This is a genomic window from Gemmatimonadota bacterium (genome assembly GCA_041390125.1).
Classification (GTDB): domain Bacteria; phylum Gemmatimonadota; class Gemmatimonadetes; order Longimicrobiales; family Gaopeijiaceae; genus JAGQIF01.
The window spans coordinates 1-115,343 of record JAWKQN010000007.1; the positions used below are offsets into that span (position 1 = coordinate 1).

Annotated in this window: 96 protein-coding genes (1 of these 96 running past the window's edge); 52 read left to right on the forward strand and 44 right to left on the reverse strand. The window is 71.3% G+C overall.

Annotation, left to right across the window (positions count from 1 at the left end; translation table 11 throughout):
• The 4 genes from R3E98_08020 to R3E98_08035 form a co-directional block, all read right to left on the reverse strand.
• Positions 1–316, reverse strand: a 316-nt coding sequence (locus tag R3E98_08020; GenBank protein MEZ4423338.1) for a hypothetical protein, incomplete at its 3' end; no start/stop codon positions are given.
• A gap of 98 nt (positions 317–414) precedes the next feature.
• Entirely contained in the window at positions 415–1,914 is a 1,500-nt protein-coding gene (locus R3E98_08025; GenBank protein MEZ4423339.1) for a sodium:solute symporter family protein, read from the reverse strand.
• Positions 1,915–1,918: 4 nt separating this feature from the next.
• On the reverse strand, positions 1,919–2,161 hold the full coding sequence (locus tag R3E98_08030; GenBank protein MEZ4423340.1) for a hypothetical protein: 243 nt from the start codon (positions 2,159–2,161) through the stop codon (positions 1,919–1,921).
• 88 nt (positions 2,162–2,249) lie between these two features.
• A complete protein-coding gene (locus R3E98_08035; protein MEZ4423341.1) occupies positions 2,250–4,316 on the reverse strand; it encodes a S9 family peptidase in 2,067 nt (688 codons plus the stop codon).
• A 144-nt stretch (positions 4,317–4,460) separates the two neighbouring features.
• Here R3E98_08035 and R3E98_08040 point away from each other — a divergent pair, with 144 nt between their 5' ends.
• Positions 4,461–5,108, forward strand: coding sequence for a hypothetical protein (locus R3E98_08040; GenBank protein MEZ4423342.1), 648 nt, complete (start codon positions 4,461–4,463; stop codon positions 5,106–5,108).
• On the opposite strand, the gene R3E98_08045 is transcribed toward R3E98_08040, so the two are convergent.
• Positions 5,018–5,569 (reverse strand): hypothetical protein, encoded by a 552-nt coding sequence (locus R3E98_08045; GenBank protein MEZ4423343.1) that lies wholly within the window; start codon positions 5,567–5,569, stop codon positions 5,018–5,020. The two genes, R3E98_08040 and R3E98_08045, sit on opposite strands and share 91 nt — an antisense overlap.
• 140 nt (positions 5,570–5,709) lie before the next feature.
• Between R3E98_08045 and R3E98_08050 the strand changes: the two genes are divergently transcribed.
• Complete coding sequence (locus R3E98_08050) at positions 5,710–6,801, forward strand: hypothetical protein (GenBank protein ID MEZ4423344.1); 1,092 nt, start codon at positions 5,710–5,712, stop codon at positions 6,799–6,801.
• 39 nt (positions 6,802–6,840) lie between these two features.
• Here the strand turns inward: R3E98_08050 and R3E98_08055 are convergent, their stop codons facing one another.
• Positions 6,841–7,602, reverse strand: coding sequence for a hypothetical protein (locus R3E98_08055; GenBank protein ID MEZ4423345.1), 762 nt, complete (start codon positions 7,600–7,602; stop codon positions 6,841–6,843).
• Between the two features lie 164 nt (positions 7,603–7,766).
• On the opposite strand from R3E98_08055, the gene R3E98_08060 reads away from it, so the two are divergent.
• Both R3E98_08060 and R3E98_08065 read left to right on the forward strand, forming a co-directional pair.
• Positions 7,767–8,234: a CBS domain-containing protein gene (locus R3E98_08060; protein ID MEZ4423346.1), complete on the forward strand. Its 468-nt coding sequence runs from the start codon at positions 7,767–7,769 to the stop codon at positions 8,232–8,234.
• The gene (locus tag R3E98_08065) at positions 8,231–8,878 is read left to right on the forward strand and encodes a cytochrome c (GenBank protein ID MEZ4423347.1); all 648 of its coding nucleotides are present in this window, start codon (positions 8,231–8,233) and stop codon (positions 8,876–8,878) included. The genes R3E98_08060 and R3E98_08065 overlap by 4 nt, the downstream gene beginning before the upstream one ends.
• Positions 8,879–8,921: 43 nt before the next feature.
• On the opposite strand, the gene R3E98_08070 is transcribed toward R3E98_08065, so the two are convergent.
• Positions 8,922–10,091, reverse strand: coding sequence for a metallophosphoesterase (locus R3E98_08070; protein ID MEZ4423348.1), 1,170 nt, complete (start codon positions 10,089–10,091; stop codon positions 8,922–8,924).
• Between the two features lie 210 nt (positions 10,092–10,301).
• On the opposite strand from R3E98_08070, the gene R3E98_08075 reads away from it, so the two are divergent.
• Entirely contained in the window at positions 10,302–10,718 is a 417-nt protein-coding gene (locus R3E98_08075; GenBank protein ID MEZ4423349.1) for a hypothetical protein, read from the forward strand.
• A gap of 72 nt (positions 10,719–10,790) precedes the next feature.
• On the opposite strand, the gene R3E98_08080 is transcribed toward R3E98_08075, so the two are convergent.
• From R3E98_08080 to R3E98_08090, 3 genes are read right to left on the reverse strand one after another with little or no spacing between them, the layout of a single operon-like run.
• The gene (locus R3E98_08080) at positions 10,791–12,014 is read right to left on the reverse strand and encodes a serine hydrolase domain-containing protein (protein ID MEZ4423350.1); all 1,224 of its coding nucleotides are present in this window, start codon (positions 12,012–12,014) and stop codon (positions 10,791–10,793) included.
• 21 nt (positions 12,015–12,035) lie between these two features.
• On the reverse strand, positions 12,036–12,569 hold the full coding sequence (locus R3E98_08085; GenBank protein ID MEZ4423351.1) for a GNAT family N-acetyltransferase: 534 nt from the start codon (positions 12,567–12,569) through the stop codon (positions 12,036–12,038).
• A 47-nt stretch (positions 12,570–12,616) separates the two neighbouring features.
• The gene (locus tag R3E98_08090) at positions 12,617–13,807 is read right to left on the reverse strand and encodes a hypothetical protein (GenBank protein ID MEZ4423352.1); all 1,191 of its coding nucleotides are present in this window, start codon (positions 13,805–13,807) and stop codon (positions 12,617–12,619) included.
• A gap of 170 nt (positions 13,808–13,977) precedes the next feature.
• On the opposite strand from R3E98_08090, the gene R3E98_08095 reads away from it, so the two are divergent.
• The gene (locus R3E98_08095; protein MEZ4423353.1) at positions 13,978–15,462 is read left to right on the forward strand and encodes a radical SAM protein; all 1,485 of its coding nucleotides are present in this window, start codon (positions 13,978–13,980) and stop codon (positions 15,460–15,462) included.
• A 14-nt stretch (positions 15,463–15,476) separates the two neighbouring features.
• On the opposite strand, the gene R3E98_08100 is transcribed toward R3E98_08095, so the two are convergent.
• Positions 15,477–16,070: a TIGR00730 family Rossman fold protein gene (locus R3E98_08100; GenBank protein ID MEZ4423354.1), complete on the reverse strand. Its 594-nt coding sequence runs from the start codon at positions 16,068–16,070 to the stop codon at positions 15,477–15,479.
• Positions 16,071–16,228: 158 nt separating this feature from the next.
• On the reverse strand, positions 16,229–17,011 hold the full coding sequence (locus R3E98_08105) for a hypothetical protein (protein ID MEZ4423355.1): 783 nt from the start codon (positions 17,009–17,011) through the stop codon (positions 16,229–16,231).
• Between the two features lie 113 nt (positions 17,012–17,124).
• On the opposite strand from R3E98_08105, the gene R3E98_08110 reads away from it, so the two are divergent.
• On the forward strand, positions 17,125–17,691 hold the full coding sequence (locus R3E98_08110) for a hypothetical protein (GenBank protein ID MEZ4423356.1): 567 nt from the start codon (positions 17,125–17,127) through the stop codon (positions 17,689–17,691).
• A 12-nt stretch (positions 17,692–17,703) separates the two neighbouring features.
• On the opposite strand, the gene R3E98_08115 is transcribed toward R3E98_08110, so the two are convergent.
• Together R3E98_08115 and R3E98_08120 are read right to left on the reverse strand one after the other, a co-directional pair.
• Positions 17,704–18,138 (reverse strand): tripartite tricarboxylate transporter TctB family protein, encoded by a 435-nt coding sequence (locus R3E98_08115; GenBank protein MEZ4423357.1) that lies wholly within the window; start codon positions 18,136–18,138, stop codon positions 17,704–17,706.
• Positions 18,135–19,676: a tripartite tricarboxylate transporter permease gene (locus tag R3E98_08120; GenBank protein MEZ4423358.1), complete on the reverse strand. Its 1,542-nt coding sequence runs from the start codon at positions 19,674–19,676 to the stop codon at positions 18,135–18,137. Before R3E98_08120 ends, R3E98_08115 begins: the two co-directional genes overlap by 4 nt.
• Here R3E98_08120 and R3E98_08125 point away from each other — a divergent pair.
• From R3E98_08125 to R3E98_08135, 3 genes are all read left to right on the forward strand, one after another.
• Entirely contained in the window at positions 19,663–20,400 is a 738-nt protein-coding gene (locus R3E98_08125; protein ID MEZ4423359.1) for a class I SAM-dependent methyltransferase, read from the forward strand. The genes R3E98_08120 and R3E98_08125 overlap by 14 nt on opposite strands.
• Before the next feature lie 25 nt (positions 20,401–20,425).
• Entirely contained in the window at positions 20,426–23,524 is a 3,099-nt protein-coding gene (locus R3E98_08130) for a transglycosylase domain-containing protein (GenBank protein ID MEZ4423360.1), read from the forward strand.
• A 150-nt stretch (positions 23,525–23,674) separates the two neighbouring features.
• A complete protein-coding gene (locus R3E98_08135) occupies positions 23,675–26,977 on the forward strand; it encodes an amidohydrolase family protein (GenBank protein ID MEZ4423361.1) in 3,303 nt (1,100 codons plus the stop codon).
• Positions 26,978–27,023: 46 nt separating this feature from the next.
• On the opposite strand, the gene R3E98_08140 is transcribed toward R3E98_08135, so the two are convergent.
• The gene (locus R3E98_08140; protein ID MEZ4423362.1) at positions 27,024–27,680 is read right to left on the reverse strand and encodes a DoxX family protein; all 657 of its coding nucleotides are present in this window, start codon (positions 27,678–27,680) and stop codon (positions 27,024–27,026) included.
• Positions 27,681–27,836: 156 nt separating this feature from the next.
• Positions 27,837–29,138 (reverse strand): LuxR C-terminal-related transcriptional regulator, encoded by a 1,302-nt coding sequence (locus tag R3E98_08145; GenBank protein ID MEZ4423363.1) that lies wholly within the window; start codon positions 29,136–29,138, stop codon positions 27,837–27,839.
• Positions 29,139–29,271: 133 nt separating this feature from the next.
• Here R3E98_08145 and R3E98_08150 point away from each other — a divergent pair, with 133 nt between their 5' ends.
• On the forward strand, positions 29,272–30,651 hold the full coding sequence (locus R3E98_08150) for a hypothetical protein (GenBank protein ID MEZ4423364.1): 1,380 nt from the start codon (positions 29,272–29,274) through the stop codon (positions 30,649–30,651).
• Positions 30,652–30,721: 70 nt separating this feature from the next.
• Here R3E98_08150 and R3E98_08155 read toward each other — a convergent pair whose 3' ends face one another.
• The gene (locus R3E98_08155; protein MEZ4423365.1) at positions 30,722–33,463 is read right to left on the reverse strand and encodes a M14 family metallopeptidase; all 2,742 of its coding nucleotides are present in this window, start codon (positions 33,461–33,463) and stop codon (positions 30,722–30,724) included.
• A 231-nt stretch (positions 33,464–33,694) separates the two neighbouring features.
• Here R3E98_08155 and R3E98_08160 point away from each other — a divergent pair, with 231 nt between their 5' ends.
• The 3 genes from R3E98_08160 (at position 33,695) to R3E98_08170 (ending at position 39,326) form a co-directional block, all read left to right on the forward strand.
• Entirely contained in the window at positions 33,695–36,643 is a 2,949-nt protein-coding gene (locus tag R3E98_08160) for a TonB-dependent receptor (GenBank protein ID MEZ4423366.1), read from the forward strand.
• A gap of 15 nt (positions 36,644–36,658) precedes the next feature.
• The gene (locus tag R3E98_08165) at positions 36,659–38,137 is read left to right on the forward strand and encodes a hypothetical protein (GenBank protein MEZ4423367.1); all 1,479 of its coding nucleotides are present in this window, start codon (positions 36,659–36,661) and stop codon (positions 38,135–38,137) included.
• A gap of 229 nt (positions 38,138–38,366) precedes the next feature.
• Entirely contained in the window at positions 38,367–39,326 is a 960-nt protein-coding gene (locus R3E98_08170) for a hypothetical protein (GenBank protein MEZ4423368.1), read from the forward strand.
• A 103-nt stretch (positions 39,327–39,429) separates the two neighbouring features.
• Here the strand turns inward: R3E98_08170 and R3E98_08175 are convergent, their stop codons facing one another.
• Both R3E98_08175 and R3E98_08180 read right to left on the reverse strand, forming a co-directional pair.
• On the reverse strand, positions 39,430–40,572 hold the full coding sequence (locus tag R3E98_08175) for a hypothetical protein (GenBank protein MEZ4423369.1): 1,143 nt from the start codon (positions 40,570–40,572) through the stop codon (positions 39,430–39,432).
• Between the two features lie 137 nt (positions 40,573–40,709).
• On the reverse strand, positions 40,710–41,645 hold the full coding sequence (locus R3E98_08180) for a serine hydrolase (protein MEZ4423370.1): 936 nt from the start codon (positions 41,643–41,645) through the stop codon (positions 40,710–40,712).
• A 335-nt stretch (positions 41,646–41,980) separates the two neighbouring features.
• Between R3E98_08180 and R3E98_08185 the strand changes: the two genes are divergently transcribed.
• The gene (locus R3E98_08185) at positions 41,981–43,096 is read left to right on the forward strand and encodes an FAD-dependent monooxygenase (GenBank protein MEZ4423371.1); all 1,116 of its coding nucleotides are present in this window, start codon (positions 41,981–41,983) and stop codon (positions 43,094–43,096) included.
• A gap of 133 nt (positions 43,097–43,229) precedes the next feature.
• On the opposite strand, the gene argH is transcribed toward R3E98_08185, so the two are convergent.
• The 8 genes from argH to R3E98_08225 form a co-directional block, all read right to left on the reverse strand.
• Positions 43,230–44,654, reverse strand: a complete 1,425-nt coding sequence (gene argH, locus R3E98_08190; GenBank protein ID MEZ4423372.1) for an argininosuccinate lyase — start codon at positions 44,652–44,654, stop codon at positions 43,230–43,232.
• Complete coding sequence (locus R3E98_08195; protein ID MEZ4423373.1) at positions 44,651–45,856, reverse strand: argininosuccinate synthase; 1,206 nt, start codon at positions 45,854–45,856, stop codon at positions 44,651–44,653. Before R3E98_08195 ends, argH begins: the two co-directional genes overlap by 4 nt.
• Before the next feature lie 234 nt (positions 45,857–46,090).
• Complete coding sequence (locus R3E98_08200) at positions 46,091–47,428, reverse strand: M24 family metallopeptidase (GenBank protein ID MEZ4423374.1); 1,338 nt, start codon at positions 47,426–47,428, stop codon at positions 46,091–46,093.
• A gap of 159 nt (positions 47,429–47,587) precedes the next feature.
• Positions 47,588–49,474, reverse strand: a complete 1,887-nt coding sequence (locus R3E98_08205; GenBank protein MEZ4423375.1) for a hypothetical protein — start codon at positions 49,472–49,474, stop codon at positions 47,588–47,590.
• Positions 49,471–49,986, reverse strand: coding sequence for a hypothetical protein (locus R3E98_08210; GenBank protein MEZ4423376.1), 516 nt, complete (start codon positions 49,984–49,986; stop codon positions 49,471–49,473). Before R3E98_08210 ends, R3E98_08205 begins: the two co-directional genes overlap by 4 nt.
• Positions 49,977–51,446: a M20 family peptidase gene (locus tag R3E98_08215; GenBank protein ID MEZ4423377.1), complete on the reverse strand. Its 1,470-nt coding sequence runs from the start codon at positions 51,444–51,446 to the stop codon at positions 49,977–49,979. The genes R3E98_08210 and R3E98_08215 overlap by 10 nt, the downstream gene beginning before the upstream one ends.
• A 7-nt stretch (positions 51,447–51,453) precedes the next feature.
• Positions 51,454–52,278, reverse strand: coding sequence for a cyclase family protein (locus tag R3E98_08220; protein MEZ4423378.1), 825 nt, complete (start codon positions 52,276–52,278; stop codon positions 51,454–51,456).
• A 13-nt stretch (positions 52,279–52,291) separates the two neighbouring features.
• A complete protein-coding gene (locus tag R3E98_08225; protein ID MEZ4423379.1) occupies positions 52,292–55,024 on the reverse strand; it encodes a DUF5916 domain-containing protein in 2,733 nt (910 codons plus the stop codon).
• Positions 55,025–55,230: 206 nt separating this feature from the next.
• Here R3E98_08225 and R3E98_08230 point away from each other — a divergent pair, with 206 nt between their 5' ends.
• Genes R3E98_08230 through R3E98_08240 form a run of 3 tightly spaced genes read left to right on the forward strand, consistent with a single transcriptional unit; the run spans position 55,231 to position 57,453 of the window.
• Entirely contained in the window at positions 55,231–56,187 is a 957-nt protein-coding gene (locus tag R3E98_08230; protein ID MEZ4423380.1) for a hypothetical protein, read from the forward strand.
• Positions 56,188–56,204: 17 nt separating this feature from the next.
• A complete protein-coding gene (locus R3E98_08235) occupies positions 56,205–57,011 on the forward strand; it encodes an NAD-dependent deacylase (GenBank protein ID MEZ4423381.1) in 807 nt (268 codons plus the stop codon).
• 58 nt (positions 57,012–57,069) lie between these two features.
• Positions 57,070–57,453 carry a hypothetical protein gene (locus tag R3E98_08240; protein MEZ4423382.1) on the forward strand — a complete coding sequence of 128 codons (384 nt, stop codon included), beginning with the start codon at positions 57,070–57,072 and terminating at the stop codon, positions 57,451–57,453.
• A 95-nt stretch (positions 57,454–57,548) separates the two neighbouring features.
• Here R3E98_08240 and R3E98_08245 read toward each other — a convergent pair whose 3' ends face one another.
• Positions 57,549–58,052: a hypothetical protein gene (locus tag R3E98_08245; protein ID MEZ4423383.1), complete on the reverse strand. Its 504-nt coding sequence runs from the start codon at positions 58,050–58,052 to the stop codon at positions 57,549–57,551.
• Between the two features lie 458 nt (positions 58,053–58,510).
• On the opposite strand from R3E98_08245, the gene R3E98_08250 reads away from it, so the two are divergent.
• The 5 genes from R3E98_08250 (at position 58,511) to R3E98_08270 (ending at position 66,620) form a co-directional block, all read left to right on the forward strand.
• Entirely contained in the window at positions 58,511–61,471 is a 2,961-nt protein-coding gene (locus tag R3E98_08250) for a SusC/RagA family TonB-linked outer membrane protein (protein ID MEZ4423384.1), read from the forward strand.
• Between the two features lie 17 nt (positions 61,472–61,488).
• Complete coding sequence (locus R3E98_08255; GenBank protein MEZ4423385.1) at positions 61,489–62,730, forward strand: hypothetical protein; 1,242 nt, start codon at positions 61,489–61,491, stop codon at positions 62,728–62,730.
• Between the two features lie 52 nt (positions 62,731–62,782).
• Positions 62,783–63,976 (forward strand): TonB-dependent receptor, encoded by a 1,194-nt coding sequence (locus R3E98_08260; GenBank protein ID MEZ4423386.1) that lies wholly within the window; start codon positions 62,783–62,785, stop codon positions 63,974–63,976.
• A 230-nt stretch (positions 63,977–64,206) separates the two neighbouring features.
• Positions 64,207–65,967: a GAF domain-containing sensor histidine kinase gene (locus R3E98_08265; protein ID MEZ4423387.1), complete on the forward strand. Its 1,761-nt coding sequence runs from the start codon at positions 64,207–64,209 to the stop codon at positions 65,965–65,967.
• Complete coding sequence (locus R3E98_08270; protein MEZ4423388.1) at positions 65,964–66,620, forward strand: response regulator transcription factor; 657 nt, start codon at positions 65,964–65,966, stop codon at positions 66,618–66,620. Before R3E98_08265 ends, R3E98_08270 begins: the two co-directional genes overlap by 4 nt.
• A 31-nt stretch (positions 66,621–66,651) precedes the next feature.
• On the opposite strand, the gene R3E98_08275 is transcribed toward R3E98_08270, so the two are convergent.
• Positions 66,652–67,233, reverse strand: coding sequence for a hypothetical protein (locus R3E98_08275; protein ID MEZ4423389.1), 582 nt, complete (start codon positions 67,231–67,233; stop codon positions 66,652–66,654).
• Positions 67,234–67,463: 230 nt separating this feature from the next.
• Positions 67,464–67,649 (reverse strand): hypothetical protein, encoded by a 186-nt coding sequence (locus R3E98_08280; GenBank protein MEZ4423390.1) that lies wholly within the window; start codon positions 67,647–67,649, stop codon positions 67,464–67,466.
• Between the two features lie 224 nt (positions 67,650–67,873).
• Here R3E98_08280 and R3E98_08285 point away from each other — a divergent pair, with 224 nt between their 5' ends.
• From R3E98_08285 to R3E98_08335, 11 genes are all read left to right on the forward strand, one after another.
• Positions 67,874–69,436: a hypothetical protein gene (locus tag R3E98_08285; protein ID MEZ4423391.1), complete on the forward strand. Its 1,563-nt coding sequence runs from the start codon at positions 67,874–67,876 to the stop codon at positions 69,434–69,436.
• Between the two features lie 325 nt (positions 69,437–69,761).
• Positions 69,762–70,382, forward strand: a complete 621-nt coding sequence (locus R3E98_08290; protein MEZ4423392.1) for a sigma-70 family RNA polymerase sigma factor — start codon at positions 69,762–69,764, stop codon at positions 70,380–70,382.
• Entirely contained in the window at positions 70,379–70,768 is a 390-nt protein-coding gene (locus R3E98_08295; GenBank protein ID MEZ4423393.1) for a hypothetical protein, read from the forward strand. The genes R3E98_08290 and R3E98_08295 overlap by 4 nt, the downstream gene beginning before the upstream one ends.
• On the forward strand, positions 70,765–71,289 hold the full coding sequence (locus R3E98_08300; GenBank protein ID MEZ4423394.1) for a hypothetical protein: 525 nt from the start codon (positions 70,765–70,767) through the stop codon (positions 71,287–71,289). Before R3E98_08295 ends, R3E98_08300 begins: the two co-directional genes overlap by 4 nt.
• Before the next feature lie 216 nt (positions 71,290–71,505).
• A complete protein-coding gene (locus tag R3E98_08305) occupies positions 71,506–71,985 on the forward strand; it encodes a hypothetical protein (protein MEZ4423395.1) in 480 nt (159 codons plus the stop codon).
• Complete coding sequence (gene soxC / locus R3E98_08310; protein ID MEZ4423396.1) at positions 71,982–73,238, forward strand: sulfite dehydrogenase; 1,257 nt, start codon at positions 71,982–71,984, stop codon at positions 73,236–73,238. Before R3E98_08305 ends, soxC begins: the two co-directional genes overlap by 4 nt.
• Positions 73,235–73,861, forward strand: coding sequence for a cytochrome c (locus R3E98_08315; protein ID MEZ4423397.1), 627 nt, complete (start codon positions 73,235–73,237; stop codon positions 73,859–73,861). The genes soxC and R3E98_08315 overlap by 4 nt, the downstream gene beginning before the upstream one ends.
• A gap of 303 nt (positions 73,862–74,164) precedes the next feature.
• Positions 74,165–74,371 (forward strand): cold shock domain-containing protein, encoded by a 207-nt coding sequence (locus R3E98_08320; GenBank protein MEZ4423398.1) that lies wholly within the window; start codon positions 74,165–74,167, stop codon positions 74,369–74,371.
• Positions 74,372–74,459: 88 nt separating this feature from the next.
• Complete coding sequence (locus R3E98_08325; GenBank protein MEZ4423399.1) at positions 74,460–75,080, forward strand: hypothetical protein; 621 nt, start codon at positions 74,460–74,462, stop codon at positions 75,078–75,080.
• Complete coding sequence (locus R3E98_08330; GenBank protein MEZ4423400.1) at positions 75,077–75,361, forward strand: hypothetical protein; 285 nt, start codon at positions 75,077–75,079, stop codon at positions 75,359–75,361. Before R3E98_08325 ends, R3E98_08330 begins: the two co-directional genes overlap by 4 nt.
• A 6-nt stretch (positions 75,362–75,367) precedes the next feature.
• Positions 75,368–75,898: a thioesterase family protein gene (locus R3E98_08335; GenBank protein MEZ4423401.1), complete on the forward strand. Its 531-nt coding sequence runs from the start codon at positions 75,368–75,370 to the stop codon at positions 75,896–75,898.
• Positions 75,899–75,913: 15 nt separating this feature from the next.
• Here R3E98_08335 and R3E98_08340 read toward each other — a convergent pair whose 3' ends face one another.
• Positions 75,914–76,255 (reverse strand): metalloregulator ArsR/SmtB family transcription factor, encoded by a 342-nt coding sequence (locus tag R3E98_08340; GenBank protein ID MEZ4423402.1) that lies wholly within the window; start codon positions 76,253–76,255, stop codon positions 75,914–75,916.
• Positions 76,252–77,775, reverse strand: coding sequence for a 4Fe-4S dicluster domain-containing protein (locus tag R3E98_08345; protein ID MEZ4423403.1), 1,524 nt, complete (start codon positions 77,773–77,775; stop codon positions 76,252–76,254). The genes R3E98_08340 and R3E98_08345 overlap by 4 nt, the downstream gene beginning before the upstream one ends.
• 131 nt (positions 77,776–77,906) lie before the next feature.
• On the opposite strand from R3E98_08345, the gene R3E98_08350 reads away from it, so the two are divergent.
• Genes R3E98_08350 through R3E98_08360 form a run of 3 tightly spaced genes read left to right on the forward strand, consistent with a single transcriptional unit; the run spans position 77,907 to position 83,649 of the window.
• Positions 77,907–79,325, forward strand: coding sequence for a rhodanese-like domain-containing protein (locus tag R3E98_08350; GenBank protein MEZ4423404.1), 1,419 nt, complete (start codon positions 77,907–77,909; stop codon positions 79,323–79,325).
• Positions 79,322–82,138: a molybdopterin-dependent oxidoreductase gene (locus tag R3E98_08355; GenBank protein MEZ4423405.1), complete on the forward strand. Its 2,817-nt coding sequence runs from the start codon at positions 79,322–79,324 to the stop codon at positions 82,136–82,138. Before R3E98_08350 ends, R3E98_08355 begins: the two co-directional genes overlap by 4 nt.
• Before the next feature lie 23 nt (positions 82,139–82,161).
• On the forward strand, positions 82,162–83,649 hold the full coding sequence (locus R3E98_08360) for a SulP family inorganic anion transporter (GenBank protein ID MEZ4423406.1): 1,488 nt from the start codon (positions 82,162–82,164) through the stop codon (positions 83,647–83,649).
• Here R3E98_08360 and R3E98_08365 read toward each other — a convergent pair.
• Positions 83,628–83,957: an MGMT family protein gene (locus R3E98_08365; GenBank protein ID MEZ4423407.1), complete on the reverse strand. Its 330-nt coding sequence runs from the start codon at positions 83,955–83,957 to the stop codon at positions 83,628–83,630. The two genes, R3E98_08360 and R3E98_08365, sit on opposite strands and share 22 nt — an antisense overlap.
• Before the next feature lie 473 nt (positions 83,958–84,430).
• Between R3E98_08365 and R3E98_08370 the strand changes: the two genes are divergently transcribed.
• Positions 84,431–87,247, forward strand: coding sequence for a TonB-dependent receptor (locus R3E98_08370; GenBank protein MEZ4423408.1), 2,817 nt, complete (start codon positions 84,431–84,433; stop codon positions 87,245–87,247).
• A gap of 83 nt (positions 87,248–87,330) precedes the next feature.
• Here R3E98_08370 and R3E98_08375 read toward each other — a convergent pair whose 3' ends face one another.
• Positions 87,331–89,406, reverse strand: a complete 2,076-nt coding sequence (locus R3E98_08375; GenBank protein MEZ4423409.1) for a pyrroloquinoline quinone-dependent dehydrogenase — start codon at positions 89,404–89,406, stop codon at positions 87,331–87,333.
• Between the two features lie 149 nt (positions 89,407–89,555).
• On the opposite strand from R3E98_08375, the gene R3E98_08380 reads away from it, so the two are divergent.
• The 5 genes from R3E98_08380 (at position 89,556) to R3E98_08400 (ending at position 95,117) form a co-directional block, all read left to right on the forward strand.
• Complete coding sequence (locus R3E98_08380) at positions 89,556–90,698, forward strand: histidine kinase (protein MEZ4423410.1); 1,143 nt, start codon at positions 89,556–89,558, stop codon at positions 90,696–90,698.
• Positions 90,695–91,441, forward strand: a complete 747-nt coding sequence (locus R3E98_08385; protein ID MEZ4423411.1) for a LytTR family DNA-binding domain-containing protein — start codon at positions 90,695–90,697, stop codon at positions 91,439–91,441. The genes R3E98_08380 and R3E98_08385 overlap by 4 nt, the downstream gene beginning before the upstream one ends.
• On the forward strand, positions 91,438–91,944 hold the full coding sequence (locus tag R3E98_08390; GenBank protein ID MEZ4423412.1) for a prolyl-tRNA synthetase associated domain-containing protein: 507 nt from the start codon (positions 91,438–91,440) through the stop codon (positions 91,942–91,944). Before R3E98_08385 ends, R3E98_08390 begins: the two co-directional genes overlap by 4 nt.
• Before the next feature lie 233 nt (positions 91,945–92,177).
• Complete coding sequence (locus R3E98_08395) at positions 92,178–92,510, forward strand: PadR family transcriptional regulator (GenBank protein MEZ4423413.1); 333 nt, start codon at positions 92,178–92,180, stop codon at positions 92,508–92,510.
• A gap of 3 nt (positions 92,511–92,513) precedes the next feature.
• Positions 92,514–95,117: an ADOP family duplicated permease gene (locus R3E98_08400; protein ID MEZ4423414.1), complete on the forward strand. Its 2,604-nt coding sequence runs from the start codon at positions 92,514–92,516 to the stop codon at positions 95,115–95,117.
• A 64-nt stretch (positions 95,118–95,181) separates the two neighbouring features.
• Here R3E98_08400 and R3E98_08405 read toward each other — a convergent pair whose 3' ends face one another.
• The 4 genes from R3E98_08405 to R3E98_08420 all read right to left on the reverse strand — a co-directional run bounded on the left by R3E98_08405 (position 95,182) and on the right by R3E98_08420 (position 99,728).
• The gene (locus R3E98_08405) at positions 95,182–95,577 is read right to left on the reverse strand and encodes an SET domain-containing protein-lysine N-methyltransferase (GenBank protein MEZ4423415.1); all 396 of its coding nucleotides are present in this window, start codon (positions 95,575–95,577) and stop codon (positions 95,182–95,184) included.
• Between the two features lie 208 nt (positions 95,578–95,785).
• Positions 95,786–97,102: an amidohydrolase family protein gene (locus R3E98_08410; protein ID MEZ4423416.1), complete on the reverse strand. Its 1,317-nt coding sequence runs from the start codon at positions 97,100–97,102 to the stop codon at positions 95,786–95,788.
• Positions 97,099–98,550 (reverse strand): peptidase dimerization domain-containing protein, encoded by a 1,452-nt coding sequence (locus R3E98_08415; protein ID MEZ4423417.1) that lies wholly within the window; start codon positions 98,548–98,550, stop codon positions 97,099–97,101. The genes R3E98_08410 and R3E98_08415 overlap by 4 nt, the downstream gene beginning before the upstream one ends.
• A gap of 104 nt (positions 98,551–98,654) precedes the next feature.
• Positions 98,655–99,728 (reverse strand): 3-deoxy-7-phosphoheptulonate synthase, encoded by a 1,074-nt coding sequence (locus R3E98_08420; GenBank protein ID MEZ4423418.1) that lies wholly within the window; start codon positions 99,726–99,728, stop codon positions 98,655–98,657.
• Here R3E98_08420 and R3E98_08425 point away from each other — a divergent pair.
• From R3E98_08425 to R3E98_08435, 3 genes are all read left to right on the forward strand, one after another.
• Positions 99,722–100,918: a prephenate dehydrogenase/arogenate dehydrogenase family protein gene (locus R3E98_08425; protein MEZ4423419.1), complete on the forward strand. Its 1,197-nt coding sequence runs from the start codon at positions 99,722–99,724 to the stop codon at positions 100,916–100,918. The two genes, R3E98_08420 and R3E98_08425, sit on opposite strands and share 7 nt — an antisense overlap.
• A gap of 237 nt (positions 100,919–101,155) precedes the next feature.
• On the forward strand, positions 101,156–101,563 hold the full coding sequence (locus tag R3E98_08430) for a BlaI/MecI/CopY family transcriptional regulator (protein MEZ4423420.1): 408 nt from the start codon (positions 101,156–101,158) through the stop codon (positions 101,561–101,563).
• The gene (locus R3E98_08435; protein ID MEZ4423421.1) at positions 101,560–103,215 is read left to right on the forward strand and encodes a M56 family metallopeptidase; all 1,656 of its coding nucleotides are present in this window, start codon (positions 101,560–101,562) and stop codon (positions 103,213–103,215) included. Before R3E98_08430 ends, R3E98_08435 begins: the two co-directional genes overlap by 4 nt.
• A gap of 57 nt (positions 103,216–103,272) precedes the next feature.
• On the opposite strand, the gene R3E98_08440 is transcribed toward R3E98_08435, so the two are convergent.
• The 3 genes from R3E98_08440 to R3E98_08450 form a co-directional block, all read right to left on the reverse strand.
• Positions 103,273–103,656, reverse strand: a complete 384-nt coding sequence (locus R3E98_08440; protein MEZ4423422.1) for a VOC family protein — start codon at positions 103,654–103,656, stop codon at positions 103,273–103,275.
• Between the two features lie 113 nt (positions 103,657–103,769).
• Positions 103,770–103,991, reverse strand: a complete 222-nt coding sequence (locus R3E98_08445; GenBank protein ID MEZ4423423.1) for a hypothetical protein — start codon at positions 103,989–103,991, stop codon at positions 103,770–103,772.
• Between the two features lie 340 nt (positions 103,992–104,331).
• Positions 104,332–105,375 carry a polysaccharide deacetylase gene (locus tag R3E98_08450; protein MEZ4423424.1) on the reverse strand — a complete coding sequence of 348 codons (1,044 nt, stop codon included), beginning with the start codon at positions 105,373–105,375 and terminating at the stop codon, positions 104,332–104,334.
• A 151-nt stretch (positions 105,376–105,526) separates the two neighbouring features.
• Here R3E98_08450 and R3E98_08455 point away from each other — a divergent pair, with 151 nt between their 5' ends.
• The 5 genes from R3E98_08455 (at position 105,527) to R3E98_08475 (ending at position 110,223) form a co-directional block, all read left to right on the forward strand.
• Positions 105,527–106,204: a YceI family protein gene (locus R3E98_08455; protein ID MEZ4423425.1), complete on the forward strand. Its 678-nt coding sequence runs from the start codon at positions 105,527–105,529 to the stop codon at positions 106,202–106,204.
• Positions 106,201–107,103, forward strand: a complete 903-nt coding sequence (locus R3E98_08460; protein ID MEZ4423426.1) for a hypothetical protein — start codon at positions 106,201–106,203, stop codon at positions 107,101–107,103. The genes R3E98_08455 and R3E98_08460 overlap by 4 nt, the downstream gene beginning before the upstream one ends.
• 157 nt (positions 107,104–107,260) lie before the next feature.
• Positions 107,261–107,719, forward strand: coding sequence for a hypothetical protein (locus R3E98_08465; protein MEZ4423427.1), 459 nt, complete (start codon positions 107,261–107,263; stop codon positions 107,717–107,719).
• Between the two features lie 278 nt (positions 107,720–107,997).
• Positions 107,998–108,798 (forward strand): SprT family zinc-dependent metalloprotease, encoded by an 801-nt coding sequence (locus R3E98_08470; protein MEZ4423428.1) that lies wholly within the window; start codon positions 107,998–108,000, stop codon positions 108,796–108,798.
• Positions 108,799–108,807: 9 nt separating this feature from the next.
• Complete coding sequence (locus R3E98_08475) at positions 108,808–110,223, forward strand: Gfo/Idh/MocA family oxidoreductase (protein MEZ4423429.1); 1,416 nt, start codon at positions 108,808–108,810, stop codon at positions 110,221–110,223.
• A 24-nt stretch (positions 110,224–110,247) separates the two neighbouring features.
• On the opposite strand, the gene R3E98_08480 is transcribed toward R3E98_08475, so the two are convergent.
• The 3 genes from R3E98_08480 to R3E98_08490 are packed head-to-tail and all read right to left on the reverse strand — an operon-like array spanning position 110,248 to position 114,298.
• The gene (locus R3E98_08480) at positions 110,248–111,153 is read right to left on the reverse strand and encodes a DUF4340 domain-containing protein (GenBank protein ID MEZ4423430.1); all 906 of its coding nucleotides are present in this window, start codon (positions 111,151–111,153) and stop codon (positions 110,248–110,250) included.
• Complete coding sequence (locus R3E98_08485) at positions 111,150–113,369, reverse strand: Gldg family protein (GenBank protein ID MEZ4423431.1); 2,220 nt, start codon at positions 113,367–113,369, stop codon at positions 111,150–111,152. Before R3E98_08485 ends, R3E98_08480 begins: the two co-directional genes overlap by 4 nt.
• Complete coding sequence (locus R3E98_08490) at positions 113,369–114,298, reverse strand: ATP-binding cassette domain-containing protein (protein MEZ4423432.1); 930 nt, start codon at positions 114,296–114,298, stop codon at positions 113,369–113,371. The genes R3E98_08485 and R3E98_08490 overlap by 1 nt, the downstream gene beginning before the upstream one ends.
• Positions 114,299–114,752: 454 nt before the next feature.
• On the opposite strand from R3E98_08490, the gene R3E98_08495 reads away from it, so the two are divergent.
• Positions 114,753–115,343, forward strand: partial view of a hypothetical protein gene (locus R3E98_08495; protein MEZ4423433.1) — the 5' portion only. 360 nt of this gene lie beyond the right edge of the window; only the first 591 of its 951 coding nucleotides appear in the window; it begins with the start codon at positions 114,753–114,755; its stop codon lies off the right edge, out of view.

Genomic DNA, 115,343 nt, shown 5'->3' on the forward strand with positions numbered 1-115,343 from the left:
TCACGCGGCTGCCGACGGTCACGTCCGGTCGGAACGTCACACCGATGCGCGTCCAGGGCGCGAACCCGTCCCACGTGCCGGTCTCCACCGATGCGACCTGGGGACCCGTGACCGCCAGCACCTCGAAGGCCGGGTTGAGCAGCAGCCCCAGGCCCGAGCGGGTGTCCTCGGTCACCGTGTGCTGGATGTCCCATTCGGCTTCGATCGTGCGGGTGGGGACGTCCACACGGACGTGACCTTCATAGTGCGTGGGCGGACCGGCTACGTCGGTCTGTGCGTCGCATGGAGCGGCGCACGCCAGCAGCAGGACAAGCACGGAGGGAAGTCCGAAAGCGCGTAGGGACATCGAGGAGGCGGTCGAGAGGCGGGGACGATCCGGGACGCTGCACCCTACGCGTGGTGTGGACCCGGGTTTCAGGCGGCGTCGCCCTCGCTCCCGTACACGAAGCGTTCGATCTCGCCATGGATGCGACGCTGCGTTGCCGCCGACGGAGGCTGCGTGAACCGCGAGACGGTCCAGGTCACCACCGCGTTGACCGCCAGGGACCATACGGCGGCATGCATCCCCAGTGGGTGCGGGTGTATGACGAGGGTCCAGTAGAGGACCGCCAGCCCCACGCCGATGCCGCTCAGCACGCCCGTGCGCGTGAACGGCCGGCGACCGGGCAGGCAGACGCCCAGAACGGCGGGCATGAGTTGCAGGGCGCCCGAGCCGGACAGGGTCACCAGCGTGACCAGGAAGGCGAACGTCTTCACCGACAGCAGGTATCCGACCACGAGCAGCGCCAGGACGATGGCGCGACCGACCCAGATGTAGTGCGCAGCCGAGCGGTCCTTGGCCAGGTAACGCTGGTACACGTCCCGCGTGAGCACCGTCATGTTGGAGTGCAGGATCGAATCCAGCGTGGACATGGCCGCCGCCGTGGCTCCGGCCAGGATCAGGCCCGTGAGCCAGGCCGGGGAGTAGCGGAACAGCAGCTCCGGGAAGACCTGGTCCGGGATGGCCAGGTCGGGCAGGACCAGCGCACCGCCCAGCCCCACCAGCGCGGTGGGGATGTAGAGCGTCATGAGGTAGATGGGTGTGGTGGCACCCAGGAACTTGAGCGTGCGGGCCGACGCGGCCGTGTAGTAGCGGATGAAGATGTGGGGCTGGAAGACGATCCCGAACGACAGCGAGATGGTCATCCCGAACCACATCCCGGGTGAGAAGAACCCGCGAGGGCCGGGCAGGGACAGGAGGTCGGGCCGCTCGGCCGCCACGCGCCGCCACAACTCGAGTGGTCCTCCGAAGAGCTCGTAGGACAGCACGAGCGCGCCGATCCACACGGCCGCATACATCCAGACGCCCTGGAGCACATCCGTCCAGTAGACCGCGCGCAGGCCGCCCGCCATGAGGTAGCCTGCGGCCACCACCAGCAGGATCAGGGTGCCCAGCTCGAACGAGATGCGGCCGCCCGAGGCAACCTGGATGATGTAGCCCAGCCCTTGCGCCTGGACCTGGATGTAGAGGATCGTGAACACGACGCTCACGATCGCGACGACGATGCGGACCGCCTCACTCTCGTAGAAGTCCGCGAGCATGTCCGCGGGCGTGACGTATCCGAACGCCTTCCCCAACGCCCAGATGCGGGTGCCGAGCACGTAGGTGATGGCGCCCACCAGCACGGTCCACGTGCCGGCCTCCCAGAAGCCGATGCCGTGCGTATAGAAGAAGCCACCCGAGCCCAGGAACGCGAAGGCCGAGTGGTACGTGGCGCACACCGTCAGATAGAGCACCACGAAGCCGGCCTTGCGGCCGTACAGCAGGAAGTCCTCCAGGTCGACCGCCATGCGGCGGTTGGCCACGATCCCCAGCACGATGCTGAAGACCAGGTAGGCGAAGATCAGGGAGGTGGCGACGACCCAGGGCTGCACCGCGCTACACGTCCTGCGAGAGCGCCCAGAGGAGCACGACGATCATCGCCACGTAGACGACGAACAGATAGGCGTAGAGGAACGGGACGCCCAGGATCCAAGGCTCGACCCGGTTGGCCCAGCCATGCACCACCGGAGGCTGGGCGAGCGCGCAGAGCACCAGGAAGAGGACCGAGGCTGTCCAGCCCGCCCCGGTGCGGGGCAGGTAGTGGGGTCGGGGCACGGGAGGCGGCGTGGGATCGCTCACGGGGCCGCAAGGTGCGGGAGGGCCGTGGGTGCCGGCAAGCGCGGGGCGGGGGGGCGGTCCTCGCCCCGTCGGCGGGCCGCTCCCTCCCTCACGTCGCCGTCCGCCCTCCGCGCCCGAACCACCCCAGGATGTTCTCGATCTTGGCCATCCAGTGGCTGGGTCGCCGCCGGATGCCGTGCGGCTCGCCCGGCACGCGCACCAGCGCCGACTCGACACCCAGGATCTTGAGCGCCTGGTAGTACTGCTCGGACTCCGACATGGGCGTGCGGTAGTCCTCCTCGCCGGTGAGCACCATGGTGGGGGTCTTCACGTTCTTCACGACCGACAGCAGCGAGCGGCTCTCGTAGTGCTCCGGGTGGTCCCACGGCGCGCCCGGGAACCAGTAGTTCATGACGCGGGAGCCGATGTCGGCGGTCAACACGAAGCTGTACCAGTTGATGACCGGATAGACGGTCACTGCGCGGCGGAACCGATCGGTGCGACCCACCATCCACGACGTCAGCACGCCGCCGCCGCTCCCCCCGGTGACGAAGACCTGGTCGGGGTCCACGTAGCCCTTCGCGATCACCGCGTCCACACCCGAATCCAGGTCGTAGAAGTCGTCCCCGGGGTAGGCATGGTGGATGAGGTTGCCGAACTCCCCGCCGTAGCTGGTCGAGCCCCTGGGGTTGGTGTAGAGCACCACGTAGCCGCGGGCGGCCATCATCTGCTTCTCGAAGTCGAACCGGTCGCCGTAGTTGGCGAAGGGCCCGCCGTGGATCTCCAGGATCAGCGGATACCGGCGCTGCGGGTTGAAGTCCGGCGGCTTGACGATCCAGCCCTGGATGTCGCGTCCGTCGTGCGAGGACGGATACCAGATCTCCTCCACCTCACCGAGCCGGCGCGCGGCCAGGATATCCGCGTTCACGGACGTGAGCAGACGCGGTTCCTGACCGGGCCCGGCCTGGTAGGCGACATCCCCCGGGATGTCCGGTCGCGACCAGGTGAACGCTACCCCTCCGCGGGGCCCGACGTCATAGCTGCCACCGGAGTATGCGCTGCCCCCGCCGCCCACGTCCCGGGCCACGTCACGCTGCGCACCGGCGAGCGTGAAGAGCGCGATCTTCGTGTTGCCGCGGTCGTCGTACTGGACGTAGACGCCCCGTCCATCCGGGGCCCACTGCGGGTCCGAGACGCTGCGATCGAGCGCGCCGGACAGCACGCGCGTGCCGGTGCCGTCGCGGTCCATCACGTGGAGCTGCGTCACCTGGTAGCCCTGGTGCTCGTCATCGAAGCCGAGGTAGGCGATCTGCCGACCATCCGGCGAGATCGCCGGCGCGACGTCCGGTCCGTAGCGGCTCGTGAGCGGGCGCACGGCACCGTCCGCGACGCGGAACTCGAAGATCTCGGTGTCGAGCTGCTCGTCCTGCCAGTCGCTGCGCCGGTTGGCGGAGAGGATCAGGTGCTGCCCGTCCGGCGTCCACACCGGCGGGCTCGCGCGGAACACCCCTCCGTGGTGGAAGTCCCCGCTCGAGATCTGGCGGGCCGTCCCGCCTTCGGCCGGTACCACGAACACGTGTGTGTAGCCGGGTGTCAGATACCCGGGGCCGTTGAAGCGATAGATCAGGTCGTCGATGGTCGTGGGGGGCGCCGCCCAGGTGGCCCCCTCCGGCGGGGCGGGGACCTGGGCGATCTGCGTGGAGGCTCGCTCGACCAGGGACGTGAACGCGAGCTGCGTGCCGTCCGGCGACCAGGAGATGCCCTCGGGTCCGTGCTGCAGGCTGGTCACGCGCACCATCTGACCCGAATCCATGTAGCGGACCCAGATCTGCGCGGAGCCTTCGCGATCGGAGACGAACGCGAGCCGGGAGCCATCCGGGGACCAGCGCGGAGACGCGTCTGCGACGTCACCGGTGGTGAGGGGACGATGTCCCGTGCCGTCCGCCGCGACGATCCAGAGGTTGGTGTAGTTGCGGTCGGTCATGATGTCCGAGAACTGCCGGACGTAGACCACCTGCCGGCCGTCGGGCGAGATCTGGGGATCCTGGACGTACTCGAACTCGAAGACGTCCAGCGGCTGGAGCGGCTCCTGTGCGGTCAGCGGGTGCGCCAGGAGCGCCATCGCGGACAGGAGCAGGGCAGGGGCGAAGCCGGGCGAAGCGGGTCTGCGAGGCATGGCGGTCTCCGCGCTACGAGCCGATCGCATCGGGCCGCGGGCGGCGGCCCGGTGTGGAGGAAAGGGGTACGCGACGGCGCGCGGAATCGCCAGGTCGGGCGGCCGCTCCCCGCGTGGGCACGGGCATTGCCTGCCCCGACCGCCATGCGCTCGCCATCGCTCGCACCCTCGGCCGGCTCGCCTGCTTCCGGGCCCCCGGCCTCCGGAACCGACCGTCTGCCCCGCGGGCCCTTCCTGGCCCGTCTGGGGCTGCTGGCGGCCCTGGCGGCCTACACGCTGGCCTGGCGGGGGGATGGGGGCGGCCCGTTATCGGCCGTCGACCTCGCCATCCACGAGACCGGCCATCTCGTGTTCCTCCCGCTCGGGGAGGTCATGCATTTCCTGGGTGGCACGCTGTTCCAGCTGCTGGTCCCGCTCCTCTTCGCCGGGACGTTCCTCCACCGCGGACAGCGCTTCTCCGCGGCCTTCCCGCTGTGGTGGGTGGGACAGAACCTGTGGCACATCGCCCCGTACGTCGCCGACGCCCGCACGCAGGCCCTCCCCCTCGTCGGTGGCGGCGAGCACGACTGGGCCTTCCTGCTCGCCACCTGGCGCTGGCTTCCCTACGACGACGCCATCGGCGCGGCCTGCCAGCTGGCGGGGACGGCGATCGCCGTGGTGGCGCTGCTCTACGGGCTGACCTGGTCGGACGTACCGGACGCTCAGCGGGTGAGTCCGAGCACGAACGAGAACGAATGGCGGACGTCGCGTTCGGACGAATCGATCACCGAGCCCAGGAGGCCGCTGATGTAGTCGCGGACGAGCAGCGTGACGCGGCTCGACCCACCGATCCGCCGCTCGATCGTGAAGCCGGGGGAGACGAGCGATTTCCACGTGGCCGAGGTCGTGACCGAGTCACCTTCGGGCACCACGTCCTCCACCCGGGCTCCCAGCCCCAGGAAGAAGTTGATGCTCAACGCGTCACGGGGATCGCCCCGGTTCGTGAAGCCCACGACGAGATTGCCCGTGTTCGTGTGGTAGTCCTCCCCGACGACGGTGTAGTCCACCCGCGCGTAGCTGGCCTCCGCGCGGAAGGGCACCGGTCCACCGCCGATCTCGGTTCCCAACAGGACCGTCCACCCCCAGCGTGTGGGTGCGAACCCGGGTTGGTCCTGGGCGTAGACCCCGCCCCCCGCGGTGACGGACTGCGCCAGGAGCGGCGGCGCCTGGAGCAGGGCTGCGGTCAGGATCAGCAGGGATACGCGGCGGTCCATGGCGGTCCTCGGTTCGGGCTGCGGTGGGGCCGGGATCGAGCCCCGCTCCGCCTACCCCGTCCCGCGCCTCGGGTGCGCTTGCCGGGCCCGGAGCCGCTCGTCCATGTTGGCCTCCCCTTGCTCTCCCCGGACCCCGCCCTATGCGCACACGTACGTCGCTGGTTCCGCTCGTCTCCCTGCTCCTGGCCGCCTGCTCCGGAGGCGACGCCTCGCCGGACGGTCCCTTCTACGCAGGCAGGACGCTGGAGGTGGTCGTTCCGTACGGGCCGGGGGGAGGCACCGACACCTGGACGCGCATGATCGCGCCGCACCTGCAGGCGGGCCTCGGCGCGGGAGCCGGCGTGGCGGTCCTCAACGAGCCGGGCGCATCGAGCGTGGCGGGAGCCAACGCCTACGTGCTGCGGCGTCGACCGGACGGGTCGGCAGCGCTGGTCAGCGGCAACTCCACCTTCCTGTCGGCGCTGCTCGAGGAGCCGATGGTACGCTACGACTTCACCGAGCTGGCGCCGATCGTCGCGTCGCCGGTGGGGGGCGCGGTCTACCTGTCGCCCAGCTTCGGGATCGACGATCCAGCGGACCTGGGGCGGCTGCGCGGCCAGCTGATCTACGGCGGCATCGCCGCGTCGGGCTTCGACATCGTGCCGCTCCTGGCGTTCGAGCTCCTCGATCTGCAGGTGCAGCCGATCCTGGGCTACGCTTCGAAAGGCGCGGCCCGCATCGCGTTCGAGCAGGGCGAGACGAACATCGACTACCAGACCATGCCGGCGTACCTGAGCAACGTGGTGCCGCTGGTCGAGCAGGGTCTGGCGGTGCCGATGTTCAGCTTCGGTCTGATCGGTGCCGATGGAACCGTGGCCCGCGACCCGTCCGTTCCCGATCTGCCCACCGTGCGCGAGGTATATGTGGCCATGCACGGGCAGGAGCCCAACGGACCGGTCTGGGATGCCTACCAGGCCACGCTCGTGGCGGGGGTGAACATGGCCAAGGTGCTCTGGTTGCACGGAGAGGCGCCGGAGCGCGCCATCGCCGACCTGCGTGCGGCTTCCGAGCGGATGATCTCCGACCCTGCCTTCATCGAGAAGGCGAAGGCCGAGGTGGGTGACTACCCCTTCTCCGTGGGGGAGGACGTGCGTGCGCTCGTCGCACGGGCCTCCCGGCTCGATCCCGGCACGCGCGCCTGGCTCAAGGACTACCTGAAGGAGCGCTTCGACATCGATCGGCTGGGCGGCTGAGCCGCAGACGCGACCCGAGCCCGCGTTCCGTCCGCGCGCTCACCGCACCACAAGGGTCCGCCGCACGACCCCGAAGTTGCCTTTCGCCGGATCCATCGCCAGGACCTCCAACTCGAAGGATCCGGAACGCTCGGGCGTGAGCGAGCCCGAGTAGACGCTCGTGGTGCCGCTGAACCGGAGCGGCGTCTCGCGCAGCACCCGTCCGTTCTCGAGCAGCCGCGCGACGATGGTGTAGTCGTCGGCATCCCACAGGCCTCCGGGTTCCGTCGGACATCCGCACAGCATCGTGACGCGCGCGGTGACGGTCAGGGGCGTTCCGGGCGTGGCCGCGCCGGCGCCGTCCGGCTCCTGCAGCTCGACCGTGAATCCGTACAGCTCGAGCACGATCCCCTCGCCCCGGACGTGCTCGCCCGGCACCAGCAGGAGGGTACGCGTCGCGCGGGGGCCCGATCCCGGCGTGCCGAGCGGTCCCTCCGCCACGATCTCCACGAACGTGGGCCGCTCGAGCTCCACCGTGGCCGTGAAGGCGGCCGCACCGTCCGTATCGTAGATGCGCGCGCCACGCTCGTGCGGCGCCATGATCCGCGAGGTCTCGCCGGTCGACCCCTCCTGGACCCCTTCCGCGAGCACGGCACCGGAGGATGGGTCGCGCAGGGTGACCCGGACTCCGCCGACCCCCGATCCGATCAGCTTGGCGTCCCGGGCGATGACCCGCACCACGACGTCGGTGGACGTCTGGGCGGCGAGGGACAGCGGGGGCGCGGTGAGGAGGAGGGCGCCGAGCACGGTATGCAGCTTCATGGACGTGTCCTGGTGAGGGTGCGGGAGTGCCCCAAGGACCCACGCCGACCTGGTCGCGGGGGGAGTTCCCGACAGACGGACGGGTGGTGCCCGCGCCATGCTGGAGGTGGCGGGACACACGGGTCGTGCGGCTCGCCGGGGGCCCTCCACGCGGAGCGGCGACGATGCGGGTCAAGGACTACATGACCACGGCGGTCTTCTACCTGAAGGCGAACCGCGGGTTGGTCGGTGCCAAGGAGATCATGGGCTGGGCACACGTGCGCCACGTGCCTGTCGTCGACGAGAAGCGGCGCGTGGTGGGTGTGGTCAGCCATCGGGATCTGGTTCGGGCCACCGCCGTTCCCAACCAGGCGGACGGCGGTCGGAACGCGTCCGAGGTGTGGAGCGTTCCCGTGGAGCAGGTGATGTCACGTGATGTCCGTACCATCGCTCCGGACGCATCGATCCGCCAGGCTGCACGCGCCATGCGAGAGGGGAAGTTCGGATGCCTTCCGGTCGTCGACGCGGAGGGCGTTCTGGTGGGAATCATCACGGAACACGACCTCCTCTGGGTCGTGGAAGCACTGGCTCCGGATCCCGACGCCGCAGTGGACGTCGACTCCGGGCTGGCGGTGGGAAGGAGGAATCCATGAAGCGGGGTCTTGTCGTACTCGTGTCCGGCGCGTTGGCCGCGCCTCTGGCGGCGCAGGATGCGTCGCATACGGCGTCGGCCGTCGAGCGCGGGCAGGCGATGTTCGATCTCATCTGCTCGGCCTGCCACAGCTGGGATCCGCCGGCCAAGCTGGCGCCGCCCATGAGCATGGTGCTGGGCCACTACCTGGAGCGCTATGCGGACACGGATGAGGCGTCGGACGCGATCGCGGCCTGGATCTCCGGCCCGGACGCGGAGCGTTCGGTGCTGCCGAGCCACGCTGTGCAGCAGTTCGGGTTGATGCCGGGCCAGCCGCTTCCGGAAGCCGAACGGCGTGCCGTCGCAGCCTATCTGCTGGACCGCGCGGCGCGCGAGGGCGTCGGGATCGGCATGGGCCGAAGGGCTCAGGCGGATCCGCCCGCGCCTGCGGACGGCATGCAGGGCATGCAGCACGGCCAGGGCATGCAGGGCATGCAGCGCGGCCAGGGCATGCAGGGCATGCAGCACGGCCAGGGTATGCAGGGCATGCAGCGCGGCCAGGGCATGCAGGGCATGCAGCAGGGTCAAGGCATGCAGGGCGGTATGTGCTCCAGGATGGAGCAGCCGGCGCGACCGGACACCACGGACGGTCCGGGCGGGCGGTGACGTGGATGGCGGCGGCGACGCACCCGTCGCCGCTGCCCTTCGCTCAGGCCCGTTCCAGGATCAGCACCGTCACTTCCGCGGGAGTCCCCAGGCGAAAAGGGATTCCCCAGTAGTTCGTGCCGGGGTTGATGTACAGCACGCGGTCGCCGTCGCGGTGCAGGCCGTGGCCGTGTTCCAGGAACACGCCGGCCAGCGACCAGTCCCGCTTGGGGAACGCGAGCTGTCCGTAGTGGGTGTGGCCGCTCAACGTCAGGTGCACACCGCGCTGCGCCAGACCGGGCCAGAGCGCGGGATTGTGCGCAAGGGCGACCACCGGCTCCCCGGCGGGGATCCCGGCGGTGGTGCGATCGAGATCGGGTGCGGGCGCGTCCGCTCCCCGGAACCCGCCCGAACGTCCGGCGGGATCGCCCGTGCCCGCCAACCACAACCGTGCGTGCCCTCGCTCGATGGGCACGGCCTCGTTGACCAGCACGTCGATTCCCATGCGTTCCAGGCCTGCCCGCACGCCGCTCCAGCCGGCGTATACGTCGTGGTTGCCCGCGACGGCGTAGAGACCGAGCGGGGCGTGGAGGTCGCCGAAGGCGGCTGCGAAGGGCGCGACATCGGCCACGAAATCGTCCACCTGGTCCCCGGTGAAGACGATCAGATCGGGTGCGGACTCCTGGATCCGCGCGACCACCCGCGCCAGGAAGGCGGTGCGCGTATGTGGCCCCACGTGGAGGTCCGAGACCTGTGCGATGCGCAGCCCGATCAGGTCATCCGCGAGGCCCGCGATGGCGATGGGGAGCGTGCGCACCACCAGGCGCCGCGAGCCCAGGTAGCCGAGGAGCACCAGGAGGACCAGCATACCGGCCGTGACAGCCAGACCGATCCGCCCCGCCCACCCGGCGGACCCCAGCGGCCACCCGACCAGGGCGCCGATCACGCCGCCGATCGCGACGACGGGCATGAGCAGCTGGAGATACCAGAAGGGGCGGAAGATCCACACCCGTGTCCGCGCCGACGGCGCGCCGGCACCGCCGAAAGCGCGGAGGAGGCCCACCAGCGGAGCGCAGACCACGACCATCCACGCGCCGATCGCCGTCGGCAGTCCTCCGGGGACGATCCGGTACAGGAGGAGGATCGTGGGAAGTCCCCACAGGACGCTCCAGACCCCCACGACGGTCAGGAACGGGCGCAGGAAGGAGCGTCGGGAGGGAGTGGCGTCCGGCATGGAGCAGGCCGTACCCGACGCCGGTGGGGCGGGGTCCGGTCGGAGGTCCCGGGGCCGGAGCCGGGGCGCCCGTCGTTTCGGGTAGGCGCGAGCGCCGCCGCGGACCGACCGAGGCCATCAACTTTGTAGATCAAAGTACTTGACATCACCCGGCGGTGATGCCAGCGTTCCGATTCCAGCCCGAGCTGCCTACCGCGGAGCCCGAACGCCATGAGCTCGCTCGTCGAACGCCTCTATCCGCTCCCGGCCACCCGACGCACGCCGCTGTCGTTGCTCGCGTGGTGGGAGTCGCGACGTCTCCTCTACAACCAGGTGGTGGGAGCCACCGGCCTGGTCACCCTGACGGGCCTGTTCATCGCCGTTCCCGACCGGGCGGACCTCTTCGCACCGCCGCTCCTCGGGGCGGTGATCGTCTACGGCCTCGCCGCCAACCTCTGCTACACGTTGGGGTGGGTGACGGAGGTGGCCGCCTGGGCACTCTGGGGCCGCGAGGCACCGCGCATGGGCCCGCTCCTCTTCCGGCAGGGACTGATCTTCGCGGCGGGGCTCACCCTCCTCCCGCTGCTCGTGGCCCTCTTCGTCCTGACCGTCCGCACGCTGCTCGTGGTCCTGGGGCTGGTGTTCTAGAGGACGGCCTGCTGTTCTCGCGCGTCGGGACGCGGACGTTCCGCCGGGCCCTGAGCAGGTCTCGGGGAGACGCTACGCAGCCGACTCCAGCAACAGGCGGGACGCCTGCTCCTGGAATCGGGCGATCGCCTCGTACACGCCGAACCCGACGCCGTCGGCGAACTGCTCCAGCTCGACCATGTGGTGGGTCAGGAAGACGAGGACGGAGCTGTCGGCGGGATCGGCCCGCCACCACCCTCCGAAACCGCCAGGCCAGCCGACGGCGCCCTCGCCTCCGCCGCAGGGGTGGAGGTTCGCCCTCTCGGCGTCGAGCACCACCGCGACTCCGAGACCGAAGCCGTGGCCCGAATCGAGAACGAACCCGGCCCTCGCCCGCTGGTCTTCGGTCAGGTGGTCTGTGACCATCCGTCCGAACGTCTCGGGACGGAGCAGCTGCAGACCGTCCACGGCGCCCGCCCCCACGAACATGCGCGCGAAGGTGAGGTAGTCGCGCGCCGTCGACCAGAGTCCCTGCCCGCCCGAAACGTAGGCCATCCCGGGAGGACGTTCAGCCAGGAAGGAGTCCCCCGGGCCCGTGAGGCGCACGCAGAGCCGGCCCGTGTCGTCGACACCGTGGGCAGAGGCTTGGCGCCCGCGCTTCTCCTGCGGGACGGTGAACCCCGTGTCCTTCATTCCGAGTGGGCCGAAGATCCGGCGCTCGAGCACCTCGCCCAGGGGAGCCCCCTCGATCCGCTCGAGGAGAAGGCCGAGGAGGTCCGTCGAGTGGCCGTAGTGGAAGGACGAACCCGGCTGGTCGATCAGCGGGAGCGCCGCGAGCCGCGCGATCCACTCGTCGGGGGGCACCTCGCTGTCGATGTCGCCGCCCAACGCCCCCCGATACGCCTCCGCGAGCGGACCGGGATGGAAATCTCCGTAGGTCAGCCCCGAGCGGTGCGTCAGAAGGTCTTCGAATGTGATCAGCCGGTTCGCGGGCACCGTATCGCCGAGCGCACCCGCCGTGGAGCGAAGGACGCGCATCCCGGAGAACTCCGGCGCCCAACGAACGATGGGGTCGGTCAACGCAAAGGCGCCCTCGTCGAGCAGCATGAGCGCCGCCGTGGATGTGACCGGCTTGGTCATCGAGGCGATCCGGAACAGCGTGTCCGGCTCCATGGGCCGCCTGGCTTCGAGGTCCCGCCAGCCCGCTGCCGTGGCCCCCAGCACCTGACCGTCCTTCCAGACCACCGCCTCCGCTCCAGCGATGTGGCCCACCTCGACGGCGTGACGGATCGTCGCTGCGATCCGGTCTTCGCTCATCGGCGTCTCATCCAACGGTCCTCAGCGCTCCGCGGCCAACAACGCGCAGCACCCGACGTCCTCGAGAACGCCCCACTTGATCATGTACTGGCGGCGCGTGCCTTCGTAGCGCATCCCGATCTTCTCCATCACCCGACGCGAGGCCGGATTGCGCACGAGGTACTGGGCCTGGACGCGGTTCAGATCCAGCACGTCGAACCCGAAGTCCAGCAGCGCGCGGGCTGCCCGCGTGGCGTAGCCGCGGTTCCAGAACGGGCGCCCGATCCAGTACCCGAGCTCACCGCGGCGGTGGAGCAGCTCCAGGTGCAGGCTCATGGTGCCGACGATCCCCGTCTCGGGCACCTCCACGGCGAGCGTGCAGAAGCTGCGCAGGTCCCACCCGGTGGTGTGGGTCAGGATCCACGCCTCGGCGGCGCCGTCCGGGTAGGGATGGGGCACGTTCAGCGTGGTGTCGGCCACCTCGAACGCGCCCGCGAGCCGCTGCACACGATCGGCGTCCTGTGGCACGAAGGGTCGCAGCGTGAGACCTTCGCCGTGCAGGGTGGGGAGAGGCATCGAGTCGGACCTCGATCGGATGTCTCGCCGGGTGCTGGCGCCGGCGATCAGGGCGCGAGGAGCGCGCGGACCTCGACACGTTCGACGCCGAGCGTGTCCCGCACCAGGCCCGCCACGCGGCTTCCGCGAACGTCCATCGGGCGGAAGCCGTCGGGGACCTGGACGCGGGCCAGCATCCCGCCGGTCCGACGGGCGATCCACCACGTTCCGCCAGCGAGGCTGCGGCCCAGCCAGTGGCTGTCGGCGACCGGGTCGTACGCCTTCAGCCAGAGTCGCCCCTGATCGTCGCTGAAGAGCGCCGAGACGGCCGGGATGGGGTCGAGGGGGGTGACGGCAGCGACCGCGTCCAGGTCGTCCGTGGTCAGGGCTCCGCGGTCGCCGGTCTCCGGGAGCTCTGCGGCGAGCCGTGCCAGGGCCTCCGCCACCGGCGGCCCGGTCAGGCCGTGGACGAGCGGTCCACGCCGCCCGCCGTCGGATCCCACCACTTCCAGGGCAGGACCCACGCCGTCCGTGAAGTAGAGCGCGTCGCCCGACACGGCTCCGACCAGGTGGGGAGAGAACGGGAGCGGCATGCTCGTGCGGGCGCCACCGGGTCGCTGGAACGCCACGCGCCGTATCCCCTGTGTCGGAGCCAGAACGGAGATCTGGCCCAGCCCGATCGCTACGCGCCCGAGGTCCATCCGGTCCGCGGAGACCGCATCCGGCCCGCGCGGTCCCTGCCGGATCCAGCCGACCGCTCCGCTTCCGTCGCCGAAGCGTCCGAGCCAGAGCTCGGCCGAGCCTCCCGGGGCGTGGACCGGCGTGGTCACGACCGGCGCACCGGGGTCCGGTGGGAAGAGCGTCAAGCGGGAGAGACGAGAGTCCCACGCCACCAGCGTGTCCGGGGAATACAGGTGGAGCGCGCTCAGCGACGCGAACTCGCCCGGGCCCTCACCGGCTCGGCCTCGCGTCGTGCGGAGGCGCCCGTCCGCGTCGAAGATCCGGATGCTGGAGCTGCCGCCGTCGGCTACGGCCACGCCCCCGTCCGGCAGGAGCCGCGCGTCCGCGACCCGCGACAGCAGCGTCTCGGACGGCCCGTCCACCGCGCCCACGGTCAGGAGCGGCTCGGACGCGACCCGCCATTCCGCCACGTCCGCCCGTGCGTCCGGACGTTCCCCGCCGGGCGCGCACGCCGAGAGGCAGGCGAGGAGGAGGGCGGCCCGGCCATCACAGGTCGGGCTCCACGATGACAGCTCCATGGGGCTGGCCTCCGGACAATGCCGGTCGAAGACGTCCGCGTACGGACCCGCGAGGTCCCGGGGAGGCACGGTGTGTGGCGCCGCTGCAGCGCGCAACCACCACGTTGACACCCGCCACGCCGCAGCCGGATACTGGCACGGTGGTCGTCGTTTCCCTCCATGCGTGATTGATGCGTTCGTCTCCGAAGGTCCTCGTCGTCGACCTGAACAACTTCGCGCGCTACCCCTCCATCGCCATCGGATATCTGGTCGCGGTCCTGCGTGAGGGAGGCTTCGAGGTGGAGCTGCTCGCTCCGCTCTCCACGGGCATCACCGGCGTCCCGCGCGAGCCCCGTCCGCCCTGGTGGGGCGCGCTCGACCGCGAGTTCCGGTACCGCACCGGGACGTCGCGCAGCCGGGCCGTCCAGCAGATGAGGACCTGGTACACGTCCCGGCGGGTCTCGAAGCTCGCGCGCTCGGGTGACGCGGTGGCGAGGGAGTTCTCCCGTCGCCTGGATTCCGGCGTCGACGCCGTGCTCGTCTCGACCTACCTGATGTATCATCCGCACTGCGTCGAGCTCGCGCGTCTGTGCGGCGAGCGGGATATCCCGTTCGTGCTCGGTGGTCCGTATTTCGCCGTGGCCGACGTCGCACGGGAGTGGGTGGGGATGCCCGGCCTGACCGCCCTGGTGGGCGGCGAGGTCGAGCCGCACCTCTGCGAGCTCGTGCGTCGGGTCATCGCGCGCGAATCCGTGGAGGACCTGCCCGGTGTGTGGCGCAGGGAGCCGTTGTCCCTGCACGCGCCGCCGCTGGCCGACCTGGACGCGGTGCCCTATCCGGACTACAGCGACTTCCCCTGGGATCGCTACCCGAACACGATCGTCCCCATCATCACGGGCCGGGGGTGCGGATGGGGGGTCTGCTCGTTCTGTGCGGACATCACCAGCACGGCCGGCCGCTCCTTCCGCAGCCGCAGCGTGGCGAACGTCCTCGGTGAGCTGGAGCATCAGCACGCGCGGCACGGCGCCCGCCTGTTCGTCTTCACGGATCTGAAGCTCAACTCCAGCGTGGACATGTGGCGTGGGGTGGTCGGTGGCATCCAGGCCGCCGTGCCCGGTGCCCGTTGGATCGGCGCCGTGCACGTCGGCACGCGCGGCCCCAACGGTCTGGACGCCGATGCGCTGCGTGCGGCCCGCGCGGCGGGCATGGTGCGCCTGACGACGGGCCTGGAGTCGGGGAGCCAACGGGTCCTGGACCGGATGGCGAAGGGCACGGATCTCACCGTGACCAGCCGCTTCCTGAAGGACGCCCGCGCGGCCGGCATCTCGGTGCGTACCACCATGTTCACCGGCTATCCGGGAGAGACGGCCGAAGACCTGCAGCGGACCGCGGACTTCCTGGAGGCGCACGCGGAGTGCCTGGAGCGCGTCCCCCTCTACCGCTTCACGCTGAACCACGGCACGCTGTTCGAACAGCAGCTACGCCGTCGCCCCGAGCAGTTCCCGACACTCACGCATCTACGCCCCGATCCGCGCGTAGCTGTGATCCCGCATCATTACACCGAGACGGAGGATCCCGCCTACCGGCGCGGCATCCGGCGGCTGCTCCGCGTGGTCCACCGCATCAATCGCAAGCCGTTGCTGCCTTCCGCGCGCGACTTCGAAGGCGTGATGTAACCGGTGCCGCCCCCTCACCGCTCGTCCCGCTGCATCCATTTCCCGACGTCGGGCGCGCGGAAGTCCACGACCCGGCGGACCAGCGCGGCCGCGTTCCCATCGACGAGCAGGAGATCGCGGTGGGCGGGCCGTACGAAGCCTTCCGCAACGGCCGTATCGAGGAAATCGGTCAGCGGACGCCAATAGCCGGCGACATCCAGCAGGCCGCAGCCCTTGCGATGGATGCCGAGCTGTGCCCAGGTCAGCACCTCGAACAGCTCCTCGAGGGTGCCCAGGCCCCCCGGGAGCGCGATGAAGCCGGAGGCGAGGTCCGACATCAGCGCTTTGCGCTGATGCATCGACTCCACCACCCGCAGCTCCGTCAACCGGTCGTGCGCCACCTCTTTGCGCACGAGCGCCTCCGGGATCACACCGATCACCGAGCCACCGCGGGCGAGCGCCCGGTCGGCCAGCGCGCCCATCAGCCCCACCTGGGAGCCGCCGTAGACGATCCCGTATCCGGCGTCCACGACGGCATCGGCCAGCGCGCGGGCGGCCGTCGCGTACTCCAGCCGGAGGCCGGGGTTGGAGCCGGCGAAGACACAGAGGTGGGGAGGCCCGTCGCTCACCGACCCGGACCTTCCGCAGGGATGGATCCGCCTGTGACGGACATGGGATCTCCAACGCCAGAGGGGAAGGCGACGACCGGATCACCGCCATGGGGTCCGGTCGGTGGAGGCTGTCATGCCCGGAGCCGTCCGGCAACCCGCCGGAGGCTCGCTGCACACTACCGCAGGGTGACGCCGAACCCGATCTCCGTATACCGATGCTCCGCTTCGCGCTGGAGCACGCCGTGCAGGGACGTCAGATCGTAGGTGCCCACGTTGTGGTTCGCGAACAGGGCGACCCCGATCAGGGGCGTCAGGGGAAGGGTGAGTCCGCCCCCGACCGTGTAGCCCACGCCCTTGCCGCTGGCCGTGACGACGGTGGCCGATTGCCCGACCTGCGTGTCCTCCATGCCCTGGCTGGCGATGGCGACGCCCACACCGCCGCGGACGAACGCATGCCAGGTCTGCCAGCTCAGGACGAGGGAGAGGTTGCCGAGCTGGTTGACGAGCGGCGTGGCCGCGGGCTCGGCGTCGCCTTCGCCCGCGACGACGGGCCCGGGGTGGCTGCGGCGCCAGACGCTGGCGTCCAGGCCCACACCGAAGCCGCCGCCGATGTACTTTCCGAGGCTCAGGTGGCCCGTGAAGCTGTCGGTGTTCTCGGGCGCGGAGCAGAAGGCGCAGGGGTCGCTGCGCTGCCCGTACCCGAGTCCGAGCGTCGCGAAGAACGGCAACCCGGGCGCGGCCACGGCCGCCGTGGAGTCGGCGCTGACTTGCGTCCCGGCTGCCGCCTGCGCCCCCAGGGGCAGCACGCTGTGCAGCAGCGCGGCCGAGACCAGCGCCGCGGCCAGCGCCGCCTGGAGCAGGAAGCGTCGGACCTGGGCGGAGGGGAGCCCGGCGTCCGGGGACGTAGCCGGGGCCGGAGCCGTTCGGGACCGTACCGGTGCGCGTGCGGGTTCCAGCATGCGATGACTCCCTGGTAGCGACGAGACGGGTCTCTCCCGGGAGGATCGGCGGCGCGTGGAGCCGGGTTGAGGCACGGCGCTGCGAATGCACCCTGGCCAGGCGGAGGAACGCGATGGTGAGGAGGACACGACTGCGGCAGAGCGCCGCGGCCGCGCTGCTGGAGGTGGGCAGCATCGTGTTCGCGGTCCTGATCGCGTTGGCGGCGGACGAGTGGCGCGAAGGTCGGCAACTCGAGGCGCAGGCCCGGCTGGCCCGAGCGGCGGTCGTCCACGAGCTACGTGCCAACCGGGACGAGCTCCGGTCGTCCCAGGAGTCCATCGACAGGACGTGGAACGCGCTGCGCAGCGCGGCGGATGCGTTCGCTGCCGGTGGGGAGCCGGACGGGCCGGTGCTGGACCTCTCGCTCCCGGATCTGTCCAGCGGAGCGTGGGAGGGCGCCCGCCTCGTCGCCGCGGGCGGCCGCTTCGACCTCGGGTGGCTGGTGCGCGTCGCGCAGCTCTACGAGAACCAGGAGCTCTACGAGGCGTTCCGTCTGGAGGTGCTGCGGACGCTGGGGGAGATGAGCGCTGCCAGCGTCGCAGAGGTCCTGCCGCGCGTGGCCGGCCAACTGGGGCTGCTCCGCCAGCTGCACGAGCAACTCCTCACGAGGTACGACGAACTGCTGGCCGCCGAAGGCTAGCGGTCCTTCTGGTCAGCCGCCGAACCGGCCCGGGATCCACTGGAGGCGGAGGACCGCGCCGAGGGCCCAGAGCGCCGCGCCGGTGACGACGCCGCCCAGCGTGGCCGCCCATGGACGAGCGCGGGCCTCGCGCAGCAGGAACGCCGCCACGAACACGCCGGAGGCGATCACGAACCCCGCGAGCCAGATCAGGACATAGTAGCCCAGGACCCAGCCGAGGTAGCGCAGCAGGTCGGCGCGGTCGCCCGGGCCCGCCATCGTCTCCGGGCCCGCGTCCCGCATCCATTCGCGGATGAACGCCGCCAACGTGACGAGCACCCCGACGCCGCCCACCGTCATGGGGAACACGCGCGCGCGGAACGGGAACGCGCGGGCCGTCCAGGCGGCGGCACCGAAGAGCAGTCCGATCCCGACGAGCAGGAGAAGGCGTCCCAGGCGGCGGCTCACGAGGCCATCCCCCGTGCGGCGATCGAGCCGCGCAGCCGCGAGCCCGCGACGGTGAGCGCGATCGTGATGAGCGCGATGACGATGACGCCGGGATCCCGCAGCCACGCCCACCCGTAGCGCGTCGTGGAGATCCAGAGGTAGCGCTCGGCGCTGGAGGCCAACACGAACCCGATCAGCAACGGAGGTCGGGGGAAGTCGAGGGATTTCATGATCCAGCCGAGCAGTCCGATGCCCAGGAACGCCACGAGGTCTCCCCAGTCGCGCGTGGTCTGGTACGCGCCGGCGACCATGATCACGAGCAGGAAGGGCGCCAACCAGTGCGCCGGGACGACCGAGATCTTCGCGATCGGCCGGGTCATGACCAGGCAGGCCAGCGTGCCCATGACGTTGGCCAGTGCCAGGGACCAGACGATGGTCAGCGTGGAGTCGAGATGGGTGGTCAGCATCGTGGGACCCGGCTCGAGCCCGAGCAGGATCATCCCGCCGAGCAGGACGGCCGTGGTGCCCGAGCCCGGGATCCCGAAGAGCAGGGTCGGGATGAGCGCACCGCCCTCCTTCGCGTTGTTCGAGCTCTCCGGCGCGATGACGCCGCGGATGTCCCCCTTGCCGAACCCGTCGCGGTCCTTGGCCACCTGGACGGCCTGTCCGTAGGACAACCAGTCCACCACGCTGCCACCGAGTCCCGGCACGAAGCCCACGAAGATGCCCAGCACGGAGCAGCGGAGCGCGAGCCAGCGATGCCGGATCACGTCGCGCAGCCCGTCCCGCCATCCCCCCACCATGGTGGCCTCCCGCGCGATGGACTCCCCGGCGCGCAGCAGGTCGAGGATCTCCGGCAACGCGAAGAGGCCGAGCGCCACCACGGCCAGCGGGATCCCGTCGAACAGGTAGATGAGGTCGCCGGTGAAGCGGTAGTGCGGCGCCGCCGGTGCGGCGCCGACCGTGCCGAGCAGCAGGCCCAGCATGCCGGCCAGGATGCCGCGCAGCGGGCCCGCGCCGGAGAGCACACCTACCATCGACAGACCGAGCACGGCGAGCATGAAGAGCTCGGGGGACCCCAGCGCGAGCACGAGCGGGCGCGCCAGCGGCAGCAAGGCGAACAACGCCGCCGCCCCCACCACGCCACCCAGCATGGACGCGAAGAAGGCGGCGGAGAGCGCGCGCTGGGCCTGGCCCTGCCGGGCCAGCGGGTACCCGTCCAGGATGGTGGCCTGCGATCCCGAGGAGCCCGGCACGCCGAGCAGCACGCTCGGGAAGGTGTCCGACGTATGGATGACGGCGATCATGCCGATCAGCATGGCCAGCGCCACGTTGGGGTCCATGCCGTAGATGAACGGCAGCACCAGCGACATGCCGACGGTGCCACCGAGCCCGGGCAGGATGCCCACGACCAGCCCGATGCCCACCCCGGTGGCCATCAGCAGCAGGGCGTGCGGCGCCAGGACGGTGCCCAGCGCGGCGAGCGCGGATTCGATCAGGGGGACTCCCGGGTGACAGGGGGACGGCGGGCGGACATTGTACGGCATGCCGGCCTTCAAGGACCACTTCTCCGGGCACGCTCCGGACTACGCCCGCTTCCGGCCCGGCTACCCCGATGCGCTCTTCGACCTGCTGACCTCGCTCGCGGACCGACGCGAGCTCGCGGTGGACGTGGGGTCGGGCAGCGGTCAGGCCGCGCTCCCGCTGGCCGAACGCTTCGGGCGCGTGGTGGCCACGGACGCGAGCGGGTCCCAGCTCCGGCACGCGCCGGGTGCGCTCTCCCGCCTCGTCTGCCTGGCCGAGCGGCTCCCGCTGCGCGACGGGAGCGCCGACCTGATCACGGTGGCGCAGGCGCTCCACTGGCTGGACGTGGAGCGCTTCGGCGCCGAGGCACGAAGGGTGCTACGACCCGGGGGGATCCTGGCCGTGTGGACGTATCGCTGGTTCCGGATGGAGCCCCCGTTCGCCGAGGCGGTCACCCGCTTCTATGCGCGCGTGGCGCCCTGCTGGCCGCCCGAGCGCGCCCTGGTGGAGTCCGGCTACGCGACGCTCCCGCTGCCGGGGGAACCCGTTCCGGTACCTCTACTCGCGATGCGGGACCGCTGGCCGCTCGCCGCCGTGGCGGGATATCTGCGCACGTGGTCGGCGACGAAGCGGTTCAGCGCTCGCCACGGCGAGGATCCGGTAGCGGAGTTCGAGCGGGACGCGGGTGGGCTGGACGCGGTCGGACCGGACGGTCTGGCGGTCGAGTGGGATCTCGTGGTGCGGGTGATGCGCGTGTGACGCGCGAGGAGAATCGGACGGGTCGATGACACCGTCTGCAGGGCAGGGGAAGACGAAGCGGCGAGCCCCGAAGGCGACGGAGGCGGCGCCGGCCGACCGCGCGCAGGAGCGCCGACGCCGGCGGCGCTACCCGGTTGTCCGGCGCTCCCGCTGGTCCCGGCGCCGCAAGCTCACCGTGCTGCTCGGGATCGTCGCCCTCCTGGGCGGCATCGCCTGGATCGAGGCCCGCACGTCGTTCCTGCAGTCGTGGTACCTGTCTTCGATCGCCGAGCGCGTCCGCTTCCACGTCGAACCCGGACCGAGTCCCACGACCGTGGTGGCGGGTCGCGGCCCGATCGACCTGCGCTGGGGCTACACCGGCATCCCCGACTTCCTCACGCGCGTCCAGGAGGAGGGGTTCCGCATCGAGGCGCAGGCCCGCACCAGCCCCACGATGCGCGAGCTGGTCGCTCGCGGGCTCTTTCCGATCTACGACGAGAAGCTGCAGGGCGGACTGACCGTCTACGACCGCTCCGGCGACGTGCTGTTCCACCAGGCCGACCCCGTGCAGGTCTACACGGAGTTCGATGCGATCCCCGCGCTGGTGTGGCGCACGCTGCTCTTCGTGGAGAGCCGCGAGCTGCTCGACCCCCGGTTCCCGCGCCGCAACCCAGCCGTCGAATGGGACCGGCTCGCCCGGGCCGTCGGTGAAGCCGCGCTGGATGCGGCGGGCTTCGAGCGCAACGTGCCCGGGGGGAGCACGCTGGCGACGCAGATCGAGAAGTTCCGCCACTCCCCCGAAGGACGCACCGGGTCGGCCACCGAAAAGGGACGTCAGATCCTCACCGCCTCCGTGCGCGCCTATCTGGGAGGTCCGGAGACGCTGGAGGCGCAGCGGCGGATCGTGCGGGACTACATCAACACCGTCCCGTTCGCGGCCCAGCGCGGGCACGGAGAGGTCAATGGCCTCGCGGACGGACTCAGCGTCTGGTTCGGCACCGACTTCGAGACCGCCAATCGCCTGTTGACCGCGCGCGAAGGTGCGCTGGAGGAGGGAGAGCGGGCGCAACGGGCCCGCATCTACCGGCAGGTGCTGGGGCTCGTGCTCGCGGTGCGTCGTCCGTCGTACTACCTGGCCGGCGCCCAGGGCCGTACCGACCTCGAGGCGCTGATCGGTGCGCACATCCCGCTCCTGGCGGGGCAGGGCGTCATCTCGCCGGACCTGGCCGTGCGCGCCGCGGCCGCGCGCCTGCGCTTCCTGGACCGCGCTCCGGAGCCGCCGCCGCCGCCGTTCACGGTCCTCAAGGCCTCGACCTCGGTCCGGACCGGACTGCGCTCCCTGCTCGGGGTGTCGTCCCTGTACGACCTGGACCGGCTCGACCTGCAGGTGCAGAGCTCGTTCGACCTGCGATTGCAGGCCGCCGCCGAGCGGGTGCTGGCGCAACTGCACGATCCTGCCTTCGTACGGGCGCAGGGGTTGGACGCGCCGCGTCTGTTGGGGACCGCCGACCCCACGCGTGTCTTCTACACGTTCACGTTGAACGAGCGGTCCACGGACGGGGACCGCGTGCGGGTGCGGACGGACAACTGGAACGGGCCGCTCGACCTCAACACGTCCAGCCGGCTGGAGCTGGGCTCGACCGCGAAGCTCCGCACGCTGGTGACGTATCTCGAGATCGTCGAGCAACTGCACGGACGCTACGGCGGTGCCGAGCCCGACAGCCTGGCTCTGTTGGTGTCCGGCGCGGCCGATCCGCTCTCGCGCTGGGCGGTGGGTTGGTTGGGCGCACATCCGGACGCCGCCCTGCCCGCGATGCTCGATGCGGCGCTGGACCGGACGTACTCCGCCAATCCGGCGGAGCGGTTCCGCACCGGGTTCGGGGTGCAGACGTTCGCCAACTTCGATGGAGCGTTCAACGGTCGCGTGCTCACCGTGCGCGAGGGCTTCCGCAACTCGGTCAACCTCGTCTCCATCCGCACGCTGCGTGACATCATCGAGTACTACGTGCAGACGGAGACGGGCGAAGGCGCGCGGGCGCTGACGGATCCGGATTCACCCGAGCGCTTCGAGTATCTCCAGCGCTTCGCCGACGAGGAAGGATCCACCTTCATCCGGGACTTCTACCGCGCCTACGACGGAGCGCGCGGCAGCGAGCTCCTGGTGGCGTTCCTGCGCAACCACCCGTTGCCGCCGCGCCGGTTGGCCTACGGGCTGCGCGCGGTCGCGGCCGATGCGCCTCCCGAGGTGCTCTCCGGCCTCCTCCAGTCGGAAACGCCTGACGAAGTGCTGGGCCAGGGACAGATCGCCTCCCTGCTGGAGTCGGCGAGTGAAGTGGATTCGCTGTCGCTCATGGACCAGGGCTTCCTGGCCTCGATCCACCCGCTCGAGCTGTTCGTGGTGCGCTACCTCCTCGCCACGCCGCAAGCCTCCCTCAGCGACGTGCTCGATGCCTCGGTGGAGGAGCGCCAGGAGGTGTACGCCTGGCTGTTCCGGACCCGCAGGCCGGGCGTGCAGGAGCAGCGCGTGCGGGCCGTGCTCGAGCTGGAGGCGTACGGGCATCTCCTGGAGTCGTGGCGGCGCGTCGGCTACCCCTTCGCGAACCTCGTGCCGTCGCTCGGCACGGCCATCGGCAGCTCCGGCGATCGGCCGGCCGCGCTCACCGAGCTCGCGGGGATCATCCTCGGCGGGGGCGTGCGTTACCCGGTGCGTCGCATCGAGCGCCTGACCTTCGCGCGCCGCACGCCGTACGAAGCCGTCCTGCGCCGCGAAGGCGACACCGGCGAGCGGGTGCTGTCCAGCGAGGTGGCGGCGGCCCTGCGCGCCGTGATGGTGGACGTGGTGGAGAACGGCACCGCCGTGCGGGCCCGGGGCGCCTTCACGACCGACGGCGGTCTCCCGCTCCAGCTCGGGGGCAAGACCGGCACGGGGGACAACCGGTACCGGGTCTTCGGGCCCAACGGACAGCTGCTGAGCGAACGGGTCACCAACCGTACGGCCACGTTCGTCTTCTTCGCGGGTGAGCGCTACTACGGATCGATCGTCGCCTACGTCCCCGGTGCCGAAGCGGAGAACTACCGCTTCACCAGCGCGCTGCCTTCCCAGATCCTGCGGCTCATCGGTCAGGAGATGGGCGCGCTGCCCTAGCGCCGGCGTGCGGAGCATCGCGCTCGTGAGCCCACGTCGAGCACGCGGTGGCTTGCGGCGATCCCCGTCCGTCCCGACCCTATCTGCCTTCGTCTTCGCCGTCGACCGGTGACGCGGCGCCCGGCCGCTCTCCATCTCCAGAGAACGCCCATGCGGATCCCCCGCGCCCTGATCCTGTCGCTGCTGGCCACCGCCTTCACGTCCCTTCCGGTCTTCGCGCTCCAGCAGGCCGCCGACAGCGCCCGCCGGGACCTTCCCCTGGAGCCGGTACGGACCGTCGAGTTCGACACGGACGAGGGCACCTGGATCTCGCTGGACGTCACGCCGGATGGGCAGGCGATCGTCTTCGAGCTGCTCGGCGACCTGTACCGTCTGCCGATGGAGGGAGGCCGGGCGACCCGGCTCACGGAGGGGATGGCGTACGACAACCAGCCGCGCGTCTCGCCGGACGGGGAGTGGATCGCCTTCATCTCCGACCGCGACGGTGCCGACAACCTCTGGATCGCGCGCGTGGATGGGAGCGAGCCGCGCAAGCTCACGCGCGAGACCCAGAACGCGGTGATCTCGCCCGTGTGGACGCCCGATTCCGAGTACATCGTCTACACCGAGCGCGGCCGCAACACCGAGCTGCACATGGTGCACCGAAACGGTGGGGCCGGCCTCACGCTGGGTGGGGGTGGGAGTGGTGGGGGCGGCGGGAACGGCGGGGGCGGCGCGTCCCGCCCGGCCGAGCTGGGCGCCGCGCTCTCGCCGGATGGCCGCTACGTCTACATGGCGCGGGCCGGTGGCGGCCCCGGGCAGGGCTTTCCGGAGTGGCAGGTGGCGCGCCGCGACCTGCAGACCGGGGACGTGGACGTCCTCACCCAGGCCCAGGGCAGCGCCATCCGTCCGCTGCTGTCGCCGGACGGCCGCCATCTGGTCTACGGCACGCGCCACGAGACGCAATCGGGGCTGCGCATCCGGGACCTGCAGACCGGCGCGGACCGCTGGCTGGTCTATCCGATCCAGCGGGACGAGATCGAGAGCGGAGGTGCGCCCAGCCGTGACCTGCTGCCCGGGTACGCCTTCACGCCGGACGGCAGCGCGGTGCTCTTCACCGAGGAGGGGCACATCAAGCGCGTATCGGTCGCGGACGGCGCCGTGCGCGTCATCCCGTTCGAGGCGCGCGTCGCGCTCGACGTCGGGCCCGAGCTGGACTTCCCCTACCGCGTGCCGCAGGGACCGGTGCGGGCGCGCCTGGTCCAGGATCCGCGTCTCTCCCCCGACGGACGGCGCCTGGCCTTCTCGGTGCTCACCAAGCTGTACGTGATGGACCTTCCCGATGGGACGCCACGGCGCCTGACGGCCGCGGATGCCTGGGAGTTCAAACCGGTGTGGTCTCCCGACGGCCGCTGGATCGCGTACGTGACCTGGGACATGGAGGGCGGTCACGTCTGGAAGATCCGCTCCGACGGGTCGGGCCAGCCCCAGCGGCTCACGAGCGTGGAGGCCTTCTACACGGACCTGGCCTTCTCGCCCGACGGGACCCGCCTGGTGGGCCTGCGCGGCAACGCCTACATGCGCCACCAGACCTTCTCGGAGTTCGGCGGGCTGCGCATCCCGCTCGACCTGGTGTGGCTGGACGCGAACGGGGGGGACGTCCACCTGGTGGCTCCGGCCCGCGGCCTGGGCGTGCCGCACTTCGCGGGTGACCCGGAGCGCATCTTCGTGTACTCGCGCGAAGGCCTGATCTCGCTGCGCTACGACGGCACGGATCGTCGTACCCACCTGAAGGTGACCGGCCCGCAGAGCCCCCGCTCCCCACAGCCGCCCCCAGCCGAGGCCGTGCTCATGCGCCCCGACGGCCGGTGGGCCCTGGCGGCGGTGGAGAACCAGCTGTGGGTGGTGGCCGTTCCGCCCGTGCAGTCGGATCCCGCCAGCGTGTCGGTGCGGAGCCCGTCCGTGCCGGCGAAGCGCATCACGGACATCGGGGCGGACTACTTCGCCTGGACGGACGACGGCGCGACCCTCACGTGGGGGATCGGCTCCACGTTCTATCAGCGGCCTTTCGCCAGTCTGGACTTCACGCCCGAGAGCGGCGGCGGACGGGCGGGTGGCGCCCGGTCGGATTCGACAGGGGCGGACTCCGCATCCGTCGCGGCCGCGCTCGACGAGGACCCGTCCGTCGTGGCCGTGGAGATCGTGATGGAGTTCCCGCGCGCCACCCCCTCGGGCACGATGGCGCTACGCGGCGCCACCGTGATCACCATGAACGGCGACGAGGTGATCGAGAACGCGGATCTGGTCGTGACGGACAACCGCATCACGGCCCTGGGGCCACGGGGCTCGGTGACGCTCCCGATGGGCGCCCGTGAGCTGGACGTGAGCGGCCGCTTCATCGTGCCGGGGTTCATCGATACGCACGCGCACTGGGAGTTCCGGACCCACGACGTGCTGGAGCCGCAGAACTGGTCGCTGGTGGCCAACCTCGCCTACGGCGTCACCGCCGGACTCGACGTCCAGACCTCCACCAACGACTACTTCGCCTACCAGGACCTCGTGGAGACGGGGCAATCGCTGGGTCAGCGTGCCTTCATGACCGGCCCGGGGATCTTCGCCTCCAACGATTTCCAGAGCTACGAGGCCACGCTCCGGTATCTGCGGCGCTACCAGCACCATTACCGCACGCCCAACATCAAGTCGTACATGGTGGGCAACCGCAAGCAGCGGCAGTGGGTGGTGCAGGCCGCGAAGGAGCTGCAGCTCATGCCCACCACGGAGGGGGGCCGGGACCTGCGGCTGGATCTCACGCATGCCATCGACGGCTTCCACGGCAATGAGCACACCCTGCCGGTGGTCCCGCTGTTCAAGGACGTCGTGGAGTTGTACGCCCGCACCGGGATCGCCTACACGCCCACGCTCCTGGTGCAGTACGGTGGGCCGATTGCCGAGGAGTATTTCTACACGACCACCGAGGTGCACGACGACCCCAAGCTCAACCGCTTCTATCCGCACAACACCCTGGACGACCTCTCCCGGCGGCGGGGCCGCTGGGTGCGGGAGGACGAGTTCAGCTTCGACGAGGCCGCCGCGGCTGCCGCCCGCATCCAGCGCGCGGGTGGGCTCGTGGGCGTGGGCGGTCACGGACAGCTGCAGGGGCTCGGGTACCACTGGGAGATGTGGGCGCTGGCGCTGGGCGGGATGACGCCGCGCGAGGTGCTGAAGGCGGCCACCCTCGACGGGGCTCGCATCATCGGCTTCGCGGAGGATCTGGGCAGCCTCGAGCCGGGCAAGCTCGCGGATCTCGTGGTGTTGGAGGAGAATCCGCTCCAGGACATCCGCAACACCAACACGGTGCAGTGGGTCATGAAGAACGGCGAGCTGTACGACGGCGACACGCTGGACCAGATCTGGCCGGTGCAGAGGCCGCTGGCGCCGTTCTGGTGGTGGGACGCGGGGCCGCCTCGGCACTGAGGCGGGTTGGGCCCCGCAGGCCGTCAGGGTTGGCCGACCGGGCCCTTCAGCGGCTCGCGCGGACCGCGCCGGGCGACCGCGCCGCCTGCATCCAGCCCGCCAGCACGAGCAGCGCGGCCACGCCGCCGGTGGCCAGCGCGGGGAGCGTGACCGCCCGTGGCATCAACCCCCGCACCGCGCTCATCACCACCACCCCCGCCAGGCCCCCCAGCACGTAGCCGGCCATCTCGAGCCGGGTCGGCCGCCAGCGCACCACCGCCGGGCGGCGGGCTGGCCGGAAGAACAGCGGCTTCAACCGGTCCCAGTCCCAGCACAGCAGGAAGAGGCCGGCCACCAGCATCGGAGCCGTGATGAACGGCGTGCCGGTGAAGCCCACGGCCACGGTGATGACGAAGATGTTGAGGATGATGGGGAAGAAGATCACCGCCCCCAGCGTGGACGTGGCCGGGATCAGGATCAACACCGCCGCGGTCAACTGCGCCCACCCGATGAACTGCCACCAGGCCCCGGTGCGGTGCAGCGCGTCGAAGAAGTACCCGACGGACGTGTCCAGACCCAGGGTGGTGAAGGGCCGGCCCATGATCTTCACCAGCGAGGTGGGGATGAAGCCGAGCGCGAGCAGGATGCGCGTCACCACCGCGAGGCGCTGGAAGACGGGGTGGGCCCGGGCCCGAGCGTGCAGGCGGTCGAGGCGGTCCTCCATGTCGTGTCGTCCTTTGGCGAGCGGGAGCGGTGCAGTGGGAAGGATGCCGCGGTGCCCCCTACGACGGGGGCGGCTGGGCAGGTTCGCGAACGGAGTCCCCCGGAGGGCGCCGACGCCGCCCGACCCTGGCCGCCCACGGCGTCTTCCGCAATCGGATCAGAGCCATCCCCGCGCCCGCGCCACGGCCACCGCCCGGGTGCGTGACGTCACGCCCAACCTGCCGAACACCGCGCGCAGGTGCGTCTTGACCGTGCTCAACGAGACGTCGAGCGCGCGGGCGATGGCCTTGTTGGAGTCGCCCGCTGCCGCTCGCCGCAGCACCTCGAGCTGCCGCGCGCTGAGCGGGGCATCGGAGTCGGCGGGTGACGCCGCCGACCGCACGCGCTGCGCCCAGCCCGCGGTGGCGGGACGGGTCGCGGCGCGCTCCAGCAGACGGGACCGCAGCGCAGGATCGCCGTCCAGGTGCACGCGGACGAAGCCGCCCTCCTCTCCCGCCGCGAGCGCCTCCGTCCAGAGCCGGTCCGCCGCGCCCGATCGTCCGAGCGCCTCCTCCGCCACGGCGCGCGCACCCAGGGCACGCGTCCGGTACCAGCGCCGTGTGTGTCCCGCGGCGCGCTCCAGCTGACAGGCCGTCCGCGCGAGCGCCTCCCATCGGCCGCTCGCCTCCAACACGGCGACCGCCTGTTCGATCTCGTGGAGGCGGGCCGTCAGCTCCGGCGTGGCCATCGCCTCCAGCTCCGCGGCGCGGTAGTCGTAGGTGCGCAGCCACTCGTCCACTCCCTGCAGGGCGCCGGTGCCCAGCGCGAGCTGCACGCGCGTCGCCGCGAGCCATTCGCGATTGCGCAACGTCATGGGCTCCGCCACGATGGCCTCCAGCTCCTGGAGCCAGCGCTGTGCGTTCTCGCGCTCGCCCCGCACGGCATGCAGTCGGGCTCGCATGCGGGCCACGCCGCTGCGCACGCCCGGGGCGTCGGGGCCTGCCGTGGTCCAGGCCCGGGTCAGGGCGTCCTCGGCTTCGTCCAGCCGATTCCACTCGTACAGCACATAGCCGCGGAACTGCCACGCGAGGGCGCTCGCGCGCGCTGCGTCGGTCCCCGTGGCACGCGCCAGATCGAGCGCAGCGTCGCAGCGGTCGAGCGCAGCATGGAAGTCCCCCGCCAGGAGCGACACGCTGCCGAGCAGCGCGCGCGCCGGGACGGCCAGATCCGGCCGCTCCAGCCGATCGGAGACCTCCGCGAGCACGATGCAGGCGTCGGCCTGGACGTCGGGACGGCCGCTGAAGCGGAAGGCCGCCTGCAGCAGGCTCCCGAGCCGGAAGCGTCGCTCCGCGTCCTCGGGCGGCACGAGCTCGCGGGCGCGCTGCGTCTCCGCGATCAGCGCATCCACACGTCCTTCGCGCAGCGCCCGGGCCGCGGCCTCCATGTGCGCCGTGGCCGCGTCCAGGCGCTCGTCCGTCATCGTCACCCGCATCCTCCCCGTGGGTCGTCCTTCTGACCGATACCACTACGCCACGCCCCGGGCGAGGCTTCACGCTCGACGGGCGCGGACCGCTGGAGGGGAGGAGAGGATGCGGAGGGCGTGGAAGGCGGGGATGGTCATGATAGGGCTCCTGACGCCGGCGGCGGCCGCGGCCCAGGTGGAGCCGGCGGCGCGGGCCGTGGTGGAGCGGGCGGTGGAGGCCATGGGCGGCGAAGCGGCGCTGCGTGGGGTCGAGCGCGTGCGGCTGGACATGATGACCCAGTGGCAGCGCACCCGGTACGACGGGCGTCCCGCCGGCGACCGGCCCTCGTTCGAGCCCCACACGGACGTGCGCGACTACACGATCCCCGCGTGGCGCAACACGCGGGAGTTCGGTCCCCGGCGCATCGTGAACGTGGTCCGGGACAGCGTCGCGATCACCGACCTCGGGAACGGGTTCCAGACCCAGAGCGTCGCCTATGTGGACGAGCGCGACGAACTCTTCGTCTACACACCCGACCGGCTGATGCTGAGGGCGTTGGACGCGCCCAGCCTGACCCTCGGCGCCGACACGACCCTCGCGGGCGAGCGCTACCGGCAGGTGCGCGCCCGCCTGGACGGCCGCCTCGCGGTCACGATCGCGTTCCACGCCGGAACCGGCCTGCCCGCCGTGCTACGATTCCGCCAGGGACATCCCAACGACTTCGGGCTGGTCCCGTTCGGAGCCATGGAGGTCGAGGTCGCCTACGCCGGCTGGCAGTCCAGCGGGGGGATCCACATCCCGACCCAGTGGGACATCGCGCGGGCCGGCAGCCCCTACAAGCGCATGACCGTCCAGCGGGTCGTTTTCAACCCGGACTTCCCAGCCGACTCGTTCGCGGTGTCGGATTCGCTGCGCCACGCGTTCGTCGCCACCCGGGCGCCCATGCACGACCGTCCGGTGGATTCGGTCACCGTCGCCACCGACGGGCTGGTGCAGGTGCACGGGTTCGGTTTTCCGGCCGGCGCGTTGCGCGTCGGGGAGGCGTGGCTGCTCCTCGAGGCCGGGCACGCGCCACTCTCGCTCGAGCGGGGTCGCGAAGCGCTGGCGCGGTCGGGCGTGCCTGCCCCGACCGGCGCGCTGGTCGTCGGGGCGCGCCCGGGCAACGGTGGGGTGGTCAGCCTCGTCCGGGAGGGCATCCCGGTCTGGACGTCCCGCGCGGCGGCGCCCTTCCTCGACGTCATGCTCGCCAACGAAGGGGTGCCCGCCCGCAACGTCACCGTGGTCGCCGAAGGCACCTGGGTGGAGCTGGGTGGGGCGCGGGTCCGGCTGGAGCCCGTGGACCTGCCCGACGTGCACGGCTCCCTGCTGCTGTGGTCGCCCACGCTGCGCTGGCTGTGGGCGCCGGACGCGATCACGCCGCTGGACCTGTCCTTCGTGCGGGCCGCGGCCGCCGCCCACGGCTGGGACGTCCGCGCGGTCGGGACGCCCCGGGGGCTGTGGGTGGAGGAGGAGGGGGGCGAGGGCCGGTGAGCTGGCCGTCGGCCCGTGGGACCCGCCGCGCGTGGCGGGCCCCACCGGCGACAGCCCTTGGTCCGATCCGCTAGCGGCGGCTCCGCCCCTCGTCGGGCGTGGCCGTATCCTCCAGCACCTCCGGCGGCGTCCAGAACGCGCTGTTGTCCGGGGTCGCGCCCGCCACGGCCTGCGTGTAGAGCGCCGCGTTGAACAGGATGCGGAAGTTGCCGAAGGGCTGTCCCCGCCACTGGGGCTTCATCCCCAGCAGGATGACGCGGCCTTCGCCGTGCTTCACGTCCACGCCGGCGGCGTAGCCGTTGAGGTGCTCCTCGCCCAGCAGATACCCGGACATGAGCGGGGAGCCGTTCTCCGGGTACTTGGCGAACACCGCGCCTTCGAACCCTTCGTCCGTCGTGAAGACCGGGCTCCGGCCCACGACCACGGCGGCGGGGTTGGGCATGCCGGACATCAGCGGGTGGGCGGGATCGACCTCCATCTCCACGATGGAGCCGCTCATGAAGAAGTCCGTGGATTCCACGTCCGCCACTACGTTGCGGACGGGTAGATGGAGCTGGTCGATGGCCCACAGCGCGCTGTTGTTGAGCGTCACCAGCGTGCCGCCGGCGCGCACGAAGGCGTCCACGGCGCGCACGCCCTCCGGGCCCAGGCCCCCGGCGTAGCGGGCGGGCACCGAGCCTGGGGCGAAGCCCTCCATGATGGAGCGACCGGACATGTCCACGACGACCAGCACGTCGTACCGGTCCCGCAGCTGTCCCGCCAGCACGTCCGCGTTGTAGACGTTCTGGAAGTCGAAGTCGAAGCGCTCCAGCACCCAGCGGGTCCAGCCCTCGTCCATGCTGGCGTCCCAGGGCCGGTAGAGACCGATCCGAGGCTTCTGCACGGTGGGGCCGCTGGCATTGGCGCGCGTGGTCTGCACGTGCAGGTCGCGCGCGGCCGTCTCCGCGGCGCCGAAGCCGCTCACGAGGAAATGCCCGGACGTGCCCGGCGAGCCGTCCTCCGCGGGCGTGCCTGCCTGGAAGCGCACCTGAGCGCCCGCCGCCCAGGCCCGGTTGAGCAGGCGGAAGGCGTTGTTCTGGCGGGCGTCGATCACCACGGCGTTGCCGCCGCCGCTGATGCGTCCGGGCGGGGGCACGATGGCGGTGGCCACCGGATCGGAGTCGAAGCCCACTCCGATGGGCGAGTCGAACGCCGAGGCGTCCTCCACGTCGGCGTCCCAGGCGGTGGCCTCCCCGCGCACGGGCTCCAGGGCGTCCCGCACGGAACCCTCCAGCGGCGCGGCCGCCTCCACGACCCGCACCCCCATCTGGTAGGGAAGCGTCCAGCCCGAGACGTCGTAGGGCTGATCCGGGGGCCCCTCGGGGTACTCGCGCAGGTCCGGATACTCCTGCACGTCGAAGAGCTGCCGTACGTAGTTGGCGAACGGCTGGTCCATGGGGATCACCCAGGTGCCGGCGGCGTGCGCCACGCCCTCGACCGTCACGGCCTGGGTCAGCCGATGCACCTCGATCCCGTTGAAGGCGAGGCGTCGCAGCATCTCGACGGCCGCCACCGGATCCGCCTGCTCCGGTGAGATGAAGTAGGCGTAGGGCGGCGCGGCCGTGTACTGCTCGATCACGTCGCGGCCGGCCTGATAGCGGTTGTAGAGCAGGTCCGTCTTGTACTTGGCCGCGATGTCCAGCACCGAGATGGACGCCGTCAGCATGTAGTCCACGGCGTCGCGCAGATGCCACCAGCCTCCCGCCCAGGGGCTGGAGTACAGCGACTGGGGCCGCAGATCACGCGTGCGGGCGGGAAAGTCCTCGATCGTGTAGAAGTGGGGCGTGGCGTAGCGGTAGAGCGCGGTCTCGGTGAGGAGCGAGACCACGTTGTGGAAGTTGTTGGCGTGGTCCATGAAGCCGGGATACCAGTTGTCGAACCCGGTGCCCATGTGGGTGGCACCCTTCTGTCCCCGTTCCTCGAGGGCGGCTGCCATGCTCATCCCGATGAGGTTCACCGTCCGCCACATGAGCGGATGCACGTACGGACTGACCGGCTCGGCGAACGGCGGGATCCAGATCCGGGTGGGGAAGGGGGACGACTGGTGGTGGTTGTACAGGATCTGGGGCTCGTACTCGCGCGCCACCCGTGTCGCCATCCGGGACTCGATCTGATTGATCATGTAGCCGTCCCGGTTGTTGTCGTGCCCGATGTACTTCTGGTACAGGAACGGCGTAGGCGCGACCTCGTACGGCGTCCCCAGGTTGGAGCGGTACCACTCCGCCACGAGGGTCTGCCCGTCCGGGTTGATGGACGGCCAGAGCATGAGGATGACGTTGTCCAGGATGGCCTGGATCTCCGGATCCCCGTCGCCGGTCACCAGGTCGTAGGCGAGCTGGATGGTATGCTGGGCGTGCGCGACCTCGGTCGCGTGCAGCCCGCCGTCGATCCACACGATGGCCTTGCCGTCGCGGGCCAGCTGCCGGGCCTCCTCCTCTCCCAACCCCTCCGGATGGGCCAGGCGGCGCGCCGTCTCCAGGTGGCGGTCGAGGGCCTGCAGGTTGGCCGCGGAGGAGATCAGCGCGATGTAGACCGGGCGTCCGAAGGAGGACTCGCCGACCTGCCGCAGCTGGAGCCGGTCCGTGGCGCCGTCCAGGCGCTGGAAGTAGGCCAGCGACTCCTCGAAGGTGGCCAGGTGGAAGTCGGCGCCCACCCGGTGACCGAGGACGGATTCGGGGGTCGGGATCTGGGCCGCGAGCGGCGGGGCAGCGAGGAGCGCGGCGAGCAGCGCAAGCGGGGCCGGACGGGCTAGCGGCCTGCGGGACTGGAACATGGGCCTCTCGGGCGGAACGGACGGGCCGGCGATCGGGTGCCGGGAAACCGGCCGAATATGGACCGCCGGGCTTCGAGGCGGAAGCCGAGTCCCGCCGCCATATCCACCGCCGGATGGCGTAATGGTTCCGGGGCGGGGAATCGACTACTTTCCCGACCTGGCGTGGCTCGCGGGCCCGGGTTTCCCGCCGAGGTGCGCCGACTCGTGCCTCTGAGCAGAGGAGACAACGTCATGACCCAACTTCGTCCGACATTCGGCCGGGCCGTGACCCTGGCAGCGCTTTCGCTGGCGCTCGCCGTCGGGTCGCTCTCGGCGCAGGCCACCGGCACCATCGCCGGCCAGGTCACGGACAGCCAATCCGGCCGTCCGCTGTCCGAGGCCCAGGTCTCGATTCCCGGAACGGGCATCGGGACGCTCAGCAACTCGAGCGGGCGCTACATCCTGCTCAACGTCCCCGCCGGTCCGGTGACCGTGCGTGTGGAACTGATCGGCTTCGGCACCACCACCCAGCAGGTCAACGTCGGTGCGGGGCAGTCCGTCTCGCTGGATTTCCAGCTGGGTCAGACCGCCATCTCCCTGGACGAGCTCGTCGTCACCGGGGTGGGGCAGGCCACCGAGCGCCGTGCGCTCGGGACCACCGTGGACGTCCTGAGCGCCCAGGCCATCGAGACGGCTCCCGTGGGCAGCGTGCAGCAGCTGCTCCAGGGCCGCGTGGCCGGCGCCACCGTCAACACCACCTCCGCCCAGCCCGGCACGGGCGCGCTGATCCGCTTCCGTGGCGTAACCAGCGTGTTCGGCGCGCAGACGCCCGTCATCTACGTGGACGGCGTGCGGGTGGACAACTCGCAATCGACCGCCGCCGGGACGGGCGGTGAGCAGTCCTCGGCTCTGGCCGACCTGCTCACCTCCGACATCGAGCGCATCGAGGTCACCAAGGGCGGAGCGGCCTCCACGCTGTACGGCTCGAACGCCGCAACCGGCGTGATCCAGATCTTCACCAAGAAGGGCACCCCGGGCGCGCCGCGCTTCACCGCCCGCGTGGAGCAAGGCATCGACACGCCCGACCTCAAGTACATCTTCGACACGGGGGCCATCTTCCCCGACGAGGTCGCCGGGGGATCGTCGGGCACGTTGCTCGCGGACAACTTCTTCCAGAACGGCCACACCCAGGGCTACTACGTGGGTGTGAACGGCGGATCGTCCGACATCACCTACAACATCTCGGGCCGGATCGACCAGGCGGACGGGATCCAGGTGAAGAACAACAGCGTGCTGTACAACCTGCGCGCCGGCGTGCAGGCGAACGTGTCCGAGAAGCTGCGCGTGGAGTTCTCGGGTTCGTACACCCGCAGTGACTTCGACCGGCTCTTCAACGGCACGGCCATCGCCGACCCGCTGACAACCTTCGAGGTGGGGGATGCGCTGTTCTTCTCGGGGGCCGAGAGCCTGGAGGAGGCGCTCAACATCTTCCTCCGCCCCAGCATCACGGAGGAGGTCAATCGCTTCATCTTCAGCGCCGGGGCCTACTACACGCTGAACGACCATTTCACGTCGCGGCTGACGCTGGGCATCGACGACCGCAACAATCAGCAGCGCATCCTGGAGCCCATCGGCTTCACACCGGGCGAGGTCACCGGCGAGCTGGACCGCTTCCAGCGTGAGTTCACCTCCGTGTCCGTGGATGCGGCGGGGACGTTCTCCTATCCGCTGGACGGAAACGTGACCTCCTCGTTCACGGTCGGCGTTCAGGGGTTCCGGGACGACGTCAGCACGATCTTCGCTACGGGAACCACCTTCGCGCTGCCGGGCACCAACGACTTCGGCGCGGCGGCCGACATCATCGCGAGCGAAGGCAACAGCGAGCTGTTCACGGGTGGCGTCTACTTCGACGAGCAGCTCAGCCTGTTCAGCAAGCTGTACCTGGGCGCCGGGCTGCGCCTGGACGCGGGCTCCAGCTTCGGGGACCAGGTGGACTACGAGACCTATCCCAAAGCCACGGCGTCCTACGTGGTTTCGGAGGAGGAGTTCTTCCAGGACGCGCTGGGAGGCATCTTCTCCGAGATGAAGGTCCGGGCGGCCTACGGGCAGACGGGCAAGTTCCCCCCGCCGTTCCTGCGCGATCGCAGCTTCGCGTCCACCCCGTTCCGGGGTGAGAGCGCACCGCGCTTCGACAACCCGGGCAACGCGGACCTGCGTCCCGAGAAGACGTCGACCTTCGAGGCCGGCTTCGACGCGGCGCTCTTCAACAACCGTGTGGGCCTGGGCTTCACGTGGTATGACGCCACGACCACGGACGCGCTCTTCGCGGTCCCCGAGCAGCCCGTGACGGGCCTGGGCACGCAGACGCGCAACCTGGGGGAGATCAACAACCGGGGCATCGAGGTCACCCTGGACCTCAACCTGATCAACACGCAGAGCGTGTCGTGGTCGGTGGGCGCCACCTACAACCAGGTGGAGAACAAGGTCGTGGACATGGGTGGCGCCGCCGCCTTCTTCCCGGACGACCAGAAGCACGTGTGCGGACCGCCGCTGGATTGCGACCCGAACACGCCCGGCCTCGAGGTGCTGCCGGTGGGCGCCTGGTTCGTGACCACACCCATCGACACCAACGGGGATGGTCTCAACGATGGCTCCGAGCGGCGGTACACCGGCGGTCAGGCCTTCCCGGACAAGAACGGTAGCTTCAACACCCAGCTCACGCTGGGCAGCAACCTGACCCTGTCGGCGTTGGCGGACTGGGCCGGCGGCCACCAGGTCTTCGACTGGGGCTCGGTCTGGGCCACGTTCAACAACATCTATCGCGCCAACCTGGAGCAGTGCCCCGCGGGCAAGGATCCCTGCGATCGCGGCTTCCCGCTCCGCTACAACCTGGCGGGCGTGGAGCAGGGCGAATACAGCCAGAGCGCGGCGCGCTCCGCGTTCCTCTACGACGGGGACTGGTTCAAGCTGCGCGAGATCTCGGCGCGCTACGCCCTGCCGGAGAACCTGGCGGCCGGGCTGGGCACCAGCCGCGCCACTCTCTATGGCGCGGTCCGCAATGTGTGGATCTGGTCCCGCAACGGCCTGATCGACCCGGAGCTCTCCGGTGTGAACGGCGCCGGCCTGGAGCTGGGATCCGAAAGCTCGATCACGATCTCGGCGCCGCGGTCGTTCAAGTTCGGCGTCGAAGTGGTCTTCTAGGAGAGGCGAGCCAACATGACAACCAAGAGCATGGCGAGACGGACCGCCTCCGGAACCGCGTGGTTGCTGACCCTGGCGCTGGGCGTCGGGGCCTGCGACTTCCTCGATCCGACCAAGGTGGACAACCCCACCACCACGGACGAGGATCTGGCGGAAGCGGAGCGGCCCACCGAGGCGCTGCTCCCCGGCCTGCGCGCGCAGTTCGCGCGGGCCGTGGGCGCCACCGTGAGCACCACGGAGAACGCCTCCGACAACTACTCGATCCACGGCACGGGCATCCTCAAGCAGTTGGACGACCCGTACCAGACGGACCCCACCATCGTCGATGCCACCGGCACCGGGAGCGCCAGCGCCATCTACTGGCACAACCAGGAGCTGCGTGCGCTCGGCGACTTCGTGATCGACGTGATCGCGGCCGACGACCCCACGGCCACGGCCGATCAGATCGCGGAGGCACGCTATTACCGCGGGATGGGGCTCCTGCACCTGGCCGAGAACTTCTCGGCCTTCCCGTTGGAGAAGGACGGCACACCGTTGCCGGCCAGCGAGGCCCTGTCGCGGGCCATCGCCGACCTGAGCGCCGCCACCAGCGGGCCGCTCGGGACGGCGGCCAAGGCGGCGCTGGCGCGGGCGTACCGCTGGCAGGGGGATGCCACCCAGGCCATCAATCAGGCAGTCGAGGTGCTGGCCGCCGACCCGGCGTTCCTGTTCCAGCAGGAGTACGACTCGCAGTCGATCGAGAACAACCCGTTCGCGTATCTGTTCCTGCGGGCGCTCCAGGAGATGCAGCCGCTGCCGCGACTGGACTTCCTGGATCCGAAGTACACCAGCCGTGAGGCAGGCATCGCCGTGGCCAAGGCCGAGGAGATGCACCTCATCATGGCCGAGGCCCGCTTCGCGCAGGGGGACTTCGCGCAGGGGAAGACCCACCTGGGCAACGCCATCCGGCTCGCGCACCAGCGCGGAGCCACCGACTTCGTGGACAACGATCAGCGGCTCAATGCCGACCTGAGCATCCGTCCACGCAACGAGGAGATCCGGGTGGCGGCCGAGCCGGGAGCGCCCTTCCGGGCGGGCCTGGTGCTGGACCGGCCGGACGAGAGCATCCCGGTGCCCACGGTGTCGGGGACGTCACTGGACGCCGACTCCATCGAGGCCATTCCGGTCTCGGAGACGGAGAACCTGTGGCATGCGCTCTGGTTGGCGCGCCAGGAGATCCTCTTCCTGGAGGGCCGCCGCATGGCGGACCTGGGCCTCAGGTTGCCGATGATGCTCCGGGAGATCGATGCCAACCCGAACATCTCCGACGGGGACGCCGGGACGCGCATGACCATCCCGGCGTACATGACGCAGGCCGTGGCCGAGGTGATGGATACCTTCACGCCGTCGTCGCCGTACGACGCGTCGGAGAACCTCACCACGACCGAGGTCACGATGGACATCGACCTCAACCGGTTGCTGGCCCAGCGGAATTCGAGCCCGTTCAGCAACTAGAGGCGACACGCTCCGGACCTTCGGGTCCGGGATTCCGCAACCGGACGGCCGGCGGGGGTGACCCCGCCGGCCGTTTCGCGTGCGAGGGCAACGTCCTGGTCGGCGTCGATGCGCTTCCGGAGGCCGACCGCCGGGCAACTCCCGAGGCAGGCCCACGGCGGTCGGACGAACCCCGTCCGCAGACCGCCCCACGCCTCAACGGGCACGATCCCTGTAGGGATGGCGGGGGATGAGGGCTCTCGATCGAAACGGAGGGATGGTGCGCACGGACGCGGGGCAGGGTCGCTGGAGGGCGGGGAACCACGAGCAGGCTCCGGAGGCCCGCAAGGCGCCGGGCAACCGGGCGGGTGCGCTGGGCCTCCTGGCGGCGCTTCCCGGCGCCTGGCTGTTGATCCCGGAGGTCCCGGCCCTGCCGTACCCGTGGAGCGGACGCGTGGGCACGGTGTTCCTGTCGTTCGGGATCCTCCTGGCGGCGCTGGGGCTGATCCTGGAGTGGCGAGGCCCCCGGCGCCCCACCGCCCTCGTCCCGGCCATGGTCCTGCTGGACTTCCTCCTGGCCCTGGCGGGCCTCGCCGCCTGGCGTACGGTCTTCGCGTATGATGTCCTGGCGCCGGAGGCGCCCGCCGGTGCGCGGGTCTGGACACCGGATCGCTCGACCGCCAGAGCGGCGGTCCTGCTCGTGAGCGACGATCCGATCGATGCGCCCCTGCTCCCCCGGCTGGCCGCGGCGCTGGCCCGGGAGGGGGTGGCGGCCGCCGTCCTGGTGGACGGCTCGACGCCGCAGGACGGCGACCTGGCCGCCCTGCGGGCCCTGATCCCGGCCGCCGAGCGCGTGGGCGTGGTGGCCTTCGGGGAGGCGGGCGCCGATCCCGCCTGCCTGGACGCGCTGCCGCTCGACTTCGTGGCGCTGATCTCCACCTCGGTGCCGACCCCGCCCGCGCTGGGGGCCGTCGGACCGGACCTGCTCGGCGTCTATGCCTTCGAGGACACGCTGCTCAATCCGCACGCCGAGGCACAGGCCCTCGCGGCCGCGTTCACCGCCTCGGGTCGGGCGCGCGCGCAGGTGCAGGTCTTCCTGGGGTCGGATCACCATCTGCGCAGCGTCACGCGGCGACCGCTGCTGCCGGCTGCCTTCGGCACCACGTTCGTCGCGCGGCTCGCGTCCTGGATGGAGGGGGAGGGCTTCTAGGCTCGGGAGCCGCCCGCCGGGCACCCGAGCGCCTCGCGCGCGGCCCGGATCTCCGGTCGAGCCCGCTTCATGGTCGAGCCCGCCTCCTGGTCGGGTCAGGCCCTCAGCGGGGCGCGGAGCTCTCCAGCGTCAGCGCCGAGCGTGTCACCAGGTCGCGGTAGCCCCGGAAGCCTCCGTCGCGTGCGGCCTCCGCGAATGCGCGGAACGGCTGGAGGAGCTGGACGCTGTAGTAGCCGGGCACGGGGTTCAGCACCGGGTCGTCGATGCCGCCTCCCCCGAAGTAGCTGCGGATGAGCAGCCCATCCTCCGCGAGCGGGAGTGTGGCCATGGTTTCCGCGAAGTCCACGAAGGAGCCGTCGCTCCACAGATAGAACTCCACGTTCGACGTGTAGAACGCCGTGATCTCCAGGCCCAGGCGGCGGACCTCCGCGCCGATCGCGCGCAGCGCCTGGCGCCCGGCGAGGTTTCCCACCACGGGGACGACCCGATTCTCCTCCTGCAGCGCCTTGAGCCACTGGAAGTCCCGCTCCTCCACGAGGTAGCTGGCGGGCGCTCCGTCCAGGTCGCGCTCCAGAAGCAGGTCGCGGTGGGTGGGATAGAAGAAGCGCGGGCGCCGGCCATAGGAGCGGAAACGCAGATCCAATCCGCTCGTGATGAACTCGCGCTGGAAGCGGTCCAGCGTAGCGAGGCTCTCTCCGTCGAGGGGGACGCCGAAGGAGCGGACCTGCTCGGCGACGCGTGCCCGCACTGCGGCACCGTCCTGCGGCCCCGCGGGATGCTCATCGATCCACGCGATCAGCTCCGGCAGGGGTCGCTCGTCCCAGGCGGCCAGGTCGTCCGGGAGCGGGCGCGCGTACAACAGCGCCAGATACTCCAGGCGATTGCGCGCCATCCCGAACAGGGCCTTGAAGAGCAGGTGCTGGATCAGGTTGTCCCGGCGGATGTCGACGAGGAAGGCGATCTCGGGCCGGAGCGCGGCCATGTAGGAGAAGTTCTGGTCGGGCCCCACGCCCAGGTACGCGCCGCCCCGGAGCCCCGACCGCTCCAGCGCGCCCATGGGGTGCAGATAGCTGGATTCGTTGGAGATCAGGTTGTCCGTGTCGAAGTAGCCGCCGGGCTCCGACAGACGCGCTACCAGCGCACCGAAGGTGGTGTCGGGAAGGGGAGCGGTGGACGCGCGCAGCGGGGCGGCGGTGCCGCCGTGCGACGGCTCCGGACTGCACGCCGCGCCAGAGGCGACCAGCATGAGCAGGAGGACAACGCGCCGGCCGCGGTCCGATCCGCACGAACGGAGGACACGGGCGTCGGCGCACGGGTCCGCGGAACGACGCGGAGGAGACCCGCCGGCGCGCTGTCCGGCTACGGCGGCGGGACGCGTGGGATCTACCCGTGCGGCGGAAACGGTTTGGCCGTCCATGGATCGTCCGGCTCGAAGGTCGACCAGAGGAGCCGGGACACATCCCGGAGCAGCACGAACCCCTCGTTGTCCCACTCCCAGCTCGTGTCCTCCTGGTCCTTGGTGATGACACAGAAGACGTAGTCCCCGTGGGGGGCGTTGACGAGCACGACCTCGGAGCGGGACCGATCGACCGCCCCCTGCTTGGAGGCGGTCTGCACCCAGGGTGGTATCTCGGACAGCGCTTCGTCGTTCCAGTAGATGCGCGTCAGCATCCGGTACATCTCTTCATCGGCTCGGGGGCTCACGGCGCGGCCTTCGCGGATCCGCACCAGCAGCTCGGCCATCTCACGCGGCGTGGTCTGCCCCCAGCCGTAGCGCTCCCAATCGGCGCGCCGGCCCTCCGTGCGCGAGTTCACCCGCGTGCCGCGAAAGCCCTGACCGTCCAACCAGGCGTTGATCGCCGTGCCGGTGCCCACCAGCGACTGCAGCCAGAGGCTGGCCGTGTTGTCGGACGTGGTGATCATCAGCATGGCCACCTTGGAGAGGTGGATCTCCTCCCCGTCCGCGAACGACCCCAGGATGTCCTCGCCCTCATAGAGGAGCGAGTCCCGGTAGACCAGGGTCTGCTCGAAGTCCAGCTCGCCTCGTTCGATCCGGTCGAACAGCGTGACGAGGATGGGCACCTTCACCATGCTGGCCGTGGGGAACAGCGAGTCCGGTTGGATCCAGGCGCTGCGACCGTCCCCGAGATGTCGCACGTAGATGCCCACGTCCCCGCGGAAGTCCGCGACCAGCGAGTCCAATCGCGCCTGGAGCGCCGCATCGTGCCGCTCCTCCCGAACCGGGGCCTCCGCCGGAACGGATGCGGGGGGATCGGCACAGGCGGCGACCAGAAGGGAGAATCCCGCGAGGACCGACACGGTGCGCGCCAGCGGGCGGAGGCAAGGATGCGAAGTGCGCATGGGACGGGGGGTGTGAGAGAACCGGACAGGATGCCGGCCGGCTGCGGTCGGCGGCGAGCGGCCAACATGCGTGCATCGGGTGGGAGCGGCCAGCGCGCGGGCGCCGTGGCCCGGGGGCGCGGCGCCCGACACGGGGCGCCGCCGCGCTGCGCGCCCCGATGACCCCGCCCCCGTCGATGGTCTGCCCCTGCCCCCCACCAAGAGACGATCGCCGCCCCCCGATCCGGGAGATGTGGGTGCGAGGCGGGGCGACGATCGTTGGAGGCGTCCGGACGATCCACACGGGAGGACCCATGGGCGAGCGACGGCGTCACGCGGTGGTGGTGGGTGCGGGCTTCGGGGGGCTGGTGGCCGCGGCGGCGCTGCACCGGCACTTCGAGCGCGTGACCGTGCTGGAGCGCGATGCGCTGCCGGAGCGTGTCCACCACCGCAAGGGCGTTCCCCAGGACCGGCACGGCCACGGGCTGCTCACGAGCGGCGTGCGCGCGTTGGAACGCCTGTACCCTGGCCTCACCGCCGAGCTGCAGGCTGCCGGGGCGATCCCCGGAGACGTGGTCGGACACGTCCGCTGGCATCGGCACGGCGCCTACCTGCATCGGGCGCCCGCGGGACTCGAGGGGCTGCTCCTCGGTCGGCCGTTGCTGGAGGCGACCCTGAGGGAGCGCACCCGCGCGCTGCCCGGCGTGCTCGTGCGCAGCCGGGTGGTGGTGGAAGGGCTTGTGCGCACGCACGCGCAGGGCCGGATCACGGGAGTCCGCGTACGGGAGGTCGACGGGGTCGCCCCCACGGAGCTCGAGGCCGATCTGGTCGTCGACGCCGGAGGCCGAGGCTCGCGCCTCCCGCGCTGGGTGGCCGAGCTGGCGATCGATCCGCCGTCCGAGGAGCGCCTGGACGTCGGCGTGGGCTACGCGTCGCGCGTGTACCGGCGTCGGCCGGAGGACCTGGAGGGCGACCACGGCGTGGTGCTGGCGGCATCGTCCGGGGGCCGCCGCGCGGGTTTCCTGCTGGCACTGGAGGATGCGCGCTGGATCGTCTCCCTGGTGGGCGTCGGCGGCGATCACCCACCCGTGGATGAACGGGGGTTCCTGGACTTCGCGGGGAGTCTGGTGCGGCCCGACATCTACTCCGTCATCCGCCGCGCCGAGCCCCTCTCCGACGTCGCGCAGTACCGCATCCCCGCCAACGTGCGGCGCCGCTGGGAGCGGATGAAGGATCTGCCGCGCGGCGTGCTCGTGATCGGGGACGCGCTGTGTGCCTTCAATCCGCTGTACGGGCAGGGCATGAGCGTGGCGGCCCTGGAGGCGGAGATCCTGGACGCCGCGCTGACCCGGGGGGGGGCGCTACGAGCGTCGCTATCTACGCCGGACTGCGGCGCTCGTGGGCGGCGTCTGGGGGCTGGTGGCCGGTGAGGACGCGCGCTTCCGCGCCGCGCCGTACGAGGGGACGCGCAGCGGCCGTCTGCGTGAGTGGTGGCTCACCCGTGTCCACGTGGCGGCCCGTACCGACCCCGTGGTCTGCGCCGCGTTGTTCCGCGTCGTGAACCTACTGGCGCCGCCGCGGAGCCTTCTGGCCCCGACGTTGCTTCGGCGCGTCCTGCTCCAGCGACCGCAGCCAGCGGCGAGCCTCGGCGCGGACCCGTTTGGGCGCCGTGCCCCCCAGGACGTCGCGCCGCGCCAGCACCGCCGGAAGGGCCAGCTCACGCTGTAGGTCCCCGAGGCCGGGTGCCAGGGCGTCCAGCACGTCGCGGGGCAAGTCCTCCAGCTCGCAGCCGTGCTCGATGGCGGTCCGGACCGCGCGTCCCACGACGTCGTGCGCATCGCGAAACGGCATGCCGCGGCGCACCAGCAGGTCCGCCAGGTCGGTCGCGTTGAGGAATCCACCCTCCGCCGCGGCGCGGCAGCGCTCCGCGTCGTAGTCGACGGAGCGCACGACGATCTCCATCACGCGCACACAGGCGTCCGTGTGGTCGAGCGCGTCGAAGAGCGCTTCCTTGTCCTCCTGCAGGTCCTTGTCGTACGCGAGCGGAAGGCCCTTGAGCGTCATCAGCAGGCCCTGCAGGTGCCCGGCCACCCGGCCCGTCTTGCCGCGGATGAGCTCGAGCGCGTCGGGGTTCTTCTTCTGCGGCATCAGGCTGGAGCCCGTGGAGACCGCGTCACCGAGCTGCAGGAAGCGCGCTTCGTATGAGGCGAAGAAGATCCAGTCTTCGGCCAGCCGGGAAAGGTGCGTCATCAGGAGCGCGCAGACGAACACCAGCTCCACCACGAAGTCCCGGTCGCTCACGGCGTCGAGGCTGTTGCGTGTGGGGCCGGCGAACCCGAGCGCGGTGGCCAGGGCGCTCCGATCCACCGGCCAGGCCGTCCCGGCCAGGGCGCCCGACCCGAGCGGACAGGCGTCCAGGCGGCGACGGGCGTCGGTCAGGCGGCTCCGGTCGCGGGACAGCATCTCGACGTAGGCCAGGGCATGGTGACCCGCGGTGATCGGCTGGGCGCGCTGCAGGTGCGTATAGCCCGGGAGGGCCAGGTCGGCGGTGCGCTCGGCCAGCTCGGCCAGCGCGCGCATCACGCCCGCGATGGAACGATCGAGCGCAACGCTGCGGTCCCGGACCCACAGACGGAGGTCCGTGGCCACCTGGTCGTTGCGGGAGCGGCCCGTGTGCAGCTTGCGCGCCAGGTCGCCGACGCGCTCGCCGAGCGCCGCCTCCACGAAGCTGTGCACGTCCTCGGCGGCGGAGCGCTCCAGGGGGCTGGGATCGGCCGCCAGGTCGCGCCCGAGCTCCTTGAGCGCCTTCTGCAGCGCGCGCACCTCCTTGCGGGTGAGCACACCGGCATCCCCCAGTGCGCCGGCCCACGCGACGCTGCCTTCGATGTCCGCATCGATCAGGCGGCGATCGAACGGAAGGCTGCGGTTGAACGCGTCGAACGCCGGATCCAGATCGCCCGAGAACCGTCCGCCCCACAATGCGCTCACGACGTGCTCCGGTCCCGTTCGGCCGCGACCTTGGCCGGAAGACCGTACAGGCGGATGAAACCGCCCGCGTCCGCGTGCTGGTACGTGTCGCTGTCCTCGAACGTGGAGAGATCCTCGCGGAACAGGGAGTTGGGGCTGGTGGCGGCCAGCGCCGTGGCCGTGCCCTTGTACAGCCGCACGCGCACGTCCCCGGAGACGGGCTCGCACACGGAGGCGAACAGGGCGTCCAGCGCCCGCCGCTCCGGCACGAACCAGCGGCCGGTGTAGACCAGGTCGGCGTACTCCGGCATGAGGTGCTCCGCCAGGCGCGCGGTGTCCTTGTCCAGCGTGATCGAGCGCAACGTGCGCGCGGCCTCGAAGATCACCGTGCCGCCCGGGGTCTCGTAGACCCCGCGGGACTTCATGCCCACCAGCCGGTTCTCACAGATGTCCACGCGTCCCACGCCGTGGGCACCGGCGCGCTGGTTGAGGTGGGCTACCAGGGCCTCGGGCGCGAACGGCGTGCCGTCCACCGCGGTCGGGACGCCCTGCTCGAACGTAACGGTGAGCTCCTCCGGCCGGTCCGGGGCCTCCCACGGGTGGGCCGTCAGCATCCACACGTCGTCGGGCGGGGCGTTGCCCGGGTCCTCGAGCGCACCGCCCTCGTGGCTGATGTGCCAGAGGTTGCGGTCGCGCGAGTAGATCTTCTCGCGCGAGGCCGTCACCGGGATGTTGCGCGCCGCGGCGTAGTCGAGCGCCTGCGTGCGGGAGCGGATGTCCCACTCGCGCCAGGGCGCGATGACCTTCAGGTCGGGCGCCAGCGTCTGGTAGCCCAGCTCGAAGCGCACCTGGTCGTTGCCGCGGCCCGTGCAGCCGTGGGCCACATAGGCGGCGTCCACCTCGCGCGCGTAGTCCACCTGCGCCTTGGCGAGGATGGGGCGGGCCATCGAGGTGCCCAGCAGGTAGCGGCCCTCGTAGACGGTGAGCGCCCGCACGCACGGCCACACGTAGTCGGCCACGAACTCGCGGCGCAGATCCACCACCTTGCACGAGGCTGCTCCCGATGCGAGCGCCTTCTCCTCGAGCCCGTCGAGCTCGCCCTCTCCCTGGCCCACGTCCCCGGCCACGCAATGGACCTCGAGGTCGTAGTTCTCCTTGAGCCAGGGGATGATGATCGACGTGTCGAGGCCGCCGGAGTAGGCGAGGGCGACGCGCTCCTTCATGGCACGGTTCCTTGTCGAGGATGCGGACGCGCCCGGCCGTTCCGGGCACCGCCGCGGGGAAGATCGGGTGCGAGGGGCCGCGGGAGAAGGGCCGCGGCCGGATCGGACGCGCGTCCGGGCCGTCCCTCCGCCGCGCGCCCGATCTCAGCGGTCCGGGCCGTCTCTGCGCGCCGCGCCCGGTCGGACCGTACGCGGCTGGACCGCCGGCTCCCTCGGACGAGCGCCGCGCCCGGCCTACCGGATCAGCCGGATCCGTGGGTTGATCGGGTACAGCCATTCCACCCCGCGCTCCGTGACCACGGCGTCGTCCTCGAGCGGGATGCGCGCCTTGGCGCCGCCCCACTCGGGGACGGCGGTGTACGCGAACAGCTCGATGGAGAACAGGTTGCCCGGCCGGACCTCGTACGTCAGGCGCAGCGGATTGAAGAAGGCGATGGACGGGCCGATGCCGTGGCCCAGGTTCCCCACCGAGTGGTTGCCGAACATGATGTCGGTGGTGGGCGTGTCGTAGGGTCGATTGAACTCCTCCATGGGCCGGAAGCCGGCGTCGCGCAGCGCCTCCACGAGCGCGTCCGAGTTGGCCTGGGCCGTCCGACCCGCGCGGATGGTGCGCTTGATCACCTCGCGCGCCTCCACGCCCCGGTCGAACGCGTTCACGAGGCCAGGGGGAGCCGTCGTCTCGCCCTCGCGCAGCACGTACGCGATGCGCTTCATGTCGGTGTGGAAGTTCAGGAAGCCCACGCCCCAGTCGATCATCAGCAGGTCACCGCGCTGGATGATGCGCTCGTTGGAGGTGGCCTCGATGCCGTTCGGTCCCGTCACGTAGACGGACGGGAAGTCGAAGGACGTCCCCAGCCCCCGCACGCGCAGCTGCTCCATCATCCACCAGGCCACGTCCTCCAGGGCGGTCACGCCGGGCGTGATCACCTCGTTGGAGAAGGCGCGCTCGGCGATCTCGCGCGAGATCTCCCCGGCCTCGGCGAACGCGGCGATCTCGGAGGCGACGCGGCGGGAGCGGAAATCGGAGATCAGCTTCTCGGCGGAGACCAGCCGTGACGCCCACGGCTCGCCCAGCGTCTCCACCAACGCCTGGTGGCTGGTATACGAGAGGCCATCGGCCGCGCCGATCTGGCGGGACATGTTCACGCCGATGCGGCGCGGGGCGCGCTCGGCCACGAAGGCACGCAGGTCGACGGACGACAGCACCTGATCGTAGGCACCGCTCTCCTCCACGCGGTAGCCGTCCACACCTGCCGCCACGCGCTCGATCCGGTCGCCCCCCCGGTCCGTGAAGATGTAGTAGCCCACGGATCCCACGTATCCGCCGCCCAGATCCTCGACCAGCGGGTCGGGCAGCCCCTCCTTCACGACCGTGATCCACATGTCGATGCCGTTCTCGCGCATGGCCTCGGGCAGGATCAGGTCGAACTTGTCCCGGCGGATCTGCGCCATGCGCTCCCAGCGGCGGCGGGCCTCCTGGGCCGACGCGTCGTGCGGCAGCGACGCCGCGAGGAGGGGCAGCACGAGGGTGGCCAGGAGCGGGAGGGACAGCGAACGGCGGGACGGGCGCATCGGGGGATCCGGATCCAGGGTGGCGGCGGTCGAGCCGGGAGTATGGGATGCGGCCGCCGCCGGGGCGAGCCGGGCGCCCCGGACGGAACCGGCGTCCGGAACGGGGCGGTGGATGGGGGTGGGGTCTGCTCGTCCCGGCCTACGGGAGCGACGACCCGCTCAGCCCTCCTCGTCGACCTCGATGCCCTCGAGCCGCATGACCTCCAGCGCGTTGGTGCTCGGGAGCGGCCCTTCGCGCAGGCGGTAGTCGAAGGTCATCTGGCCGTCCATCACCGCGTCCGTGAAATGGACCACCCGCGCATCCACCGTCGGATCGTCCGCGAGGGCGGCCAGGCTGAGGTCGTGGGTGGAGACCAGCGTCGCGGTCGGGCCCGTCACGAGGCGCTTCAGCACCGCGACGGTGCCGGCGTGCCGCTCCCGGGAGTTGGTCCCCGACAGGATCTCGTCCAGGAGCACGAGCGTGGGACCCGGCGCCGCGGCCGTATCCAGGCAGAAGCGCAGGCGGCGGACCTCGGCGTGGAAGCGGGACAGACCGCTGCGCAGGGAGTCCTCCACGTTCATGGAGGTGACCACCGACAGCGGCCGCAGACGGAGGTGGGTGGCGGGAACCGGAAGGCCGGCGCGGGCCAGCACCACCGCCAACCCGGCCGAACGCAGCCAGGTGCTCTTGCCGCTCATGTTGGAGCCGGTGACCACCACCAGCGCGCCTTCCTCCAGGAGCTGCACGTCGTTGGAAACGCGCGCTGCGCGGGGCAGGAGCGGGTGCGCCAGGGCGGTCGCGTCCAGCAGGGGCCCCGCCGGATCGCAGACCGGCCAGGTGGCGTCCGGCGTGGCCTCGGCCCAGGTGGTCAGGGACAGCAGCGTCTCCAGGCCTGCGACGGCGCCCATCCAGGCGCCCAGCTCGCTGCCGTGCCGGGCCTTCCAGCGCAGCAGCGCGCGGCGGGCCCGCACGTCGCTCAGCAGGAGCACGTTGCCCGTCAGCGCCCAGTAGGCGTTCTGCCGTTGGGCGAGGCGGTGTACGGCGCGCTGGAGCTCGGCGACGGCCGCCGGCGCGGGTGAGCCGGGGTCCGCCACGGACGCGATGGTCTCCGACAACAGCGGCGAGCGGAAGGACAGGGTCGCGACGGTCTCCAGCACCCGGGTCCACGCAGACAACGTATCCGCCACGCCCGTGAAGCGGTCGGTGAGCGCGTCCAGATCCCGGAAGCGCCGTGCGTAGAAGACGTTCACGAGGTACGGCCCCAGCGCCCAGAGCCAGTGCCAGCCGAAGACCAGGGTCAGCGCCGCGCCGGCGAGCGCCGTGAGCGGCAGCACGAGGGTGAGGATCCGCTCCGCGGCCCCGGCGTCCGCGTCCTGTACCGGATCGGCCCCCCACGCCACCAGCGCGCGGGTGCGGGCCGCCAGCAGGTCCGCCGGGTGACGGGCCCCGGATTCGGCCAGGGCCCGCAACTCGATCTCCAGCGCTTCCCGGTCGGTAGGGCGCTCGAGCAGCTCCCGTACCGCGCCGGCGCGCGCGCTCAGGTCGGGACGCGGCCGATCGTCCGCCAGCCAGGCGGCCAGGGCGTCGCGCCCGAGCACGGTGTGGCAGGCGTTCACCCGCTGGAAGAGCGATCCCGCTCCGAACACCGCCAGGTCGTACGCGAACGCGTGCGTGCGCTCCAGGTACGCCGTGCCGTCCGCCTGGCCGAAGTCGAACTGCTCGTCCAGGCGGGCGCGGGCGCGCTCCAGCCAGTCGACCGCGTAGCCGCGCCGGATGCGACGGCCGCTCCACCGGCGCCGGACCACGACCAGCGGGACGAGCCCCAGGATCGTGATGGCCAACACGCCACCGGCGGGGAGAGGCACGACGCCGACGGCGGCCAGCAGCGCGAGCAGCAGTCCGCCCAGCAGCAGCGCGGCCGATGCATTGGCCCACCCGAGCTCACGCGACTCCAGGGTCGCATGCTCGGCCCGCCGCTCCGTGAGCCGGGCCTCCGCCGCGGCCCGCGCCTCCGCGAGCGGCTCCGGACCGGATCCGCCCTGGTTGCGGGCCGGGGCCGGACTCACTCGTCCTCGGCCGCCGGGTGGAAGCTCATCTCGCGGGTGGCGGCGTGGTCGAGCGTGTTGATCCAGCCCCGCATCAGCTGCTGCAGGCTCTCGGAGAACGCGTCCTGGTGCTGGAGCCACCAGTCGCGGAAGCCGGGACGCACCAGGTAGGAGCGGATCATGAAGCGGTAGCTCTTCCAGAGCTCCTTCTCCAGCATCCCGTTGCGGTACTGGTAGTACAGGTTGTCCCAGTGGCGGAACGTCGCGAGCAGCATCGAGTGCCAGCGGAAGTGCTCCACCGGGTCCAGCGCCTCCGCGCCGTGGTCGAGGCCGCGACCCCAGATGTCGGCCATGTCGGGGTCGGAGATGATCAGGGAGAGAAGCTCGAGGCTGTTGTGCGAGATCTCCTGGTAGGAGGAGGCGCGAACCGCTTTGGTGTTCTGTTTCAACTGCACACTGACGTAGATCAACGAGACGATCACGCCGATCGCGCCGATGAATTCGCCCAGATTGCCGAGGGCGTTCAGGTCCAAGGGAGGTGCTCCGTGTTCTGGATCAGTCGTCGGAAGAAGCGGACCGCCTGCGCGTACTCCGCGACGGCGATGCGCTCCCCGGTTCCGTGCATGCGCGCCAGGTCCTCCATCTCGAACCGGATCGGCAGGAACCGGAACACGTTCGCGGAACGGGCCCCGTAGTACCAGGCGTCGGTTCCCCCGGGCACCACGTAGGGCGTGACCACCACGTCGGTGCCGATGACCTCGTGGATGGTGCGCGCCAGCAGCGCGAAGGCTTCCGAGTCGGGATCGGACACCGGCGAGGGGTCCCGCGCGCTCTCCAGCGGACGGACCCTGACGCGGTCGTCGTCGATGACGTCGCGCACGCGGGCCGTGACGCTCTCGACCGTCTCGCCCGGCCGGATCCGGAAGTTGACGACGGCCCGGGCCTCGATCGGCAGGACGTTGTCCTTCTCCCCGGACTGGAAGACCGTCGCGGCGGTGGTGGTGCGGAGCAGGGCCGACACCTCGCCGGAGCGGCCCAGCAGCGGGGCCAGGACGGGTCCGAAGAGCCAGCGGTTCCCCAGGAGCAGCCGCCCGCCGAGGCCCATGTGGGGCGCGAGACGCTCGAAGAGCAGGGCGCCGGTCCCATCCAGCGCCAGCGGGAACGGGTCCGCCTCCAGGCGGGTCACGGCCGCGGCGACGATGCCGATGGCGGTCTGCGGGGGCGGGCTGGAGGAATGGCCCCCGAGACCCTGGGCGGTCAGCTCGAGGCTCAGGTAGCCCTTCTCCGAGATGCCGACCAGCGCCACGGGCGGGTCGACGCCCGGAAAGCCGGGCAGCACCGTGCCGCCCTCGTCCAGCACCAGCGCGGGCGCCTCGCCCCGGGCGGCCAGCAGCTCCGCGATGGCCCGCGCGCCGTTGTGCCCGCCGATCTCTTCGTCGTGGCCGAAGGCCAGCCACAGCGTGCGCGGCGGGGCCCACCCCTCGGCCAGGAGCGCCTCGACCGCCTCCAGGATGCCCAGCACCGTGGCCTTGTCGTCCAGCGCGCCCCGACCCCACACCCATCCGTCCGCGATGACGCCCCCGAAGGGCGGGTGCTCCCAGTCGGACTCGGTCCCGGCCAGCACGGGCACCACGTCCTGATGGCCCATCAGCACCACGGGGGCGGCCTCGGACGTGCCCTCCCAACGGTAGAGCAGGCCCAGCCCGCCGATGGTCTCGCGGGCCAGGGTGCCGTGCACACGGGGGAAGGTCTCCTCCAGGAAGGCGTGGAAGGCGCGGAAGGCGGCCGAGTCCGGCTCGGCGGGCGGCAGCGGCGACACGGTGGGATACGTGAGCGCGCGGGCCAGCCGCTCCGCCACGGCCCGCTCGTCCACAGGGATCTCCACCGCCTCCACCGTGGGCGGCGGATCCGGACGCAGCGTCAGCGCGCGCACGAGCGCGACGCCCACCAGGAGGGCCGGCACCGCGACCAGGACGGCCAGGACCTTCTTCATCGGCCGCTCAGGTACGCTGCGGCACGAAGGCCACGATGCGCAACGGACCGCCGCTGCCGCCCGCGATCTTCATCGGGAGCGCCACCACGAAGGCGCCCTGTGCCGGCAGCTGCTCCAGCCCCGCCACGTTCTCGAAGCCCGGGATGTCGGCGTCGTACAGGATCCGGTGGCTCTCGAACCCCTGCGACTGCCCGTAATCGATGCTGGGGGTGTCGATGCCCACCGCTGCGACGTCCCGTTGCTCCACCAGCCAACGCGCAGCGTCGGGGTGCAGCCCCGGGAAGTGGAGGAGGGGCACGGCCTCCGGCCCGGTCACGTCGGTGCCCAGGTAGGCGACCCGGTCGTCGTAGCGGCTGCTCCAGCCCGTCCGCAGCAGCAGGATCACGCGCGGCGGGAGCGGTCCGTGCTCCGCCTCCCAGGCCTCCAGGTCGGCCACCTCGACCTGGGCGTCGGCGTCCGCGCGCGCGGAGATGTCCACGACCGCGGCCGCTCCGATGAGGCGGTCCAAGGGGATCTCGTCGGCGGCCTGCCGTCCCTCGGCGAAGTGGATGGGGGCGTCCAGGTGCGTTCCCCCGTGCTCCGCTGCGCGGAAGTCGAACGCGGAGTAGAACCAGCCGCCCGGCGTGTCGCCGAACGACACCGTGTCCAACTCGAAGGCCCGGGCGGTGGGCCAGTAGATCGCGTCCTCGGAGAAGGGATGGGTCAGGTCCACCCAGCGGCCGCTCGCGCCCGCGAAGACGGCTGCGGCGCCGGGCGCGCTCGGCGCGGGCGCGGGGCTGCAGGCGAGCGGCAGGAGGAGCAGCAGGGTCGCAGGCACGCGCGTGGAGATCATCGCATCGCTCCGGTCAGAGGGAGAGCCAGAGGTTCATCTTGACGATGAAGGTGTCGTCCGCGGCCGCGCGCCCGAGCGCGCGTACGTCGCGGCCGAAGTCGAAGTCCCCGGTGTCCACCAGCTCCGTCTGGCTGCGCTGCCACACGAAGAACAGCGTGGAGCCCGGACGATACTCCCAGCGCAGCACGGCGTTGGCCCGGAGCGAACGCAGGTTGAAGTCGCGGTCCCGGAAGTCGAGATCCGAGCGGCCGTCCCCGTCGAGGTCGACGTAGCGCCGGTGGTCCGCATCCTCGCAGGTACGGCCGCCCTCGCAGAGCGTACCAGTGGTGCCGACGCGGGCCGTGCCTTCGGCGAACGCATCGAACGCGAAGGTCTCCGACGCCGCGAGCTGCTTGTAGCGCACGTAGTCCGCCGCGGAGAGCAACGGCTGCGCGAACAGCTGCAGCGTGAGCTGCGGGGTGAACGTCCAGTTGAGGCGCGTCTCCATGGACACGGTGCGCTGGTCCAGGTCGGCGAAGAGATAGCGGTTCCCGTAGGTCGGAGCCCAGGGCAGCACCGCGGTCGTGAGCACGTATTGCGCGGCCTGACGCGAGCGCTCGAACGCGGGCTCCAGCTCGATCTGGAGCTGGGAGGACGGTTGCAGGGAGAGCGAGGCGCTCACCGCCAGCGCCTCCATGGAGTCCTCCAGGCCCTTGGAGACGTCGATGCGCGGAGCCAGCGTCACCGCCCGGCGGTTGTCCGTGCGGATCCCCAGGCTCCCACCCCACAGCGCCGGCTCGCGCATGCGCGGACCGCCGCGGGTCGCCACGCGGCTCATGTTCTCCGGGTTGTAGCGGGAGCTGGCGTTGACGGTCCAGAAGTTGTTCAGGGTGACGTTGCCGCTGAGGGAGAACGAGCCCGCGGTGTGCGCGCCCCTCCACGAGCCCCACTCCAGCGGGTGGCGCAGGGCCTCGTGGCTCCAGTTGTGGAAGGTGCTCGCCGTCACCGACCAGTTCCGGAACCAGGCGCCCGGGATCACGTCCTGGAGGCTCACGCGCGCGCCGCCGTCGAGCCGCTCGCGGCTGCGGCTGAACCCCAGGTCGTTGACCTCGAATCCGGAGGTGACCTGCGCGCCCCAGAGCGCTCCCGTCCAGCGCCCACGTCGCTTCTCGAACTGCAGGCGCCACTCGGCACCGGTCAACGACGTGCGGTCGGCGTCGAGCGTCGACCAATCGAGGTCCGGGCGTTGCAGGTAGTGGTTGGACGAGCGCTGGACGCGGAGCAGCGCGAGGGAGTCCCCGCGGACGTGACTGCCGGCCGCGAAGCCCCACAGCGCCCAGGTGCGCTCCGACCAGTTGTGCTCGAAGTCGACACCGCCCCCGAACGCCTGGGTGGGCAGGTCGTCGAGGCTGCCGTCCCCGGGCAGATCGCGCTGGAGCGCCGTGAACAGCCCGCCCACGCGCGACAGCCCACCGTTGAGGTCCTGACTCACGCGGACCACGCCTTCCACGCCGCGCGGCTCGGCCACGAAGCGCTCGGTCGAGCGCGTATCCGTGAAGAACGCCTGCCCGGTCTCGCGTCCCGTCAGCGCCGCCATGGCACCGATGGACAGGCCCCGCTGGGTGCGTCCGGTCAGCTTGGCCGCGGCCAGGATGGTGGCCGACTCCGGGACATCCACGAAGTCCGCGCCGGGCGGGGCCGACCCCTGCGGGGCGCGACCGATGCGGCGGGAGTAGAAGACGCGGTTTCCGCCACCCGAGAGATCGAAGTCGAAGATGCGCGCGTCCTCCACGAAGAAGGGGCGGCGCTCCTCGAAGAACACCTCGAACGCGGTGAGGTTGATGACGGCCGGATCCACCTCGACCTGGCCGAAGTCGGGATTGAGCGTGGCGTCGAGCGTGAACTGCGAGCCCAGGCCGTAGCGCAGGTCCACCCCCACCTGTCCGCCGAAGGCGGACGGATCGACGAAGGGATTGCCGTCCACGGTGGGCTGGTGACGCGCCCGCGTCAGCACGTACGGCCGCAGCTCGACCCGGCGTGGCGCCGACGCCACCCGGATGCCTTCGAGCAGCCCGAACTGGCTGACGCGCCCCGGCTGCAGCTTGGACTCGAGCGCGAAGCGCGTCAGCTCGTTGTCCGCCGCCCGCCGGCGCCCGAAGTTGATGCCCCAGGTCTGCACACCGTCGCGCTGCTCGTAGCGCATCTGGGACAGCGGGATGCGCATCTCCACGTGCCAACCGTCCGGAGCGATGGTGACGCCCGAGCTCCATACCGCATCCCAAGCCTGGTCCTCGCCGCCGTCGTCGAACAGGTAGCGGTCGGTCTGCACGTTGGCCGCGCTCACCCGGAACCGATACCCGGTGCGCCGGTCCAGGTTGGGATCGAACATCACCTCGAAGTAGTCGAACTGCCCGTTGTACTCCGAGTCGCGTCGGATCATGTTGCGCGCGATGGAGGACGGCGCGCTGTCGTACAGCCGGGCTCCCACGTACACGGCCTCGTCGTCGTAGACGATCCAGACCTCGGAGTCGTTGAGGGCGGGCGCGCCTTCGACGGGCTCCTTCTGGATGAAGCCGCGGAAGGAGGGCGCCTCCGCCCACACGGCTTCGTCCAGGATGCCGTCCACCCGGATGGAGCCCTCCACCCGGGTGGCGGGCATGGAGGGCCGATCCGTCGCCGCCGCGGACGGTCCTCCCGCCTGTGCGGTGAGGGAGGCGGGGGCCAGGACCACGACGAGGAGCGGGAGCAGGGAGGTACGCGTACGCAAGACGGGGCCGATCCGGTGCTGGAGTGACGCGGCCGCCGCGGAACGGGCGGGGGCCACACGTCCCCAAGGTGCGTGCGGGCCGGGGGCGCCGCGAGCCCCGACGGGTTGACCCACGGATGGAGCCGGCACACGATCCCGGTGGGGGGTGGTCATCGACAGCAGCCGCCCGCTGCGGACGAGCGGACTGCGACGGGGGACGGGAAGACATGGGGGCACGGACCGGGAGCGCCGCGTGGCGCGTCGCGGCGTTGCTGACGATCGTGGCGGGCTGCGGTCCGCAGGACGACGCGGGCTCCTCCGCCGGGGCGGTGCCGGAGGGTCGCGCGCTGCCGGTGACGTTCGCCGCCGACCGCATCCATCTCCGCCTTCCGCTCGCCGTCACGGGCGACACGCTGACCTTCTACACCGACACGGGCGGAGGCCTCTTCCTCCTGGGTGAGGCGGCCGATCGGGTGGGGCTCGGGGACTCCTCCGCCGTGCGCCTGAGCGCGGTGGCCGCCGATTCCGCGTTTCCCGACCCGCGGGGCGTCCCGGAGGGTCGGGTTCCCGTGTTCCGCCCGCAGGAAGCGCCACCGTTCGACGTGGACGGGATGCTGGGCCAGGCGTGGTTCGCAGACCGCGTGTGGACGTTCGACTATCCCCGGCAGACGCTCGTCCTGCACGATGAAGCCGCTGCCACGGGCACGGCCGTCCCGCTCGCCTTCCAGGCGGATTCGACCGGGGCGCGCACGCTCTCGTTCCCTCGCATCCGGGTCGAGATCGACGGCGACTCGCTCGACCTGCTCTTCGACACGGGGGCCACGGTGTCCCTCACGGACTCGGCCTGGGCGGCGCTCGGCGCCGAGGGTCCGCGCGAGCGCGGCACCAGCTTCATCACCACGTCGGTGCTGGATCGTTGGCTGACGCGCCATCCGGACTGGGCCTGGATCCCCGACGGAGATCGCAACGTCGCGGGCTCGCGCCTGGTCCGCGTCCCGGTGGTCCGGGTGGCCGGCTTCGAGACCGGGCCCGTCTGGTTCACGGAGCGGCCGGACCGGAACTTCCGCGAGTACATGGCGCAGTTCATGGACCGTCCGGTGGATGGTGCGCTCGGGGGCAACGCACTGCGCACGTTCCGCGTGACGGTGGATTATCCGGGCGCGCACGCCTTCTTCGCGCGGTAGCCGCCGGCCTCCCCCACATGCTTGAGCCGTCCGCCGTGGATCCGACCGAGCCCGCCGCCTGGATCGCCGCCGCGCGCACCGTCGTGGTCTTCAGCGGCGCCGGGGTGAGCGCCGAGTCCGGCGTGCCCACCTTCCGGGGACCGGAGGGTCTGTGGCGCCGCTGGCGTCCGGAGGATCTGGCCACGCCGGAGGCCTTCGCGCGCGACCCCCGTCTGGTCTGGGACTGGTACACGTGGCGGCGCGGCCTCATGGCGGGGTGCGCGCCCAACGCCGCACACCGCGCGATCGCCACGCTGCAGGTGGCCCGCCCCGGCGTGCACGTCGTCACCCAGAACGTGGATGGGCTCCACGAACGGGCGCTACGGGCCGCCGGCGCCGAGCCCGGTCCCGAGCGCGGGGTGCTGGAGCTGCACGGCTCGATCGCCCACGACCGCTGCCACCGCTGCGCCTGGCGCTCGGAGGAGCCCCGACTCGGAGGGCCGGGACCGGAGGAGCCGCTGCCCACCTGTCCGCGCTGCGAGGGCCCCGTGCGTCCCGCTGTCGTGTGGTTCGGCGAGCTGCTCCCCCAGGAGACCCTGGAGCGCGCGTTCGCGCTGGCCGGGGCGGCCGACGTGTGTGTGGTGGTGGGGACGAGCGGCCTGGTGGAGCCGGCCGCGAGCGTGCCGCGCGTCACCGCGGCGGCGGGAGGACGGGTGGTGGTGGTGGGCCCGGAGCCCACGGCGCTGGACGCGCTTGCCGACCGCGTGTTGCGCGGTCCGGCCGCAGGCGTGCTCCCGGCGCTGTTGGCCCCAGCGCTGGCGGGGAGCCCGCCGCGTCCGGCGTGACGCCGCGCCGTACCCCACGGGCAGGATCCAGCGGCCCCGCGGCCGGGTATCCGCGCGCATGAACCGTCTCCCGAAAGCCCTGTCCCTCGCCCTCGTCGGGCTGTCCGCCTGCGTCACCACCAACGCCGTGATGCTGGATCCGCTGGCTTCGTATCCTCCCGTCCCGGAGGCGGAGATCGTCGTCTACGTGGACGAGGCGGACGTCGAGGCGGAGTTCGTCAAGATCGCCCTGATCTACGCGGAAGGGGACGCCGACCTGCACGACCAGTCCCAGTTCGTGGAGGCGATGCGCAAGAAGGCCGCCGAGATCGGCGCGCATGCGATCATCCTCGAGGATTTCGAGGAGCCGTCCACCGGTGCCCGCGTGGCCGAGGCGATCCTGGGCACCTCCGCCGAACGGCGGGCCCGGGTTCTGGCCATCCGCTTCGTGTCGCCGCGCTGAGGGCTGCCGGTCGCAGGTCGCTCTTCCGTAGGGGTGGACTTGCCCAGCGGGGTGCCGTGGAGCGGCGGTCGGTCGCGTCCGAGGCGTAGGGCCGATCAGCGGCGAGGCAGGCCCTCGGGCCGCCCGATGCCTGGGCCCAGGGGTAGGGGGCCCGGCCAGGGCGCCAGGGGTCCGGCAGGCCCGACGACGCCCAGGTCCGGGACGGAAAACGATTCCACGCCGGCCGGACCTCCTTCCGCGGGACAGGACCCCGGCGCGGCGTCGAACCCCCACATGACCGCCAGCCCGCTCGCCACCCCCAGCACGTCCCAGGCGAGGTCCTTCCAGGACGCCTGACCCCCACCGCGGGCGTCGCTCCACTCCTTCAGGAGCCCCGCCCCCAACGCCACGCCCGCCCCGAACAGGGCGCGCGGCCGCTTGCAGTCCCACACCGGGATGGCGAAGGCGTAGGCGCCCGTGGCGATGACGGCGCTGGCCACGAAGTGCTCGGCCTTGTCGCGGGCGAACCAGGCGTCCTGGCCGGCGAGAGGCGTGGCGGAGAGCGCCGCCGATGCCGCGAGGAGCAGGGCCGCCGCAGGCGGTCGGAGGTGGGATGGCATGCCGGAGCATGGGGCGGCCCCCGGACTCTTGCAAACTTGAAGCACGGCTGATACATGACGCATGGGCCCCCTCGGTGGAACACGCGCGTGTCCCACCCCGATCCGCACTCGGTGCCGGGGGCCCGCGACACCGCCGGCGGCCGATGGGCTGCCGGGTCTTCCAGGGGAGGGGGCTACGTTTCCGGCATCCGTTCGGAGCGTACGCGCCTTGTCGGTCGGGATCCGGTCTCCGCGCTTCGGGCGTGGTGGAACGGCGTACCCGACGCGCGCCGCATCGTGGGCGCGCTCCGACGGGCGCACCGGGCCCGGGGCCAGGGCGAACCACATCGGTTCGGCCACCCGGGGTCCGCGCCGGGGGTCCGTTCCACGGACCCTCCGGGCGAATTCGTGCCCGCCGTCTCCCGAGCCGCTCTCCGCGCGGTGTCGATCCCGACCCACACCCTCACGGGGAGAGTGACATGTCACACAACCGTGTTCGAACGGTGTTGGCCTGGATGCTCCTGCTCATCCCGAGCGGAATCCAGGCGCAGGACGGTGCCGTCTTCGGCACCGTACGCTCCCGCACCGGAGAGCCGGTCCGCGGCGCCCAGGTCTTCGTGGCGGACCGCAACATCGGGACGCTCACCAACGATGCCGGGGTGTACCGGCTGGTGATCCCGGCCGGCACCGTCACCCTGACGGCCCAGAGCATCGGGTATTCCTCCGAGACGGCGCAGATCACTGTCACGGCGGGTGCGTCGCTGCGTCAGGACTTCACGCTGACGGAGCAGGCGATCTCCCTGGAGGAGGTCGTCGTCACCGGCACGGCCGGGCGGCTGGAGCGACGAGCCCAGGCTGCCGTCGTGGAGAAGGTGGACGCCGCCCGCCTGACCGAGGTGGCACCCATCAACAACGTGCAGACGCTGTTGCAGGCCCGGGTGCCCGGCGTGCACCTGGACACCGGCTCCGGCTCGGTCGGCACGGCTCCGCGGATCCGCATCCGCGGGCAGTCCTCCATCTCGCTCTCGAACGAGCCGCTGGTCTTCATCGACGGTGTGCGGATGGACTCGAGCTCGGATCAGGTGTACAGCGTGCTCGGTCAGAGCGTGAGCCGCATGAACGACCTCGCGCCCGAGGACATCGAGTCCATCGAGGTGGTCAAGGGCCCCGCGGCCGCCACGCTGTACGGCGCGGACGCCTCCGCGGGGGTGATCAACATCATCACCAAGCGCGGACGGGCGTCGGGCGGCTTCACGCAGTCGATCTCGGCGGAGTACTCCAACCTCGAGACGAGCTTCGATTCGCCGGCCAACTTCGCCACCTGCTCGGCCAACAACGTGGCGGATCCGAACCGCACGCTGTGCTTCGGTCAGGCGGTGGGAACGCTGGTCAGCGACAACCCGCTCGAGCGTCTGGACGTCTTCCAGCCCGGCCAGGGCCGCGGGCTCAGCTACTCGCTGCGCGGTGGCGGGCAGGACTACGGCGTATTCATCTCGGCGAGCGCGGACGACGAGGACGGCACGCTCCCCAACAACCAATTCCAGCGCTTGAGCTTCCGGTCCAACTTCGACTTCATCGTCAATCCGGAGTTCCGGATCGAGGGTGGCTTCGGGGTCACCAAGACCAAGACCCGGCTGCCGCACTCGGACAACTCGGTGTACGGCATGGTCGCCGCCGGCTTCCTGGGGAGCCCCACCACGGTGGGCACGGTCGCCAACGGGCTCTACTCCGGCGCGGGCGTGGGCGGCATCGACGGACGGGCCCAGATCGAGAACTTCGACGACGCCTTCCGCTTCCAGCCCCGCATCGCGGTGAACTGGTCTCCCTTCCAGAGCTTCACCAACCGCTTCACCCTGGGCGCCGACCTGACCCGTACGTCGGCGTGGCAGTTCTATCCCAAGAACGACGGCGCCTGGTACGGCTCCGACATCCTGAACTCGGGGCAGATCCAGGAGGCGCGCGAAACCGCCAACCGCTGGACCGTGGACTACCTGGGCAACCTGGCGGTGGACCTGTCGGAGACGCTGCGCACGGACCTGTCCTGGGGCCTGCAGATGATCGCCACCAGCCGTGACCGCATCTTCGCGACGGGCCAGGGCCTGGTGGCCAACTCGGCCCGCTCGGTGGGCGCGGCGTCCACGCTGACCGGCGATCAGAACGTCAGCGAGACGCGCTCGAACGGCGTGTTCGGACAGGTGCAGACCAGCTGGCGGGACAAGTTCTTCGTCCAGGTGGCCGGCCGCCTGGATCGCAACTCTGCGTTCGGAGCGGAGTCGCAGTACTTCTTCAGCCCGAAGGTCGGTTTCTCCTACGTGCTGTCCGAAGAGGAGTTCTGGCAGGACTCCGGGATCGGCAACCTCATCAGCACCATGCGCGTGCGCGGTGCGTTCGGCACCACGGGCCGTTCGCCCACGGAGGGCGCCCTGGCCACGTACAACCTGAACCCGTTCGTGCTCACGTCGGACGGGTCGGTGCAGCCGGGGGTGACGCCCAACGATCCGGGCAACACCCAGCTCAAGCCGGAGCGCGGCACGGAGTACGAGCTGGGCTTCGAGGCCGGTCTGCTGGACGAGCGGCTCAGCCTGGAGCTCACGTACTTCAACAAGACCACCACCGACGCCATCCTGCGGCGGCCGATCGCGCCGTCCCTCGGGTTCGACACGGACCCGTACGTGAACATCGGCGAGGTCAACAACCGCGGTGTCGAGGTGGCGGCCTCTGCGCGTCTGATCACCCAGGAGAACCTGGGCTGGGAGCTGCGGGGAACGTTGGCCACCGTCAAGAACGAGGTCGTCGACCTCGGCGACATCGAGCCGTTCGGGACGCTGTCGCGCACGCGTGAGGGGGCTCCGGTGGGCTCGTTCCACACGTTCGTGGTACGCAGCGTGGACGTGGCCAACAACGTGGCCATCGTCTCCGACACGCTGGAGTTCGTGGGCAACACCCTGCCCGGCTGGGAGAGCACGCTCAGCTCGACGGTGAACTTCCTGAGCAACTTCACGCTCTACGCCCAGATGGACCTGCGTGGGGACGTGTACCGCTACAACAACGGCTTCCAGTTCCGCGACCGGCAGTTCCGCAACTCGGAGCGCTGGCACCGCCAGAACGAGATCCTCTCCGACGAGGAGCGGCTGCGCTTCTTCGGGCCGTTCAAGAACGAGAGCGGCCAGAACGTGACGTTCGGCAACGTGAACGGCGCCTACATCGAGGACGCGAGCTACGCGCGTCTGCGTGAGGTGTCCCTGACCTGGACGGCGCCGGAGACGGTGGCGAGCCTGCTGCGCGCCCGTAGCGCCATGTTCACGGTGTCGGGCCGCAACCTGCATACGTGGACGGACTATTCCGGCCTGGATCCGGAGACGACGTTCTCCAACACCACGGAGTTCTTCACCGTCCCGGCCGAGCGGCGCTTCACGTTCCGCGTCAACCTCACCTACTGAGCCACGAGGACCCTACCATGAGAGTTCGCATGCGCGGGATCGCCTCGGCCCTGGCCGTCGTGACGGCCGTGGGGTGTGGCGACAGCTTCTTCCAGGTCTCCGATCCGGACCTGTTGGAAGCCACGAACATCGACCCCGAAGCGGACGGGCTGACCCTGGCCCGCTCCGCCTTCCAGAACCTGGTGGACGCCTTCGGCAACATCATCGTGTACTCCGCCTGGTGGTCGCACGAGGCGCGGGTGGGCGACACGTTCCCGACCCGGAACGAGTTCGGTCGCCGCTTCATCGATGACACCAACGGCACGTTGAATACGGACACGTGGACGCCCATCACGCTCGCCGCGTCGACGGGTGAGCAGGTCGTGCAGACCTTGCAGGGCACACCCGGCCTGGCGCTGGCCATCGGCGCCTTCACGGAGGGCTACGCCATGGTGTTGATGGCGGAGACCTTCTGCGAGGGCACCGTGGCGTCCTCTCCGGAGGAGCCGGGGCCGCGTCTCTCGACGGCCCAGATGCTGGACCGGGCCGTGGAGAAGCTGACGCTCGCCCGCAACGAGGCCCTGCAGGCGGGCGGCAGCGAGGCGACGGACATGGCCCAGGCAGCCCTGGTGGGGATTGCGCGCGCGCATCTGCAGGCGGGCCGCAAGGCCGAAGCCGCAGCCGCCGCCGCGCAGGTGGATCCCGACTTCGTCTACGAGCTTCGCTACGTAGACGACGCGGCCAACCGCGGTCGTCTGGGGAACACGGTCTGGGACTTCACGACCTCCCGCCAATCGCTGGTGGTGCCCCCGGAGTACCGGGACATCGCCGACAGCGGGGACACCCGTGTCAAGTACGACGATTCCGGCCGGCTGGCCCAGGACTCCGAGCTGCAGTTCTACCGTCAGCTCAAGTTCCCCGGGTACGGCGTGAACATCCGGCTGGCATCGGGTCTGGAGGCCCGGTACATCATCGCCGAGGCCACCGGGAGCGTGCAGGACCAGCTCGACCTCATCAACGAGCGCCGCGCGATCGGGAACCAGGGCGCCTTCAGCTCCACGGATCCCACGGAGGTGTTCGCCGAGCTGATGGCGCAGCGGGCCAGGGACTTCTGGCTGGAAGGCAAGAAGATGGGCGACTACCGGCGTAACGGCCACGCGGTGCCCTACGTAATCCCTGACAACGCGGCGTATTACAAGCCCGGCGTCGGGACCATGGGGAACCAGCAGTGCTGGCCGGTCCCGGACGTGGAGAAGCGCACAAACCCGAACTTCAGCTAGGCGGTACCCCGGCGCGGCCCCCGGCCTCGGGGGCCGCGCCACCTCCGTGCCTATGCGGACTCGCTGCATCTTCCTCACCGGCCTGCTCTTCGTCCTGAGCAGTGCGTTCCTCCAGGGCCAGTCGTCGCCTCGTGTGCTCGGTCGCCTGATCGACGCGCGCACCGAACACCCCATCGAGGGTGCCGCGGTCTCGCTGCCCGACCTCGGCCTCCGGACGGTCACGGACGCGGACGGCCGGTTCCGCTTCGTCGCGGTGCCGCCGGGGACCCACGCGGTCCGCGTCGAGCACATCGCCTACGGCACGCATGTCGATGCGATGAACGTCGGCGCCGGGACCGAGCATGCCTTCCAGATGGCGCTGACCCAGCGGGCGCTGCAGCTCGAGCCCATCGACGTGTCGGTCCTGCGCCGCGAGGGCAGCGCCAGCACCCGCTCCAACGTGATCACGCGCGACATGATCGAATCCGTCGCGGGGCGTTCGCGGCATATCGGCGACCTGGTGCGGAGCTACATCCCGAGCGCCTCAGTGTCGGAGGCACGGGGCGGTTTCCTCTGCCTCGAGTTCCGCGGCGCGTCGAGCAGCCGGACCACCGGCTGCAACTACCCGCTCATCGTGCTCGACGGCCTGCCCGTGACGGGTGCCCCGCGCTTCCTGCGGGATCTCAGCGTCCAGGACCTGGAGCGCGTCGAATACGTTCCGGCCAGTCAGGGCGCGGTACGCTACGGCTTCGGCGCCACCCACGGCGTACTCGTGATCGACACCCGCCGCTCGGGCATCGTGCCTGCGGAGGTGCAGGAGACGGACGGGCGCTTCCCCAACTACGCCTGGTCGGCCGAGCCGTCGGGGCACCCCACGGCTCGCGCGTTCCTGGGCGCGACCGCGGGGGCCCTGGCGGGCAGCCTCGCCGGCCTGGCGGCGGTGGGCTGCCTGCCCGGCACGACCGACGCCGGGGTGGGGTGCCTGGAGGACGCGGGCGCCGGTGCCGGTCTGGCGGCACTCACCCTTCCGCTGGTGGCGTCGACCGTGGGGGCACGCTGGATGGGCCGGACGGACCGGTCCCGGGGAAAGTGGCTGCCCAGCCTGGTCATGACGGCCCTGCCGGCCGCGTTGGGCTACTCCGTCTACGTGGACGGCGAGCGGTCCGGCTTCCGTAGCGAGCGGCTGCTGGGCGTGGCGCTCGTCTCCATCGCGACCCCCCTGGTCTCGACGCTGGCCGACCACCTGTTCCGGAGCCGCCTGCCCTGAGCCGAGGCGGGGCGCCCACCCCAGGGCGGGTCTGGCGAGGCCGGGCAGCCCCCGACCAAAGTCAGGGGACGGACCCGCCGCCCTGACGGTGGCCCGGCGGCCCAGGATCCCCGAGCCTTCTACGTGGGAGCCGCGGGCGGCCCCCGGAGGGAGGTGGGGACGGGGGGGCGGGGCCGCCCGCGCTCCCGCGTTGCGCCACACGCGGAGGACCAGATGCGCACGGATCCGGCATGACGGTGCCCGCAGGACCCGCCACCCAGAAGAGCATCGACGATCTCCTGCGCGAGCAGGAGACGTTGCGGGCCTTCGTGGAGTCCATCAGCAGCGAGCTGGACCTGGACCCGCTGCTGCACCGGATCCTGCGGCACGCCTGTGAGCTCATCGGTGCCGACGACGGCGCCATCGGTCTGGTGGACGAGGCCCTGGGCGTGGTCCGCACGGAAGCGATCTACAACATGCCCATCGAAGAGCTGGGCGCGCTCCATCCGCCGGGGGTGGGGATGGCGGGTCAGGTGCTCGCCACGGGCGAGCCCATCCTCCTGGACCGCTACGCGGACCTGAACGTCCCTTCGCGCCGCTACCACGCCCAGAACGCCGTGCTCGGCTTCCCCATCCGGTGGCGGGACCGGATGATCGGCTTCATCGGGATCGGCCGTCGCCCCCTTCCGGACGAGGAGGGCACGCTGCGTTCGGCACCCTTCCAGCGGGACGACCTGGACGCGCTGGGCGTGTTCGCCCGCCATGCGGGCATCGCCATCGACAACGCCCGGCGCTATCAGCGCGAGCAGGAGCGGAGCGAGGCGATGACCCTGCTCACGCGCGTGGGGCAGATCATCACCACCGATCTCGACCTCGAAGACATCCTGCAGAACGCGGCCGACGCCATCCACGAGGTGCTCGGCTATCCCAACGTGGCCATCCCCACGCTGGAACCCGGAGATCCGCCGGTGCTGGCCATCCGGCACGTGGGAGGGAGCTACAAGGCGTTGCTCCAGCGCGTGTACCGTCAGCCGATCACCACGGGCATCATGGGCGCGGCCGCGCGCGAGCGCCGGGCGATCCTCGTCAACGACGTCGAGGCGGATCCACGATGGGTGCACACGCCGGGATCCGTGGGAATCGTGGCCGAGTTGGCCATTCCCATCGTCATCGGAGACGCTGTCGTGGGCGTGCTCAATGTCGAGGGAGGTGAGCCCTTCACCGAGGCGGACGTGGAGAGCCTCTCGATCGTGGCCGGTCAGCTCGCCGTGGCCATCGTGAACGCCCGGCTGCATCAACAGGCCCGCGACCTGGCCGTGCTCGAGGAGCGGCAGCGGCTCGCGCGCGACCTGCATGACTCGGTCACCCAGCTGCTGTTCGGCACGGTCATGATCGCGGAGTCGCTCAGCACCGCCTGGAAGCGGGACGCGGCCGAAGGCGAGCGGCGCACCGCACGCATGCTGGAGCTGAGCAGGGCCGCGCTCGGCGAGATGCGCGCGCTCCTGAGCGAGCTCAAGCCGGCTGAGCCCCCGCCCCCGCCCCCGGAGCACGACCGCGCCCGCTTCGGCTCCGCGTTGCTCCGCGAGGGCGGGCTCGTGGCGGCCCTGCGCGCCGGAGTGAGTCAGGTCACGGGCCCCGGCATCGAGCTGCTGCTGGACACGGACGGGTACCGACCGCAGGCGTATTCGCTCGAGCGGGCGCTGTACCGCGTGGCACAGGAAGCGGTCAGCAACGCGCTGCGCCACGCGCAGCCGTCGAGCGTGGAGGTGCGCGTGACCGTCCGCGGCGGGGAGGTGATCCTTCTCGTGGTGGATGACGGCAGCGGCATCCCGGAGGACGCGCTGCGCCCACGGATCGCAGGCGATGGAGACGGAGGCCACGGCCTGCGCAACATGCGCGAGCGTGTGGGCGAGTTCGGGGGGACCCTGGAGATCACGGGTGGACCGCAGGGGGGCACGTGCATCCGTGCTGCCGTGCCGGTCCGCCCCGCCGAGGAGGGAGACGAACGATGAGCACGATCCGGGTGGTGATCGCGGACGACCACGCCGTGGTGCGCGAAGGACTGGGCCTGTTCCTGTCGGAGGAGGCGCCCGACATCGAGCTGGTGGGTCATGCCCGAACGGGCGCCGAGGCCCTCGAGCGCGTCGTGGAGCTACAGCCGGACGTGGTCCTGATGGACCTGGTGATGCCCAAGATGGACGGCCTGGAGGCCATGCGGCAGTTGAGAGCCGCGGGCACCCGGGCTCGCGTGATCGTGCTGACCACGTACATCGAAGAGGCCAAGGTGCGGGAGGCCCTGGGCCTGGGCGCCGTGGGCTACCTGCTGAAGGACGTCGGCCGCGACGACCTGACCGCCGCCATCCGCGCCGCGCACGAAGGGCGCACGACGCTGCACCCGGACGCGCAGCAGATGCTGGTGCACCACCTGACCGCGCCCGTACGGACGTCCCCGTTGGAGGAGCTCACCGAACGCGAACGGGACGTGCTCAAGCTCATCGCGTCGGGGATGAGCAACAAGGCGATCGCCAAGACGCTCTTCCTGAGCGTCGGCACCGTCAAAGGCTACGTGAGCGCGGTGCTGGCCAAGCTCGGCGTGAGTGACCGCACGCAGGCGGCCCTCGTGGCGGTGCGGGAGGGACTGGTCGACGTCGGCGCGGACGCGTAGACGCCCGCGCCGACACCACGCAACCGCAGAGCTAGCGACGCTTCCCGCGGCTGGATTTGGCCCGCGTGGATGTCTTGCGGGTCGACGTGCTCCGCTTGGACGCCTTGCTCGTCTGCTTGCGAGCGGCGCCGCTCTTCTTGCGGGTCGCCTTGCGCGCGCGCCTCGGCGCGGCTGCCTTGGATTCCTCCGCCTTGCCCGCCGACTTCCGCTTCGGCTTGCGGCCCTGGTTGGGATGCTCCAGGTGCTTCCACGTCTCGCCACGGCGCAGCATGTGGATGGTGCTGGGCGATACACCCAGCTTCTCCGCCCACTCCGCGCCGGAGCGCCGCCAGGCGTCCTTCTTCTCGTCCCAGTCGTTGAGGACGCGCAAGGCCTGGGCCTTGCTCATCTCCGCGTGCGGGGACTTCTCGCCTTGCAGCCAGACGTTGTGGCCGCCCCACCGCCCGGGCTCCTGCCGGGGACCGGGAAGGGACGCGCCGCTGTTGCCGAGGCAGTAATGACGGACCTGGTCCGCTGAATACTTGGGGAAACGCCGAGAGATCTCGGCATAGGACTTACCCTCTGCCGCCATGTCGCGCCAACGCACGACCAGGGCACCCGGGGGTCGGGGCATGCGCCACCTCACGGGGGTGTGTTTCGAGTTGTAGGGAATGTCGAATGATAGGGGTGCGCGCCCCCTGCACGAAAGACCCGTAGGGTTTTCCCTGAAGGCGCGCGTCATCGACCTGTGGCCGATGCGGCCTTGAAGCCGTCGTTCCGCGTCCGCGCCGACCACCCGCGCACGTTGCGCCGGATGCGGCTACGCGGTGCGCTGGAGACGCATGAACGGCGGTGCGTACGTCGTCAGCTACGCAGGTCGGCGAGGCCGTCCGCGGACGTCTGGAAGAGAGCGCCGATCCGGTCGCGGAAAAGCAGGATCGTCGCGCCGACCGCCATCAGCAGGATCAGCACGAGCACGGCGTACTCGACCAGGTCCTGACCGGAATCGTCGGCCCACACGGCCGTGAGGATCGAGGGAAGCATGGTCACGCCCGCTCGCCGGATCCGTGCCGGCTTGGCCCTGGAGGCCGTCCCGGCGGCCATCGTGTTGGGGGACAACGCCGTCCGCCCTCCCAGCCTGCCCGTGTGTCGCGGCAGCGGCCTCCGCCGCCGTGGCGCCCGTCACGACACCTGACGCATCCCCGCCTCTCGTCACAGCCGGCCGACCCGGGTCGTTCTCCTCGGTGTCGGGTCCCGCTGCGGAGGTCGTTCCCATGGACGTTCGTCGTTCGGCTGTGTGGTACCTCGTCGTCTTCCTGGCTGCGGCCGTCCCGCGCGCGGCGCCCGCCCAGCTCATCCCCATCCGCACCGTGCCCGTGGCGACGGGCGATCCCTTCCTGCTGACGCCCTCGGACCGTCTGGGGATGGGTGGGCTGGGCCTGGCGCTGGAGGACACGACGGGCGCTCCGTTCTCGAATCCGGCCGCCAGCGTCCGGCTGGCGCACGGGATGTTCTTCACGGCGCCGGTGCACTACCGGATCTCCGATCCGTTCCGCGTCGGGTCGCAAGGCTCGGGGACGTCCCTCCCGCTCGGGGCCTTCTTCCGGGGCAGCCGGTGGTCGGGAGGGGGCTGGCTGGCGCTGCAGGAGCTCACCGGTGCCGATGGCGACGGCGGGTTCCCCGTGCCGTTCTTCGCCGACTGCGACCAGTGCCGGTTCGTCACCCAGCTTCCGATCGGTCCGACCCTGGGCGAGCGCTCGGCGCGCAACGTCCACGCGCACGCGCAGGTGGCGCGGGCCCTCGAGGGCCGCTCGGCGGCGTGGGGCGTCTCGGCATCGATGGCGGACCTGGGGTGGATGGCGGGGGTGGAGCATCTCTATGCCGGAAGCCAGCGCATCGACCCCAGCGGCACCGTGTGGGACCTGCGCGCAGGCCTGCTCTGGGAGCGCCCCGACGGGGCCGTGCTCGAGGCGGTGGCGTTGCACAACCGGGTGGACATGACCCACCGGGTGACGTACGTGGACTGGCAGGTGCCCACCCTGCCCCCGGACAGCGTACCCGCCAACCCGGTCGTGGTGGAGCCCCGGATCCGCGAGGAGGTCAACGAGGACGTGACGCGCACCTGGGGTGCCCACGTGCGCTACGCCCGCCCCCTGGACGCGGAGGGCTGGCGGGTGGGATGGGTGGTCACGGCCAACCGGCGCGAGCACCCCAAGCTGCCCGACTACGAGATCCAGAACATCCCCCGCGATCCGGGACGGTCCTGGGCCTTCGACCTCGGCGCCGGCCTGGCCCGGAGGTCGGGCCCGCTCGAGTTCGGCGTCGAGGCCGTCCTCGAGCCCATCTCGGCCCGGACGTGGCAGGAAGCCGCCACCGACACGACCACCGTGGGCGGGCAGGTGGTGCGGGCCGGCGAGCGCACCATCGACAACCAGTTCGACTTCCTCAACGTCCGGTTACGCTCCGGCGTCCAGCTCGCGTGGCGCCGCGCGACCGTGCAGGCCGGCGTGGAGGCGCGCGCCATCGCCTACGATCTGGAGCAGGTGGATCGGTTGCGGGCGACGGTGCGCACGCAGCAGGAGAGCTGGATGGAGTGGACACCCACCTGGAGCGTCGACGTCCGGGTGACGGACGTCCGGCTGCGGTACACCGGGTTGGCCACGACGGGCACGGGCCGCCCGGGGATCGCCGACGTGTGGGGGTTCTCGGACGTGCCGCGGGCGACGGCCGCCAGCGACGGCGCCATCAGCATCCTCCCGGCGCCGTCCGGGCCGCTGACCCTGCAGTCGGCGACCGTCTGGACACACCAGGTGGCGCTGGTGGTGCCGATCGGCTGAGGCGGGGCGGCCGGGGGAGCGGGGATCGGCATTTCCGCTCCACCCGGTCCGACCGCAGCGGCCGGATCCGCCTTGGAACCATCATCGCTTCGGCATTTGTTCGGGTCAAGGGCCCGGGCGGCGCCGGTGGCGTCGGCCCCGGCCGACCCGCACTCTCCCTGACGGCCCGACGGGCCCCGGACCAGGGCCGGGAGATCCGACGGCCGATCCCACGATCGCTAACGCCCGGGGTAGGCAAGCGGTCCTGTTCCATGGAGAGCAAGTCCGCCATGTCCTGGAGATCCGGGTGGCTCGTGTCGAGGGTGCGAGGGCGATCCCGGGCATCGTGAGCGACGACGCCCTCTCCCGAGCGCGGGCCGACGGCCCGGACGGCGCCACGGACGCCGAGCTGGTCCAACGCGCCCAGGGTGGGGACGGCGTCGCGTTCGGTGCCCTGGTGCGCCGCCATCTGGCGGTGGCCTTCGCCGTGGCCCGCCCCCTCGTGGAGAGCGAACAGGACGCCGAGGACGTCTGCCAGGACGCCTTCGTGCGTGCGTTGGAGCGCCTCGAGGACTGCCGCGAGCCCGAGCGCTTCAGGGCCTGGCTGCTGACGATCGTGCGCAACCGGGCCCACAACGTGCGGAAGTACGAGCGGGTCCGCCGTACCGAGGAGCTCAGCGGAGAGACGCACGCCGGCGGTGCGCTGCCGGACGCGGACATGGAGCGGACGGAGATCCGGGAGCGGACCACCGGCGCGCTCGACGTGTTGACCGACATGCAGCGCTCCGTGCTCGTCCTGCACGACCACGAGGGCTGGAAGCACGCGGAGATCGGAAGCCGGCTCGGGATCTCGGACGGCGCCTCCCGCTTCCACCTGCATGCGGCTCGCAAGCGGCTGAAGGTGCTGCTCGCGGACCTTGCGCCGCCGACGCGGCGCGCATCCTCCCGAGGGGAGAGGAACGAATGAAGAAGGAACGCGATCCGGTTGTCGGGCACATCGGCCCGACCAGGTACGACCGCCTCGATCCCGCGGGCGACCCCGAGCGCTGGGAGCGCACGGTGCAGCGCATCGTGCAGGCCGCCGCACCCGAGCTGGCGCGGCGTCAGTCGGCGAGCGCGTGGTCGCTGGGCGGCGCGCTGGAGCGCTGGCGACGCCGCGGCATGGCCGCGGCCGGGCTCGTGGCGGCGGCCGCTTCGCTCACGCTGTTCGCGCTGGGTGTGCCCGGCGGCGAGGCGGAGGCGGCGGTGGCGCATCCCGCAGACGCCTTGATGCCGGACATGGCGGATTGGCTCGTGACCGGCGAGGCACCCACGATGGTGGCGCTCATCGGTGAGTTCGGAGAGCCTCGGTGACACGCTCACGCGGATGGTGGGGCCCGGCGGCGTTGATCGTCTCCGTGTTCGTGGCCGGCGGGCTCAGCGGCGCCGCGACCGTGCGTTGGATGGAGTCGCGCACGCCGGAGGCCGAGGTGCGCACGGAGCGTGCGGAACGAGAGGGCGATCCGGAGCCCGGACGCCGGCAGCGGTCCTCTTCCGGACGCTCCTCCAACCGGTTCCTCGACGAGATGGAGGAGCGGCTCGGGCTCAGCGCGACCCAGGTGGAGCAGATCGACAGCATCGTGCAGGCCCAGCGCCGGCGCAGCCGTGAGGTGATGGAGAGCATCCGCCCGCAGCTGTCTGCGGCCCTCGACTCGATGAACCTCGCCATCGAGGACGTCCTGCAGCCCGAACAACAGCCGGGCTTCCAGGAGATGCTGGAGGAGGCGCGCAAGCGCTCGGATCGCAGCCGCCGGGACGGAGACGACCGGCGGCGGAACGGGGAGCCGCCGCGCGACGGCCGGGGTCCCGGCTCGGGAGCCTCCTCTCCCTTCTGACCCGCGGATCGATCGGGGTCGACGCGCGCCGGGGCGCGCCCCCGCGCGTCGGTGCCGCGTCGCGACGATGGCGCTCCCGGACCTCCTGCGGGGTAGCACGGCGGGTCGTCCGTCCGGACCGGACCCGCTGGCCTCCGCCCCGGCCTCCGGACGTCGACGAAGGTGGGGGCGCGGGCGCGCGTCCGCGCGGAGGCCGGACAGGGGACAGCGAGGATCATGGACCGCAGAGCGAGCGTGTGGGTGGGGTGGATGGTGGCGGCGTCGACGTTCGTGGCCCCGGCGGCTGCGCAGGACGTCCACTGGGGGGTGCGGGGCGGTCTGACCCTCGACCCCGACGGCTTCTTCTTCGGCGCCCACGGCGAGATCGAGGTGGACGACGTGCCCGAGTTGCGGATCGTCCCCAGCGTGGATGCCTCGTTCGGCGAGGAAGGGTCCGTGGACTTCACCGCCGTGCGCATCAGCACCAACGGCCACTGGTACTTCGACATCGACGAGAACTTCCGTCCGTTTGCGCTCGGCGGCCTGTCCCTCTACTTCTTCGATCCCGACGTTCCGGGCGCCCGGGACGCCTCCAGCAACGAGCTCGGCCTCAACCTGGGCGGAGGGCTCGACTTCGGCCTGATCTCCGCCGAGCTGTGGGTGGGCGTCTCGGACATCCCCAACCTGACCCTGGCCGCCGCCTACACATTCGAATGAGCGCACCGCCGGAGGATCCGAAGCCCCTGTCGCGACGCGCCCTGCTCGCCGGCGCGGCAGGGGCGCTCGGCGCCTCCGTGCTGGGTGGCGCTGCGCTCGAGGGCACCGCTTCGGCGCTGCCGCCCGCGCAGGCGGGACCGCCCCAGGTTCCGCCCGATCCGTCCGCCGTGCTGGGACGGCTTCCCAACGAGGTGGGGGAGCGCTCCCCGTTCGTCCGCCCCGTGCGCGACCCCAGTCCCACGTCCTCGCGCACACCGCTCCAGGATCTGCACGGCATCATCACGCCGTCGGACCTGCACTTCGAGCGGCATCACGGGGGCGTGGCCCTGGTGGATCCCGCGGCCTACCGGCTGCTGATCCACGGGATGGTGGAGCGCCCCATGGTGTTCACGCTGGACGACCTGCTGCGCTACCCGTCCATCTCGCGCATCCACTTCCTGGAGTGCTCGGGCAACTTCCCCACCCGGGCGGGCCCCGAGACGCCGGCCCAACGCGTGTGCGGGCTGACGAGCACCAGCGAGTGGACGGGCGTGCCGCTGTCGACGCTGCTGAACGAGGTGGGCGTGCGTCCCGAGGCCACCTGGATGATCGCCGAAGGACAGGACGCCGCGCTGATGGCGCGCAGCATCCCCATGGAGAAGGCCTGGGACGACGCCTTCATCGCCTACGGGCAGAACGGGGAGCCGCTGCGTCCCGAGCAGGGGTACCCGGCCCGCCTGTTCCTGCCGGGCTGGGAAGGCAACACCAACGTGAAGTGGCTGCGCCGCCTGGAGCTCACGGACGGGCCGCTGATGGCGCGCGAGGAGACATCCCGGTACAGCGATCCGCTGGGCGACGGCACGGTCCGGCAGTTCTCCTTCGTGATGGACGCGCGCTCGATCATCACCACCCCGTCGTGGCCGCAGCGGCTCCGACCCGGGTGGAACGAGATCCGCGGGATCGCCTGGAGCGGGCGCGGGCGCATCACGGGTGTGGACGTGAGCCTGGACGGCGGGGAAGAGTGGCAGCGCGCGGACCTGCAGGAGCCGGTCTTCTCGAAGGCGCATACGCGCTTCCGCTTCATGTGGCACTGGGACGGTGCGCGCACCGAGATCGCCAGCCGCGCCACGGACGAGACAGGCTACGTGCAGCCGACCCGCGCGCAGCTCCTGGAGGCGCGCAGCGCCCGCACGTCCTACCACCTCAACCCGATCACGGCCTGGGTCGTCGAGCCGGACGGGCAGGTGCTGTACCGCGAGGAGCCGTGGGCGTGAACGGCCGCAGCTGCGCCGGCGGCGCGCTGGTCCTGGCGGTCGCGAGCGTCGCCTGCGCCGGCGACGGCGCGGGCGGTGCCCCCGGCCTCGGCACGGCGGGAGCCGCCGCCTCCTCGACGACGCCCCTGGCCGCGTCGGAGACGCTGCCCACCCACTGGGGACTCGGCTCCGACGCGCCCGACGCACTGATCGCGGCCTGGGACCTGGACGTGGGCCCCGACGGGAGCGGCCTCCCTCCGGGCCGGGGGACCGCCGCGGAGGGCGCGCGGCTCTACCAGCAGCTCTGCGCCTCCTGCCACGGCCTGGCCGCCGAAGGGCAGACCATCAACCCCGCCCTGGTGGTGCGGGGGACGCCGGAGGAGGCCTTCCGGGCTCGGGGAATCGGCGAATTCTGGCCTTACGCGACAACGCTTTACGACTACATCCGGCGGTCGATGCCCCAGACGGCGCCGGGCAGCCTCACGCCCGACCAGGTCTACGCGCTGGTCGCCTTCCTGCTGGCCGAGAATGGCCGGATCGGGCGCGACGAGGTCGTGGACCAGACCACGCTTCCCGCCGTCGAGATGCCGGGGCGGACCCGCTTCGTGCTGGACGACCGGACGGGTGGTCCGACCATCCGGTAGGGCGCCGGAAGGACCTCCAGACGGGCCCGCCGATCCGGCCGATGGAGGGGCGCAAAACCTGACTTCCGGCCCCCTTGACGCCTTTCAGGAGGCCGTTCATCCTTGAAGCACTGTCGCAAGGTGCGGCGGTGTGGGCTGCTACGAACATGCTGAGGCGGAATGCCTGAAGGCCTGGGCCTTCCGCTTTTTACTTGTACGGACGACCCACTGAACTCCGCGTGGCGTGCCACGCAAGTATTGGTGAGTCGCCTGTGGGTACGGGATCTTCCGCACTCGAGCGACGAACACCAGGGAAACAGGAAGATGCGTACCAAGGGCACCGTGAAGTGGTTCAACGACGAGAAGGGCTTCGGCTTCATCACCGTCGAGGGCGGCGGCAAGGATTGCTTCGTCCATCACTCGGCGATCAAGGCCGACGGCTTCCGCTCGCTGAGCGAAGGTGACAAGGTGGAGTTCGACATGGTCCAGGGCACCAAGGGCCCGGCCGCGGAGAACGTCACCAAGGTCTGACGCTTCGGCGCTGGATCGAACGTCGGGGCCGTTCCGAGGCATCGGGACGGCCCCTTCGTCGTTTCTCCACCGGGAGGGAGGGACCGTGATGCGGTTGATGACGGGTGTCCTGGCGTGCTGCGCCTGGGTGGCTCCGCTGGTCGCCCAGGACGCCATCGGCGTGGGGATGGTCCAGGTGGAGGCGCGGATCGGTGAGCCGCTCTACTTCTTCGCCGAGCCGGAGTTCGACGCGCTGCCGGACGTCACCAGCGCGGTGGACAGCATCACGTTCGAGCAGGGCCCCTGGTATGTGGACATCGCCACGGCACCGCCCTGGCTGGTGCCCGAGACCCTCAAGCTCGACTACGACCTCCTGCTCTTCCGCGCCCACACGGTGCGACGCGACTTCGTCGAGGTCGTGGTCAACGGGCTGGACGGCCGCACGGCCTGGGTGGCGCGGGACCGGATCCGCTTCCGGCCCTGGTCCGAGTTCCTGCTGGAGGTCTACGCCGTCGAGGCGCTCGACGGTGTCTCCAATCCCGTGCGCCTGAAGCCGCTGGACCACGCGGCGGTGTTGGCGGAAGCGGTCCTGCCGCTCCGTCCGCTCGCGATGCGCGGGGACTGGCTGCAGGTCACGACCGACGGCCTCGCCGACCGGATCGCTCCCACCGGCTGGATCCGCTGGCGGGACGGCGAGCGTCTGCTCGTCACCTGGGCGTTGCTGTCGTGAGCGCCGGCGTGGCCGGCGCCGCGTATGTGTTCGCGATGCTCCTCGCCGGCTTCTTCACCGGTGGCCTCGTGGGCGGGCGGCTCCTCGCGAGTGGCATGGGCGTCGATCGCATCGCCGACGCGCTGGGGGGCGTGATGGTCGGGACCGGGCTGGGCGCGGTGATCGCGCTCGCCACGCTCGGTCGGTTGTCCGTCCGTGGCCGATGGGTGGGGGCGGGGGCGGCGTTCGGGCTGGCCCTCCTGGCCTTCGGTGTCGTGCGGCTCCTCTCCGCGCGCGGGTAGGGCACCATGGGCGAATGGCACCTGGGCTTCGACGTGCGCTGGGCCGATCTCGATCCCAACCAGCACGTGCGACACACGGCGTACGCGGACTACGGCACCCACGTGCGGATGTCGTGGTTGGCGAGCGCCGGGTTCGACGCGGCCCGCTTCGAGGCTCTGCGCATCGGGCCGGTGATCCTGCTGGAGCAGAATCGCTATCTCAAGGAAGTCGCCGCGGGGGATCGGCTGGAGTACGACCTCAAGGTCGCGGGTGCGTCGGAGGACGCGTCGCGCTTCCGGCTGCGCCACGAGATCCGGCGGGGCGACGGAAGGGTCGCCGCGCGCATCGAGGTGGAGGGAGGATGGATGGACCTCGACGCGCGCCGTTTGAAGCCGCCGCCGCCGGAGCTCGCCGCCGCCCTCCGGGCGCTGGTGCCGACGGACGACTTCGAACGCCTCGAACCGTACGGAAGCCGCCGCGCGCGCGGCGAGCGGGATGGCGTCGGCGAGGAGCGTCCGAGCCGCGGCGAGGCGGGCGAGGGAGACCGCAACGCCTGAGCGGGCGGTGCCGGATCAGCGCTCCGACGCGGCGTCCCGCGTGGCTGCGCGACGCGGCCGCACGGGGGGCACGCGCTCGCACATGAGGGCGCAGAGCCGCTCGACCCCGGGGTCGGCCACGCGGTAGCGCACCCAGAGCCCCTCGCGCCGGCGCTCGACGAACCCCGCCCTGTGCAGCACCTGGAGATGCTTGGAGACGTTCGCCTGCCGCAGCCCGGTGGCGTCGACCAGCTCCGACACGGTGCGTTCCCCGCCCATCAATCCGTTCAGCACCGCCAGGCGCGAGGGTTCGGCCAGCGCCCGGAACCGCGCCGCCACCTGCCGAACCTCCGGCCCCGACAGGCGCAGGGTGCTCACGCCAGGGCCACCGATTGCCCGGCCTGCACGAACGCGTGCTCGAAGAGGAACAGCCCCACCAGCCCAGCCACCAGGGAAGGCACGCCCCACCAGGGGGCCAGCACGCCGACCAGGGAGAGCAGCAGCCCGCCCCAGAACCAGCCCGCCCAGGCGCCCCGGATCAGCTCGTGGTGCGCGAGGCGCGCGTGGGCCGTGGCGCCGGCGCCCAGCGCTTCGCTGAGGACCAGCAGGACATGCCCGGCCGTGCTCCAGAGGAAGACCCAGCGCAGGGCCGGAAGGGGCCAGGCTCCGAAGGCCGGAGCGAGCAGCGCCAGCACGCCCGAGCCGGCCATCCCGGCCTGGGCCAGCAGGTGCACGGGGAGGAGCGGGTTCTGCCAGAGGTCGCGACCGCGCGACTGCGAGAACAGGAACGCCGTATAGACCGCCGTGAGGACGGCCAACGGAACGCCCGCGATCGCCAACCAGGGCGTCGCGCCGCTGCGACCCGTGACGGCCAGGCCCAACTGGGCCAAGAGCATCGCAGCGTATCCGCCTATGATGAAGCCACCCCGGACGAGCCAGCTGCGCCGCTGGGGCCGGACGAACAGGTACCAGAAGCGCGTCGGGTGCTCGAGATCCCAGATGAGCAACAGCCCCGTCAGCCCCAGGAAGGCCAGCCCCACACCGGGCGCGCCCCACCCCCACAGGTCGGAGGTCCACCCGAGCACCCCGGCCAGGCCGAGGGCCAGCGGCACCAGGTAGGCGCCGGCGGCCACCGACTTGGTCCAGGTGTACAGGCTCACGCGCCAGTCCCACGGCACGCTGTGCCCGACGTCGTAGGCCAGCAGGGCCGCGGCGGCGCTGCGTCCCTTGCGCGGGTGACCGCTGGCGACGGTGTGCGGTCCGGAGGGCTGCTCGCTCCAGAGATAGAGGCCCCCGTCCGGGCGGCGGGCCGCCAGCGGATCGAGCGTGGCCTGGGTGGCACCCTTGTAGAACAGCTTGGGTCGGGTCTCCTTCTCCGGACGCCGGACGGAGACGGCATCCCGGTGCACGATGCGCGAGACCTCGGAGAGCGGATCGTCCAGGTCCCCCACGAGGATCGCCTGCGTGGGACAGACGACCACGCAGGCGGGCTCCAGCCCCACGTCGAGACGGTGCGCGCAGAAGTTGCACTTCTCGGCGGAGTGGTCGTCCGGGTTGATGAAGATGGCGTCGTAGGGACAGGCGGCGATGCAGGCCTTGCAGCCGATGCACGCGGCCTTGTCGAAGTCGACGATCCCATCGGGCCGCTGGAACATGGCGGCCGTGGGGCACGCGGCCACGCAGGGCGGGTTCTCGCACTGGTTGCAGCGCGTGACCTGGAAGGCGCGGCGGGCCTGGGGGAACTCGCCCACCTCCACGTACTTGACGTACGTTCGGTTGACGGAGAGGGGCACCAGGTTCTCGGACTTGCACGCGGTCGAGCAGGCATGGCACCCGATACAGCGCGTGTGGTCGATGACCTTGGCCCAGCGCGCGGCGGAAGCGGCAGTCGTGGTCAAGCCGGCGGCTCTCCGGAAGGCAGTGGACGGGGCTGGTTGCCCATATAACCACGCAGGCATATACTCGCAAGCGCCGTCTCTGGAGGCAGGCGCGGTCCTGGCATACGCGGGACGTCCACCGACGAGGACCCATGTTCTTCCGACAGATCTTCGAGGAGAAGCTGGCGCAGTACGCCTACCTGGTCGGCTGCCAGCGCACCGGCGAAGCCCTCGTGATCGATCCCATGCGGGACGTGGAGCGCTACCGTCGCATCGCGGCGGACGAAGGGCTCCGGCTGGTCGCGGCCACGGAGACCCACATCCACGCCGACTTCCTCTCGGGCGTGCGGGAGCTGGTGGAGGCGCATGGGGTGACGGCCTGGCTGTCGGCCGAAGGAGGAGAGGGCTGGGAGTACACGTGGCCCGATCCCGCGCGTCACGACGTGCGCTGGCTGCGTCACGGGGACGCCTTCCACGTCGGCCACATCCGCCTCGAAGCGGTGCACACGCCCGGCCACACACCCGAGCACCTGAGCTTCCTCGTCACGGACGAAGGCGGAGGCGCCAGCGAGCCCATGGGGATCGCGTCGGGGGACTTCGTCTTCGTCGGCGACCTGGGCCGCCCCGACCTGCTGGAGACCGCGGCGGGTGTGGCCGGGGCGATGGAGCCTTCCGCGCGTCGTCTGTTCGCCTCCGCCACGCGCTTCCTGGAGCTTCCCGACTGGCTCCAGGTCTGGCCCGGCCACGGGGCCGGCAGCGCCTGCGGCAAGGCCCTGGGTGCCGTCCCCGAGTCCACCGTGGGCTACGAGCGGCGCTTCAGCGCCGCGCTGGACGTGGTACAGCGCTCCGAGCAGGAGTTCGTGGACTACATCCTGAGCGGGCAACCGGAGCCGCCGGTGTACTTCGCGGAGATGAAGCGACTGAACCGGGACGGGCCGCCGCTGCTGGGCGCGCTGCCGGAGCCGGGCCGCCTGGATGCGGCCGGCCTGCGCGCCGCCGTCGCCGACCCCGGCACGGTGGTCGTGGACACGCGCGCCGATCGCGCGGCGTGGATGCGCGGACACCTGGCAGGCAGCCTCTACGCGCCGCTGGACAAGACCTTCCCCACCATCGTCGGGTCGTACGTGACGCTCGAGCAGAAGGTGGTGCTGATCGTGGACGAGGAACGGGTGCAGGAGGCGGTGCTGGACCTGGTCCGCATCGGATACGACCACGTCCCCGGCTGGGCGGATCCCTCCCTGCTGGCGGACGCGACGGATCTGGTCTCCACGGACGTCATCGACATGGCGGAGCTGGAACGGCGCCGCCACCGCGCGGGAGCGCTGACGCTGGACGTACGCCGTCTGGATGAATACGAAGCCGGCCATGTCCCCGGTGCGCTCAACATCGCGCATACGCGCCTGCGGCTTCGCGAAGGCGAGGTGCCGAAGGACCGCGAGGTGCTCGTGTACTGCCGCACCGGCGCGCGGGCCGCGCCCGCCACCGCCCTCCTGGAGCGTGACGGCTACCGCGCCGTCTACGTGGACGACGAGTTCGCGGCCTGGGCGCCGCAGGCGGTGCACCCGGCATGACGCCACTGCGACCCTTTCCCCCCAAGGAGCGCTGGGACGACTGGACCGAGCTGGACGCGCAGGCCTGGCCGAAGCGCATGGAACGTCGCTACACGCTCGTGCCCACGACCTGCTTCAACTGCGAATCCGCGTGCGGCCTGCTTGCCTACGTGGACCAGGAGACCGGCCGCGTCCGGAAGCTGGAAGGGAATCCGGAGCATCCGGGATCGCGCGGCCGCAACTGCGCCAAGGGACCGGCCACGCTCAATCAGCTCCAGGATGCCGACCGCATCCTGCATCCCCTGAAGCGGGTGGGCGCGCGCGGCGAGGGCCGGTGGGAGCGCGTGGGGTGGGACGAGGCCCTGGACGACATCGCGGCCCGCATCCGCAAGGCCCTGCAGGACGGACGCGGGGAGGACGTGATGTACCACGTGGGCCGCCCCGGTGAGGACGGCTTCACCGAGCGCGTCATCGCGCAGTGGGGCATCGACGGCCACAACTCCCATACCAACATCTGTTCGGCGGGAGCGCGCACCGGCTACGCGTTCTGGATGGGCATCGACCGGCCCAGCCCGGACCATCAGAACGCCGACGTGATCCTGCTGCTCTCCAGCCACCTGGAGGCGGGGCACTACTTCAACCCGCACGCCCAGCGGATCATGGAGGGGAAGGCGCGCGGGGCCAAGGTGATCGTGCTGGACACCCGCCTGTCCAACACGGCCACGCACGCCGATCACTGGCTGTCTCCCTACCCGGGCTCCGAGGCCGCCATCTTCCTGGCCATCGCCTCCTGGATGATCCGGACGGAGCGCTACGACGCGGAGTTCGTGCGTCGCTGGTGGAACTGGCGCGAGTACCTGCAGGAGACCGAGCCGGGGCGTGAGCCGACGTTCGAGCGCTTCCACGAGGCGCTCGTGGAGCGCTACGCGGAGTACACCTTCGCCTTCGCGTCCGCCGAATCCGGGATCGACGCCTCGGTGCTGGAAGAGGTCGCCGCTGTGGTGGCCGGTGCCGGACCGCGTCTGGCCAGTCACACCTGGCGTTCCGCCTCCGCGGGCAACCTGGGGGGTTGGCAGGCCGCGCGTACGCTGTTCCTGCTCAACGCCCTCCTGGGCGCGGTGGCCGTGCCGGGCGGGACGTATCCCAACGCGTGGAACAAGTACGTGCCCCGGCCCATCCACCTGCCGCGACACCCGCGGACCTGGAACGACACCACGTGGCCCGACGAGTACCCGCTCGCGCACATGGAGATGTCCTTCCTGCTGCCCCACCTGATGCGGCGGCGGGAGCGACCGCTCGACGTCTACTTCTCGCGCGTCTACAACCCGGTCTGGACCAACCCGGACGGCTTCAGCTGGATCGAGATGCTGACGGACGCCGAGCGGGTGGGTCTGCACGTGGCGTTGACGCCCACCTGGAACGAGACCGCGTACTTCGCGGACTACGTGCTCCCCATGGGGCTGTCCTCCGAGCGCCACGATCTGACGTCGTACGAGCAGTACGACGGCCAGTGGATCGCCTTCCGGCAGCCGGTGCTGCGCGAAGCACGCACCCGCGCCGGCCAGAGCGTGGCCGACACCCGCGAGGTCAATCCCGGTGAGGTGTGGGAGGAGAACGAGTTCTGGATCGACCTGTCGTGGCGGGTGGACCCGGACGGGGCGCTCGGCATCCGCCCCTTCTTCGAGTCCCGGGAGCGACCGGGGGAGAAGCTCGGGCTGGACGAATACTACGGCTGGGCCTTCGCGAACTCCGTGCCCGGTCTACCGGAGGTCGCGGCCCGCGAAGGGCTGACGCCGTTGCAGTACATGCGCCGCTATGGTGCCTTCGAGGTGAGCCGCGGCGTGGGCACGCTCTACCAGCAGCCCGTCCCGCCCGACGAGCTCGACGACGTGCACGTGGATGCCCGCGGTCGGGTCTACACGCGTGCGCCCAAGCCCGCCACGGCCAACGTGGTCCCCCTGCCCGTTCCGGACGCGGACACCGAGGGACGCCGTCCGGTCGGGATCGACGTGGACGGCGAGATCCTGCGCGGCTTTCCGACGCCGAGCGGACGCCTGGAGTTCTGGAGCCGCACCCTGGCGGAATGGGGCTGGCCCGAGCTGGCCGTGCCGACCTACGTCAAGAGCCACATCCATCCGGAGCGGCTCGAGCCGGGGCAGGTGCCCCTCATCGCCACCTTCCGGTTGCCGGTGCACATCCACACCCGCAGCGCCAACGCGAAGTGGCTGGACGAGATCGCGCACTCCAACCCGTTGTGGATGCACCCCGAGCGGGCCGCGGAGATCGGTGTGCGAACGGGGGACCTGGTACGCGTGGAGACCCGCATCGGGCACTTCGTGGTGCGCGCCTGGGTCACGGAGGGCCTGCACCCGGGCGTGGTGGCGTGCTCCCACCACATGGGGCGGTGGCGCCTGGACGGGCCCGGCCAGCGGGCCGCCATGGCCACCGTGTCCCTGGGCGGTGGCGGATCGGCGCGTAGCCTGCGCCAGACCGGGACGCCGGGTCCCTTCGACTCGGACGACCCCGACACGCGGCGCATCTGGTGGACGGACGCCGGGGTGCACCAGAACCTCACGTTCGGCGTGCAGCCGGATCCGGTCTCCGGCGCCCACTGCTGGCATCAGGCGGTGCGGGTCCGGCGCGCCGAGCCGGAGGACCGCTACGGGGACGTGCACGTGGACCTGGAGCGCTCGCGCGCGGTCTTCGACGAATGGCTCGCGCTGGCGCGCCCCGCGTCCCGCCATTCGCCGGACGGGACCCGCCGTCCGCACTGGCTGCTCCGTCCCGTGCGGCCGGAGCGGGAGGCCTATCGGCTCGCCGAGGAGGAGCGCTGAAGGCGCGCTTCTCCTGGCACGACATCGTCGCCGGCGTGAGCGTCGCGCTGGTGCTGGTCCCGCAGTCCCTGGCCTACGCCGAGCTGGCGGGGCTGCCCGGGCACCATGGGCTGTGGGCCGCGGCGGCAGCGCCGCTCGCCGCCGCGCTCCTGGCATCCTCCCCGTTCCTGCAGACCGGTCCCGTGGCCGTCACGTCGCTGCTCACCCTGGGGGCGCTCGTGCAACTCGCTCCGGTGGGGAGCGAGCGCTACGTGGGCCTGGCCGCGCTGCTGGCGATCGTGGTGGGGCTGGCGCGCCTGCTGATCGGGCTGTTCCGCGTGGGGTGGATCTCGTACCTGATGTCGCAGCCCGTCATCCTGGGCTTCATGACGGGCGCGTCCGTGCTGATCGCGGCCTCGCAGCTCCCGGCGCTCCTGGGCGTGCGGCGCGCCGGCGGTGGTGTGCTGGCGGACGCGGTGGCCGCGCTGGTGGAGCCTTCGGCGTGGTCGGGGTCGGCGGTGGTGGTGGGGATGGTCTCCATGGCGATCATCGTGGGGCTGCGCCGCCTCTCACCCCGCGTGCCGGGTGTGCTGGTCGCCGCGCTGGGCGCGTTGCTCTACTCGCACTTCCTCGGCTACACCGGACCCGTGCTCGGCGGCATCGATGCCGGGCTGCCGCCCGTCACGCTGCGCCTGCCCTGGACGGCGCTTCCGGCGCTGCTGCTGCCGGGCGTGGTGATCTCCCTGGTGGGATTCGCGGACGTGGCGGCCATCGCCCGCACGTACGCCACCCGCGACCGGCAGCACTGGGATCCGGATCGCGAGTTCCTGGGGCAGGGGGTGGCGAACCTGGCCGCGGGCCTGGTGTCCGGCTACCCCGTCGGCGGCTCCTTCGCGCGCAGCAGCCTGGGCCGCTCCAGCGGCGGACGTACCCGCTGGACGGGGTTCGTCACCGGCGCGGCCGTCCTGGGGTTCCTTCCGTTCGCCGGGGTGGTGGCGGCGCTTCCCAGCGCCACGCTGGCCGCCATCGTGCTGACCGCCACCTGGGGGCTCATCGATCTGAAGACCATGGCGCGCGTGATGTCGCTCTCGGTCTCCCAGGGACTCGTGGCGCTCACCACCTTCGCCACCACCCTGCTGTTCGCACCGCGCATCGACCTGGCGGTCGTGGTGGGAATCGCCACTTCGCTGGTCGTGCATGCGTGGCGGGAGCTGCGCCTGGAGCCCAACGTCCAGATCGAGGGGGACGTCGTCCACGTGGCCCCTCAGGGCGTCCTGTGGTTCGCGTCCGCTCCCTTCGTGGAGCCGGAGCTGTTGTGGGCGCTCTCCCAGTACGAGGGGGCGCGCAAGCTGCGGGTGGATCTCAAGGGCCTGGGCCGGATCGACCTGTCGGGTGCGCTCGCGCTGCGTCGTATCCTCGATGACGCGCGCGACGCGGGTCTGGAGACCGAGCTGGTGGGGGTGCCGCTGCACGCCGAGCGCATGGTCCGGCGCGTGCTGCGCCCCGACGATCAGGACGCGGAGCTGCCGTAGCGCTCCAGGTCGATGCGACCGTTCGCAGCGAAGCGCACCCCTTCCTGCCGGAGCAAGGCGTGCTGGATCCGCTCCGACAGCGGTCCGGCGCTCCGGCGGCTGATCTCGCCCCGCGCATTCACCACCCGGTGCCAGGGCACGTCGGAGTCGTCGGGCAGGGCCGCCAGCGCGTATCCGACCTGGCGGGCATGGCCCGGGAGCCCGGCCTGGCGTGCCACGTCCCCGTAGGTGGAGACCCGACCCGCAGGGATGGCGCGCACGACGCGGTAGATGCGGGTGTAGGCCGAGCCGTGCGTTCGGGACGCCATCACGGGCCTCCTGCCGGCGTGGGGACGTGCGCCATCTCCGCATCCCTTGTCCGTGTCGATCGTCGCTGCAGAAGCACCAGCACGATCGGACGATGCCGGGGACGGACGGGCATGGATCGCGCGGGGCCGGAGGTTACGCAGCCGGGCTCGGTGGACGGACCAAGCTAGGACGCTTCCGACCGAACGGAAACGCGCATCCGCTACGCCGGGCAGGGCGTCCCGCGGTCCACCGGATGGTCCCGACCGGGGCGCCGTCGGGAGGCGCGGCGGATGGCTCGCCGACCCGTGCCCTGGACGCCGTCGCGATCCCTTGCAGGACGGGGAAGCCTCCCCGTATGGTGCCGATACGTCTTCCCTCGTCTTGACGGTGCGCTCCGTCTCACCCCCCCGGAGCCGGATCAGCCGCCGTAGAGGAGCTCGCGGAGCCGAACGGCTCCGTATCGGCAGGGGAGAACCACGGATGGAGGAGCAGGATGACTCGAGTGCTACGATTCCTCTTTGCCGCGGCGCTGCTCGTGGCTCTGCCCGGTGTGGCGGAGGCCCAGAACGGCACCGTGGCCGGCCGGGTCACCGGCGAGGACGGGTCGGCCATCATCGGCGCCCAGGTGAGCCTCGCGGGGACCGGGCAGGGCGGCATCACGAACGCACGCGGTGCGTTCCTCATCGTGAACGTGCCTCCGGGCTCGTACACGTTGGAAGTGCAGATGCTGGGGTATCAGACGTCGAATGTCACCATCAACGTCACCGGGGGACAGACCGTCACCCACAACTTCCGGCTGGCCCAGACCGCGGTGGCCATCGAGGGCGTCGCGGTCACGGTCGGCTCGCGGCGCGCGGTGACGGCGGCGGACGAGCTGGCGGTGCCGGTGGACGTCTACAGCAGGGATGAGATCCAGCTGGCCACACCCCAGCTGGAGGTGGCGACCATCCTGCAGGAGCTGTCGCCCGCCATCTACTTCCCGCGGCCGCAGATCGCCGACCTCACGTCCGGCGTGCGTCCCTTCCAGCTGCGGGGCTTGAGCCCCGACCACTCGCTGGTGCTGATCAACGGCAAGCGGCGTCATTCCACCGCCGTGGTGCACGTGTTCGGTGCCGCGTCGGGCGGCGCCGGCTCGTCCGGTGTGGACATGAACGCCATCGTGCCGTCCGCCATGGGCGGCATGGAGATCCTTCGTGACGGCGCCGCGGCCCAGTACGGGTCCGACGCCATCGCGGGTGTGATCAACGTGCAGCTGCGGGACGACATCCACGCCCCCGAGTTCTCCGCCACGGTGGGACAGTACCGGCCGCAGAACTTCGACCCGGATGGTGAGCGCTACGAGTTCACCGGCAGCACGGGCATCGGACTCGGTGACCGCGGTACGCTGGTGGTGAGCGGCATGTTCTCGCAGCGCGGCAAGACGGACCGGGCCGGTCCGGATCCCCGCGACCAGATCGTGCCCGGGGATGCGGATTCCATCGCCGACACGAACGGGGACGGGATCGGCGAGGTCATCCAGAAGCGGAACGACGTCACGCAGCCGAACCACGTCATCGGCGACGGCGACACCAAGAACGGGGGCGCGTTCGTCAACCTGAACTACGGGCTGAACGAGGATCAGACGCACAGCCTGTACGCCTTCGGCGGCTACACCTACCGGCGGGACATCTCCAGCGGCTTCTTCCGGCGCGGCCTGGACAACCGCAACTGGCCGCAGATCCATCCGCTGGGCTTCCTGCCCAAGTTCCGGGGTGACGCCACCGACTTCATGTGGGTCACCGGCGTCCGCGGCTTTGCGGGGGAGTGGAACTACGACGTCAGCGGACAGTGGGGCCGCAACACGCTGTCCACGGACATCTTCGACACGCACAACGTGTCGCTGGGGCCGTGCACGGACATGCAGTGCAGCAACGCACCGGGCGAGAGCCTGGCGCCGGGGCCGGACGGCATCCTGGGCACGTCGGATGATCCGGGCATCCCCAACAAGACGGACGTCTATGCCGGGAGGCTGATCGCCAATCAGGCAGTGGTGTCGGTGGACTTCAACCGGGGCGTGGACGTGGGCGCCACCTCGCCGCTGAACGTGGCGTTGGGCGTCGCCTTCCGGCGGGACAACTTCCAGATGGAGGCCGGGGAGCCCGCGTCCTACGTGAACGGCTACCATCCGAACCGCTCGGGTGGCATCGCTGCGGTGGGCAGCCAGGTCTTCACCGGCTTCCGCCCGGACCAGGAGGTCAACGCTTCGCGGAACAACGTGGGCGCCTACGCCGACCTGGAGCTCGAGGCCACGGACCGGCTACTGATCGCGGCGGCCGCGCGCTTCGAGAACTACAGTGACTTCGGCAGCACGGTCACCGGAAAGCTGGCGGCCCGCCTGCAGGCGAGCGAGCAGTTCATCCTGCGCGGTGCGGCCAGCACCGGCTTCCGGGCGCCCAACCTGAACCAGAGCTACTACAGCCACGTCTCCACCGGCTTCCGCACCGACCCGAACAACCCGGGCAACCAGGTGGCGTACGAGATCGGCGAGATCCCGGTGGAGTCGCCCGAGGCGAGCGCGTTGGGCGCCGAGCCGCTGCAGGAGGAGACGTCCGTCAACTTCTCCGGCGGTCTGGCGTTCACGCCCATCGAGCGTCTGACCTTCACGGTGGACGGCTACCTCATCGACGTCGACAACCGGATCATCCTGACCGGCTCGCTCGAGGGCCCGACGGTCGAGCGCCTCCTGGCGAACGTGAACGCTCCGACGGTGAAGTTCTTCACCAACGCGGTGGACACCCGTACGAAGGGTGTCGACGTCACCGGCCGGTACCGGCATGCGCTGGCCGGCGGGCGGTACTTCGAGTTCCTGGCCCAGTACAACCGCAACTCGGTGGAGGTCACGGGTGTGCAGGTGCCGGCCGTGATCGCCGAGATCGCGGACCAGGTGTTCGACAGCGGCGACGAGTACGTCCTGGAGAACGGTCGTCCGCGCGACCGCGCCACGCTCCGTACCCGCTACGTGCAGGACCGCTTCAACGTGGGGCTGGCCGGCAACTGGTATGGCCAGCAGATCGACCGCCTGGAAGAGGGCGCCACACCGGCCGAGGACGTCTTCCTCGAAAACGGCCCGCACTTCGTGGTGGACGCGGACGCCACCTTCCAGGTGACGGAAGGCCTGCGTTTCTCCATCGGTGCCGAGAACCTGCTCAATGCCGAGCCGGTCGTGGTGCCGGACGGCTACAACTTCAGCGGGATCTTCCCGTTCGACAGCTCGTCAGGTCTGAGCATGAACGGGCGCTACATCTACACCCGCGTGCAGGTGAGCTTCTGACGGCAGGGCTCATCCGCATGTGATACGACGAGGGGCACCCCGGCGGGGTGCCCCTCGCTTCGTTCGTGACCCGGTGGGTCGCGTCACTCCGGCAGGGCAAACGCGACGATCCAGTCGCCCGGGGATCCGATCCCGGAACGTCCTCCTGCGGCGATGACCACGTACTGCCGTCCGTTGTGGCGATACGTCATGGGGGCGGCCTGCCCACCCGCCGGCAGCGGCGCCTCCCAGAGGAGGGCACCGGTCGACGTGGCATAGGCACGGATGCGGTCGTCCATGCCGCCGGCGATGAAGGTCAGCCCACCCCCGGTAGCGAGCGGGCCTCCGAAGGTCAGTGAGCCCCACTCTGGAGAAGCCGTCACACCCTGCGGCAGCAGCCGCTCCGGCACACCGCCATGGGGCCGCTCCCAGCGGAGGGTTCCGGTGGACAGATCCACCGCCACGAGCTTCGACCACGGCGGGGGAGAGCAGGGGAGACCGCTCGGCGCCACCAGGGGCATGCGCGTCATGCCATACGGGGTTCCGCCCTGGGACGCGTATTCGAGCCCGGGCGCGCGGTCGCGCAGGCCGCGCTCGAAATCGTTCCGCCGATGGAGTTGCACGAACATGGCCAGTCGCTTCACCGGCACGATGAGCGTCTGCCGTACCGGATCCCACGCCGCGCCGTCCCAGTTCATCCCGCCGCCGAAGCCGGGCCACAGCAGCGAGCCCTCCAGGGAGGGAGGGGTGAAGATCCCGTCGTTCCGCAGGCGAGCGATCCAGCCGCTGCAGAAGGCCCGCTCCTCGTCCGTCAGGCCGAACGCGGAGTCCGGGGTCAGGACGGTCTCGTGCAGAGCCGGAAGCGAGGGAAAGGGCTGCGTGGGCCACGCGCGCTCCCCCGGCACGTCGCTGGCCGGCACCGCGCGTTCCTCGACGGGGTCGAGCGGCGCTCCGGTCTCGCGGTCCAGGAGGAAGAGGTGGCCCATCTTGGTGCCGACGAGCACGGCCGGCAGTGTCCGGCCGCCGCGCTCCACGTCCAGCACGATCGGCTGGGAGGCCACGTCGTAGTCCCACAGGTCGTGGTGCACGACCTGGAAGGACCAGACCACTTCGCCGGTCGTCGCACGGACGGCCACCACGGAGTTGGCGAAGTCATTGCGGCCCGGGCGCTCACCCCCGTAGAAGTCGGGAGCGGCGCTGCCGGTCGGGAGGAAGACCAGCCCGCGCTCGAGGTCCGCCGAGATGGGCGCCCATACGTTTGCGCCGCCGGTCGTGCGAGCGGCCTCCTCGGACCAGCCCGACCAGCCTGGCGCGTCGGGAGAGCGGGGAATGGGATCGAAGCTCCAGAGCAGGCTGCCGCTGCGCACGTCGTAGGCCCGCACGATGCCGGACTCCACGTCCTTGCGCCGGTTGTCGCCGATGGCGGAGCCGACCACGAGCACGTCGCCCACCACGGCCGGCGGGGACGTGACGAGGTAGTCGCCAACGTCCACGGCCCGGCCGCCGAGGGCAACATCGGTCGAGAGATCCACGCGCCCGTCCTGCCCGAAGGCGGCGCAGGTCTCGCCGCGATCGGCATCGAGCGCGATGAGCTCCGCCTCGATCGTCGCGATGAAGATCCTTCGCCCGCACGGCGTGCTGGCGTCGGCGGCGGGATCGTCCCAGGCGGACACGCCGCGCGAGATGAAGTCCTCGGAATATCCGTGATCGACGTCGACATGGGGATCGAAGGCCCAGCGCTCGGCCCCGGTTGCGGGATCGAGTGCGAGGACGCGATTGAGCGGAGTGGAGACGTAGAGCGTGCTCCGGCGCATCAGGGGAGTCGTCTCGAACCGGATATCCTGACCGTGGCAGCCACTGCAGCCGGCGCCAGCGGACGCGGCGGCGGGTTCTCCGTCGGGACGGATCCCGTCGGCTCCGTGGGAGCCGCGATCGAACATCTCCGGCGGCAGATCCCCCGCGCGGACGCTCCACGCCACCTCGAGTCGGTCGACGTTGGACGTGTCGATGGCGTGGAGGTCGGACCAGCGCCGTCCCCCCGCATCCCCCGCGTGCGCCTTCCACTCGACGTCGGGCGGGAGGGCCTCGCCGCCCGCCCGACTGCAGGCGTTCGACCCGAGGGGGACAAGGAGAGCGAGGATCAAGGAACGGCGCGTGGATGCGGCGGGACAGGCGGCCATGGCGCTCGAGCTCCGTACGGGGATCGGGTCCGGGAACGATGGCGGGGTCGGCCGTCCGGCGACCACGGTTCAGGGACGGCCGGGACAGGGCCGGGACGAACGGGACGCCGAGGCCTTTGCCGGCGGGGTGCGGTGGCCGAATCTCAGGGATGACCTCCACGCCGGAGCCGCAGCGCGCCGAGGGCACCGCCCCGGGCCCCCCCGGGGCCGGGCGAACCGCGCTCGTCCTGTTGGCGCTCTTCTTCCTGCTCGAGTCCATCACCCGGACCGCGTACTTCCACTTCGGTGCGCGCGCCACCGGGTCCGGCCGACCCTTCCTCGACACGCTCATCTCCGAAACCACCGGCTCGGCGGGGCTGATCGCGATGTTCGTGGTCGTGATCGTGCCGCTCACCCGCCGCTGGCCCCTGCGCCGGGACGGCTGGGCGGCAGCGTTGCCCCGCTACGCCGCCGGCTTCCTAGTCTATACGGTCGGCAAGACCTGCACGATGTGGGCGCTGCGAGCGCTGCTGTTCCCGCTGGCGGGCCTGGGGTTCTACGACTACGGTGCGCTCGCGGACCGCTTCGTGATGGAGGGCGCGAACGATGTCCTGGGCTTTGCGCTCCTCGTGGCGCTCGTGCACGCCGCCCGGGCCTGGGAGCACGAGCGGGAGCGGCGTCTCCACCAGGCCCGCTTGGAGGCGAGCTTGCACGCGGCGCGCCTGCAGGCCCTGCAGGGTCAATTGCAGCCGCACTTCCTCTTCAACACCCTGAACACGATCTCGTCCGTGATGTACGGCGATCCGGCGCGCGCCGATCGGCTCCTCTCGCGCCTGTCGGAGCTTCTCCGCTTCTCGTTGCAGGCTCCGGAGCAGTCGCGGATCACGATCGAGCAGGAGCTGCAGGTCCTGGAGCGATACCTGGAGATCATGCGCGCCCGCTTCGAGGATCGGCTGTGCGTGCAGGTGTCGCTGCAACCGCAGGCCCGGGGAGCCGCCATCCCGCCCTTCCTCCTGCAGCCCCTCGTGGAGAACGCCATCGAGCACGGAGGACGCGACCGACCCGAGGGCGTGCGGATCGACGTCCGCATCGACCGGGTGGGCAGCGATCTGCGGATCCGGGTGGACGACGACGGACCGGGACCGGAGGCGGGGGGTGGTGACGCCCCTGGAGAGGGGATCGGTCTGCACAACACACGCGAACGACTGCGCCTGCTGAACGGACCGGAGGCGCGGTTGGACCTGACGGTCGCGGACGGAGGTGGCGGGCGCGCCGAGGTGCGGGTGCCGTTCGTGGTCGAGGGCCAGCCGTGACGAAGCCGACCGCCCTGATCGTGGATGACGAGCCCCACGCGCGCGCGAAGTTGCGGCGACTCCTGGAGCAGGACGGACGCATGGACATCGCGGGCGAGGCGCGCGACGGCCTCGAAGCCGTGGCAGCCCTGGAGACGGTGCGGCCCCATACCGTGTTCCTGGACGTACAGATGCCCGGCCTGGACGGCTTCGGGGTCCTGGACGCGCTCGACCCGACCCTCACGCCCCATGTCGTCTTCGTCACGGCCCACGACGCGCACGCCCTGCGTGCGTTCGACGTCCACGCCGTGGACTACCTGCTCAAGCCGGTGGACCCGGATCGGTTCGTGGAGGCCGTGGACCGAGCGCTGGAGGCGCCGCGCCGGGGTGGTCTCGCGCGCTCCGTCCGTGCATCACTGCCCCCGGAGCGTCAGATCGTCGAACGGTTCCTGGTCCGCGTGCGCGGGCGTATGATCCTCGTTCCGGTGGAACGGGTGGAATACATCTCCGCGGCCGGCAACTATGCCGAGCTGCACGTGGGGAAGGAGGTACACCTGGTGCGGGGGACCCTGCAGGAGTTGGAGGACCGATTGCCCGAGATGCGCTTCCGGCGCATCCACCGCTCGACGATCGTGAACCTGGACCACGTGCAGGAGTTGCAGCCGTGGTCCCACGGGGACCTGACCGTCGTGTTGCGCTCGGGCACGGAGCTGCGCCTGAGCCGCCGCTACCGCGAGCGGCTGCACGGGGTGTTCGGACCATGAGCGAGAGCGCCCTCCCCGCCACCCCCGCCGACCTGCTCGCGCGCCTGGACGCGCTGGGCATCGACCATCATACCATCGAGCACCCACCCGTCTTCACGGTGGACGAAGCCAAGCGTCTGCGGGGGCGCATCCCGGGCGCGCACGTGAAGAACCTCTTCCTGCGCGACAAGAAGGGCGTGATGTGGCTCTTCACGTGTCTGGAGGACCGGGACGTCGATCTGCTCTGGCTGGCCGACCAGATCGGCTGCAAGCGGTTCTCCTTCGGGAGCGCCGAGCGGCTACTCCGCACGCTCGGCGTGGAGCCGGGGTCGGTCACGCCCTTCGGCGTGATCAACGACCGCGCACGCGAGGTGGGAGTGGCCCTGGACCGGGGTCTCCTGGACCATGACCCGCTCAACTTCCATCCCCTCGTCAACGACCGCACGACCGCCGTCTCGCCGTCCGGGCTGGTCCGTTTCCTCGAGGCTGAGGGGCATCCGCCGCGCTGGATCGCCTTTCCCTAGCCGGCGTCCCGGCGTCCCGGGACGCACTCCGCGTCCGGCCATTCCTCTCCCGCACGGGTCGGCCGTCCAACGCCGTCCACGGGTACGCCCTGGCGGGCGTACCCTAAATCGCTTATGCTTTACCCTGAGCGGTTTAGGCAACAGGCGGGGCGCAGGCTCCGTGCGCAGGCGCCGCGGGTCCACCTAGCCCAGCGGGAGGCGCCGGCGCACGAGGATCTCGAAGGGGCGATGGAATGGACGGACGGGTCGAGCTGGTTCCCGGTACCCTGGACATGCTGGTCCTCAAGGCGCTCTCGGTGGAGCCGCTCCACGGGTTCGGGATCGCGCGCTGGATCGAGCGCATCACGGGCGATCGCCTCACCGTGGAGGAGGGAGCGCTGTATCCCGCACTCCATCGGCTGGAGAAGCGGGGTTGGCTGCGGTCCGCCTGGGAGCGCAGCGAGCGTGGCCGTCGCGCACGCGTCTACCAGCTGACGGCCGAAGGCCGCTCGGAGCTCGAACGACTGACCGCGCGCTGGGAGGGCTCGGCGTGGGCGGTGCAGCGGATCCTGGACGCGGAGGGGTGAGGAATGGGAACGGATCCAGAAGGGCGGCGCATCCGTGAGGAGATGGAGCACCACCTCGACGAGCTGCGCAGCGCGCTCGAGCGCGAGGGGCTGACCCCGGAGGAGGCGCGGCGGGAGGCGGAGCGGCGCTTCGGCGACCGCGACCGCGTGGCGCGCCAGACCCTGCGCGCGGGTGGAGCGGGGACGAGCGGCGCGTGGCGCGGCCTGCGCTCGGACCTGGTGCAGGTCGGTCGGGGGCTCGTCCGCGCGCCGGCGTTCGCCGGCGGGGTCCTGATCACCATCGCGCTCACGCTCGGCGCGGCCATCACCGTGTTCGGGGTGGTGTGGGACGTCCTGCTCCGTCCCCTCGCGCTACGGGACCCCGATGCCCTCGTGGTGCTGGCGGAGCGGATGCCCGCAGACGGGATCGAAGGCTCGCCCACGTCCACGGGCACCTATCACGATTGGCGGCGCGAGCTCACGCGCGTGCAGGATCTGGTCGCGTGGGAGTGGGGATCCTGGACGCACGAGGATCCGGAGCGTCCGGAGGAGCTGATCGGTGTGCGCATCCGCGGCGACGCGTTCGCCGTGCTGGGGATCGAGGCGGCCCTGGGGCGCGTGCTGGCCCGCGAGGACGAAGTCGACGGCGCGCCCGCGACGGCGCTCCTGCTCTCGCACGGCTACTGGACGCGGCGCTTCGGACAGGATCCCGGCATCGTGGGCCGCACGGTCCGGGTGGACGGTGTGGATCGCACGGTGGTGGGGGTGCTGCCGCCGCGTCTCGAGCTGATCGGCCCGGACGCGGAGATCTTCCTGCCCAGCGGCCTGGTTCCCGAGGAGGCCACCAATCGCGGCGGGCGCACCGTCACAGCGGTGGGGCGGCTCGCCCCCGGTGCGACCGTGGCCGATGCGGCACGCGAGGTGGCCGCGCTCACGGAGCGGATCGCCGAGACGTACCCGACCTCCGCGCGGGGCTGGAGCGCCGACGCCGTGCCACTCGGCGAGTTCCTGGTGGGTTCGGTGCGTCCTCGTCTGCTGGCCGCGAGCGCCGCCGTGGCCCTCCTGGTGTTGGTGGCGCTGGTGAATCTCACCACGCTCTTCCTGGTGCGCGCCTCCGACCGCACGCGCGAGACAGCCGTGCGCGCGGCGCTCGGCGCGTCACGCCCGCAGCTCCTGCGCATCCCCCTGCTGGAAAGCCTGTTGCTGGCGGGGGTGGGCGGCGCGGGAGGGCTGCTCCTGGCCCGGGCGCTCTCCGGGTGGGTGGTCTCCACGCCGGGGCTGGCCCTGCCTCGCAGCACGACGGCCGGGCTGTCGCCCCTCACCGTCCTGGTCGCGGCGCTCCTGGCGCTCGGCGTTGGGCTGCTCGCGGGTCTCTGGCCGGCGCTGGAGGGCGTCCATCGCGCTCTGGCCTCGCTGGGCCGGGGGACGGCCGGGCAGCGCACGACCGGTCGGGACGTCCGCTCGCGGCACGGCCTGGTGGTCCTGCAGCTCGGGCTGACCACCGTGCTGCTCATCGGGGCCGGTCTGTTCGTCCGCACGGTGCGGGCCGTCGGAGACGTGGACCTGGGCTTCACACCCGAGCAGACGGTCGCGGCCCGCGTCTCCATCGACGGGGAGCGCTACAGCGATCGGGCTGCCCAGCGCGCCTACCAGGACCGCCTGCTGGAGCGGGTGCGCGCCCTTCCCGGGGTGAGCGCCGCCGGGTTGACGTCCGCCCTGCCCATGGATCCGGTGGCGGCCAACTTCGACCTGCCGACCCGCACGTCCGAGGGCACGCCCTGGGGGGAGGCGGCCCAGGTGGACTTCCGCATGGTGAGCGACGGCCTGGACCGCGCCCTCGGGCTGCGCGTGCGCGAAGGCCGCTTCTTCGCCGCGGAGGACCGGGGCGGGCCGCTCGTGGCCGTGGTCAATCGGACGCTGGCCGAGGCCTTCTGGCCCGGAGAGTCGGCGGTGGGCCAGCGCATCCAGAACGTCTGGCGCCAGGACGCCTTCGCCGAGGTGGTGGGGGTGGTGGAGGATACGCGCTTCTACGGACCCACCGAATCGCCCCGGCGCGAGATGTACGTGCCGCTGCACCAGTCGGGCTTTTCGTTCCTCACGGTGGTCGCGCGGGGAGAGGCGGGCGCCGATGCGCTCCAGGCCGCGCTCGAGCAGGCGGTCGTCGACGTGGATCCGCTGCTCCCCCCACAGTCGGTGTTCCCGGTGGCGACGCTGGTCTCCGCGAACACCGCCACGGAGCGCTTCTACGCGACGCTGCTCTCCGCGTTCGCTCTGCTGGCGCTGATCCTGGCGGCGGCGGGCATCTATGCCGTCCTTGCCTACGGCGTGCGCCTGCGGACGCGCGAGCTGGGCGTGCGCATGGCGCTCGGCGCGAGCCGCGGCGCGGTCACGGCCATGGTGCTGCGGAGCGGCCTCGTGTTGGGCGGCATCGGTGCCCTGCTCGGCCTGCTGGGCGCGTTGCCCGCCACTCGCCTCGTCGGCGGGATGCTCTACGGCGTCTCGCCCCTGGACCCGGCGACCTGGGTCGGCGTGTCCGCCCTCCTGCTGGCGGTGGCGGGGCTGGCCTGCCTGAGTCCCGCGCTCCGGGCCGCGCGCCTCGACCCGGCCCGCGTCCTCCAGGACGAGTAGGGTTGGGAGGTGCGCGGCCCGCGGCCCACCCGCGTCCGGTCGCCCGACGTGTGCAGCGCCTGAACTAGCTGGCTCGCTGCGCGCGCCACTCCTCGAGGCCGTCCAGCCGGCTGCGCAGGTCGAAGCTGCGGTAGTCGCAGGTCAGCTCCTCGCCCGCCGTGATGTCGCGGTTGGCCCAGGTGCCGTCCTCGCGGTCGTCGCAGTTCGGCTCGAAGGAGTGGTTCATGTAGCGTCCCGCGTCGCCGCACAGGACGTACATGCCGTCATCCGTCTGGTAGACCAGGTCGGACAGCCAGCCGCGGAAGGGCTCGGGGAACGCCTCGAGCTGGTCGGCCGTCATCTCCCAGTCGATGCCGGAGGTGAACTCCCACACCCGCGTTCCGGCAGGGACGTCGGCGGCGGCGAAGACCCCGGTGCCGTGGATGGGGCTGCGACGAAGAACGGTCGGAATCAGGAACATGCGCGGACCTCGGACCCGCACGGTGACCGCCGCGGACGGCTCGGGGCGAGCCGCGAGAAGCGACGGCGACGGATAGAGTAGCGCAAGCCGCGCGGGCTTCAAGGGGGGAGGGAGGACCTCCCCGTCGTTGGCCGCCTCGCCTACCGCTCCGTGCGGATCATCCGGACGCCTCGCCTACCGCTCCGTGCGGATCATCCAGACGCCTCGCCTACCGCTCCGCGCGGATCATCCGGCCGCCGATCATCACCCACTCCACGCGGCCGAGCGCGTCGATGTCCTCGCTGGGATCGCCCCGCGTGACGATGAGGTCGGCGACCATCCCGGGGGCGATGGCCCCGATCCGGTCGGACATCCCGAGCGACTCGGCCGCCAGCGAGGTGGCGGATACGATGGCGTCCATGGGTGCCTGCCCGCCCTGGTGGACGCGGTACGCCAGCTCCTCCCAGTTGCGGCCGTGCGCGCCCGCGACCGCGTCCGTGCCGAACACCATCCGCAGCCCCGGCACGGTCAGCCCCTCGCGGAAGACGGCCAGGGCGCGCGGCAGGGCCTCCTCCATCTGCCGGAACCCCTCCTCGGTGTAGTTGCCGATGCCGAGGAAGCGCTCCTTGTTCTCCAGGTAGTTGCGGAAGACCAGGTCGATGTTGGGGTCGAAGAAGGTGCCGTGCTCGGCCATCACCTCCAGCGAGGCGCGATCCAGCAGCGCGCCGTGCTCCACGGTGGTGCAACCGGCGCGCGCCGCCCGCTGCGCGCTCTCGGGCCCGTGGGCATGCACCACCGAGCGGAGTCCCCGTTCCGTGGCGGCGCCGCACGCGGCGTCCAGCTGCTCCTGTGACAGCGTGGGCGCGCCTCCGTCGCGGATGCTGGCGGACGCGAACACCTTGATCACGTCGGCGCCGCGCGCCGCCATCGAGTCCACGAACGCGCGGATCTCGTCGGGTCCGCCGGTGCGCTCGGTGACCGGGCTGATGGAGGTGAGCAGGCGCGGACCCGGGATGACGCCCCGGGCGAGCGCGTCGCGCAGCGCCAGGTCCTCGGGCGCGCCGAGGCTCTGCGCGGTGGTCACCCCGCCCATCAAGGTGGTCCAGGCGTTCTCGGCCATGTAGAAGCCGCGCTCCGCCTCGGTCTCGGGGACCTGGGCGCTCTGCGAGCGGCCACTGCGGTCGAAGTGCCACCCGATGTGCACGTGCGTGTCGATGAGACCGGGCATGACCGTCAGGCGGCCGATGTTGTGCACCAGGCCGGCCGCGCTCTGCCCGGGCGGCGTGATGTCCACGATCACGCCGTCGCGGATCACGATGTCGCGGTTCTCCAGCACGCCGCCGCGGCCGTCCAGGATGCGCTGCGCCCGGATGGCTGTCAGCGTGGAGTCCGCGTCCGGACCGGTGCGCATGGTATCGGCGGGCTGCTCGCGCTCGGGGGGTGCGCACGCCGCCACCCAGGCCAGCAGGAGCAGCGCGCTCCCGCGGTGGCGTCTCCGCGCACGCGTCCCGCGGGGGTGCGTCGGCCGTCCACCGCGCCGGCTCATCGGCTTCCTCCACCGGAGCCGATCTCCGGTGCGTAGACCTCACGCAGACGCTGGTGGTATTCCCCGAGCAGGCCCTGCAGCGTGCCATGCTCCTCCGCCACCACGGCCCGGAAGTCGGCGTCGCTCAGGAAGTCGTAGAGGATGGCCGCCATGATCTGGGCGTCGAGCCGGAAGCCGCGGTGTCCGACGTCGGTGAAGGCATCGGCTTCCATCTCCTTGGTGTGGTAGGTGCCGCGCGAGCTGAACACGCTCACACCGATGCCGGGGATCTCGCGCGTGACGTAGCCGGTCTCCTCGTACCCCGCCGGCCGCTGCCGCTCCTCGACGAGCTCGGGGGCGCCGAGCGCGCGGGCGTAGGCGAAATACAGCTCTTCCAGGGATCCCACGCTGATGCCATCCCGATACTCGCCGTAGCGGTCGATGCTGACTTCCGTTCCCGTTGCCAGCGCGGCACCGCGAGCCGCGTCGTCCATCATGTCCGTGATGTGCGCCAGGTAGACCTCGTCCGGATAGCGGATGTAGTAGTCCACCACGGCGCGGGCCGGTACCACGTTGGGAGCGACACCCCCCTCGGGGATCACGCCCTGGATGGACGCCTCGGGCCGGAAGGTGGAGCGCAGGCCGTTGACGGACGAGTAGAAGCGCACGGCGGCCTCGAGCGCGTTGCGCCCGTTCCACGACGTGAGCTGGTGCGCCGGCCGACCCGTGAAGGTGTACTTCACCTCGTTGATGTTGAGACAGCACACGCCGAAGCCGGCCCGGGCCCGTGCGGTCTGCGTGGAGGAGTGGCTGCGCACGAGGATATCGGTCCCGGCGAACACGCCGGCCTCGTACATGATCGTCTTCGCGGGAGGACCCACCTCCTCCGCCGGCGTGCCGAAGACCTTGAGGGTGCCGGGGACGCGGCGCTCGGACATGTAGTCCTGGAGGGCGAACGCCGCTGCCAGTGCCACGGGCGTCTGCGCATTGTGCTGGTCGCCGTGGAAGGCGCCGTCGATGTCGCGCAGGGCGTCGTACTCGCCGATGAGCCCCAACGTGGGGCCGGCGGTGCCACCCGGGGAGGTCCACGTCGCCGCGAACGCGGTCTCGAGGTCCGCCACGCCCACCTCCACCTGGAATCCGCGTGCGCGCAACACGGAGACCAGGGTGTCCACCGCGGCGTGCTCCTCCCACCCGACCTCCGGCGTGCGGCCGATGTGATCGGACAGCGCCTGCATCTCCTCGTCCCACCAGGTCCCGACGCCTTCGAGCAGCGCGTCGCGTACGCGATCGTCGCGCTCCACCATCCGTGTGGCGCGCCGCTCAGGGTCCAGGCGCGCCTGCAGCGCATCGATGCGTTGGAGCACACCCGCCGCGGCCTGCATCTCGGTGGGCGTGGTCTGGGCGTGGACGCTGGACGCTCCGACCAGGAGCAGCAGCGCGGGGAGGGACACAGTGCGAGGCGACATCGATGGAAGCTCCCGTGGGTCCGGCCGCAGCCGGCAATCCGACATGGGCTCATGATACGCCTGCCCCCGGAGGGGCGCACCCGGCGCTGCGCCCGGACGGGAACTCAGCGACCCGTCCCACCTCCGTCGGGATCGCCCCGCAGACGCCGCGCACACGCCTCCAGCATCGCCTCCGTCTCCTCCCACCCCAGACAGGGGTCGGTGAGGGAACGCCCGCGAGCCCGGACCGACGGGTCCGGCCCGAGGTCCTGACGCCCTTCCTCCAGGTAGCTCTCGACCATCCACCCCAGGATCGCGTCCTCCCCACCGGCGCGCCGCTCCGCCAGCTCGCGCGCGATGACGGCCTGGCGGCGCGGGTCCTTGCGCGAGTTGCCGTGGGCGCAGTCGACGAGGATGCGGTCGGGGAGGCCGCGCGCGCGCACCTGTGCCCGCGCGTCCGTCAACGAATCCGTGTCGTAGTTGGGCGCGGATCCTCCCCGCAGGATGAGGTGGCGGTCGGGGTTGCCGGTCGTCTCGATCACCGCCACCCGACCGTCGTGATCCACCCCGAGGAAGTGGTGCGGGTGGGAGGCGGCCACCATGGCGTCCAGCGCGATCTGGAGGCTCCCGTCCGTCCCGTTCTTGAAGCCCACCGGCATGGACAGACCGGACGCGAGCTGGCGGTGGGTGGGCGACTCCGTCGTGCGGGCACCGATCGCGGCCCACGACACCAGCTCCGCGATGTACTGCGGGATGACCGGCTCCAGGAACTCGGTGGCGGTGGGCAGCCCGAGCGCGGCCACGTCGAGCAACAGGCGGCGCGCGATGCGGAGGCCGGCGGCCATGTCGCCGCTGTCGTCCAGGTAGGGGTCGTTGATGAGGCCTTTCCAGCCGATCGTCGTGCGCGGCTTCTCGAAGTAGACCCGCATCACCACGTAGAGGACGTCCGAGAGCCGCTCGGCCACCGGGCGGAGACGCCGGGCGTAGTCGAGCGCGCTGTCGGGGTCGTCCACCGAGCACGGCCCCACGACGACCAGGGCGCGCGGATCGGCACCGGCGAGGAGCGCCCGCAGGGTCCGGCGGCTGGCGGCCATGTGGGCCGCGACGGGCTCGGGGATGGGCAACTCGGCGGCGAGCTCGCCCGGGCTCGGCAGGGGACGGGCCCCGCGGACGTGTTCGTCCCGGATCTTGAATGCCATGCCTCAAGCTCGCGGGATCGGCGCAGGCGGTCGAGGCGCCCGGTGGTGGGGTTCTCTCCCACGGGCAGCCGCGCCAGATTGCCCCGGACATGCGCGAAGCCCTCACACTCGTCGGGTACGGCCGCTTCGGCCGGGCCCTCGCCGACCTGCTGGACGCGGCGGGTCACGACGTCGTCGCGGTCGATCCCTCCGTGCCTGTCCCCGACCGGCATGCGCCCACATCCGACCGGCCGGCGTTCCGTCCCGGTGGCGTCGTGGTGTTGAGCGTGCCCGTCGTGTCGTTCCGCGACGTCCTCTCCGCGCTGCGGCCGCGTCTGGACGGCACGGACCTGGTGGTCGACGTGAGCAGCGTGCGCACGCCGGTGGAGGAGGCCATGGACGCGCTGCTCGGTGACGATGTGCCGTGGGTGGGGACCCACCCCCTCTTCGGCCCGTCGTCCATCGCGCTCGGCGAGCGCCCGCTCCAGGTGGTGATCTCCCCCAATGCCCGGCACCCGGCGGCGGCGGCGCGCGCGGCGGCGCTCTTCCGCTCGCTCGGGTGCGAGGTGATCGAGGAAGCGGCCGAGGCCCACGACCGCAGCATGGCCTGGACGCATGCGCTCGCGTTCTTCCTCGCCAAAGGGATGCTGGACGTACAAGCGGCGGAGCGCGCGCGCTTCGTCCCCCCGTCCTTCCGCGCCATGCTCCGCACCATCGACGCCGTGCGTTCGGACGCGGGACATCTGTTCTACGCGATCGAGCGGCTGAACCCGTTCGCGGAAGGCGCGCGCGCGGAGCTGCTGGACGCGCTCGCCCGGCTGCACGACGAGCTGGCCGCCACCGATCCCGCCACCTACCGCAACGAAGGCGGCTTCGACATCCCCGATCTGGGGTCGTCTGCGCCGGAGCTGCGGGCCACGCGCGACCTGATCGACGAGATCGATCGCGAGCTGTTGCGTGGGCTGGCCCGGCGCACGGAGCTGGCGCGTCGGGCCGGGCGGATCAAGGGCGAGCGCAGCCTTCCCGTGCGGGACGGGACCCGCGAGCGCGCGCTGCTGGAGGAGCGCCGGCGCTGGGCCGAAGAGGAGGCGCTCGACCCGCAGGCGGTGGCGCGGATCTTCGAGGCGGTCCTGGCGCTGTCCCGGGGCGTCCAGGTGCCCGGGTCCGACCGTCCGTCCCCGCCCTCCGGCTCGGCCGCGCCGTCGGAGTAGCGTCGGGGCCCCATCGTCCGGAGCGCACGGTCCAGGCCCGCTGCGCGTCTGGCCGACCCCCCCCACAGGTCCGCCCCGACGCGGGCGCGACGGCCCGGACTCCCCTGTCTACGCCCGGACTCCCCTGTCTACGAAGGATGGGGTAGACAACCGGATGCAGGCGTCGTATCATCTACGAAGATCCGGGTAAGCAAGGCTCCGCCGGGCGCGGAGCCGGACCGCAGCGGGGAGGCAGAGGTGGCCAAGCGACGTCCCATCGTGTTCACCGACCGCGAGCTCGACGTCATGAGCGTGCTCTGGCGCCTGGGCTCGGGCACGGTGGCCGAGGTGCGCGAGGAGCTGGGTGACGTCGGGTACACGACCGTGCTCAAGATCCTCCAGATCCTGGAGGACAAGGGGCACGTCGCCCACGACGCCGAGGGCCGGGCCTATCGGTACCGGCCCCTGGTGGCGCCCGAGGATGCAGGCGAGCGCGCGCTCAGCCGGATCCTGAACAAGGTCTTCCACGGATCGCTGGATCTCATGGTGGCGCGACTGGTCTCCGACCGCAGCCTGACCGCGGACGAGATCGCGCGCCTGAAGGAGATCATCGACGAGCTCGAGCCCGGCGACGCGCCGGCGGAGGGGGAGGGAAGGGGACGATGACCACGATGTTCATGATCGGATCGGCGGCGGTGGGTGCCGTCGTGGCCCTCCTCGCCTGGCTCACCGAGCGGGCGTTGCGGACGGAGGGCAAGCCTGTACGGTGGGTATGGGTCGCGGCGTTGCTGCTGACGGTGGCCGTGCCGTTCCTGCCGCGCCTGCCGTTGCCGGCGCTTCCCGGCACGGATGCGCAGCCGGCGCCCACACTGGTGGAGACGGGTGCCGACCGCCTGGGCGATCTGGCCGCGTTGCTGCCCGCGACCTCTGCGGGAGCCGTTGCCGACGGCGTGTTGAGCGCCGTCTGGCTGCTGCTGACCCTGCTCGCCGCCGGTGTCACGATCGTCGCCACCGTGCGTCTGGTCGCCGCCCGCCGCCGCTGGCCCGAAGCCGAGGTGCTGGACACGCGTGTGCGTCTTTCCCGCCGCTTCGGACCCGCTGTGGTGGGGCTGTTCCGTCCCACCATCGTGCTCCCGCGACGCGCCCTGGACCTGCACGCGGACGAGATGGCGCTGGTGCTCGAGCACGAGCGGGAGCATCTGCGTGCCCGTGATCCCTGGTTGCTCGCGTTCGCGACGCTTCTGGTGGTCGCCCTGCCCTGGAATCTCCCCCTCGTGTGGCAGGCGCTGCGCCTGCGTCGAGCGGTGGAGCTGGACTGCGACGCCCGCGTGCTGGCCCGCGGGGCGGGCCGCAGGACCTATGCGTCGCTGCTGGTTCGCCTCGCGTCCGATGCGCCGCCCTTCCCGTTCGCCGCGGCTGCGCTGGCGGAGCGCCGCTCCTTCCTGCGCGACCGGATCGAGGGCATGCGTGAGCGGGTCCAGCCCATGGCGGGCTACACGCGCGTCGCGCTGGTCGTCGCCATCGCGGCGGGGCTGGTGGGCATCTTCGCCTTCGCGCCGCGCTTCGTGACCATCCAGTTCGGGCCGCGGCACGATCGTGTGCACGAGCTGCGCTTCAAGGAGGTGCCGACGCGCATCGAGATCGGAACCACGCTGGACGATCCGATCCTCCACTTCGACGAGCGGCGCCTGCGTGAGGAGGTGGAGCGCGCTCGCCGGGAGGCGGAACGGGCGCGTGGGCGCATCGAGCGTGTGCGGAGGGTCGAGCTGCGCGAGGCGCAAGCGCAGATGGAAGGCCTTCGGCGGGAGATGGTGGAGGCCCGCAGGTCGATGCGCGCGCAGGTGGAGCCGCTGGGGGAAATCTCCGAGGCCGCAGCGACCGACGGAAAGCGGCTCCGGGACGAACTGGCCGTCGTGGCGCAACAGGCGCGCACCAGGCGCGAGCGGGCCGAGCGCGAGTTGGTCGCGGCTCGTCAGCTCCAGGCGGAGATCGAGGAACGCCTCGAGAAGGCCGAGAAGGCGCTCGCGGACGGGGACGCGCAGGGTGGGGGCAGCGGGGAGAGCGCGGCCAAGGGGTGGTTCCTTTCGTGGAGCCCGGACTCCCCACGGAGCCCGGACCCGCGAGCCATCGACGTGCAATCGGCAGACGCTCCGCTGATCGTCGTCGACGGAGAACGGCTCGCATCGCCGGACGCGATCAAGGAGATCGCGCCCGAGCGCGTCGACCGCATCGAGATCATCAAGGGCGAGGCGGCCGCCAGGATCTGGGGAGAAGAGGCGGCCAACGGTGTCGTCCAGATCTTCCTGAAGCCGAGCTGACCCGGGTACGGCCGGGCCCATCTCAGGGGCCCGGCCACCCGATCGGCCTTCCCGCGCTCAGCCCTCGTCCGGGACGCGCGGCTCCCAGAGCTCGACCTTGTTGCCTTCCGGGTCCAGGAACCACCCGAACCGGCCGTACGGCCAGTCCTCGGGATCGCCCACCACGGTGCCTCCTCCTTCCACCACCTGGGCAAGCGCACCCCGCAGGTCGTCCACCATCAGGTTCACCATGAAGGGACTTCGTGACGGCGTGAAGTACGCCGGGTCACGCGGGAACAGGCTGAACACCGCGTAGCCGCCGGCCGGCACGGCACTGGCTTCGAAACGGGCTCCGCCCTCCGGCTGCACGTCGAAGCGCAGCCAGCGCGCATACCACGCCGCCAGCGCCGCCGGATCGTCCGCCGTGAGGAACGCACCTCCCAACCCCACCACCCTGGCCATCCCGGTCCTCCGGTCCGTGCGCGCGCCACGACCCTCCGCCGCAGCGTCTGCGCGTGGAGGTCCAGGCTAGCCCGGTGCGACGCCCCTGTCGATGGCCGCGACCCGCGGCCGGGTCACCGGCGCGGCGGCGTGCCGCTGCGGTCGCGGCCGTAGTGGAGGATGAGCCCGGCCGACACCAGGATGAGGACGATCACCACGAGGGAGAGCGGGTCGGTCGGAAGCGACGACAACACGGAAGACGAGGGAGGAGGGGGCGAGGAGGCAGGCGACGGAGTGACCTGCAGGAACGCGAGCAAGGACAGCATGGAGTCTCCCGACGCGCGCGCGTCGAGCAAGGAGTGTCCGCCGGAACGGGCGGAGCGGCGGCAGGCCGGGATGGCCGGCCGCGACCCCGGGGGTCCACACGCGCGGAGCGGGTGCCGGAGTGGACGGTGGCGCGGGGTGGTGGGGGAGCGAGCGAACCGCGTGACGTCCCGGCGCCCGTCGGGCGCGAGGTCCACGAAGAAAGGGCCCGGCCACGCGTGGGGCCGAACCCGTCGAGAGCGTCATGGAGCGGTCGTGGTGCCAGGAGGCGACCGCCCGACCGTCCGGCCGGGCGGCGCTCCGTCTTGTCGGACTGCTACACCGCGCGGATGGGGGAAGAGCCGCAGGCGTGGCGGGCGTGTGCCGCGCCGGTCAGGGCGCGGGTGCCGCGACCCCCACGGGCGCCATCCCGGCCTGCTCCATGGACCACTCGACCGCTTCGCGGTGCGTGCCCCACCAGACGCCCGGCTTGGAGCGGATGTGGTCGATCAGGCCTTCGAGCGCCACGATGCGCGAGCGGTGTCCGCTGATGTGCGGATGCATGGTCAGGGTGAAGGTCGTGCCCTCCTCCCACGCCTTGTCGAACTCGTCGATCCAGATCTGCATCACGTCGCGCGGCGGTGCGAACGAGTTGCCGCGTGGGTTGAAGAGCGGCGCGTCGTCCAGGATCCACTCCACCGGAAGCTCCACCAGGCCCGTCGGCTCGCCGTCCTGCACGAGTTCGTAGGGCCGCTCGTCCGCCATCAGCGACGAGTCGTAGAGGAAGCCGAGCCGGCGCAGGATCGAGAGGGTGTTGGGGCTGAAGTTCCACGAGGGGGCGCGGTAGCCCACCGGCCGCTCGCCGAGCAGCTCCGTGTAGTAGTCGAGCGCCTGCTGGAGCAGGCGCTCCTCGGTATCGGCGTCCAGCGTGGTGTTCAGCTCGTGGATCCAGCCGTGGATGGCGATCTCGTGTCGCCCCGAGCGTTGGATCACGTCCTTCATCTGGGGGCTGATGCGCATGCTCCAGGCCGGGATGAAGAACGACGCCGGGATCTGGTGCCGATCGAGCAGCTCCACGATGCGCGGGAGCGCCACGCGGGCGCCGTACTCGCCCTGCGACAACGAGCCGACCGTGGGGTCGCCCGTCCGCAGTCCCTGCACCGTCTCGTTGTCTACGTCGAACGAGAGCAGCACGGCCACGCGGGCTCCGCCCGGCCAGCGCGCCGGGTTCAGGTCCCGGCCGGCCCGCACTGCCGTCACCGCATCCCAGACCTCGTCCTCCGTCCACTCGTACCCGAGCCGGGGAGCGGCCTGGGCGGAGGCTGCGGCCGCGTCGGCGGGTGGCGGGGGTGCGCAGGCACCCTGGAACAGCAGCACGACGGCTCCCAGGAGGGGACGGGTGAGCGGACGGGGTCGGGTGGGGACGGAGCGGCGCATGCGGACCTCCGGAGCGGGTGCGGGCGGAGGGGAAGATCCGGCCGGGGAGGACGCGAGGCAAATCCCCGCCCTCCTCTGCTCTCGTTGAAAGAGGGATCTTCCCGGGGCGCATATGGTTAAAGCTTGAACCTTCAGCCCGGTCGGACGTCCCATGGCCCCACTCCTCTTCGCCGCACTCCTCCTGCAGGCCGCAGCCCCGGGCTCCGGGGAGGCCACCCCCTTCGAGATCGATCGGGAGGCGTCGGTGGTGGCGGTGGTCACCCACCGGGCCGGTTTCGCCGCCCGGTTGGCGCACAACCACCTGGTCGTCGCCACCGGATACGACGCGACGCTCGACGTCGCCTCCAGCCGACCGCCCGAAGCCTCCTTCCACCTGCGGATTCCCGTGGCGGGGCTGGTGGTCGACGCTCCGGAGCACCGGGCTCGCTGGGCGCAGCGGCTGGCCGAGCTCGGCGTCGAAGACGAGCTCGGCAGCCCCGGCGAGGACGACCGCTCCGAGATTGCCGCAGCCATGCGGAGCGAAGACCAGCTGGACCAGGAGCGCTTCCCGTGGATCGAGGTGCGCCTCGTCGACGTGCGGGAGGGAGGGCGGCTGCTCGGCGGCACGGCCTTTCCATGGACCGCGGTCGTCGAGCTGACCGTGCGGGATCGCGTCGTGCGGTCGGAGCTGCCGCTCCGTTTCTCGCTGGAGGGCGACCTGCTGGACGTGGAGGCCACCGGCACGTTCACGTTCCAGGAGCTCGGCATCGAACCCTACTCCGCCGCGCTCGGCGCCGTCCGCAACGCGAACGAATTCGATCTCTACCTCAACCTGAAGGCGAGGCGATGAACCTGCGAGGGACCGTGTGGGGAGCGGGGATGCTGCTGGCCGCCGCGCTGGGAAGCGCGCCGCTGGCCGCGCAGTCATGCAACCGCGAGCTCCTGGACTTCGACTGCCCCGAGGCCTGGGGCATGAAGTACTACACCTCCGTCTCCCTGCTCACCGGCTTCGGGCCGCCGGAGCGTCGCGACGTTGGTGCGGTGGACCTCGCGCTGGAGGGCGGATGGGTGCCGCAGCTCTCCGACGACGAACGCCGCCTCGGCTTCAACGGCACGAAGCTGGAGGATACGAACAAGACGCCCGTGTTCGGTCGGGTGCGGGCCACGGTCTGGCTCGCCGGCGGAGTCTCCGTGTCCGCGGGCATCGTCCCGCCCCTGGAGGTCGGAGGCGCGCGACCGCTGCTGGTGTCCTTCGGGGCGGGACTCCCGCTGCTGGAGCGTCCGTCCGTCCGGGTCGGCGCGCGCGCGTTCGGGCAGGTCGGACGGGTGGAGGGCGACATCACCTGCGACGCGGAGACCGTGTCCTTCGGAGCGGACCCGCTGCGCAACCCGTTCGGATGCGAGGCGCCGTCGGAGGACGAGGTGACGGAGCGCTACGCGGGTGTGGAGGTCGCGGCGGCGTTCCCGCGCGGACGGGTGGAACCGTATGTCGGGGGCTCCCTCCAGTACCTCGACATGGTCTTCGCCGTGCGGGCGCGATACTCGGGTCTCGAGGATCGACGCGACCTGGCGGCGTCCGGATGGACCGGCGCCGGTACGGCGGGGGTGCGGGTCCGCGCGTCCGACGCGTGGTCGGTGTCCGGGGAGGTCTTCTACTCGCCGCTCGGGATCGTGCGTCCCAGCGCCGCGGGGCGTCGCAGCGAAGCCCTGTTCAACCTGCGTGGGATGGTGAGCTGGCGCGTCCGCTGAACGCGGGTGGCGGTCGGCGACGGGGCCGGCGCAGGAGGGATGGAAACGACGAAGGGGGCTCGACCGGCTGGTCGAGCCCCCTTTCGGCTCAGGATCCGGTCAAGAGGCAGCCGGGGGAGAAGCAGTCTTCCGAGCCGTGGTCTTACGAGCGGTCGCCTTGCGGGCGGGCGACTTCCTCTTGGTCGCCTTCCGCTTGGTGGCCTTCCGCTTCGTAGCCTTGCGCTTGGTGGCCTTCTTCTTGGTGGCCTTGCGCTTGGTGGCCTTCCGCTTCGTGGCCTTCTTCTTGGTGGCCTTCCGCTTCGTGGCCTTGCGCTTGGTGGCCTTCTTCTTGGTGGCCTTGCGCTTGGTGGCCTTCCGCTTCGTGGCCTTCTTCTTGGTGGCCTTCCGCTTCGTAGCCTTGCGCTTGGTGGCCTTCTTCTTGGTGGCCTTGCGCTTGGTGGCCTTCCGCTTCGTGGCCTTCCGCTTGGTCGCCTTCCGCTTGGTGGCGGCCTTGCGCTTGGTGGCCTTCCGCTTCGTTGCCTTGCGCTTCGTGGCCTTCTTCTTCGTGGCCTTCCGCGCAGTGGCTTTCCGGCGCGTCGATTTCTTCGCCGCGCGCTTCCGGGTTGCAGCCATCTGACCCTTCCTGTTGGGGTGCCGATCCGAGTGCGCCCACCGAGCGCACCCAATCCTGGTTAAGACGTCGGATACAATATATTGCACCGTTGCGCAAGTGCGCCACTGTATACGGTGTCCGCCGTCGACTACTCCCCGCTCCTGGTGTTCTCGAGCGTGAGCGACCACTCCAGCCAGGGTTGTGATCCCGGAACGAGGTCTGGTATGCTGTCCCTCCCGGGGTCCCACCCACCTCTGCCTTCGTGTTCGCCGGTGGCCGCCTCCCATTCAGAAGCCGAGATTTTGGCGCTGCTTCGCAAGCGCGGTGCCAGACGACTGAAGGAGATCCGCTTTCGCGCGAACAAGAGCACCATCTGGTCGCTCACGCAGGGCGGGAATGTGCTCAACCTCCATGTCGGCTACCGCAAGGCACCGCGGCACGTCCTGGAGGCGTTCGCCGTCATCGCCAGCAGCGCCCGCTCCTCCTCTGCGCACTACCGCCAGGCCACGGCGACGGTGCGCAACTGGCCCGGCCTCGAGTCCGCCATGGAGGAGATCGCTCTTCAGGCCGGCGACCGTCGGTTGCTCCGTCTGGAGCCCGGTCCCTGTGTGGCGACCGACGCCCAGCTACGCTTCCTGCGACGCCTGTACCGGCACCTGAATCGCCAGCGTTTCTCTCGACTTCTGCCGGATGACCTTCCCGTGCGCCTCAGCGCGCGGATGGTCTCGCGCCTCGGCCAGATGGTCCCTGCGCTCCGCTTCGGTCGCCGGGTGGTCGTCGAGCTGGCGCTCAACGTCGACCTCATGCTTCCGGACAACGATCGGGAGATGGTGGAGACGCTGGCGCACGAGATGGCCCACGCCGCCGACTACCTCGTCAGCGGTCGCCACGGGCACGGTCCGTCCTGGCGTCGCTGGGCACATCTGGCGGGGTGCGATCCCGTCGCATGCACCGACCGACCCATCCGCCATCGTCGCTCCCTCCGCGAGCGCGTGGACCGGGTTCCCCCGTGGCCCTTTCCGGGTCGGCGACGGAGCGGAAGGAACCAAAGTGCCGATCCGCTGCGGCCGCCCGTGCCGATGCAGCTCACCCTCTTCCAGTAGATGTCGACCATGGACGATCGCGCCCTGCCTCCGACCGAACCTCCCGTTGTCGTACGCGACGTGGCGAGGCGCGACGCACTCCGTCTCGGGCTCGCCGGTCTGGGGGCGGCGGCGTTCGTCGGCGCGTGTCAGAGCGAGGCGGCCGCCGGCACGTCATCGGCGCAGGGGCCGACGGCTCCCGCGCCGGCGGAGCCCTTCCGCGCACCCCCGCTGTCCACCGTGCGCGTCGGCTTCGTGGGCGTCGGGGGGATGGGATCGGTCCATGTGCAGAACCTGCTGGAGATCGAAGGCGTGCAGCTCACGGCGGTCTGCGACATCCGCCCCGAGCACGCGGAGCGGGCGCGGGACCAGGCGGTGGCGAAGGGACGAGCGGCCCCCACCCTCTACACGCGGGGCGAACGGGACTTCGAGCGCATGTGCGCGGAAGAGGAGCTCGACCTCGTCTACAACGCCACGCCCTGGAACTGGCATGTGCCGATCATGCTGGCGGCCATGGCCAACGGGAAGCACACGGCCACCGAGGTCCCCGCCGCGCTGACGCTGGAGGACTGCTGGGCGCTGGTCGAGAGCGCGGAGCGCCACCAGCGCCACTGCGTCATGATGGAGAACTGCAATTACGACCGCTCCGAGCTCATGGTCCTGCACATGGTGCGTCGGGGCCTGCTGGGGGAGGTCGTGCACGGGGAGGGTGGCTATCTCCACGACCTGCGGGAGATCAAGTTCGCCGACGAGGGGGAAGGGCTCTGGCGGCGCGAATGGTCGAAGACGACCAACGCCAACCTGTATCCCACCCACGGGCTGGGCCCGGTCGCCAACTGCATGGACATCAACCGCGGGGACCGCTTCCAGACCCTGGTGTCCATGAGCAGCCCATCGCGCGGGCTGCAGGACTGGGCGCGCGAGCACTATCCGGAAGGCCACCCCAAGCGCGCCGAGCGCTACGCCCTGGGGGACGTGAACGTGAGCCTCATCCAGACGGCGCGGGGCCGCACCATCTACGTCGGCCACGACACCAACCTGCCGCGACCCTACTCGCGGATCCACATGGTGCAGGGGACGCGCGGGCTCTTCCAGGGCTACCCGGACCGGGTCTACGTCGAAGGGGTGAGCGCACCCCATCGCTGGTCCTCGCCCGACGAGTTCCGGGCGGAGTACGAACACCCCCTGTGGGTCCGCGAGCTGGAGGCCCAGGCCGAGCGCCCGGGACACGGAGGCATGGACTTCCTGGAGGACCAGCGATTGATCTACTGCCTGCGCAACGGACTGCCCACCGACATGAACGTCTACGACGCGGCCGCCCTGTCCGCGGTGGTCGAGTTGTCGCAGCGGTCGGTCGCGCAGGGCGGCGCTCCGCAGGCGTTTCCCGACTTCACGCGCGGGCGTTGGCAGGAGTGGCCCGCCTGGGAGATCGTCACCGAGGTCTGAGGAGCCGGGCGTCCCTCCCGGGCCTCAGCGGGCGCGCACCGAATCGGGCGGTGGCATCATCCGGTCGCCGCGCCAGGCCGACAGCTCGTAGAGCGTCGCGTCCCGAGCGCGCCGCACCACGAACGCGTCCAGGCCCACCCAGCCTTCCAGCGCCAGCACCGTGTCGGCCCCCTCGGCCACCGCCACGAGCGTACGCCGCTCCCCCGCCGGGGCCATCTCGCCGTCCGCGAAGCCGGTGGCATCCACGTCGGCCAGCTCACCCAGCATCATGGCGACGGTGAAGGAATCGGCGGGCGCGGCACCGAGGCTCCAGCGGTTGTCTCCGCGCTGCAGCACGTAGTCCCCCGACGCGGTGGTCACCTCCAGCCGGACGACGCGTCCGGTGTCCACGCGGGCCACCCTGCGGTCGCGCCACTGATCGAGCGGCTTGACGACACTGGGACGCAGGTCGCCGATCAACGTGATCACGGCGTCCTCGCCCGGGAGCCGCGCGAAAGCCGTCCCGAACCGGGTTCCGGTCTTGCCCAGCACGATCTCCATCGGATGCCCGTCGACCGACTCGAAGCGCAGCGTCCAGGCGTCGGCGCCCGCCACGCCCAGCCGCTCGTGGTTGGCGGGGTTGTTGGCGGCCACCGCGCCCACCTCGGACGTGGCGAGCGCTCGGAAGAGACGGGAGACGGCTGCGGGATCGGTCGGATGGCCATTGGCCGTCCACCGCTCTCCCGCCCGTTCGAGCAGCACCGTGTCGGCCGGCCCTTCCATGCGCACCCGGTTCAGGGTGGCCGTGTCGAGGCCGGCCAGCACGCGCGCGAACCCGCCGCCTCCCGCGGTCGAGCCGCGACGGACGCGGGCAACGATCTCGAGCGCCGAGTAGAGGAGCAGCACCACCGCGAGCGCCGTCAGGATCCGCCTCAACGTGCGTTCGCTCATGCCACCTCCGACCAGTGACGGCGAGCGCGACCCACGCGCCCGCCCACCCGCGCCGCGCCGAACAGGACGAGCAGTCCGGGCACACCCAGCAAGCACCCCCACTTCAGGACGTCCTGCGCCCACTCCGAGGAGAAGACGAGGGGAGGGGGCACCCGGTTCTTCGAGCGGATATCGATGAGGCTCTCGTCCTGCCCCAACCAGTCCGCCGCGTTGGCCAGGAACGCCAGACCCTGGGGGTCGGCGCGCACGAACTGATCCTCGAGAAAGGAGGCGTCACCGGTCACGATCAGACGCCCGTCCGCTGAACCGGAGTCGGGCTCGACCGCCACCGCCAGGGTCACGGGCCCCAGCGCCTCGGGATCCGGCGTCAGCGGGATCTCGGGTGCCACCGAGCCACCGGCAGGCTGGACGCCGCCGGCCTCGCTCGTGGTCCATAGCGGCGTCACGCGCGTGCTGTCGAGCGTCTCGACCGGAGCGGCCCACCCGAACGTCAGCGCCGACAGGTCGCGCACGGTGGGGTGGTCCGCGGCGGGGAAGGCGATGGGCCACCAGGGATACGCACGGATCAGGCTGAACATCCCTTGCTGCCCCATCGAGATCCGTTGGGCCGAGCGCAGGTCGTACACGATGCCCTGCCCGATGCGCACCCCATGCGACTCGAGGAAGCCGTCCAGACCGGTCTGGATGGGCATGGTCGTGGGCGCCTGCGGCGAGAGCTGATGGCTCTCCAGCAACAGCAGGGCGGGGTTGCCCGCCGCGACGAACTCCTCGACCCGACGGACGGCGGCGTCGGCCAGGGGTGTCGACGGCGATGCGAGCACGAGGAGATCGATCCCCTCGATGGCGGCCACGGCGCCCGTGCTGTCGGGCTCCAGCGCGACGGGCTCGAACGCCCAACGCTCCGAGAGCACCTGACGGACGAGCTGGAACTCGAACTGGGAGCGCATGCCGGATCCGGTGGCCCACCCGATCGTCGGAGTGCCCTCGCGCGTCATGGAGCCGATGGCGGTCGCCAGGCGCAGCTCCAGGTCGTCGGTGCGGTCCACGATGGGGATGACCTCGCGCGCGTCGGCGTACTGGATGGCCAGGCCGAACCAACCCCGCCGGACCTGGAACTCGTCGTCGCGGAGCACGTTGAACTCGATGGGCGTGATCCCGAAGGACTGCGCCTCCTCGGCTGCGGCGTCGTCGCGATCCGGGTCGGCCTCTTCGACCGCGACCCGACCGTCGGATGCCGCGCGGATGTCTCCGATCAGGTCGCGCACGTCGCGCACGGTCGACTGCACCTCCAGCGGGAGCTCGCGGGAGATGAACAGCTTGATGGTCACGAGGTCGTCGAGCCCGCGTACGATCGAGCGCGTGCCCGCCGACAGGGTGTAGAGGTTGTCGCGGGTGAGGTCGAGCCGCCCGGGCACGTTGTTGCCCAGCAGCACCACGAGGACGGCCAGCACCGCGCTCGCGGCCGTGCCCAGCCGCAGCCGCCGGAACGCGGCTCGCGCGGGACTGAGCCGCTCGCGTGCGACGAAGAAGCCGGCCAGGACCAGGAAGAAGGCCGTGCCGGCCGCGAAGTACAGCACGTCGCGCAGGTCGAGCACGCCCCGAGCCACGCCCTCGAAGTGGCGCATCACCCCCAGCTCGCCGAACAGCCCCGCGATCCGGGGCGGCAGTCCCACCCGGACGACGGGCGCGCCCAGCAGCACGAGCAGCAGCGTCAGCGCCGTGGCGAGGATGAACGCGGTGATCTGGTTGCGGGTGACGGAGGAGGCCCACAGGCCCAGCGCGACCAGGAGGGCTGCGAGCAGGGCGGAGCCCGTGTACTGGGCCACCACGATGCCCGGGTCGGCGTCGGAGACCAGCAGCACGCCCAGCGCCAGGGGAAGCGTGCACGCCAGCGTGAACACCACGAACAGCCAGTTGCCGAGGAACTTCCCGGCGATGAGGGCGCGCTCGTCGAACGGCTGCACGAGCAGCCACTCGAGCGTACGCGCCTGCCGCTCCTCCGCGAAGGAGCGCATGGTGATCGCCGGGACGAAGATGGCGAACAGCCACGGCAACAGGTCGAAGAGCGGCCGCAGGGTCGCCAGCGAGTTGGCGTAGATGCTCCGGATGGCCAGGAAGAGGGCCAGCACCAGGAACGCGATCTGGAGCACGTACGCCGTGGGATGATCGAAGAAGGAGCGCAGCTCCCGGCGCGCCAGGGTCCAGACGTGTCGCATCAGACCTCCTCCCCGGAGGTCAGCCGCCGGAAGAGATCCTCCAGGTTGGCGCGCTCCTGGCGCAGCTCCCACAGCGTCCAGGCGCGATCCTTGGCCAGCTCGAAGATCCGGGGACGCAGCTCGAGGCCGCCGATGGTCTGGAGGGTCACCCGGGTGCGGCCGGGGAGGGCTTCCGCGTGGGTGGCGGCGACGCCGTCGAGTGCGGCCAGGGACGCCTCCACGTCGACCCCTTCCGCCTCCACCACCAGCGTGACTCCGCCGGAACGGGCCGCGGCGAGGTCCTGCACGGTGCCGTCGGCGATGAGCCGACCCGCGGACAGGATCAACAAACGCGAACAGGTGGCCTCCACCTCCTGCATCACGTGGGTGCTCAGCAGCACGGTGCGCTCGCGGCCGAGCGTGCTCACCAGCCTGCGGATCTCGACGCGTTGGTTCGGATCGAGTCCTTCGGTGGGCTCGTCGAGCACCAACAGCTCGGGCTTGTGCAGGATGGCTCCGGCCAGCCCCACGCGCTGTCGGTAGCCCTTGGACAGCTCCCCGATGGGCCGGAAGAAGACGGCGCCGAGGTCCGTCTCGTCCGCCGCCTCACGCACGGCGCGCCGGAGCGTCTCTCCCTCCAGCTCGCGCAAGCGACCCACGTGCTCGAGGTACTCGCAGACCAGCATGCCGTCGTACAGCGGGTTGGCCTCGGGGAGGAAGCCGATCCTGCGACGGGCTCCGATCAGGTCGTCCTGGAGGGGGCGGCCGTCGAACAGGATGCGGCCCTCGTCCGGCTCGAGGCCGCCGACGATCATCCGCATGGTGGTGGTCTTGCCGGCCCCGTTGGGGCCGAGGAATCCGACCACTTCGCCGCGGTGGATCTCGAAGCTCAACGTGTCGACCGCGGTGAGATCGCCGAAGCGCTTGGTCACTCCGTCGACCGAGAACACTCGTCACTGCCTCCTCTCACGTCTGCGCGTCCCCGCGGGCTCCGGGCAGGGCGCGGCGGAGCGTCCCACGGGTCGGGCGCGTCCCTGGTGCGACTCGTGCGCGGGTCCTTCGACGCGCGGCGCAGTCCCAGGGTTGGTCCGGTCGACCGCGGTCGAAAGGAGTCCGTCGGCTCGTGCGGCACGGGCCCGCAGGCCCTGCTCCCGCCGAGCGGTCCCGATTCTAGACGGGGCCTCCGGGGGTGTCCAGTGCCCCGTCCGGAGCCGCGTGGGGTCGGCGGCGAGGCGCGCGCGGGAGGCGGAGCTGCCCGGCACCCCTCGCCGAGCACGGGGTTCCGGATGAAACCCGGAAGGGCGCGTCGCGTAGCACAGTCGGCCCGCCCACCCCGGGCAGGGCGCCCTCGCGTTCCCGACCCCGGGGTCCTCGTTCCCCGCATCTCTCCAACCGGTCAGCGCCATGCGAACCCGCCCCGTCGTGCTCCTGTGCGCCGCCACGCTCCTCGGCGCGTGCGGCGGAGCCCCGCCCCCGCCGGCGCCGCGCCCGCCGGAGCCCGCGCCCGATCCGGCGCGCGTGGCCGCGGCCCGGGTCGCCTCGGTCGAGTTGTCCCCCTCCCCACTGATGGTGGAGGTCGGCGACACCATCGTGGTCCGCGGGGTCCTGCGGGACTCCGCCGGGGTCGTGGTGGAAGGGGCCGAGTGGGGAATCGGCGCCGAAGGCGGCGCCGACGTGCGGTCCATCAAGGAGCGGCAACCCGAGAGCTACGAGCTGTGGGGACTCGAGCCCGGTGCCGCCACGCTCGCAGTCTTCGCCGGGCTGCCCGCGGTGGTGGGCGACGAGCCCAACTGGACGCTCATCGCCGAGGTGCCGGTCGAGGTGCGCAGCCGCGTCGGATCTCTCGCGATCGCCCAGCCCCGGTTCGCCCCGTACACGGGCACGTCGTTCCTGCTGGAGGCGGACGTGCGCTCCACCACGGGCGCCCCCGCGGATGCGGAGGTGCACTGGAGCACCAGCAATCCCGCCGTGGCGCGCGTGCAGTCCGGCGGACGC

Excerpts from the sequence above, each read along its gene's own strand:
- R3E98_08460 (MEZ4423426.1), top strand. The coding sequence starts at position 106,201 with ATGAACCTGCGAGGGACCGTGTGGGGAGCGGGGATGCTGCTGGCCGCC.
- R3E98_08285 (MEZ4423391.1), top strand. The coding sequence starts at position 67,874 with ATGGACGTTCGTCGTTCGGCTGTGTGGTACCTCGTCGTCTTCCTGGCT.
- R3E98_08435 (MEZ4423421.1), top strand. The coding sequence starts at position 101,560 with ATGACCACGATGTTCATGATCGGATCGGCGGCGGTGGGTGCCGTCGTG.
- R3E98_08140 (MEZ4423362.1), bottom strand. The coding sequence starts at position 27,680 with ATGGAGGACCGCCTCGACCGCCTGCACGCTCGGGCCCGGGCCCACCCC.
- R3E98_08165 (MEZ4423367.1), top strand. The coding sequence starts at position 36,659 with ATGACAACCAAGAGCATGGCGAGACGGACCGCCTCCGGAACCGCGTGG.
- R3E98_08150 (MEZ4423364.1), top strand. The coding sequence starts at position 29,272 with ATGGTCATGATAGGGCTCCTGACGCCGGCGGCGGCCGCGGCCCAGGTG.
- R3E98_08395 (MEZ4423413.1), top strand. The coding sequence starts at position 92,178 with ATGGACGGACGGGTCGAGCTGGTTCCCGGTACCCTGGACATGCTGGTC.
- R3E98_08485 (MEZ4423431.1), bottom strand. The coding sequence starts at position 113,369 with ATGCGACACGTCTGGACCCTGGCGCGCCGGGAGCTGCGCTCCTTCTTC.
- R3E98_08375 (MEZ4423409.1), bottom strand. The coding sequence starts at position 89,406 with ATGGCCGCCTGTCCCGCCGCATCCACGCGCCGTTCCTTGATCCTCGCT.
- R3E98_08250 (MEZ4423384.1), top strand. The coding sequence starts at position 58,511 with ATGTCACACAACCGTGTTCGAACGGTGTTGGCCTGGATGCTCCTGCTC.
- R3E98_08110 (MEZ4423356.1), top strand. The coding sequence starts at position 17,125 with ATGGTGAGGAGGACACGACTGCGGCAGAGCGCCGCGGCCGCGCTGCTG.
- R3E98_08095 (MEZ4423353.1), top strand. The coding sequence starts at position 13,978 with ATGCGTTCGTCTCCGAAGGTCCTCGTCGTCGACCTGAACAACTTCGCG.
- R3E98_08045 (MEZ4423343.1), bottom strand. The coding sequence starts at position 5,569 with ATGGACCGCCGCGTATCCCTGCTGATCCTGACCGCAGCCCTGCTCCAG.
- R3E98_08220 (MEZ4423378.1), bottom strand. The coding sequence starts at position 52,278 with ATGATCTCCACGCGCGTGCCTGCGACCCTGCTGCTCCTCCTGCCGCTC.
- R3E98_08155 (MEZ4423365.1), bottom strand. The coding sequence starts at position 33,463 with ATGTTCCAGTCCCGCAGGCCGCTAGCCCGTCCGGCCCCGCTTGCGCTG.
- R3E98_08090 (MEZ4423352.1), bottom strand. The coding sequence starts at position 13,807 with ATGGAGCTGTCATCGTGGAGCCCGACCTGTGATGGCCGGGCCGCCCTC.
- R3E98_08415 (MEZ4423417.1), bottom strand. The coding sequence starts at position 98,550 with ATGTCGCCTCGCACTGTGTCCCTCCCCGCGCTGCTGCTCCTGGTCGGA.
- R3E98_08305 (MEZ4423395.1), top strand. The coding sequence starts at position 71,506 with ATGGACCGCAGAGCGAGCGTGTGGGTGGGGTGGATGGTGGCGGCGTCG.
- R3E98_08125 (MEZ4423359.1), top strand. The coding sequence starts at position 19,663 with ATGCCGGCCTTCAAGGACCACTTCTCCGGGCACGCTCCGGACTACGCC.
- R3E98_08405 (MEZ4423415.1), bottom strand. The coding sequence starts at position 95,577 with ATGTTCCTGATTCCGACCGTTCTTCGTCGCAGCCCCATCCACGGCACC.
- R3E98_08065 (MEZ4423347.1), top strand. The coding sequence starts at position 8,231 with ATGAAGCGGGGTCTTGTCGTACTCGTGTCCGGCGCGTTGGCCGCGCCT.
- R3E98_08260 (MEZ4423386.1), top strand. The coding sequence starts at position 62,783 with ATGCGGACTCGCTGCATCTTCCTCACCGGCCTGCTCTTCGTCCTGAGC.
- R3E98_08145 (MEZ4423363.1), bottom strand. The coding sequence starts at position 29,138 with ATGACGGACGAGCGCCTGGACGCGGCCACGGCGCACATGGAGGCCGCG.
- R3E98_08050 (MEZ4423344.1), top strand. The coding sequence starts at position 5,710 with ATGCGCACACGTACGTCGCTGGTTCCGCTCGTCTCCCTGCTCCTGGCC.
- R3E98_08215 (MEZ4423377.1), bottom strand. The coding sequence starts at position 51,446 with ATGAAGAAGGTCCTGGCCGTCCTGGTCGCGGTGCCGGCCCTCCTGGTG.
- R3E98_08400 (MEZ4423414.1), top strand. The coding sequence starts at position 92,514 with ATGGGAACGGATCCAGAAGGGCGGCGCATCCGTGAGGAGATGGAGCAC.
- R3E98_08355 (MEZ4423405.1), top strand. The coding sequence starts at position 79,322 with ATGACGCCACTGCGACCCTTTCCCCCCAAGGAGCGCTGGGACGACTGG.
- R3E98_08135 (MEZ4423361.1), top strand. The coding sequence starts at position 23,675 with ATGCGGATCCCCCGCGCCCTGATCCTGTCGCTGCTGGCCACCGCCTTC.
- R3E98_08365 (MEZ4423407.1), bottom strand. The coding sequence starts at position 83,957 with ATGGCGTCCCGAACGCACGGCTCGGCCTACACCCGCATCTACCGCGTC.
- R3E98_08240 (MEZ4423382.1), top strand. The coding sequence starts at position 57,070 with ATGAACCGTCTCCCGAAAGCCCTGTCCCTCGCCCTCGTCGGGCTGTCC.
- R3E98_08055 (MEZ4423345.1), bottom strand. The coding sequence starts at position 7,602 with ATGAAGCTGCATACCGTGCTCGGCGCCCTCCTCCTCACCGCGCCCCCG.
- R3E98_08455 (MEZ4423425.1), top strand. The coding sequence starts at position 105,527 with ATGGCCCCACTCCTCTTCGCCGCACTCCTCCTGCAGGCCGCAGCCCCG.
- R3E98_08380 (MEZ4423410.1), top strand. The coding sequence starts at position 89,556 with ATGACCTCCACGCCGGAGCCGCAGCGCGCCGAGGGCACCGCCCCGGGC.
- R3E98_08335 (MEZ4423401.1), top strand. The coding sequence starts at position 75,368 with ATGGGCGAATGGCACCTGGGCTTCGACGTGCGCTGGGCCGATCTCGAT.
- R3E98_08390 (MEZ4423412.1), top strand. The coding sequence starts at position 91,438 with ATGAGCGAGAGCGCCCTCCCCGCCACCCCCGCCGACCTGCTCGCGCGC.
- R3E98_08425 (MEZ4423419.1), top strand. The coding sequence starts at position 99,722 with ATGCCATGCCTCAAGCTCGCGGGATCGGCGCAGGCGGTCGAGGCGCCC.
- R3E98_08195 (MEZ4423373.1), bottom strand. The coding sequence starts at position 45,856 with ATGAAGGAGCGCGTCGCCCTCGCCTACTCCGGCGGCCTCGACACGTCG.
- R3E98_08420 (MEZ4423418.1), bottom strand. The coding sequence starts at position 99,728 with ATGGCATTCAAGATCCGGGACGAACACGTCCGCGGGGCCCGTCCCCTG.
- R3E98_08175 (MEZ4423369.1), bottom strand. The coding sequence starts at position 40,572 with ATGCTGGTCGCCTCTGGCGCGGCGTGCAGTCCGGAGCCGTCGCACGGC.
- soxC (MEZ4423396.1), top strand. The coding sequence starts at position 71,982 with ATGAGCGCACCGCCGGAGGATCCGAAGCCCCTGTCGCGACGCGCCCTG.
- R3E98_08450 (MEZ4423424.1), bottom strand. The coding sequence starts at position 105,375 with ATGCGCCGCTCCGTCCCCACCCGACCCCGTCCGCTCACCCGTCCCCTC.
- R3E98_08350 (MEZ4423404.1), top strand. The coding sequence starts at position 77,907 with ATGTTCTTCCGACAGATCTTCGAGGAGAAGCTGGCGCAGTACGCCTAC.
- R3E98_08200 (MEZ4423374.1), bottom strand. The coding sequence starts at position 47,428 with ATGCGCCCGTCCCGCCGTTCGCTGTCCCTCCCGCTCCTGGCCACCCTC.
- R3E98_08320 (MEZ4423398.1), top strand. The coding sequence starts at position 74,165 with ATGCGTACCAAGGGCACCGTGAAGTGGTTCAACGACGAGAAGGGCTTC.
- R3E98_08480 (MEZ4423430.1), bottom strand. The coding sequence starts at position 111,153 with ATGAGCGAACGCACGTTGAGGCGGATCCTGACGGCGCTCGCGGTGGTG.
- R3E98_08245 (MEZ4423383.1), bottom strand. The coding sequence starts at position 58,052 with ATGCCATCCCACCTCCGACCGCCTGCGGCGGCCCTGCTCCTCGCGGCA.
- R3E98_08105 (MEZ4423355.1), bottom strand. The coding sequence starts at position 17,011 with ATGCTGGAACCCGCACGCGCACCGGTACGGTCCCGAACGGCTCCGGCC.
- R3E98_08075 (MEZ4423349.1), top strand. The coding sequence starts at position 10,302 with ATGAGCTCGCTCGTCGAACGCCTCTATCCGCTCCCGGCCACCCGACGC.
- R3E98_08265 (MEZ4423387.1), top strand. The coding sequence starts at position 64,207 with ATGACGGTGCCCGCAGGACCCGCCACCCAGAAGAGCATCGACGATCTC.
- R3E98_08475 (MEZ4423429.1), top strand. The coding sequence starts at position 108,808 with ATGGACGATCGCGCCCTGCCTCCGACCGAACCTCCCGTTGTCGTACGC.
- R3E98_08085 (MEZ4423351.1), bottom strand. The coding sequence starts at position 12,569 with ATGCCTCTCCCCACCCTGCACGGCGAAGGTCTCACGCTGCGACCCTTC.
- R3E98_08070 (MEZ4423348.1), bottom strand. The coding sequence starts at position 10,091 with ATGCCGGACGCCACTCCCTCCCGACGCTCCTTCCTGCGCCCGTTCCTG.
- R3E98_08325 (MEZ4423399.1), top strand. The coding sequence starts at position 74,460 with ATGCGGTTGATGACGGGTGTCCTGGCGTGCTGCGCCTGGGTGGCTCCG.
- R3E98_08080 (MEZ4423350.1), bottom strand. The coding sequence starts at position 12,014 with ATGAGCGAAGACCGGATCGCAGCGACGATCCGTCACGCCGTCGAGGTG.
- R3E98_08235 (MEZ4423381.1), top strand. The coding sequence starts at position 56,205 with ATGCTTGAGCCGTCCGCCGTGGATCCGACCGAGCCCGCCGCCTGGATC.
- R3E98_08270 (MEZ4423388.1), top strand. The coding sequence starts at position 65,964 with ATGAGCACGATCCGGGTGGTGATCGCGGACGACCACGCCGTGGTGCGC.
- R3E98_08160 (MEZ4423366.1), top strand. The coding sequence starts at position 33,695 with ATGACCCAACTTCGTCCGACATTCGGCCGGGCCGTGACCCTGGCAGCG.
- R3E98_08035 (MEZ4423341.1), bottom strand. The coding sequence starts at position 4,316 with ATGCCTCGCAGACCCGCTTCGCCCGGCTTCGCCCCTGCCCTGCTCCTG.
- R3E98_08130 (MEZ4423360.1), top strand. The coding sequence starts at position 20,426 with ATGACACCGTCTGCAGGGCAGGGGAAGACGAAGCGGCGAGCCCCGAAG.
- R3E98_08170 (MEZ4423368.1), top strand. The coding sequence starts at position 38,367 with ATGAGGGCTCTCGATCGAAACGGAGGGATGGTGCGCACGGACGCGGGG.
- R3E98_08370 (MEZ4423408.1), top strand. The coding sequence starts at position 84,431 with ATGACTCGAGTGCTACGATTCCTCTTTGCCGCGGCGCTGCTCGTGGCT.
- R3E98_08275 (MEZ4423389.1), bottom strand. The coding sequence starts at position 67,233 with ATGCCCCGACCCCCGGGTGCCCTGGTCGTGCGTTGGCGCGACATGGCG.
- R3E98_08060 (MEZ4423346.1), top strand. The coding sequence starts at position 7,767 with ATGCGGGTCAAGGACTACATGACCACGGCGGTCTTCTACCTGAAGGCG.
- R3E98_08040 (MEZ4423342.1), top strand. The coding sequence starts at position 4,461 with ATGCGCTCGCCATCGCTCGCACCCTCGGCCGGCTCGCCTGCTTCCGGG.
- R3E98_08185 (MEZ4423371.1), top strand. The coding sequence starts at position 41,981 with ATGGGCGAGCGACGGCGTCACGCGGTGGTGGTGGGTGCGGGCTTCGGG.
- R3E98_08255 (MEZ4423385.1), top strand. The coding sequence starts at position 61,489 with ATGAGAGTTCGCATGCGCGGGATCGCCTCGGCCCTGGCCGTCGTGACG.
- R3E98_08410 (MEZ4423416.1), bottom strand. The coding sequence starts at position 97,102 with ATGAGCCGGCGCGGTGGACGGCCGACGCACCCCCGCGGGACGCGTGCG.
- R3E98_08230 (MEZ4423380.1), top strand. The coding sequence starts at position 55,231 with ATGGGGGCACGGACCGGGAGCGCCGCGTGGCGCGTCGCGGCGTTGCTG.
- R3E98_08440 (MEZ4423422.1), bottom strand. The coding sequence starts at position 103,656 with ATGGCCAGGGTGGTGGGGTTGGGAGGTGCGTTCCTCACGGCGGACGAT.
- R3E98_08295 (MEZ4423393.1), top strand. The coding sequence starts at position 70,379 with ATGAAGAAGGAACGCGATCCGGTTGTCGGGCACATCGGCCCGACCAGG.